Origin of the sequence: Streptomyces chartreusis, from assembly GCF_008704715.1 — a bacterium.
Taxonomy (GTDB): Bacteria; Actinomycetota; Actinomycetes; order Streptomycetales; family Streptomycetaceae; genus Streptomyces; species Streptomyces chartreusis.
Window position 1 is genome coordinate 7,655,700 of record NZ_CP023689.1, and the last position, 115,343, is coordinate 7,771,042.

A 115,343-nucleotide genomic window follows, 5' to 3' on the forward strand; every position below is an offset into this window, starting at 1 on the left:
GGCTGGCCGACACCGCCATCCCCTTCGACCTGGCCCTGTGCTCCACCGCGATTCGGACCCGGGAGACCTGGAAGCTCGCCGTCCACGAGTTCCAGCACCGGCCGAAGACCGTCTACGAGGAGCGGGTCTACGAGGCCTCGCCCGGCGAGCTCATCGCCCTGCTCAACGAAACCCCGGACGACGTGCAGAACGTCCTGCTGATCGGCCACAACCCCGGAGTACAGGGCCTCGCCGACGTCCTGTCCGGCTCCACCGACGGTGACGCGCGTGAGCGGATGAGCCGGCGCGGCTTCCCGGCCGCCGCCTTCGCGGTCCTGTCCTTCAGCGGCTCCTGGAAGGCGCTGGAGCCCGGCGTGGCCACGCTCCTCGACTACTGGGCCCCGTCCGAGTGACCGACCCGCACGAAGGGGCCCGGCACCGTCACGGTGCCGGGCCCCTTCGCACGCAGGTCGCCCGGGTCTCCCCGCAGGGGGCGCCCGGTGCGGGTCGTCAGTCCTCGTCGTCGTGCATGTCCGCGGCCTCGACCTCTTCGCGGGTGACGCCGAGCAGATAGAGGACCGTGTCCAGGAACGGCACGTTCACCGCCGTGTGCGCGGCCTCCCGCACCACCGGCTTCGCGTTGAAGGCGACGCCGAGCCCCGCCGCGTTGAGCATGTCCAGGTCGTTGGCGCCGTCACCGATCGCCACCGTCTGTGACAACGGCACCCCCGCCTCCGCGGCGAACCGGCGCAGCAGCCGCGCCTTGCCCGCCCGGTCCACGATCTCGCCGGTCACCTTGCCGGTGAGCTTGCCGTCGACGATCTCCAGCGTGTTCGCCTGGGCGAAGTCGAGTCCGAGCCGCTCCTTGAGGTCATCGGTGACCTGCGTGAACCCACCCGAGACGACTCCCACTTGATAGCCGAGCCGCTTCAGCGTGCGGATCAGCGTGCGCGCGCCCGGCGTCAGCCGCACCTCGCTGCGCACCTTCTCCACCACCGAGGCGTCCAGCCCCGCCAGCAGCGCCACACGCGCGTGCAGCGACTGCTCGAAGTCCAGCTCCCCGCGCATCGCGGCCGCCGTCACCTCGGCCACCTTGTCCTCGCAGCCGGCGTGCGCGGCGAAGAGCTCGATCACCTCGTCCTGGATGAGCGTGGAGTCCACGTCCATGACGACCAGACGCTGGGCTCGCCGGTGCAGCCCGGCCGCGACGACCGCGACGTCGACACCCAGTGCCGCGGACTCCGTCACCAGACCGGTGCGCAGCGGCTCCGTCTCCGCGCCCGAGACCGCGAACTCCACCGCCGTCACGGGGTACTTGGCGAGCCGGAAGATACGGTCGATGTTGGCGCCGGACTTGGTGATCCGGGCCGCGATGGCGGCCGTCGCCTCCGCGGTGAGCGGGTGCCCGAGCACGGTCACCAGGGAGCGCCCGAGGCCACGCGGACGGTTGTCGCCGAGCCCGGAGATGATCTCCGCCTGCATCTTCATCGACTCCGCCCAGCTGTGGACGGTCGCCCGCAGGTCCCCCTCCATGCCGGCTGGCGGCTGCGTCACGAGCGCGCACAGCGTGATCCGGCCCCGGGTGACGACCTGCTCGATGTCGACCACGTCGACCGAGTAGGCGGCCAGGGTGTCGAAGAGGCCGGCGGTGATACCCGGCCCGTCCTTCCCGAAGATCTTGACGAGAAGTGTGGGGACGGCGGGGATCTCTGAGGTCTGCGAAGCGCTCATGGTGCTTCCACCGTATCCGGCACCCAGTGCCTGCCGCCCCCGAGGTCCGTCTAGCGGACACGGAACACTGGGTGTCGACCGGGTGGCGAACGGCTTACGTTCCGGACACCTCCGCACCGGTTGCTGTGAACCGCCCCAGGAAAACCTGTGGCCCGACACCTCACGGCCTCGCGCCGGTGGCCTCCCGGACCTTCAAGGCCGCGCGCCGTGGCCTCCGGGACTCTCAGGGGCGCGTGCCGGTGCCCCCCGGACCCTCAGGGGCGCCCCTTGGGCTTCCTCGGCGGCGGCGCGGGAGGGGGTGGCGGCGGAGGCGGCGGCCCGTCGCCCGTCCCGGACGACGACGACCCGTTCTCACGCCGCCGCGGAGTCCGGGGCGACCTCGGCGGCGGCGTGAACGGCCGCATGACCGTGGGCGCGCCGTACATGTCGTCGCCCCTGTCCGGAGGCGATCCGTCGGGCACGCCGTCGGCGTGGGGCGGCCGGGCGTCCTCCGGCTCGCGCATCTCGTCCGGCACCCGCAGATACGGGTTCGTGTCGGGGTTCGGGGGCCGGTACGGCGTTCCCGGGGCGTACGGCCCGGACCGGCCGGCATGCCCCGCAGCACCCGGTGCCTCGGCGGCCGTACCCGCATCGGAGCCCCGGTCCGCCGTGCCCGCCGCCCCCAGGGCCAATGGCGCCGCCCGCTGCCCCGCGGCGCCGGTCGCACGGGCCAGCAGCGCACCCACCGCACCCACTCCCGCACCCCAGACCGCCCCGAGGACCAGCGCCATGCCGAGGTTCCCCCGCAGCTCCACTCCGGCGCCGAACGCGTCGAACCCCAGCACCGACAGCGAGGCGTCCACGGACACCTCCGCCAGCCATGCGAGCAGCGGCAGCGCCAACGCCGTGGCGACCCCGAGCCGCAACGCACACCGCCCGGCGAAACGGAGGGCCCCCGGATCCCGTACGTCCCCGCGATCACCCGCACCACGCACGGACCCGCCACGCGAGCCACCGGCCGACCCCGCACCCGCGCCGGTCACCACACCGCCGCCCGAGCCGGCCATCGCCCCGACCCCAGCCCCCGACACCACCGGGGTCCGCGCAGCCGTCAGAACCCCCGCCAGCAGCATCATCACGGCCGCGGCGACGCCCAGCAGCCACACCCGGCTGTCCAGGTCGGCCAGTCGGCTCAAGGTCACGGACTGGTCGGCGTCGCTGTTGAGGAGGTCGTCCAAGGGGTCCGGGAGCAGGCCGACCAGAACTCCCGAGGCCCGGCCGTCGAAGGGCACGAACAGGCCGATGGGGATGCCGAGCCACACGCCGTTCGGGGCGCCGAGCAGCGCGGCACCGGCGATCCGCTTCGGGTGGTCGTCGCCGATCGCCGCGTACGCAGCCGCCGCGAGCCCGGCCACGACCGCCATCAGCAGCACCGTGACGAGGGCGGACACGGCGGGCCGTACGACACGGTGTGCCGCGTCCCAGGCGCGGGGGAGCGGGGTGCGGCGCGAGGCCAGCAGCGCGATCAGCAGGACGCCGGCCGACCAGGCGAGGCCGCCGAGCAGCGTCGGCGCCGTGTCCACCGTGAAGCCGACCGCCGCCTTGGCGTCGATGAGGTCGCCGACCTGGTCGGGGAGCAGCCCGCCGATGTCGCCGACTCCGGGGATCTCGAGACCGCCGCCGCCACCCCCGCCCGGCAGGTCGTCGAGCCCCAGGGAGCTCCCGTCGATCGTGATGACGTCGTGCCCGGCCCACGCCAGGCCGCCCAGCGTCGCCACGAACAGCGCGACCACCGTGCCCGCGCGTGCGAGGAGTTCGGCCGGCGCGATCACAACTCCCGCGCCCCGCAACGACCGTAGGAAGAACCACGACAGCAGGACCGCACCGACCAGGCTCACCCCGAGTGGCGTGATCTCGATGGCGGTCGCCGCCTCCGCGCCGGTCAGCCCGAAAGCGGACACATCGCCGGACGGCGTGACGGAACCACCCGCCCCAAGGGCCACCACAGCGGCGGTCATCGGGCCCAGGGAGCTCGCCGAGTCCGCCTCCAGCAGATGCAGTCCGAGCGCCGCCGTGCCGGCCATCCCGATCAACGCCCAGCTCACCGCCGCGATCGCGGAGAGCAGGACGTCTCCCCACGGCAGCCTCGCGCCTTTCGAGGTCCCGACGTACGTGGACGCACTCATGGCAGACCCCCCGATCCGCGGCGCGGCCGAGCACCGCGCATGTCCCCCTCGCGTGGATTACCACTCTCCGGGCTGGTTTCAACCCCGTCAACGGAACCAGTCGAAGCCCGTGGGCGTGGTCCACACAAGGCCCGGCTTTCGGTCAGGGGGGCGAGCCTGAAATAGTTCCCGACGATGTTCGACATCCCTAGACTCCCTGTGATGGGGGTAACTCGGGGGACTACTCAGTGGGGCATGGAGTGCCGGAACTCGTACTGGAATTGAATGGAAGGACCTGGACGCTCGACCCGTCCAGGCCCTACACCCTCGGACGCGATCCGCAGGGTGACATCGTGCTCGACGACGCCAGGGTGTCCTGGCGGCATGCCACGATCAGCTGGAGCGGCCGCAGTTGGGTCATCGAGGACCACGGCAGCACCAACGGCACGTTCGTGCAGGGTCAGCGGATCCACCACCTGGAGATCGGCGCGGGAACGGCCGTTCACCTGGGCAACGCGACCGACGGACCGCGCGTGAACGTCTCCGGCACCGCGGCCTCCGTCGCCACGCCGCAGGCCCAGCCGCAGCAGCAGCCGTACGCCGCGCAGGGCGCCCAGGCGGGCTGGGCCCAGCAGGCCCCGGCCCAGCAGCCGACGCCGCAGCAGCAGCCGCAGGCCCAGCAGGCCGGCTGGCAGCAGCCGCAGCAGGCCGCGCACATCCCGCAGCAGCAGGGCCCCGGTGGTGGCGCGGGGGCGCCGCCGGTCTACGGCGACCGCAGCCCCACCACGTTCCACCAGTTCTCCATCGGCCGCGTGATGCGCATCGGCCGTGCCCTGGAGAACGAGCTGGTCGTCTCCGACCTCCAGGTCTCCCGGCACCACGCCGAGTTCCACTCGACGCCCGACGGCCGCATGGAGATCCGCGACCTCGGCTCCCACAACGGCACGTACGTCAACGGTCAGCCGATCGCCAAGGGCGGCTCGCAGCTGCTCGGCCCGGCCGACATCGTCGGCGTCGGTCACTCCACGTTCCGCATCGTCGGCGACCGCCTCGAGGAGTTCGTCGACACCGGTGAGGTCTCCTTCTCGGCCCGCCACCTCACGGTCACGGTCGACGGCGGCAAGCAGATCCTCAAGGACGTCTCCTTCGGCGTCCCGGAGAAGTCGCTCATCGCGGTCATCGGCCCGTCCGGCTCCGGCAAGTCGACCCTGCTCAAGGCGCTGACCGGCTACCGCCCGGCCAACCAGGGCGACGTCCTCTACGACAACCGGAACCTCTACAAGCAGTTCGCCGAGCTGCGTCAGCGCATCGGTCTGGTCCCGCAGGACGACATCCTGCACAAGGAGCTGACCGTCAAGAAGGCTCTCAAGTACGCGGCCAAGCTCCGCTTCCCCGCCGACACCACGGCGGCCGAGCGCGAGGCCCGGATAGACGAGGTGCTGCGCGAGCTGAAGCTGGACATCCACCGGGACAAGAAGGTCACGTCCCTCTCCGGCGGCCAGCGCAAGCGCGTCTCGGTGGCCCTGGAGCTGCTGACCAAGCCGTCGCTGATCTTCCTGGACGAGCCCACCTCGGGCCTCGACCCGGGCATGGACCGTGACGTCATGCAGCTGCTGCGCGGCCTCGCCGATGACGGCCGTACGGTCCTCGTCGTGACCCACTCGGTGGCCGAGCTGGCGCTGTGCGACAAGCTCCTGGTGATGGCGCCCGGCGGTGCGGTCGCCTACTTCGGCCCGCCCGAGGAGGCGCTGAACTTCTTCGGCTACGACACCTGGGCCGATGTCTTCTCCGCCTTCGAGAACTACCGCGACTACGACTGGGCGGGACGCTGGAAGGGCTCTCAGCACTACCAGATGTACGCCGCGGACATCGACGCGATTGCTCCGCAGTCCGTACAGATGCCTCCGATGCAGGCGATGAAGCCGCCGAAGCCGCAGGGCTGGATGTCGCAGTTCGTGACGCTGGTGCGCCGCTACGTCTCGGTGATCGTCTCCGACAAGGGCTTCCTGGCCCTGATGGTGATCCTGCCGGGCGTCCTGGGCGCGGTCAGCCTGCTGATCGACTCGGGCAAGGGCCTGCTGCCCAACCCGGCCAATCCGCAGACGGGCCGGATCATCCCGAACGGCACGGCCACCACCGTGCTGCTGATCCTCGCGGTGGGCGCCTGCTTCGCCGGCGCCGCGAACTCCGTGCGTGAGCTGATCAAGGAACGGGTCATCTACGAGCGGGAGCGCGCTACCGGTCTGTCCCGCTCGGCGTACCTGATGTCCAAGGTGTTCGTGCTCGGCTTCATCACCGTGCTCCAGGGCCTGATGGTCGGCGTCATCGGCTTCGCCGGCCGGGAGATCCCGGAGGAGGGCCTGGTCTTCGGCAAGCTGACGCTGCTGGAGCTGTCGGTGCCGATCATGGCGCTGGGCTTCACCTCGATGATGTTCGGCCTGATCATCTCGGCGCTGGTGAAGACCGCCGAGAAGACCATGCCGCTGCTGGTCATGTTCGCGATCATCCAGGTCGTGTTCACAGGCTGCCTCTTCGCCCTCAACGGCTCGATCGGCGCCAACCAGATCTCGTATCTGATGCCGTCGCGCTGGGCGGTGGCAGCCGCGGGCGCCACGCTGGACTTCAACAAGATCAGCCCGCCCGGCCAGGGCGAGAGCAACGACCCGCTGTGGGAGCACACCGTCGGCGTCTGGGCCATGGACATGATCGCCCTGATCGTCCTTGGCGTGATCTGCGGCATCTTCGTGGCCCGCTTCCTGCGCCGCCACGAGCCCGAGGTCATGCGCAAGTAGCGGGACCGTGAGACGCCCGAAGGGCGGCACCCCGTCAGGAGGGTGCCGCCCTTCGGCGTACGGATCAGAGGCCCGCGCCTACCTCGCTCAGTACGCGCTGTTGACGTTGTCGATCGAGCCGTACCGGTCGGCCGCGTAGTTGGCGGCGGCGGTCAGGTTCGCGACCGGGTCGTACTGGCTGTGCGCGGTGCCCGGCACGTGGTACGCGTCGAAGGTGGGCTTGATGACCTGGAGCAGACCGATCGACGGGACGCCGTTCTGGGCGTTGATGTCCCAGTTGTTGATCGCGTTCGGGTTGCCCGAGGACTCGCGAATGATGTTCTTGTGCAGGCCGTTGTAGGTGCCCGGGATGTCGTGCTTCTTCATGATGTCCAGGGCCTCACGGATCCAGCCGTCGAGGTTGTTCGCGTAGGACTTCTTGGCGGCGACGGGCTTGACCGCGACGCGCTTGGCGGACCGGCTCGCGGCCTCCTTCGCCTTGCGCTCGGCGGCGGCCTTCTTCGCGGCGGCGGCCTTGGCGGCGCGCTGCTTGGCGGCGGCCTGGGCGGCCACGTGCTTGTCGTGGGCCACGGCGGCCCGGTGCTTGGCGGTGGCCACGGCAGCCTTGTGCTTGGCGACCATCGCCTCGGCCTTCACCTTGTCGCCGGCGAGCTGGTCGGTGACGCTGCCCTTGACGTCCTTTATCTGCTCGTTGCTGTAGGCCACCTTGCCCGCGGGGGCTTCGGCCGTGGTCGTCGTGGCGTTGCCGGGTACGGCGGAGATGGCCAGGGCGGCGGCACCGAGCGTGGTGACACCTGCGATCGCGATCTTCTGACGCTTGTTGATGGAACGACTGAGACCACGGTTCTTGGTGTTCTTGAGCATGGCAGTGGGACCTCTTCGAATAGCGCGGAGGTCGCTCGCTGTCCGACAGGGGACACGGGTGCTTCCGGCACAAACGCCGCGGGCTGAACCCACGGCGCTGAGCGACGAGAGCCATTGTTAGCGGCCGCAAAATTGCCTGGCAAAGGTGTGACGTACGATCCTCGATAGTGGAGCCGGGAAGGGCAAAATAGGACAGACAGGGCCGTCTGTGCCGCTCAAAAGGGACGTCACTACCTACTACGGACTTTCGTACGTGATGTGGACCCTATGCGCGGGCTCACATCGGCCGTGCGTCAGTCTCACCAGCAGTTGCTGGAGCAATGCACTGTGTGAGGGTTCTCCGCCGGGAGGATGAGGTGCACGTCGCCGAACTCGTGCCACAGGTAGAGCCCGCGCAGCGCCTCCTCGTAACTGCGGCTGATCGCGTCCCGCCCGGCGACCGCCTCCAGCATCAGCAGATGCGAGGCCTCCGGCTCGTGCAGCCCGGTCAGCAGCCCGTCCACCACCCGCACCCCGCGCTCCGGCGTCACGACGAGATCCGTCCATCCCTCACGCGCGCGTACGACCCCGTCGGCGTCCACCGCCGACTCCACGGCCCGTACGGCAGTCGTCCCCACGGCGACGACCCGGCCGTCCCCGGCCTTCACCGCGTTGATCAGCCGGGCGGACGTCTCCGGCACCGCGAACCGCTCCGGATACGGCGGCTCGTGCGCCTCGGCCGAGGCCACCCCGGTGTGCAGGCTGATCGGCGCGATCTGCACACCCCGGCTGACCAGCTCCGTCACCAGCCCGGCCGTGAAGGGCCGCGCCGCGCTCGGCATCTCCGCACTGCCCGCACCGTCGGTCGATGGCAGCGCGAACACCGTCTGATACACGGACAGTGGCTGATCCCGCTCGGTATAGGAGTAGCGGATCGGCCGCCCGTGCTCCCGCATCAGCCCGAGGATCCCGGTGCCGGGCGCGGCTGTGAGGTCCTCACCGGCGCCCTCCACGTCCAGGGGCCCGGCGACCCGAGCCCACCACAGCCGCTCGCTCCCCGTGCTCAGCGGCTCTTCCAAAACCAGCCGCAGCCCGCCCGGCAGCCGCACCTCACAACCCGCGGGCCCTCCCGCCCGTCGCCCGCCACCACCCTTCCGGCGAGCGCTTCGCGCACTGTTCCATATACGCGCGCGCGTAGTGCCCCGCTCGTCCGGATCCCGCAGCTCGACCGCCCACCGCCCGTCGTCCCCGCGCGTGGAGAAGTGCACGACCACGCGCGTGTGCCCGAGCCGCCCGTCCACGGCCGCGGCCAGCGTCTCCGACGTATTCACGACCAGCAGATCCCCGGCCCGCAGCAGCCGCGGCAGCTCACGGAACGCGTGATGCGACACCGCGGTGCCCCGCGACACCAGCAGCCGTACGGCATCCCGGCCCAGCCCCGGCCCACGCTGCTCGGCCGGAACCCGCGCCGACAGCTCCTCGGGCACCTTCCCCCACGCTCGGACCGGCTCGCGCGGGGGGACTCCCATCGCCAGCGTCATCGCCGCCCCTCCAGCAGAGCCGGAGCCCCGTAGCGGCCGCTCGCCGGACGCTCGTCCAGCAGCCGCAGGAACGCCGGCACGACACTCGCCGGCGCCGGCCGCGGACCGTCGTCGTCCGGTACGGCCGCCGCGTACAGGTCCGTGGCCATGTCCCCGGGGTCGACCGCCCACACGCGCAGCCCGGGCTCCTCCTCGCCGAGCACCGCCGCGAGATGGTCGAGGGCCGCCTTCGACGCCCCGTAACCGCCCCATGTCTCGTACGCCTCGGCCGCCGCGTCCGAGCTCACCGTGATCACGGCCCCGGTCCCGGCCGCCCGCAGCAGCGGTAGTGCCTCCTGCACCAGGCCCAGCGCGGCGACCACGTTCACCTCCAGCGCCTGCCGCAGCCCCGCCGGCGGCAGCGCGTCCAGCCGCAGTAGCGGCTCGGCGCCCAGCGCGCTGGCGTTGCTCACCAGCAGATCGACGCCGCCCAGCCGCCAGGCGGCCGCCACCAGAGCGGCCCGGTGCCCGGCGTCCGTGACATCCCCCGGCACCGCCGTCACGCGCGTGCCGTGCGCGTCCCGCAGCGCGGACGCCGTCTCCTCAAGGACCTCCGGCGTCCTGGCGTCCAGCACCAGATCCCAGCCGCGCGCGGCCAGCGCCTCGGCGAGCGCCCGCCCCAGCCCCTTCGAGGCCCCCGTGATGATCGCTACCGGCATGACAACCGTCCCCTCGTCCAGCCGCCTCGGATCGGCGGTGCCCTCAACGTAGGAACGGGGCCGCCCGCACCGCCTCGGACGCGGGCCGCAACATCGCGGGGCCCTTCGTCCTAGGCCGAGCACCCGGGGCCGTTCGCCCTACGTCGCCGACCGGGGGACCAGAGGACTAGGACCGGCGCCCTAGCCGGCCGCCGCCACAGGTCCGATCCGGCCGTCACACCCCGCCGGTACGGTGAGGGCATGAGTCAAGCCCCCAGGTCCGGCCTCGCCGCGGTGAGCTCCGCGTTGCTGGCCATGAGCAGGCATCTGGAGGTGCGCGACGTCCTCAAGACGATCGTCGCCTCCGCCCGCGAACTGCTCGACGCGCAGTACGCCGCGCTCGGCGTGCCGGACGACCACGGAGGCTTCGCCCAGTTCGTCGTCGACGGGGTCAGTGACCACCAGTGGAAGGCCATCGGCCCGCTGCCCCGCCAGCACGGCATCCTCGCCGCGATGCTCCAGGAAGCCAAGGTCGAGCGCCTCGCCGACGTCCGCAAGGACCCCCGCTTCGAGGGCTGGCCGTCGGCACACCCGGACATGTCCGACTTCCTGGGCCTGCCGATCCGCGACGGCGACGAGGTCATCGGCGCCCTGTTCCTGGCGAACAAGAACTGCCCCAAGCCGGAGGGCAGTTGCGGCTTCACCGCAGAGGACGAGGAACTCCTCGGCATCCTCGCCCAGCACGCCGCGATCGCCCTGACCAACGCCCGCCTGTACGAGCGCAGCCGCGAACTGACCATCGCCGAGGAACGCTCACGCCTGGCCCATGAACTGCACGACGCGGTCAGCCAGAAGCTGTTCTCGCTGCGCCTGACGGCCCAGGCCGCCACCGCCCTGGTCGACCGCGACCCGGCCCGGGCCAAGGGCGAGATGCACCAGGTCGCCGTGCTCGCCGCCGAGGCCGCCGACGAACTGCGCGCCGCGGTCGTCGAGTTGCGCCCCGCCGCCCTCGACGAGGACGGCCTCGTCGCCACCCTGCGCACCCAGATCCAGGTCCTCGACCGTGCCCACACCGCCCGCGTCACCTTCGCCGGCCGCGGTGTGAAGGCCCTGCCCTCCGCCCAGGAGGAGGCCCTGCTGCGCGTAGCCCAGGAGGCCCTGCACAACGCCCTGCGGCACTCCGGGGGCGAGCACGTCGACGTGACCCTGGACCGGCGCGGCGGCGGAGCGGTCCTGCGGATCACCGACGACGGCAGCGGCTTCGACCCGAAGGCGGTACGCCGCGCGGGACGCCACCTGGGCCTGGTCTCCATGCGGGACCGGGCGAGCGGCGTCGGCGGCACGCTGACCGTGGAATCGGCGCCCGGCAAGGGCACCGTGATCGAGATGGAGGTCCCCGGTGGCTGACGCAATCAAGGTGCTGCTCGTCGACGACCACCAGGTGGTCCGCCGTGGCCTGCGCACGTTCCTCGAAGTGCAGGACGACATCGAGGTCGTGGGGGAGGCCGCGGACGGCGCCGAGGGAGTGGCCCGCGCCGAGGAGCTGAAGCCGGACGTCGTCCTCATGGACGTCAAGATGCCGGGGATGGACGGCGTCGACGCCCTGCGCAAGCTCCGCGAGCTGGACAACCCCGCGCGCGTGCTCATCGTCACCAGCTTCACCGAACAGCGCACGGTGATCCCGGCCCTGCGCGCGGGCGCCGCCGGGTACGTGTACAAGGACGTCGACCCGGACGCGCTCGCCGGAGCCATCCGCTCGGTGCACGCAGGGCACATCCTGCTCCAGCCCGAGGTCGCGGGCGCCCTGCTGTCCCAGGAGGAGGCCAACTCGGGGCAGGGGAGAGGCGGTTCGCTGACGGAGCGGGAGCGCGAGGTGCTCGGGCTCATCGCGGACGGCCGATCGAACCGGGAGATAGCCAGGGCCCTGGTCCTGTCCGAGAAGACCGTCAAGACGCACGTCTCGAACATCCTGATGAAGCTCGACCTCGCGGACCGCACCCAGGCCGCGCTGTGGGCCGTACGCCATGGCGTGACCGGCTGAAACGCTCTGCGCAGGGCGTGACGGACGGCAATTCGGAGGGTTCCGCTCCGGACTGAGATTCATACCGTCGTGGGAATGTCCCCCGGATGGCGCATCCTTCGTGGATCTCCCCCGTTCTCCAGTGCGTGCTGCGGCGACTGCCGCGGCAATCGCAAGGAGGGCTTAGAAGTGAAGAACCTGAAGAAGGCAGCGGCCGTGACGATGGTGGCGGGTGGCCTGCTGGCCGCCGGTGCCGGAATGGCCTCCGCCACCGACGGCGCGCACGCCGACGGCCAGGCCGTGGGCTCCCCGGGCGTCGCCTCGGGCAACCTCGTCCAGGCCCCGGTCCACATCCCGGTCAACGTCTCGGGCAACAGCGTGAACGTCGTCGGCATCCTGAACCCCGCCTTCGGCAACCTGGCCGTCAACAAGTGACGACCCCCCAGTACAGGCAGTGACCTCCGGCCCCCCGGGTTTCCCCGGGGGGCCGGTCTGTTCCTGCCGAAGGCCTCAGGAGCGCTCCGCTACGGCCGCCCCGCGGACGCTCACCGCGCGCCCCGCTCCCGCTCCTCCACATACGCGTTGTACGCGGCCACCTGCGCCCGCCGGGCCACCCGCTCCACCGGCCGCAACGCCTCCGTCCGGGCCCCCATCTCCGCGGAGCTCACCGCACCCCCGTGCCCGTTCTCCCGCGCCAGTGACACCAGCAGCCCGACCCGCTGCGCCAGCTCCAGCACCCGCACCGCCCGCGGCGGATACCCCGGCGCCAGCACCTCCCGCCCCCGCTCGGCCCGCGCCCGGTAGGCGTCGATCGCCGCCTCGGCCACCGGCCCCGAGCCGGCCACATCCAGCCGGGACAGCACCTCCGTCGCCTCCCGCAGGCCCTCCGCCAGCTCCCGCTCGGCCTCACCCAGCGACGGCACGTCCGCCGGCGGCGCCTCCCGCACGGGCAGCACCCGCCAGACGACCTCGACATGCACATCACCGTCGGGCCCGGCCTCGGACACCTCCGGCACCAGCCCGAACGCGGCACCGTGGCAGATCACCGCCTCCTCGGCATCCATCGCCCGCGCGTTGAACTCCGGCGGGCCGCTCAGCCCCAGCGGATGCCCCGGCGCCGGCAGCGCGATGCGCAGTCCGCTCACCCCGAGCGCCCGCAGCCGCCCCAGCCCCAGCGTGAGCCCCACGGGCGCCGACTCGCCGGGCAACCCCTCCACCCGGTGCACGGCGTCGTCACCGACGATCTCGTGCACAGCGTCATCCGGTGAGACAAGTCCGGCCAAAAGGGCATTTCCCCAAGCGGCAAGGCGTCCTGAACGTGGTTCCGAGAGCATGCCCCCACCCTAAGGACCGGACCGATGGAATGAAGGGGTGGACCGGTGGCGTAGATTTCGTTGAGGGCTGCGCCCACAGGCGCACGCGACCACCGAGACGCCGAGACGCCGAGACCGGTCACACTGCAAGGGGAGACAACGCGCTCATGAGCGATGTTCTGGAGCTTCAGGACGTATCCGTGGTCCGCGAGGGCCGGGCTCTGGTGGACCAGGTCTCCTGGTCGGTCAAGGAGGGCGAGCGCTGGGTCATCCTCGGCCCGAACGGAGCCGGCAAGACCACCCTCCTCAACGTCGCGTCCAGCTACCTCTACCCCAGCAAGGGCACCGCGACCATCCTCGGCGAGACCCTCGGCACCCCCGGCACCGACGTCTTCGAGCTGCGCCCCCGCATCGGCGTGGCCGGCATCGCCCTCGCCGAGAAGCTCCCCAAGCGCCAGACGGTCCTCCAGACGGTCCTGACCGCCGCCTACGGCATGACCGCCACCTGGAACGAGGACTACGAGGACGTCGACGAGCAGCGCGCCCGCGCCTTCCTCGACCGCCTCGGTATGAGCGACTACCTCGACCGGAAGTTCGGCACCCTCTCCGAGGGCGAGCGCAAGCGCACCCTCATCTCCCGCGCCCTGATGGCCGACCCCGAGCTGCTCCTCCTCGACGAGCCCGCCGCCGGCCTCGACCTCGGCGGCCGCGAGGACCTCGTACGCCGTCTCGGCCGCCTCGCCCGCGACCCGATCGCCCCCTCGATGCTCATGGTCACCCACCACGTCGAGGAGATCCCCCCGGGCTTCACCCACGTGCTGATGATCCGCCAGGGCAAGGTGCTCGCCGCCGGCCCCATGGAGCTCGAACTGACCTCCCGCAACCTCTCCCTCTGCTTCGGCCTCCCGCTCGTCGTCGAGCAGGTCGGCGACCGCTGGACGGCACAGGGCCTCCCGCTCTCCTGACCCACTCCTTCACCCCGCGAAACCCCGGTAAGAAGGGCCTCTCGAACGATCGGCCCCTGTCGGTGACAGGGTCCGCGGTCCTACCATGACCATGTGGAAATCGACGCGTGGGTTTGGTGGTTGATCGGCGCGGCAGCGCTCGGCATCGGGCTCGTGATCACCGCGATGCCCGAACTCGGCATGCTCGCGGTCGGTGCCGTCGCCGCCGCCGTGGCCGCCGGCATCTTCGGCGGTGACGCCGTGGTCCAGGTCGTGGCCTTCGTCGTCGTCTCGACCGCACTCATCGCCGTCGTACGGCCCATCGCCAACCGGCATCGCGCACAACGACCCCAACTCGCCACCGGCATCGAGGCGTTGAAGGGCAAACAGGCCGTCGTTCTGGAACGCGTCGACGCCTCGGGCGGCCGGATCAAGCTCGCCGGAGAGATCTGGTCGGCACGCGCCCTCGACACCGACCGCGCCTACGAAGCAGGCCAGGAAGTGGACGTCGTGGACATCGAGGGGGCCACCGCGATCGTCATGTGACCGCGCACCGTGACCTCGCACGACGTATCTGGCGCGAACGCGCCACGGGGTACGCGACGGTCTGTCAGACTCGACCAGCAAGATCTTCAACAGGCATAAGATCTGCCGAAGTTGCCGCAGCGGAGAAGGGGAACGGGGAACGACGATGGAACCGGTCATCATCGTCCTGATCATTCTGGTGGTGTTGGTCTTCATCGCCCTGATCAAGACGATCCAGGTCATCCCGCAGGCGAGCGCGGCCATCGTCGAGCGCTTCGGCCGCTACACACGGACACTCAACGCGGGCCTCAACATCGTGGTCCCGTTCATCGACACCATCCGCAACCGCATCGACCTGCGTGAACAGGTCGTGCCGTTCCCGCCGCAGCCGGTGATCACCCAGGACAACCTGGTCGTGAACATCGACACCGTCATCTACTACCAGGTGACGGACGCGCGGGCGGCCACCTACGAAGTCGCCAGCTACATCCAGGCGATCGAGCAGCTCACGGTCACCACGCTCCGCAACATCATCGGCGGCATGGACCTGGAGCGGACCCTGACCTCCCGCGAGGAGATCAACGCGGCCCTGCGCGGCGTCCTCGACGAGGCGACGGGCAAGTGGGGCATCCGCGTCAACCGCGTCGAGCTCAAGGCGATCGAACCGCCCACCTCCATCCAGGACTCGATGGAGAAGCAGATGCGCGCCGACCGTGACAAGCGCGCCGCGATCCTCACCGCCGAAGGTACGCGCCAGGCGGCCATCCTCACCGCCGAAGGTGAGAAGCAGTCCCAGATCCTCCGCGCCGAGGGTGAGGCCAAGGCCGCCGCCCTGCGCGCGGAAGGCGAGGCCCAGGCGGTCCGTACGGTCTTCGAGGCGATCCACGCCGGCGACCCGGACCAGAAGCTCCTCTCCTACCAGTACCTCCAGATGCTCCCGAAGATCGCCGAGGGCGACGCCAACAAGCTCTGGATCGTCCCCAGCGAGATCGGCGACGCCCTCAAGGGCCTCTCCGGCGCCATGGGCAACCTGGGCGGCCTGGGCGGCGGTTCGGGCAACGGCGGTTCCCCGGGCATCCCCGGCCAGGCAACGGAACGCCGAGAGAAGCCGTCGATCGACTGACCTACGGTGTGAAAACGGGGCCCGCCTTCAAAACGAAGACGGGCCCCAACTCCTTCAGGGGCGCGGGGAACTGCGCGACAAGCCACAACCAACCCGCAGCCTACGAACCACCGATGGGCCCACGCCGAAGGATCAGGCCGCGTCCGTCGCCAGCCAATCCGGCAGCGCAGCAAACTCCTCGGCCCCCAGCGTCAGCAACATCGCATCGGCAGGAGTCGGCTCGAACGGCTCCCGAAGCAACGGCATACCCGCCTGCTCAGGCGTCCGGTCCGCCTTCCGGTGATTGTCCTCCGCACACGAGGCGACCGTATTCAGCCACGTGTCCTGCCCACCGTGCGACCGCGGCACCACGTGGTCCACGGTCGTCGCCCGCCGCCCGCAGTACGCGCACCGGTGCCGGTCCCGCACCAGCACACCCCGCCGCGACCACGGCGCTTGTCTTCGGAACGGCACCCTTACGTACCTGCACAGCCTGATCACCCGGGGCGCGGGTATGTCGACCTCGGCTCCACGCATACGCAGTTCGGGGTGGGCCTGCTCGACGACGGCCTTGTCCTGAAGCACCAGAACGACGGCTCGATTCAACGTCACCGTCGACAACGGCTCGAAGCTCGCGTTCAGTACCAGCGTGTCCCGCATTGCAGCCCACCTCCCGTGCGCACCTGCCCACCCCCTGGCGGGCTGGGATCAACTCTGGCCGGGCACGCCGAGATGGACAACGAAATAAAAAATGCCCGCCCCCGATCACTTCCATGACCGGGGGCGGGCAAACGTTCCATGAACGTCAGGATTCGGCGGGCACCTCGTACTCGGCGATCACATGCGCACGCGCGAGCGTGTGGAACCGCAGGTTGAATCCGACGGCGGCCGGACTCGCGGTCGAGTCCGGTCCGAGCTTCTCCTGGTCCACGGCGTACACCGTGAACACATAGCGGTGCGGCCCGTCCCCGGGCGGCGGTGCGGCACCGGTGAAGTCCTTGGACCCGGCGTCGTTCCGCGCCTGTACGGCACCCTCCGGCAGCCCCTCGAACTTGCCGCTGCCCGCACCGGCCGGCAGCTCGGTCACGGAGGCCGGGATGTCGAAGAGGACCCAGTGCCAGAACCCGCTCCCCGTGGGGGCGTCCGGGTCGTAGCAGGTCACGGCGAAGCTCTTGGTCCCGGCCGGGAAGCCCTCCCAGCGCAGCTGCGGCGAGGTGTTGCCGGCAGCCTGGACCTGAGCGTCCTTGAGGGTCCCGCCGGCCTCGACGTCCTCACTCGTGACCGTGAAGGACGGCACGGGCGGATGGAAGTCGTGGGGCAGCGGCCGCCGCTTGAGCTCGGTCACTTCGATACCTCCTGACGAAACAGTGGAATCAGCAGTTCCGAGCCTAGAACCAGTTGCGCTTGCTGCCGACCTCGGACAGCCACTGGTTGAGGTACGCCGCCCAGTCGGTCCCGTGGAAGTCGTTCAGACCCACCTGGAACGAACGGAAGGTGTCGCTGCCCTCGCTGAACAGCCCCGGCTTCTTGTCCATTTCCAGGACGACGTCCATCGCGTTGCCGTCCGCCACGAAGCTCAGCTCGACCTGGTTGATCCCGCGGTACTGCTGCGGCGGGAAGAACTCGATCTCCTGGTAGAACGGCAGCTTCTGCCGGGTGTTGCGGATGTGGCCGCGCTCCATGTCCGCGTTCTTGAAGCGGAAGCCCAGCTGGATGAAGGCGTCGAGGATCGCCTTCTGCGCCGGCAGCGGGTGCACGTTGATCGGGTCCAGGTCGGTGGAGTCCACGGCCCGGGCGATCGCCAGCTCCGTCGACACACCGATGTTCATGCCGCGCAGCGACTGACCGTCGATCATGGTGACCGGCGTCTCCCACGGGATCTCCAGCCCGAACGGCACCGCGTGCACCGCGCCGGGCTGAAGCTCGAAGGCACCGCCGAGCTGCATCTTCGTGAACTCGATGTCCTGCTTGTACTCCGAGTCCTGGGTCTCGACCTCGACACGGGCCTGAAGACCCACGGACAGGCCCTCGATGTTCTGGCTCACGGACCCGCCCTGAATCCGCACCTCGCCCTGGACGACACCGCCCGGAACGACGTTGACCTCGGTCAGCACCGTTTCGACCGAAGCACCGCCGGCCCCCAGGCTCGCGAGCAGCTTCTTGAACGCCATGACTCTCCTCTTCTCAGAGTGGATCCCTGATCCCTACAAACGCGATCCGGCCGTGGCCGGTTCCGCGCCCCACCCTGGCAAGGCGCAGGCTTCCTGACCACCCCGTCGCGACGACCCGTCTCCACTACCCTCGGACGGCATGATCGCGACCCCCGACCGTACGCCCCTTCCCCGGGACTTCTTCGACCGCCCCGTCCTGGAGGTCGCCCCCGATCTCCTGGGCCGGATCCTCGTACGCACCACCCCGGACGGTCCGATCGCCCTGCGCCTCACAGAGGTGGAGGCCTACGACGGCCCTAATGACCCCGGCTCCCACGCCTATCGCGGCCCCACACCCCGCAACGGCGTGATGTTCGGTCCCCCTGGGTACGTCTACGTCTACTTCACCTACGGCATGTGGCACTGCATGAACCTGGTGTGCGGCCCCGAGGGCCGGGCCAGCGCGGTCCTGCTGCGCGCAGGTGAGATCGTGGAGGGCGCCGAGCTGACCCGTAAACGTCGACTCTCGGCCCGTAACGACAAGGAACTGGCCAAAGGCCCGGCCCGCCTGGCCACCGCCCTGGACGTCGACCGCGCGTTGGACGGTACGGACGCCTGCGCCTCGGGCGAGACCCCGCTGAGGATCCTCGCCGGCACCCCCGTCCCCTCCGACCAGGTACGGAACGGTCCGCGCACCGGAGTGGCAGGTGACGGTGGCAATGGCGACGTCCACCCGTGGCGCTACTGGATCGCCAACGACCCTACGGTCAGCCCCTATCGGGCCCACGTCCCCAAGCGTCGCTCAAGTTGACTCCCCATGACGGGGCGCGTAACGTGGCCCGAGCCGCTGAACCGGGTACTGCGAAGTCAGCAGCCGGAGCGGCCAACCCACTACCTAGCAACAACCCCTCAGCAGGGTCGATTCCGGCGTGCCCGCATGCCCGAATTCGAATCCGCAGAACCCCGATTATGAATCGGGCGGGGGAATCGGCTAACGTAGTGAATGTCGAAAGGCCGACAGGCGAAAGCCCAGGGCTCAAGACAATCCCGCCGACAGGGAATCGGATCGGAAAACGATCTGATAGAGTCGGAAACGCAAGACCGAAGGGAAAAGCCCGGAGGAAAGCCCGAGAGGGTGAGTACAAAGGAAGCGTCCGTTCCTTGAGAACTCAACAGCGTGCCAAAAATCAACGCCAGATATGTTGATACCCCGTCTCCGACCGTTCGGTTGGGGCGAGGTTCCTTTGAAATAACACAGCGAGGACGCTGTGAACCGGGAGACTATTCCTCTCCTGGTTCCGCTCTCGTGTGTGTGCACCGGATGACCGGTAAACATTCACGGAGAGTTTGATCCTGGCTCAGGACGAACGCTGGCGGCGTGCTTAACACATGCAAGTCGAACGATGAACCACTTCGGTGGGGATTAGTGGCGAACGGGTGAGTAACACGTGGGCAATCTGCCCTTCACTCTGGGACAAGCCCTGGAAACGGGGTCTAATACCGGATAACACTCCTGTCCTCCTGGACGGGGGTTAAAAGCTCCGGCGGTGAAGGATGAGCCCGCGGCCTATCAGCTTGTTGGTGAGGTAATGGCTCACCAAGGCGACGACGGGTAGCCGGCCTGAGAGGGCGACCGGCCACACTGGGACTGAGACACGGCCCAGACTCCTACGGGAGGCAGCAGTGGGGAATATTGCACAATGGGCGAAAGCCTGATGCAGCGACGCCGCGTGAGGGATGACGGCCTTCGGGTTGTAAACCTCTTTCAGCAGGGAAGAAGCGAAAGTGACGGTACCTGCAGAAGAAGCGCCGGCTAACTACGTGCCAGCAGCCGCGGTAATACGTAGGGCGCAAGCGTTGTCCGGAATTATTGGGCGTAAAGAGCTCGTAGGCGGCTTGTCACGTCGGGTGTGAAAGCCCGGGGCTTAACCCCGGGTCTGCATTCGATACGGGCTAGCTAGAGTGTGGTAGGGGAGATCGGAATTCCTGGTGTAGCGGTGAAATGCGCAGATATCAGGAGGAACACCGGTGGCGAAGGCGGATCTCTGGGCCATTACTGACGCTGAGGAGCGAAAGCGTGGGGAGCGAACAGGATTAGATACCCTGGTAGTCCACGCCGTAAACGGTGGGAACTAGGTGTTGGCGACATTCCACGTCGTCGGTGCCGCAGCTAACGCATTAAGTTCCCCGCCTGGGGAGTACGGCCGCAAGGCTAAAACTCAAAGGAATTGACGGGGGCCCGCACAAGCAGCGGAGCATGTGGCTTAATTCGACGCAACGCGAAGAACCTTACCAAGGCTTGACATACACCGGAAAGCATTAGAGATAGTGCCCCCCTTGTGGTCGGTGTACAGGTGGTGCATGGCTGTCGTCAGCTCGTGTCGTGAGATGTTGGGTTAAGTCCCGCAACGAGCGCAACCCTTGTTCTGTGTTGCCAGCATGCCCTTCGGGGTGATGGGGACTCACAGGAGACCGCCGGGGTCAACTCGGAGGAAGGTGGGGACGACGTCAAGTCATCATGCCCCTTATGTCTTGGGCTGCACACGTGCTACAATGGCAGGTACAATGAGCTGCGATACCGTGAGGTGGAGCGAATCTCAAAAAGCCTGTCTCAGTTCGGATTGGGGTCTGCAACTCGACCCCATGAAGTCGGAGTTGCTAGTAATCGCAGATCAGCATTGCTGCGGTGAATACGTTCCCGGGCCTTGTACACACCGCCCGTCACGTCACGAAAGTCGGTAACACCCGAAGCCGGTGGCCCAACCCCTTGTGGGAGGGAGCTGTCGAAGGTGGGACTGGCGATTGGGACGAAGTCGTAACAAGGTAGCCGTACCGGAAGGTGCGGCTGGATCACCTCCTTTCTAAGGAGCACTTCTCACCAACTCCGGTTGGTCAGAGGCCAGTACATCGGCGAATGTCTGATGCTGGTTGCTCATGGGTGGAACGTTGATTATTCGGCCGATCTTCTGGGTCGGAGGCTTGCCAGTACTGCTCTTCGGAGCGTGGAACGCATGATCTCCGGACAGGGTCCGGCCGGGCACGCTGTTGGGTATCTGAGGGTACGGATTTGATCCCGACCTCAATGCCGGCGCCGGTGAAGCACCACAGGGTGGTGTGTGACGGTGTACTGGTCGTTGTTTGAGAACTGCACAGTGGACGCGAGCATCTGTGGCCAAGTTTTTAAGGGCGCACGGTGGATGCCTTGGCACCAGGAACCGATGAAGGACGTGGGAGGCCACGATAGTCCCCGGGGAGTCGTCAACCAGGCTTTGATCCGGGGGTTTCCGAATGGGGAAACCCGGCAGTCGTCATGGGCTGTCACCCTTGCCTGAACACATAGGGCAAGTGGAGGGAACGCGGGGAAGTGAAACATCTCAGTACCCGCAGGAAGAGAAAACAACCGTGATTCCGGGAGTAGTGGCGAGCGAAACTGGATGAGGCCAAACCGTATACGTGTGAGACCCGGCAGGGGTTGCGTATGCGGGGTTGTGGGATCTCTCTTCTGTTGTCTGCCGGCAACAGGACGAGTCAGAAACCGTTGATGTAGGCGAAGGACATGCGAAAGGTCCGGCGTAGAGGGTAAGACCCCCGTAGTCGAAACATCAGCGGCTCGTTTGAGAGACACCCAAGTAGCACGGGGCCCGAGAAATCCCGTGTGAATCTGGCGGGACCACCCGCTAAGCCTAAATATTCCCTGGTGACCGATAGCGGATAGTACCGTGAGGGAATGGTGAAAAGTACCCCGGGAGGGGAGTGAAATAGTACCTGAAACCGTGTGCCTACAAGCCGTGGGAGCGTCGGATATGTGCTTGCACATATCTCGTGACTGCGTGCCTTTTGAAGAATGAGCCTGCGAGTTTGCGGTGTGTTGCGAGGTTAACCCGTGTGGGGAAGCCGTAGCGAAAGCGAGTCCGAATAGGGCGATTTAGTAGCGCGCTCAAGACCCGAAGCGGAGTGATCTAGCCATGGGCAGGTTGAAGCGGAGGTAAGACTTCGTGGAGGACCGAACCCACCAGGGTTGAAAACCTGGGGGATGACCTGTGGTTAGGGGTGAAAGGCCAATCAAACTCCGTGATAGCTGGTTCTCCCCGAAATGCATTTAGGTGCAGCGTCGTGTGTTTCTTGCCGGAGGTAGAGCACTGGATAGGCGATGGGCCCTACCGGGTTACTGACCTTAGCCAAACTCCGAATGCCGGTAAGTGAGAGCGCGGCAGTGAGACTGTGGGGGATAAGCTCCATGGTCGAGAGGGAAACAGCCCAGAGCATCGACTAAGGCCCCTAAGCGTACGCTAAGTGGGAAAGGATGTGGAGTCGCAGAGACAACCAGGAGGTTGGCTTAGAAGCAGCCACCCTTGAAAGAGTGCGTAATAGCTCACTGGTCTAGTGATTCCGCGCCGACAATGTAGCGGGGCTCAAGCGTACCGCCGAAGTCGTGTCATTGCAGCAATACTCCCAACGGAGGCTGTGATGGGTAGGGGAGCGTCGTGTGCCGGGTGAAGCCGCGCCGGAAGGCAGTGGTGGACGGTTCACGAGTGAGAATGCAGGCATGAGTAGCGATTCACACGTGAGAAACGTGTGCGCCGATTGACTAAGGGTTCCTGGGTCAAGCTGATCTGCCCAGGGTAAGTCGGGACCTAAGGCGAGGCCGACAGGCGTAGTCGATGGATAACCGGTTGATATTCCGGTACCCGCTGTGAAGCGTCAAACATCGAACCCATTAATGCTAAGGCCGTGAAGCCGCCCTGGAGCCTTCGGGCAAAGGGGAGTGGTGGAGCCGCCGAACCAAGGTGGTAGTAGGTGAGTGATGGGGTGACGCAGGAAGGTAGTCCATCCCGGGCGGTGGTTGTCCCGGGGTAAGGGTGTAGGACGTCAGGTAGGCAAATCCGCCTGACATGTGTCTGAGACCTGATGCCGAGCCGATTGTGGTGAAGTGGATGATCCTATGCTGTCGAGAAAAGCCTCTAGCGAGTTTCATGGCGGCCCGTACCCTAAACCGACTCAGGTGGTCAGGTAGAGAATACCGAGGCGTTCGGGTGAACTATGGTTAAGGAACTCGGCAAAATGCCCCCGTAACTTCGGGAGAAGGGGGGCCATGTCCGGTGATTGGATTTACTCCATGAGCTGGGGGTGGCCGCAGAGACCAGCGAGAAGCGACTGTTTACTAAAAACACAGGTCCGTGCGAAGCCGTAAGGCGATGTATACGGACTGACGCCTGCCCGGTGCTGGAACGTTAAGGGGACCGGTTAGCTCCATTTCGGTGGGGCGAAGCTGAGAACTTAAGCGCCAGTAAACGGCGGTGGTAACTATAACCATCCTAAGGTAGCGAAATTCCTTGTCGGGTAAGTTCCGACCTGCACGAATGGCGTAACGACTTCTCGACTGTCTCAACCATAGGCCCGGTGAAATTGCACTACGAGTAAAGATGCTCGTTTCGCGCAGCAGGACGGAAAGACCCCGGGACCTTTACTACAGTTTGATATTGGTGTTCGGTTCGGCTTGTGTAGGATAGCTGGGAGACTGTGAACTCTGGACGCCAGTTCAGGGGGAGTCGTCGTTGAAATACCAGTCTGGTCGTGCTGGATGTCTAACCTGGGTCCGTGATCCGGATCAGGGACAGTGTCTGATGGGTAGTTTAACTGGGGCGGTTGCCTCCTAAAGAGTAACGGAGGCGCCCAAAGGTTCCCTCAGCCTGGTTGGCAATCAGGTGTTGAGTGTAAGTGCACAAGGGAGCTTGACTGTGAGACCGACGGGTCGAGCAGGGACGAAAGTCGGGACTAGTGATCCGGCGGTGGCTTGTGGAAGCGCCGTCGCTCAACGGATAAAAGGTACCCCGGGGATAACAGGCTGATCTTCCCCAAGAGTCCATATCGACGGGATGGTTTGGCACCTCGATGTCGGCTCGTCGCATCCTGGGGCTGGAGTCGGTCCCAAGGGTTGGGCTGTTCGCCCATTAAAGCGGTACGCGAGCTGGGTTTAGAACGTCGTGAGACAGTTCGGTCCCTATCCGCTGCGCGCGCAGGAATATTGAGAAGGGCTGTCCCTAGTACGAGAGGACCGGGACGGACGAACCTCTGGTGTGCCAGTTGTTCTGCCAAGGGCATGGCTGGTTGGCTACGTTCGGGAGGGATAACCGCTGAAAGCATCTAAGCGGGAAGCCTGCTTCGAGATGAGTATTCCCACCCACTTGATGGGGTAAGGCTCCCAGTAGACGACTGGGTTGATAGGCCGGATCTGGAAGCACGGTAACGTGTGGAGGTGACCGGTACTAATAGGCCGAGGGCTTGTCCTCAGTTGCTCGCGTCCACTGTGTTAGTTCTGAGACAACGACCGTTGTCGGCTTAGAGCAGAACAGACAAAAGAAAAGTGTGCTTGTTCGCTCGAAACCATTAGGGTTTCGGTGGTTATAGCGTGAGGGAAACGCCCGGTTACATTCCGAACCCGGAAGCTAAGCCTTACAGCGCCGATGGTACTGCAGGGGGGACCCTGTGGGAGAGTAGGACGCCGCCGAACAATCTTTGGAGGACCCCTGGTCCCAGCGTTCAGCTGGGACCAGGGGTCCTTTTGTTTTTACAATGCTTGAGGTACCGAAGACAGGAGTCACCCATGTCCACCAACTCTCCCGACGACCGACCGGAGCGCGACCAGCGTCGACGGGACGGCGGTGACCGTGGTGATCGAGGCGGTTTCCGGGGAGACCGCGGTGACCGTGGGGGCTTCCGCCGGGACAACGACCGTCGCGACAACGACCGCGGTGGCGACCGCAGTCGCTTCCGTCGTGATGACAGCCGCGGCGACAGTCGCGGTGGATACGGCCGGCGTGACGACCGCCGAGACGATCGGCGGGACGACCGCCGCGACGATCGTCGTGATGACCGGCGTGACGGTGACCGTGGGCCCCGTCCCTCCTTCCGTCGTGACGAGCGGCCGAGTGGGCCGCGTCGGGACGACCGGGATCGTGACCGTGGGTTCCGTCGGGACGGCGACCGTCCGTCCTTCCGTCGTGACGACCGGCCGAGTGGACCGCGTCGGGACGACGACCGCGGTGGATACGGCCGGCGTGACGACAGGCGCGACGACCGCCGGGGCGATGACCGGGACCGTGGCTTCCGGCGGGACGACCGCCGTGATGATCGCCGCGACGACCGTCGGGATGACCGGCGTGACGATCGGCGTGATGACCGCCGGGACGACCGTGGTGGCTTCCGGCGTGACGATCGCGACCGTGGCTTCCGGCGCGATGACCGTGGTGACCGTGGTGGTTTCCGACGCGACGACCGTCGCGATGACCGCCGTGACGACCGGCGCGACAGTGACCGTGGCGAGCGCGGCGATCGTGGTGGTTTCCGGCGTGATGACAGCCGCGGGGACCGCGGCGACCGTGGTGGTTTCCGGCGTGATGACAGCCGCGGTGACCGTGGTGACCGTGGTGGGTTCCGGCGCGACGACCGTCGCGATGACCGCCGTGACGACAGGCGTGACGATCGGCGCGACGACCGTCGGGACGGTGACCGTGGCGAGCGCGGTGGGTTCCGTGGGCGGGACGACCGCGGTGGCCGCGGGCCTCGTCGGGACGACCGTGGTGGGCGTCCCGGAGGGTTCCGTGGGCGTGACGACCGGCGGGACGATCGCCGCGATGACCGTCGGGACGACCGGCGTGGTGGCGGGCGGTTCCGGGACGAGCGGGACCGTGACCGGGACCGCGAGCCGATCAAGCGGCTGCCGATCCCCGAGGACGTCACGGGCGACGAGATCGACAAGGACGTACGGCAGGAGCTTCAGAGCCTGCCGAAGACGCTCGCGGAGGACGTCGCCAAGAACCTGGTGATGGTCGCGCGGCTCATCGACGAGGACCCCGAGGGTGCCTACGGCTACTCCAAGGTGGCCCTTCGGCTCGCGTCGCGTGTCGCCGCCGTACGAGAGGCGGGCGGGTTCGCCGCCTATGCCAACCAGAAGTACGCGGAGGCGCTCGCCGAGTTCCGGGCGGCCCGGCGGATGACCGGTGGCGTGGAGCTGTGGCCGCTGATGGCCGACTGTGAGCGTGGGCTCGGGCGGCCGGAGAAGGCGCTGGACATGGCCGGGGCTCCCGAGGTGCAGAAGCTCGACAAGGCCGGGCAGGTCGAGATGCGGCTCGTCGCGGCCGGCGCCCGGCGTGACATGGGGCAGCTGGACGCGGCCATCGTGACGCTGCAGAGCCCCGAGCTGGCCTCCAACTCCGTGCAGCCCTGGACCGCACGGCTTCGGTACGCCTACGCGGACGCGCTGCTCGCCGCCGGGCGGCAGGGTGAGGCGCGTGAGTGGTTCGCGAAGGCCGTCGAGGCCGACAAGGACGGCAGCACGGACGCTTCCGACCGGCTCGCGGAGATGGACGGTGTGGAGTTCGTCGACGCCTTCGAAGGGGACGAGGACGAGGGTGACGAGCGGGAGGCTCGCGGCGAGGCCGACGAGGACCGCGACGCGTAGCGGCGAGTGACGTGAGGGGCGGGATCCGGCAACGGGTCCCGCCCCTTTCGCGTTCTAGAGGTCCAGTGCGCGCAGGACCAGGCCGGACGCCGGCTTCGGGCCGAACGACGTCGACTTGCGGGGCATGGTGACGCCCTGGCGGGCGAGGTCGCGTACGACGTCCTCGCGGACGGGGTGCATCAGGACTGCCGTACCGCCGTCGCGTTCCGCCTTGGCGACGGTGGCGGCGGTGTCGTGGATGTACGCGATGCGGGTGGGGTCGTCCTCGGGGACGTGCCAGACGTGGGCGAGGAGCGTGGCGTGCAGGACCGTCGCGTCCAGGGTGCGCCAGGCGGTGGGGCGGTCGGCGGGGACCGTGCGGGCGAGGAGGTCCGCGTCCGGCTGGTCGACGAGGTGGAAGGCGCCGTCGCCGGCGATGAGGAAGGCGTTCCCCGCGCAGGCCGCGTCGGCCAGGGTCTCCAGTGCCGCGGCGAGCGGGACTTCGAGGCGGCGGACGTGGAAGAGGCCGTCGAGGGCGGCCAGGGCGTCCGGTACCGGCACGCCGTGCAGCAGACGGTGGATGGCGCGCACGCGCAGGGGGTAGCGGGCCGTGTCGACCAGGAGGACGAGGCCGTAGTCCCAGGCGCTCGGTGAGCCGTGCTCCGCGCGTAGACGTCGATAAGTCGCCCAGCGGTGATGGCCGTCGGCGATCAGGGCCTGGCGCCGGGCCAGGTCCGACTGGATGCGGTCCAGGTCGGCGGGGTCGGTGATCGACCACAGGCGGTGGCTGAAGCCGTCCTCGGTGGTGGTCGCGAGCAGCGGCGGGCCCTCGATGGTGCGCTCGATGACGGAGGACGTGTCGGCCGCCGTGCCGTTGCCCCGGTAGGTCAGCAGCAGGGGTTCGAGGTTCGCGGACGTGGCACGCATCAGGTCCGCCCGGTCGGCGACCACGTGCGGCATGACGTCCTCGTGCGGCAGAACCAGGCCCTCCGACGGCTCCGACACCCGCAGGGCGCCGATGACACCGCGTTGCAGCATGCCCGCGCCGTCGCGCTGTTCGTAGACGTAGAGACCGGGGTCGGTGTCGGTGGTCAGTACGCCTTCGGACAGCCAGCGGTGCAGGGTGCGCGCCGCCTGTTCGTTGCGGGCGGCCGGTGTGTCGGCCTGGGGCAGGATCAGCCGGACGATGTTGTGCGGGTCCGAGTCCTGGAGGTGGTGCAGGCCGTCGGGGCGGACGACGACGTCGTACGGAGGGGATGTCACGGCGGCCAGGCTGCCGACCCGGTCGGGGTCGTAGCGCAGCCCTCGGAACGGGGTCAGTTCGAGGCCTCGGCGCGCCGTTGCTTCCGGGTGACCTGCTGTGTTCATCCCGGCATCGTACGGGTGTCGGTGGCATGGGGGATGATCGGGGGAAAGCCGTCGAACGAGGAGCGATGCCAAATGAGCCAGAGCGTCAGGACGAGCCCCTCGGGCAGTGGCCGGGCCCTGAGCGAGGCGTACGACACGGCGCTGCTCGACCTCGACGGTGTGGTGTACGCGGGCGGGAACGCGATCGTGCATGCCGTCGAGTCGCTCGCGGCGGCGCGGACGGGCGGGATGCATCTCGCGTACGTCACGAACAATGCCCTGCGGACGCCGGACGTCGTGGCCGCTCATCTGACGGCACTGGGGATACCCACGGGCGCGGACGACGTCATCACCTCGGCGCAGGCGGCCGCGCGGCTGATCAGCGAGCAGGTGCCGGAGGGCGCGCGGGTGCTCGTCATCGGCGGCGAGGGGCTGCGGGTGGCGCTGCGCGAGCGCGGCCTGGAGCCGGTCGAGTCGGCGGACGACGATCCGGCGGCGGTGGTGCAGGGGTTCGGCGGGCCGGAGCTGGTGTGGGGGCGTTTCGCGGAGGCGTGCTACGCCATCGCGCGCGGGGTGCCCTGGTTCGCGTCGAACACGGACCTGACGATCCCGGGCGCCCGCGGGATCGGGCCGGGCAACGGCGCGGCGGTGGAGGTCGTTCGGATCGCCACCGGCGCCGAGCCGCAGGTGGCGGGCAAGCCGTTGCCTCCCATGCACCGCGAGACGATCCTGCGTACCGGCGCCGAGCGGCCGCTGGTGGTGGGGGACCGGCTGGACACGGACATCGAGGGCGCGTTCAACGGAGAGGTCGACTCGCTGCTCGTCCTGACCGGCGTGACCGACGGCGCCCAGCTGCTCGCCGCGCCGCCGCAGCACCGGCCGACCTATGTCGACGCCGATCTGCGCGGGCTGCTCACCGGGCAGCCGGAGGTCGCCGGGCAGGGAGAGGGTTTCCGGTGCGGCGGCTGGACGGCGACCGCGCGGGCTGACCGGCTGGAACTCGACGGTGACGGAACGCCCTTGGACGGCCTGCGGGCGCTGTGCGCGGCGGCCTGGACCGCGGCCGGCGACGGCTCGTACGCCCTGGATTCGGGGAAGGTGCTGGCGCGGCTGGGGTGGTGAGCCGCAGGACAGCCGCGGTGTGAGGGAGCACATGCAGCGGGATCGTGGCTGGTTGGGAGGGTAGGCTAACCTAACTGCGTGTTGGTTGACAGTCCTCCCGAACAGCGCGCGGAGTCCGTGTCCGCGCCACCAACCCGACGGGCGACACGTGCCGTTGGGTTGCTCGTCTCTGTCCTGATCCTGCTGGCCGTCGTGTTGGCCAGTATCGCGATCGGGGCGAAACAGCTGTCCCTGGGGGAGGTCTGGCACGGGCTCTTCGAGAGTTCGGGCACCTACGGCGACGTCGTGGTCGGCGACCGGATCTCGCGCACCGTCCTCGGACTGCTCGCCGGCGCCGCCCTCGGGCTCGCCGGTGCCGTGCTCCAGGCGCTCACCCGTAACCCGCTGGCCGACCCCGGTCTGCTCGGCATCAACGCGGGCGCGTCCGCGGCGGTCGTCACCGCCATCACCTTCTTCGGCATCACCAGCCTGAGCGTCTACGTCTGGTTCGCCTTCCTCGGCGCCGCCGCGGTCGGGGCGATGGTCTGGTTCCTCGGCGGCAGCCGGGGCGCCACACCGGTCCGGCTCGCGCTGGCCGGCACGGCGATCAGCGCCGCGCTCTACGGCTATCTCCAGGCCGTGATGATCATGGACAGCGCGGCGCTGAACAGGATGCGCTTCTGGACGGTCGGTTCGCTGACCTCGGCGACCGACTCCACCATCAAGCAGGTGCTGCCGTTCCTCGTGGCCGGCATGGTCCTCGCGCTCGCTCTCGCCCGGCCGCTCAACGCCATGGAGATGGGCGACGACACCGCCAAGGCGCTCGGCGCCAACCTGAACCGCACCCGGGTGCTGTCGATGCTCGCGGCCACCGTGCTGTGCGGTGCCGCGACCGCCGCGTGCGGGCCGATCGTGTTCGTCGGCCTGATGGTGCCGCACGTCGTGCGTTCCTTCACCGGGCCCGACCTGCGCTGGATCCTGCCGTACGCGGCCGTGCTGTCGCCCGTGCTGCTGCTCGGCGCCGACATCATCGGCCGGATCGTCGCCCGGCCCTCAGAGCTCCAGGTCGGCATCGTCACCGCGATCCTCGGCGGACCGGTCTTCATCTTTCTCGTACGACGGCGGAGGACGGCCCAGCTGTGAGGACCGCAGTGAAGAGCGAACCGAAGGCCGACGCGCCGGACGCGGTGAAGTCGACCCGTGCCAACCGTGCCGTACGGACCCCGGGCGGGCTCTCCGTCCGCCTGGACGTGCGGGCGCTGACCGTCGTCCTGCTGTTGCTGCTGGCCGGGCTCGCCGCGAGCGTGCTGCTGATCGGCACCGGCGACTTCCCGATCGGGGCCGGCGACGTCCTCAGGACGCTGTTCGGCGGGGGCGACGCCGGGCAGGAGTTCATCGTCAACGAGTTGCGGCTGCCGCGTGTGCTGGTCGGGCTCCTGGTCGGGGCCTCGCTCGGCCTCGGCGGCGCGCTGTTCCAGGCGCTGTCCCGCAACCCGCTGGGCAGCCCGGACATCCTCGGCCTCGGGCAGGGCGCCACGGCCGGCGCGCTCGTGGTGATCGTGCTGTTCTCCGGAGACGCGGGCCAGGTCACCGTCGGCGCGCTCGTGGGCGGACTGGCGACCGGTCTCGCCATCTATCTGCTCGCCTGGAAGCGGGGTGTGCACGGCTATCGACTGGTCCTGGTCGGTATCGGCATGTCCGCGATCATGACGGCGGTCAACGGCTATCTGCTGACCAAGGCCGACCTGGTCGACGCGGCCCGCGCGGTCGTGTGGATGACCGGCTCGCTCAGTGGCCGTGACTGGGCCCAGGTCTGGCCGCTGCTCGCCCTGTGCGGCCTCCTCGTGCCGCTCGTCCTCGCCAACGCGCGCGGGCTCAGGATGATGGAGATGGGCGACGACGTGTCGTACGCCCTCGGGGTGCGCGTCGAGCGCGTACGGCTGCTGCTGATGCTGGCCGCCGTGCTGCTCACCGCGGCGGCCACCGCCGCCGCCGGTCCCGTCAGTTTCGTGGCGCTCACCGCCCCGCAGCTCGCCCGGCGCCTGACCCGCTCGCCGGGGCCGAACCTGCTGCCCTCCCTGTGCATGGGCGCCGCGCTCCTCGTCGCCGCCGACTGGATCTCCCAGCGGGTCTTCGGCGCCGACCAGATGCCCGTGGGCGTGGTCACGGGCGTGCTCGGCGGCGTATATCTGCTGTGGCTGCTGGTCACCGAGCGCAAGGCGGGCCGGATATGAGCGCCGGCGACAACAAGAGCAGCAAGAGCAGTCACGGCCTCAGCAGCGGGCCGAACCACCGAAGGAGCACTGTGAACCGCCTGTCCGCCGACAACGTCACCCTCGCCTACGACCAGAGGGTCATCGCCGAACAGCTGTCGGTGGAGATACCCGACAACTCCTTCACCGTGATCGTCGGCCCGAACGCGTGCGGCAAGTCCACCCTGCTGCGGGCGCTGTCGCGGATGCTCAAGCCCAGCCAGGGCCGGGTGCTCCTCGACGGCCAGGTCATCCAGTCGATGCCCGCGAAGAAGGTCGCGCGCACCCTCGGGCTGCTGCCGCAGTCCTCGATCGCGCCCGACGGGATCACCGTCGCCGACCTGGTGGGCCGCGGCCGGTACCCGCACCAGGGGATCCTGCGCCAGTGGTCGACCGAGGACGAGCGGGTCGTCCAGGAGTCGATGGAGCAGACCGGCGTCGCCGAGCTCGCCGATCGCTATGTCGACGAACTGTCCGGCGGTCAGCGCCAGCGCGTGTGGATCGCGATGGCGCTCGCCCAGCAGACGCCGCTGCTGCTGCTCGACGAGCCGACGACCTACCTCGACATCCAGCACCAGATCGACGTCCTCGACCTGTGCGCCCAGCTGCACGAGGAGCAGGGCCGCACGCTCGTCGCCGTGCTGCACGACCTCAACCACGCGGCCCGCTACGCCACCCACCTCATCGCACTGCGCGGCGGGGCCGTCATCGCCGAGGGCGCGCCGAACGACATCGTCACGGCCGAGCTGGTCGAGGAGGTCTTCGGGCTGCGCTGCCAGGTCATCGACGACCCGGAGACCGGTACGCCGCTGGTGGTCCCGGCGGCGCGCAAGGCACGAGAACAGGTCAAGAAGGAGCAGGGCACGAAGGACCGGGCCGAGCGGGAAGCCGCCGAGGTGGCCCAGGGCGACAAGGTGGCGGCTACAGAAGCTTCCTGAGCAGCAGCAGGTCGCGCATCCCCGCGTGCAGCTTCACCCGGCCCGCGCCCCAGGCCTTGGCGAAGTTCAGCTCGCCGGCCACCAGGGCGACCAGATCGTCGCCGGTCATGCTCAGCCTGATCTGGGCCTTCTCGCGTGGTGGGCCCTGAAGTGTGTCGTGGACGTGGATCCGGCCGCCCGCCATGCGGCCGGCGAAGGTGACGTCCAGGTCGGTGATGTGGCAGCTCACCGAGCGGTCCAGGGCCGCGGCCGAGCGGGCGTCCCCTTCGGCGCGCTGCATGTTGTCCGAGAGCTTTTCGAGTGCGGCGCGGCACTCCTCAGTCGTGGCCATCGCGATCGACGGTACCCCAGCGGTTCGGGGTAGCGTCTGGGCATGAGCGACACGGTTCCGGAGACGCAGATCCCGGTGGCGCAGGCCGAGGCGGAGACCGCGGCCGAGGACGCGACCGGGCTCGCGGCCGAGCCCGAGTACGACCCGGCCGCCCCCGCCCCGCTGAACGTTCCGCGCGTGCCCACCGGCGATGCCGAGGTGGACGCCCGGCTGGAGCGCCTCGGTGATGCCGACCACCTCGCCACCGACGGGCACCTGGAGGTGTACGAGGATGTACACCGGGGGCTGCGCGACGCGCTGACCGCGCTCGACGCCCGCCCGGGACCTCCGGCGCCCCCGTCGATGCCTGGGATGAGGAGCTGAACCGAACGTGGCAGGAGTCGCACGCCGCCGTCTTGACGCGGAGCTGGTCCGCCGGAAGCTCGCGCGTTCGCGTGAGCACGCCAGCCAGCTGATCGCCGCCGGACGGGTGACCGTCGGCAAGACCGTCGCGACCAAGCCGGCCACCCAGGTGGAGACCGCGGCGGCGATCGTCGTCCAGGCGGACTCCGGCGATCCCGAGTACGTCTCCCGCGGCGGGCACAAGCTCGCGGGCGCGCTGGAGGTCTTCGTGCCCCGGGGGCTCGAGGTGCGCGGGCGGCGGGCGCTGGACGCCGGCGCGTCCACCGGAGGCTTCACCGACGTGCTGCTGAGGGCCGGAGCCGCGCACGTCGTCGCGGTGGACGTCGGATACGGACAACTCGCCTGGACTCTCCAAAGCGATGAACGCGTCACCGTCAAGGACCGTACGAACGTACGCGAGTTGACGCTCGAAGCGATCGATGGGGAACCAGTGGATCTTGTCGTGGGGGATCTGTCCTTCATCCCGCTCGGCCTGGTGCTGCCCGCCCTGGTGCGGTGCGTGAAGCCGGACGCCGATCTGGTGATGATGGTGAAGCCGCAGTTCGAGGTGGGGAAGGAACGGCTGGGCAGTGGGGGAGTCGTACGGAGTCCGCAGCTGCGGGCGGAGGCCGTGCGCGGTGTCGCCGAGAAGGCGTGGGATCTCGGGCTCGGGGTGAACGGGGTCACGGCGAGTCCGTTGCCCGGACCCTCCGGAAATGTCGAGTACTTTCTGTGGCTGCGTGCCGGGGCGCCCGCTCTGGACCCGGCCGACGTTGACCGAGCAGTGGCGGAGGGGCCGCGTTGATGCAGAACTCAGCTCGTACTGTTTTTCTCCTCGCCCACACGGGGCGGCCGGCGGCCATTCGCAGCGCCGAACTGGTGGTCAAGGGACTGCTGCGGTCGGGGATCGGCGTGCGGGTGCTGTCGGCGGAGGCGCAGGACCTGCCCCTGCCGGACGAGGTGGAACTCGTCAAGGAGGCGACCCCGCAGTGCCTCGACGGGTGCGAGCTGCTCATCGTGCTCGGCGGCGACGGGACGCTGCTGCGCGGCGCCGAGTTCGCGCGGGCGTCCGGGGTGCCGATGCTGGGCGTGAACCTCGGGCGTGTCGGGTTCCTCGCGGAGGCCGAGCGGGACGACCTGGACAAGGTTGTCGACCGGGTCGTCACCAAGGCGTACGAGGTCGAGGAGCGGATGACGGTCGACGTCGTCGTGCACAAGAACGGCGACATCGTGCACACGGACTGGGCGCTGAACGAGGCGGCCGTGCAGAAGGCCGGCGCCGAGAAGCTCCTCGAGGTCGTGCTGGAGATCGACGGGCGGCCGGTGACCGGGTTCGGGTGCGACGGCATCGTGCTGTCCACGCCGACGGGGTCGACCGCCTATGCGTTCTCCGCCGGCGGGCCTGTGGTGTGGCCGGAGGTCGAGGCGCTGTTGATGGTGCCGATCTCGGCGCACGCGCTGTTCGCGAAGCCGCTGGTGACCTCGCCGGACTCCGTGCTCGCCGTGGAGGTGTTGCCGCACATCCCGCCGGGGGTGTTGTGGTGTGACGGGCGGCGGACCGTGGAGCTGCCGCCGGGGGCGCGGGTGGAGGTGCGGCGGGGGGCCGTGCCGGTGCGGCTGGCCCGGTTGCATCACGCTTCGTTCACCGACCGGCTCGTGGCGAAGTTCGCGTTGCCGGTTTCCGGGTGGCGGGGCGCGCCGCACTAGCGGTTCGTAGGGGGGTGTGGGGAATTCACGGCGGCTGCGGGTGGTCTGTGGTTGCTCGGGCAGTTCCCCGCGCCCCTGAAGGCGTTGCACTCGCCTGGGTGACAATGTGCCCGCGATACACATTCGTCACCTGCACCTTCACATCACTGACCCGGGGGCCGTCGCATCCCCGGCCCCTGACCTCGTAAGGTCGTGTCCGTGTTGGAGGAGATGCGGATACGGTCGCTCGGAGTCATCGACGACGCGGTCGTCGAGCTGTCGCCGGGGTTCACCGCCGTGACGGGCGAGACGGGTGCGGGCAAGACCATGGTGGTCACGAGCCTGGGGCTGCTGCTCGGCGGGCGGGCGGACCCGGCACTCGTGCGGATCGGGGCCGAGAAAGCGGTCGTGGAGGGGCGGATCACCGTCCCCGCGGGCACCTCGGCCGTGGTGCGGGCCGAGGAGGCGGGGGCGGAGCTCGACGACGGTGCGCTGCTCATCAGCCGTACCGTTTCCGCCGAAGGGCGGTCCCGGGCCCACCTGGGCGGGCGCAGCGTGCCCGTGGGGATGCTGGCCGAGCTCGCCGACGAGCTGGTGGCCGTGCACGGGCAGACCGACCAGCAGGGGCTGCTGAAGCTCACCCGGCAGCGGCAGGCGCTCGACCGGTACGCGGGCGACGCCGTCGCCGTGCCGCTCGCGAAGTACGGCGAGGCCTACCGGCGGTTGCGGGCGGTCGCGGTCGAGCTGGAGGAGATCGTCACGCGCGCGCGTGAGCGGGCTCAGGAAGCCGACATGCTGCGGTTCGGGCTCGACGAGATCGCCGGTGTCGAGCCGCGCGCGGGCGAGGACGTGGAGCTCGCCGAGGAGGCCGAGCGGCTCGGGCACGCGGAGGCCCTGTCGTCCGCCGCCACGGCCGCTCACGCCGCTCTCGCCGGGAATCCGGAGGACCCCGAGGGCATCGACGCGGCCACGCTCGTCGCGGGCGCGCAGCGGGCCCTGGACGCCGTCCGCGCGCACGATCCGGCGCTGGCGGCGCTCGCCGACCGGATCGGGGAGATCGGGATCCTGCTGGGCGACGTCGCCGGGGAGTTGGCGGGATACGCCGACGACCTCGACGCCGATCCGCTGCGACTCGCGGCCGTCGAGGAACGGCGGGCCGCGCTGAACACGCTCACACGCAAGTACGGCGAGGACATCGCCACCGTGCTCGCCTGGGCCGAGCAGGGCAGCAGCCGACTGACCGAACTGGACAGCGACGACGACCGGATCGGCGAGCTGACCGCCGAGCGGGACGGGCTGCGCGCCGAGCTGGGCGGGCTGGCGCAGGCGCTGACGGACGCGCGCACGGAGGCGGCCGAGCGGTTCGCCGCCGCGGTGACGGCGGAACTGGCCTCGCTCGCGATGCCGCACGCGCGCGTGTCGTTCGCCCTGCGGCAGACCGAGGACCCCGAGGGCGTCGAGGTCGACGGCCGTACCGTCGCCTACGGGCCGTCGGGCGTCGACGAGGTCGAGCTGCTGCTCGCCCCGCACCCGGGGGCGCCGCCGCGGCCCATCGCCAAGGGTGCCTCCGGCGGTGAGCTCTCGCGTGTGATGCTGGCCGTGGAGGTCGTGTTCGCGGGGACCGATCCCGTGCCGACGTACCTCTTCGACGAGGTCGACGCCGGTGTCGGCGGCAAGGCGGCCGTGGAGATCGGGCGCCGGCTCGCCCGGCTGGCGAAGACCGCGCAGGTCGTCGTCGTGACGCACCTGCCGCAGGTCGCCGCGTTCGCCGACCGGCAGTTGCTCGTCGAGAAGACCAACGACGGGACGGTCACCCGCTCCGGCGTGAAGGTCCTGGAGGGCGAGGAGCGGGTCCGCGAGCTGTCCCGGATGCTGGCGGGCCAGGAGGACTCGGAGACCGCGCGGGCGCACGCCGAGGAACTGCTGGAGACGGCTCGGTCCGACGGCTAGGGGAGGCCGTGGCGCGAGACGCCGGCGTGATCCGGAGGACACCCACGGGCCCGCGCCCCGGGGCCCGTAGGGTGGCCGGATGATCAGGCAAGGCGTTTCGCTCGGGCTCTCCGCCGCCCTCACCCGTGCCACCGCCGGTGCCCTGCGCGCCAAGGCCCCCGGTGGCCGGGAGCGCTGGGAGCGGAAGAACTACGCGGGGCGGAAAGTGGAGTTGTACGCCGGTCCCGCCTCGGCGCTGGCCGTCGCGGTCGGTGCGGGGCGGGTGTCGCCGGCCGCCGGGGTCGCCGTGGCGGCCGCCGGGATCTGCGGGGCATACGACGACATCGCCGGGGCGGATGACGCGCGACGCGGCTTCCGGGCGCATCTGCGCGCCCTGCGGGACGGCGAAGTCACCAGCGGGGCCGTCAAGTTGCTCGGGATCTCGGCCGCCGGGCTCGTCGCGGGCGCGTTCCTGAAGGAGCGGCCGCTGGACAAACTCCTCGCGGGGTCGTGATCGCCGGTGCCGCGCACTTCGTGAACCTCGTGGACGTACGGCCCGGTCGGGCCGCCGCCGCGGTGCTTGCGCTCGGCGCGCCGGGACTGTTCCGGGCCGGAGCCGGTGCCGAGATCGCCGCCACCGCCATGGGCGCCGCCGCGGCCGTACTGCCCGACGACCTCGGTGAACGGGCGATGATCGGCGACACCGGGGCGCATGCGCTGGGCGCTGCCCTGGGCGCCGCAGTCGTTGCCGGATGGGGGTCCCCCCGCTCGAGCGGAGCCGAGAGTGGGGGAGGCCGCGCGGGACTTCTCGCGCATGCCGCCGCTGTCGTGGCCGCGGCGGTGTACGGGGACAAAGTGAGCGAAACGGTACGGGTGTTGGGCGGGACCTGAACCGCAGGGGCTCGGCTCGTTGAGACATGCGCCACGCGCGCGTGTTCGTGCACAACGGCCACCGCGACTCACTCGTGCAGGTGACTCCGGCCGCCGCGTTGCCCGCCCTCGTACTCCCGACGGTCCCGGAACACCCGTGCGTCCTGGCATCCTTGGCGTAAACACGTCGTACGCGAAGGGATCCTCGCGGTACACCCCCTCCGCCCGATCCTTCTGTACGTTCTTCGTGACCGTCCCACCCACAACCAGGAGCCCCGGCCACGTGACCCCCGTGAGCAGCCACTCACCGCACGGCCAGTCGTCACTGCGCACCGTGCAGGTGCTGGGCGGCGGCAACGCAGGCAGCAGCGCGCATGTGCGATCGCTGGCCTCGGGGCTGGTCGCGCGGGGCGTGCGGGTCACCGTGTGCGCCCCTGTCGAGGCCGATCGCGCCTACGACTTCACGGGCGCCGGCGCCGAACACGTACATGTGCCGCGCAGCAGCGATCCGGCCTCCGTGGCCGCGCTGCGGGCGGTGTGCGCGGACGCCGACCTGGTGCACGCGCACGGGCTGCACGCCTCCTTCCGCGCGGTGCTGGCGCTCAGCGGTCGGCGCACTCCGCTCGTCGTCACCTGGCACGACCGGGCGTATGCCGAGGGTGCCCGCGCCCATCTCGTGCGGCTGTTGGAGCGGCGGGTCGTCAAGGCCGCCTCCGTCGTCCTCGGCACCACCTCGGCACTGGTCGACCGGGCCCGCCGCACCGGTGCCCGGGACGCGCGCCTCGCCGCCGTCGCCCTGCCGGGCCGCCGGCCGGAGGTCGAGAAGGACGACCCCGACCGGCGCCGGCCCAAGGTGCGCGCCGAACTCGGTGCCACCGGAAGGCCGTTGCTCATCGCGGTCGGCTCGCTGGAACGGCATCGCGGATACGGCGTACTGCTGGACGCCTCGCGCGCGTGGCGCAAGCTCGACCCCGCCCCGTTGCTCGTGATCGCGGGGGAGGGGGCGCTGCGGGCCGGGCTCCAGCGCCGTATCGAGGACGAGGAGCTGCCCGTGCGGCTCATCGGGCGCCGCGACGACGTCTCCGAGCTGCTGGCCGCCGCCGACATCGCGCTGCTGTCCAGCAGTTGGGAGTCACGGTCCGTCCTCGCGCAGGAAGCCCTGCACGCGCGCGTGCCGCTCGTCGCCACCGATGTCGGCGGAATGTCCGAACTCGTCGGCGACGCCGCCGAACTCGTCCCGTACGGCGATGCGGGCTCCCTCGCCGGCACCGTCGTACGACTGCTCGCGGACCCCGAGCGGCAGGACCTCCTGCGGGAGCGGGGTGTGCGGCAGGCGGCGACCTGGCCGACCGAGGACGAGACGGTGGCCCAAGTGCTCAGCGTCTACGACGAGTTGACGCAGCCCCGGCCCATGATCTGAGCGGACGCTAGGCGACGTGCCGTCTGGCCCGCAGTGCCAGGCTCAACGCCAGTACCGTCTGCGGGTCGTCGAGGTCGGTGCCGAGCAACTCGCCGATGCGGGCGAGGCGGTTGTAGAGCGTCTGCCGGTTCAGGTGCAGTTCGCGGGCCGTCTCCGCCTTGCGGCCCGCGTGCGCCAAGTACGTCTCCAGCGTGGGCAGCAGCGGCGGCTTGGAGCGGTCGTCGTGGTCGCGCAGCGGGCCGATCGCGCGGTCCACGAAGGCCGCCAGGTCGGGATGGTCGCGCAACCGCCACAGCAGCAGGTCGATGTCCAGCCGACGGGCGTCGTACCAGGGGCGGTCCGCCAGGCCCTGCGCTGCCGTCGCCGTCTCCGCCGCGTGCCGCAGGCCCGCCGAGGCCGCCGTCCAGCCGCCCGCGACGCCGACCACCACGACCGGCGGCCGGGCCCCGGGACGCTGGATCCCGGCCCGCTCCACGCCCGCCCGCAGCGCCATCGCGACCCGGTCCGCGACCGCCGGCCGCTCCGTCTCCGCACGCAGGCCCACCAGCAGCGGCACCCGGCCCTCCACCGGCCGCACGCCCAGCAGCACCGGCACCCCCACCGAGGCCAGCTCCTCGCCGACCGCGCGCGCCAGCACCGCCCAGCCGCCACCCGGCGACAGCACGTCCCCGAGCCGCATCACGACCGGCAGCAGCGGGCCGTCACCCGGCTTGAAGCCCAGCACCCGCGCCTGCGCCGGGGCGTCCTCGGCGGCGACCCGGCCCTCCGCGAGGTCGGTCAGGAAGTCGCCCCGCCCGCGCGCCGCCAGCTCCTCCTCCTGGCGGGCCTGCATCAGCACCACGGCGAGGATGCCCGCGGCCCGCTCGGCGGCCATGCGGTGCACCGGCGCCAGCGGGCCCAGCACGGGCAGCAGGACGATACGGCCGCGCACCGACCCAGCGCCCTGGCCGCCGCCCGGCACGTCCACCAGCACCGAACCCGTGGGCGGCGGCGTGTCCTTGTGCTGCCCCCGCAGCCCCTCCCACACCTGCAACGGGTCCGCGCCCTCGGGGCCGGCGCCGGCCGCGTACAGCAGCCGCCCGTCGGTGGCCTCCAGGAAGACCGGGTTGCCGCTGAAGTCCGCGAGGATGCCGAGCACTTGGGGCACCCCACCGCCGCCGAGCAGGGCCTCGGTGCAGCGACGGTGCACCTCCTCCGCCCGTTGCAGCAGCGCGTAGTGGCCGTTGACGATCTCGGTGTGGATCTCCTCGGTGACGGTCACGAAGGGGACCTGGCGATGCAGCTGGACGAGCGGCAGTCCGGCCGCGCGGGCCGTGTCGACCAGGGCCGCGGGCAGCCGGGTGAAACGGGCGCCCAGCTCGATGACCAGCGCCGCGATGCCGCGCTCGGCCAGGGTGCGCACGAACGCGCGCTGGTCGGCGGGGCGGGTGCCGAGACCGTAGCCCGTGGTCAGCAGCAGTTCCCCGCCCTTGAGCAGGGAGGCGATGTTGGGCACCTCGCCGGCGTGCACCCAGCGCACCGTCCGCCCCAGCCGGTCGGCGCCCGCGAGGATCTCGGGCAGCCCGCTGCGCAGACCGGGCAGCTCCAGCGCCCGCCGGACGGTGATCCCGGCGCCGTGAGTGTCGAATCCGCTGTTCGTCGCGCTGTCCATAGGCGGACGCTACCTGTGCGAATGGCCTCCTGACACCTCCGAGGACGTTCATCGGGAGGGGCGGACGGACGCCGATGCCGCCGGCGGGCGCCCGAGCCGGCGAGCCGGTCAGGCCGGCCTGATGTTGTGGTTGAAGCGGAACACGTTGTCCGGGTCGTAGCGGCGCTTCAGATCGGCCAGGCGCCGGGTGTTCTCCGGGCCCAGGCCGGCGACGACCCGCTCGGCGCCCTCGTCGCCGATGAAGTTGAGATAGACCGCGCCCGTGCTCCACGGCTGTGCCGCCGCTCGCACCTCGCGGACCCAGCTCACGCAGCGCTCGTCGTCCGCAGGGTCCTCCCAGATCGCGAAGGGGTGTACGGCCCAGGGCGCATCCCGGTAGGGCACGGGGTACTCGTGCGGGCCCGCCGCGATCGCCCCGCCCTGCGGGAACAGCACATGGATGGTGCCGGTCGCCGGCATCGCATCGCCCCCGGCGCAGAACGCGTCCAGGTAGGAGTCGGGCGCGCTCGTCAGATACTCCGCCGACCAGTAGTTACGCATCCCCGGCGGATCGTCGAGCATGCACTGGACGTCGGCGTACGGCATCGCCCCGACGATCTCCGACTCGTGCGGCAGCGCCAGCAGGGGCTCGGCCAGCTTGCGCATGTCCTCCTCGGGCCCGGCGTACGTCAGCAGCGCGCCACACAGGAGCGAGCCGACCAGGTGCGGCGGTACGAACTCCTCGGGCGGGCCGGTGAGATAGAGCACGCCGCCGCTCGCCTCGTCGGGGGCAATGGTGATCAGCTCGCGGTAGGTGCGGGTGACCTCGGGGCCGAACTCCGGGAGGTACAGCACCAGCGCGATGGAGAACTCGGGCAGCTCGTGGAGCTTCAGGGTGAGCGCGGTCGCGACACCGAAGTTGCCGCCTCCGCCGTGCAGGCCCCAGAACAGCTCCGGGTTCTCGTCGGCGCTCGCGTGGACCCGCTCGCCGTCCGCCGTGACGAGTTCGACGCCGACCAGGTTGTCGACGGCCAGCCCGCACCAGCGGTCCAGCCAGCCGGAGCCGCCGCCGAGGACGAAACCGCCGACCCCGGTCGTGGAGGCCCGGCCGCCGGTCGTGGCGAGGGCGTGCGGCTGGCAGGCGCGGTCCAGGTCGCTCATCGTGGCGCCGCCCGCGACCCGTACCGCCTCGGCCGCGGGATCGACGCTCACCGCGCGCATGTGCCGCAGGTCGACGACCAGTCCGCCGTCGTTGACCGCCGTGCCCGCCACGCTGTGCCCCCCGCCGCGCACCGCGATGTTGAGATCGAGGTCCCTTCCGAACCGCACGGCCCGCACGACGTCGTTCTCGTCCACGCACTGGGCGATGACCGCGGGCCGGCGGTCGATCATCGCGTTGAAGACCGTGCGGGCCTCGTCATAGCCCGCGTCCGACGGGGCGAACACGTCGCCGACCAGATCCTCGCGCAGCGCGGCGAGGGCCGCGCCCGCCTTCGATGGGGAGGCCATGAGGGCGCCCCCTTTCGTGCAGGGGCTGATGCATCCCAGCGTAGGCAGGCTTCGGCCGGCGGTCCTGTTCAGCCGCCGTAGGCCCCCGAGGCCGTCAGGCGCAGCGCGGTGTCGATCAGCGGGACGTGGCTGAAGGCCTGCGGGAAGTTGCCGACCTGGCGCTGGCGCACCGGGTCCCACTCCTCGGCCAGCAGACCCAGGTCGTTGCGCAGCGACAGCAGCCTCTCGAACAGCTTGCGGGCCTCGTCGACGCGGCCGATCATCGCCAGGTCGTCCGCCATCCAGAAGGAGCAGGCGAGGAAGGCGCCTTCGTCACCGGACAGACCGTCGACGCCCTCGTGCTCGCCCTGCGTCGGGTAGCGCAGGATGAAGCCGTCCGAGGTGGACAGCTCGCGCTGGATCGCCTCGATGGTGCCGATCACGCGCTTGTCGTCCGGCGGCAGGAAGCCCATCTGCGGGATCAGCAGCAGGGAGGCGTCCAGCTCCTTGGAGCCGTACGACTGCGTGAACGTGTTGCGTTCCTTGTCGTAGCCCTTCTCGCACACGTCCCGGTGGATCTCGTCGCGCAGTTCCTTCCAGCGCTCCAGCGGGCCGTCCGCGTCGCCGGACTCGATCAGCTTGATCGTGCGGTCGACGGCGACCCAGGCCATCACCTTGGAGTGCACGAAGTGGCGGCGCGGGCCGCGCACCTCCCAGATGCCCTCGTCCGGCTCCTGCCAGTGGTCCTCCAGGTAGCGGATCAGCTTCAGCTGGAGCAGGGAGGCGTAGTCGTTGCGGGCCAGGCCCGTCATGTGCGCCAGGTGCAGGGCCTCGGTGACCTCGCCGTAGACGTCCAGCTGGAGCTGGTGCGCGGCGCCGTTGCCGACCCGGACCGGCGCGGAGTTCTCGTAGCCGGGCAGCCAGTCCAGCTCCGCCTCGCCGAGCTCGCGCTCGCCGGCGATGCCGTACATGATCTGGAGGTTCTCCGGGTCGCCCGCGACTGCCCGCAGCAGCCACTCGCGCCACGCGCGGGCCTCCTCGCGGTAGCCGGTGCGCAGCAGCGAGGACAGGGTGATCGCCGCGTCGCGGAGCCAGGTGTAGCGGTAGTCCCAGTTGCGGACGCCGCCGATGTCCTCGGGCAGGGACGTCGTCGGGGCGGCGACGATGCCGCCCGTCGGGGCGTAGGTCAGCGCCTTGAGGGTGATCAGCGAGCGGATGACCGCCTCGCGGTAGGGGCCGTGGTACGTGCAGTGCTCGACCCACTCGCGCCAGAAGTCCTCCGTCGCCGTCAGCGACAGCTCCGGCTCGGGCAGCGCCGGGGGCTGCTTGTGCGAGGGCTCCCAGGAGATCGTGAACGCGATCCGCTCACCCGGGGCGACCGTGAAGTCCGAGTACGTCGTCAGCGACTTGCCGTAGGTCTCGGCCTCCGTGTCGAACCACACCGAGTCCGGGCCCGCGACGGCGACCGTACGGCCCTCGTGCTTGTGCACCCAGGGCACCACCCGGCCGTACGAGAAACGCATCCGCAGCGTCGAGCGCATGGGCACCCGGCCCGAGACGCCCTCCACGATCCGGATCAGCTGGGGCGCGCCGTCACGCGGGGGCATGAAGTCGATCACCCGGACCGTGCCGCGCGGCGTGTCCCACTCGGACTCCAGGATCAGGGAGTCGCCGCGGTAGCTGCGCCGGGCCGCGGTGGGCGGCGGGGAGTCGGAGGCGTGCGCGGGGCCGAGCCGCCAGAAACCGTGTTCCTCGGTGCCCAGCAGTCCGGCGAAGATGGCATGCGAGTCGAAGCGGGGCAGGCACAGCCAGTCCACTGTGCCGTCCCGGCAGACCAGCGCGGCGGTCTGCATGTCTCCGATGAGTGCGTAGTCTTCGATGCGCCCGGCCACGTGCAACTCCAGTCGAACGGCCACGTCACCCCCTCTTGGGAACAAGGGGGCTCTCGCTAGTGCGGTCAAGGGGTGTTGTAAATCGTCGTTGAGCGGTGAAGCAAAGCAGCCGCTTCGGCCGTGAGGCAAAACGACTGTCGTTTCTCGACAATCTCTGCTCAACGAACTGACGAGCTCTCGTTGTTCCGGAGGCTACGGGCGAGGGGTGGTGCCGTGTTACCGGCCGGGCTCGGCAGCGAATGTCCGAGCAGGATACGACGCACGTAGATGATCTGCGTGCCGCTCCGGGCAACCCGGGTCCGCCGAACGGGTGAGCAAGGGGTGAGAAACCGGGACGGTCGTGCAGGTTCGTGGCGGGACGTGTGCGGAGCGTGGCCGGAAGCCATCGGTTCCGGTCGCTGATACCCTGGTAGCCCGTGGACCGGTGGGAGAAAAACCCCCGAACCGCAGCGACGGCGACGCCGGAGATTTCTCCGGTCGGGCAGCCGCACCGCACCCCAGATCGCGACCACGGGAGCTCCCTCTTGGCCATGCCGCCCAAATCCACGACGACCAAGCACATCTTCGTCACCGGGGGTGTCGCCTCCTCGCTCGGCAAGGGCCTGACGGCCTCCAGCCTCGGCATGCTGCTCAAGGCGCGGGGCCTGCGCGTGGTGATGCAGAAGCTCGACCCGTACCTCAATGTCGACCCTGGCACGATGAACCCCTTCCAGCACGGCGAGGTGTTCGTCACCAACGACGGCGCCGAGACCGACCTGGACATCGGTCACTACGAGCGGTTCCTCGACCGTGACCTGGACGGTTCCGCGAACGTCACCACCGGCCAGGTGTACTCGACCGTGATCGCCAAGGAGCGGCGCGGCGAGTACCTCGGCGACACCGTGCAGGTCATCCCGCACATCACCAACGAGATCAAGCACCGCATCCGCCGCATGGCGACGGACGAGGTCGACGTGGTGATCACGGAGGTCGGCGGCACGGTCGGCGACATCGAGTCGCTGCCGTTCCTGGAGACCGTCCGCCAGGTCCGTCACGAGGTCGGTCGTGACAACGTCTTCGTCGTCCACATCTCGCTCCTGCCGTACATCGGCCCCTCGGGAGAGCTGAAGACGAAGCCGACCCAGCACTCGGTTGCGGCTCTGCGCAACATCGGTATCCAGCCAGATGCGATCGTGCTGCGCTGCGACCGCGAGGTGCCCACCGCGATCAAGCGGAAGATCTCGCTGATGTGCGACGTCGACGAGGCGGCCGTGGTCGCCTGCCCCGACGCCCGCTCCATCTACGACATCCCCAAGACCGTGCACGGCGAGGGCCTGGACGCCTATGTCGTCCGCAAGCTGGACCTGCCGTTCCGCGACGTGGACTGGACGACCTGGGACGACCTGCTCGACCGCGTCCACAACCCCGACCACGAGATCACCCTCGCGCTGGTCGGCAAGTACATCGACCTGCCCGACGCCTACCTCTCGGTCACCGAGGCGCTGCGCGCGGGCGGCTTCGCCAACAAGGCCCGCGTGAAGATCAAGTGGGTCACCTCCGACGACTGCAAGACCCCGGCCGGCGCCAAGCAGCAGCTCGCCGACATCGACGGCATCTGCATCCCCGGCGGCTTCGGCGACCGCGGTGTGCTCGGCAAGGTCGGCGCGATCAAGTACGCCCGCGAGAACAAGATCCCGCTGCTGGGCCTGTGCCTGGGCCTGCAGTGCATCGTGGTCGAGGCGGCCCGCAACCTGGCCGACATCGGCGACGCCAACTCCACCGAGTTCGACCCGGCGACGTCCCACCCGGTCATCTCCACCATGGCCGAGCAGCTCGACATCGTCGCCGGTGAGGGTGACATGGGCGGCACCATGCGGCTCGGCATGTACCCGGCCAAGCTGGCCGAGGGTTCCATCGTGCGCGAGGTGTACGACGGCAAGGAGTACGTCGAGGAGCGGCACCGGCACCGCTACGAGGTCAACAACGCCTACCGCGCGGAGCTGGAGAAGAAGGCGGGCATCGTGTTCTCCGGCACGTCTCCGGACGGCAAGCTCGTCGAGTACGTGGAGTACCCGCGCGAGGTGCACCCCTACCTGGTGGCCACGCAGGCCCACCCGGAGCTGCGCTCGCGTCCGACGCGCCCGCACCCGCTCTTCGCCGGCCTCGTGAAGGCCTCGGTCGAGCGCAAGAATTCGAAGTAACACACCACTTGTACGGTGGCCGGGGTGCAAACCTTCAAAGGGTGCGCACCCCGGTTTTCTTTGGCGGGTTCTTTTTGAAGCGTGTGGAAGGGCAGGGCATGACGATCAAGGACACCCCCGAGGAGTGGGAGATCCGGGCGACGGACACCCCCTTCGTGGGCAACAAGACCTCCGTCCGCACGGACGACGTGGTCATGCCCGACGGTTCGGTCGTCCGGCGTGACTACCAGGTCCACCCCGGTTCCGTGGCCGTGCTCGCCCTCGACGACCAGGACCGCGTCCTGCTCATCAGGCAGTACCGCCACCCGGTGCGGCACAAGCTCTGGGAGATCCCGGCGGGCCTGCTCGACATCCCCGGCGAGAACCCGCTGCACGCCGCCCAGCGCGAGCTGTACGAGGAGGCGCACGTCAAGGCCGAGGACTGGCGGGTGCTGACGGACGTCTACACCACCCCCGGCGGCTGTGACGAGGCCATCCGGATCTTCCTCGCCCGGAACCTGTCCGAGGCCGACGGGGAGCGCTTCGTCGTGGAGGACGAGGAGGCCGACATGGAGCACGCGCGGGTGCCGGTCGACGAGCTGGTGCGGGGCGTGCTCGCGGGCGAGCTCCACAACAACTGCCTTGTCGTGGGCGTGCTGTCGCTGGTCGCCGCGCGTGCCTCCGGCGGTCCGGACGGGTTGCGTCCGGCGGGGGCGCCCTGGCCGGCGAGGCCGTTCGAGGTGTAGGCGGGGGCTCTGTTCGGCCCTGAGTCCTACGATCTGCTGATCCGATCGGGCGACGTCCCGCCATGCCCGCCTCGCTCCGCCCGGAACGTAGCAGAGCGTGAACTAGGCTCTGATACACGCCCGAACCGGAGTCCCGGCGGGCTTGCGCGTGCGTGGGACGGGAGTGTGGCCCGTGACGGATCAGGTGGTGGACACAGGCGGCGTGCAGGTGTCGGCACGGACCTCCGATGCGAACCAATTCCTGGGCCGCACCCGCGAGTTGAAGGAGCTGCGCGCCGACATCGAGCGCGCGGGCCTGGACACCCTCTCCGGTCGCAAGGCACCACGCGCGCGCGTGCTGCTCATCGCGGGCCGCCCCGGCTCGGGCCGCACCGCCCTCGCCGAGGAACTCGTACGGCAGGTGGCGGACCGCTACCCGGACGGGGTACTGCGCGCCAGGCTCACCGACCCCGACGGCACCCCCGTCCCCGTCCGGCGCACCGCACGCCTGCTGCTCACCGCCCTGGACCGGCCCACCCCGCCCGGCGCCCCCGAGGACGACCTCACGGCAGCCCTGCGCGAGGCCCTCGCCGACCGCCGGGTCCTGCTGCTGCTCGACGACGCCGCCGAGGCCGACCAGGTCGACGCCCTGCTGCCGGACACCCCGGAATGCCTGGCCGTGGCCGTCTCCGGCGGTCCGCTGACCGGGATCTCGGACGTCCGGCCCTGCACGCTCGGCGGCCTCGACACCAAGTCGGCCGTCGAGATGCTGTCCCGGCACGCCGGGTCGGTGCGCATCACCGTCGACCCGCGGGCCGCCGAGGGCCTGGTCGAGGTGTGCCAGGGCCAGCCCGCCGCGCTGCGGCTGGCGGGCGGCTGGCTCGCCGCCCGGCCCAAGTCCGCCGTGGCCGACCTCGCCAAGCAGCTGCGGGCCGAGGGCGAGGAGGGCACTCCGCTCAGCCGGATCTTCCGGCTCGCCTACACCGGCCTGCCCGCCCCGGCCGCCCGCATACTGCGGCTGCTCTCCCTCGCCCCCGGCGGCCTGATCGACCCGCACACCGCCTCCGCGCTCGCCGGCTCCTCGGTGGAGGGCGCCCACACCACCCTGGACGACTTCGTCGCCCTCGGCCTGCTGCACGCCGTCGACTCGCCGCTGCCCCAGTACGAGGTCCCGGCCTGTCTGCACCCGCTGCTCACGGCCCTCACCGAGACCCAGGACCGCCCCGCCGAGCTCCAGCTCGCCCGCGCCCGGATGCTGGAGCGGACCGTACGGCTGCTGCAGTCCTGCCGGGCGATCACCGAGACCGACAGCCCCGAGACCCGGCAGAAGCTCCTCGGCATGCCGCGGGCCCTGCGCTTCCCCAACCCCCGCGCCGCCGCCGACTGGCTCGACATCCGCAGGCCCGCCCTGCTGGCCTCGGCCCGTGCCGCGGTCGCCGACGGGGAGCTGGACACCCTCGCCAGACGGCTGATGTCCCAGCTGGTCAGAGCCATGGTGGCGCACTTCGGCACCAAGGCCGCCGCCCCCGACCTGTACGACGTGCACGCCCTGGTCCTCGACGTGGCGCAGCGCCGCAACCTGCCCCGCGAGCAGGCCGCGGCGCTGCTGAACCTCGGCGACCTCGACGTCCGGACGGGGCGCACCCGGGAGGCGCTGGTGCGGTTCCGGGCCGCGCTGGACGCCGGACGGGAAGGAAATGACCCGTACGCGACCGGTCGCGCGATGGAATCCGTAGGCGGCGCGCATCTGGAGCTCGGGGACTACGACCGGGCCGCCGACTGGTTCGGCCGCGCCCTGGCCCAGCGGCAGGCCCGGGCCGAGCGGGTGGACGAGGCCCGGCTGTACGGCCGTATCGCCGAGGCGCACACCTACGCGGGCCGGTACGGCGAGGCGCAGCGGAGCTGGCGGGCCGCGGTCGCCGGGCACCGCAAGAACGGTGATGTGGGGGGCCACGCACGGGCGTTGAGCGAGCTGGCCCGGGTCCAGGAGTACGCCGGGCGGCTGGAGGAGTCGCTGCGTACCTGCCAGGAGGCGGTGGACTGGGCGCGGCGCGCCGAGGACCCGCGGCTCCAGGGCGCGCTGTATCTGCGGCTCGCCGACACCCTGGACCGCCTGGGCGATCCCGCGGCCGCGCAGCTGCACCGGGGCGCTGCCGAGCGGATGCTGGGAGAGGAGCCCGAGGACTCCGATGCGGCCGAGTCCGAGCCCCGGCAAGAGGCAATCGAGCCGGAACCAGACCCTAACGCCTGCGAAATCCGTAGTGCATCCAAAGAAGATTGATGCAATGAAAGGCTAGACAGCGGGAACGCCTTCATTAGACTGGCTCTGCCGCACCTTCTCCTGCGGTGTCTCCCGGTGTGCCCTGCACGCCTGGGTATGTATGGAAATGCCCCCACACCCTCTGAGCCAAGGACCGTGATCGACGTGAAGGTCGGCATCCCCCGCGAGGTCAAGAACAACGAGTTCCGGGTGGCCATCACCCCCGCCGGCGTGCTGGAGCTGGTGCGCCATGGCCACCAGGTCGTCATCGAGCAGGGCGCCGGTGTCGGCTCGTCGATCCCGGACAGCGAGTACGTGGCCGCCGGTGCCCAGATCCTGCCCACGGCGGACGAGGTGTGGGCCACCGCCGACCTGCTGCTGAAGGTCAAGGAGCCCATCGCCGAGGAGTACCACCGCCTCCGCAAGGACCAGACGCTCTTCACCTACCTGCACCTGGCCGCCTCCAAGGAGTGCACGGACGCCCTGATCGAGTCCGGCACCACGGCCATCGCCTACGAGACGGTCGAGCTGCCCTCCCGGGCCCTGCCGCTGCTCGCCCCGATGTCCGAGGTCGCGGGCCGCCTGGCCCCGCAGGTCGGCGCCTACCACCTGATGCGCGCCAACGGTGGCCGCGGTGTGCTGCCCGGCGGCGTCCCCGGCGTGCTCGCCGGCCGCGCCGTCGTCATCGGCGGCGGTGTCTCCGGCTGGAACGCCGCGCAGATCGCCATCGGCATGGGCTTCCACGTGACCCTGCTCGACAAGGACATCAACAAGCTCAAGGAGGCGGACAAGATCTTCGGTACGAAGATCCAGACCGTCGTCTCCAACACCCTCGAGCTGGAGAAGGCCTGCCTGGAGGCCGACCTCGTCATCGGTGCCGTCCTCATCCCGGGCGCCAAGGCCCCGAAGCTCGTCACCAACGAGCTCGTGTCGCGCATGAAGCCGGGAAGTGTTCTTGTCGACATCGCGATCGACCAGGGCGGTTGCTTCGAGGACTCGCGTCCCACCACGCACGCCGAGCCGACCTTCCCGGTCCACGAGTCGGTCTTCTACTGCGTCGCCAACATGCCGGGCGCGGTGCCCAACACCTCCACCTACGCGCTCACCAATGCGACGCTGCCGTACATCGTCGAGCTGGCCAACCGCGGCTGGGTCGAGGCGCTGCGCCGTGACGCCGCGCTGGCCAAGGGCCTCAACACGCATGACGGCAAGGTCGTTTACCGCGAGGTGGCGGAGGCGCACGGCCTGGAGCACGTGGACCTCGAAACGCTGCTCGGCTGAGCCGATCGCCTAAGTCACTTTCTGATAAAGGCGATACGTCAACACGAGTCGTCAACCGCACGCACCCGGCCGGACCTTGCCCGAAAAGGTCCGGCCGGATGTGTGTATGGTCACTTTGCGACTCTCGGTCAACTCGCCTCGAACGCAACCCTTCGACCGATTCGCACACCGGTGAAACCTGCTGTGCGACGGCCGTACGCCCTTGACAGCGGGATGTTTCATTGTCGACACATCTGCTCGGTCCGGCGGATTGTGTTGCTGCGGACCACCGACACGCCATAGAGTCGCCAACCGTCGGCATGGTGCAACGCTGACCTGTCTAGAAGTTTCCTGGTCACCAAGGAGGTAAGACGACTTGTGAATGAGTCGACATTTTCTCCCGGGGGTGGTCAACCAGGAACGCCGGTACGGGACCAGGGTCCCGCGGGGTTCGAGGCTGTCGGCTCCGTCGCGGTGCGCACCTTCGCAGCCCACCAGGGTCACAAGGCCCCCTCAAGGGCGACTCTGCCAGCACACATGAGCATGGATGGCCATCACGTGAACGCCATGGCCGGCGACGGAAGTGGCGCGCCCCACAACCACTTCGCCGACTACGACGAACTGCCCGCAGGGCACTTCTACGACCCCGACGCGGAGTACGAGCCCGACCCCGAGTACGCGGCCACGCTCGCGCCCGACGCTGCCCGGCAGCGCCGTGAGCGCATCGGCCCGACCGGGCGCCCGCTGCCGTACTTCCCGATCCCGGGTCCGCTGACCGACCACGGTCCCGCGAAGATCATCGCGATGTGCAACCAGAAGGGCGGCGTCGGCAAGACGACGTCGACCATCAACCTGGGTGCCGCGCTCGCGGAATACGGACGCCGGGTCCTGCTCGTCGACTTCGACCCTCAGGGCGCGCTCTCGGTCGGCCTCGGCGTCAACCCGATGGAGCTCGACCTCACCGTCTACAACCTGCTCATGGAGCGGGGCATGTCGGCGGACGAGGTGCTCCTGAAGACGGCGGTCCCCAACATGGACCTGCTGCCGAGCAACATCGACCTGTCGGCCGCCGAGGTCCAGCTGGTCAGCGAGGTCGCGCGCGAGTCGACGCTCCAGCGCGCGCTGAAGCCGCTGCTGCCCGACTACGACTTCATCGTGATCGACTGCCAGCCCTCGCTCGGCCTGCTCACGGTCAACGCGCTGACGGCCGCCCACAAGGTGATCGTGCCCCTGGAGTGCGAGTTCTTCGCGCTGCGCGGTGTGGCGCTGCTGACCGAGACCATCGAGAAGGTCCAGGAGCGGCTCAACCCGGAGCTGGAGCTCGACGGGATCCTCGCCACGATGTACGACTCGCGCACGGTGCACAGCCGTGAGGTGCTCGCGCGTGTGGTCGAGGCGTTCGACGACCACGTCTACCACACGGTCATCGGACGCACCGTCCGCTTCCCGGAGACCACGGTCGCCGGTGAGCCGATCACCACCTACGCCTCCAACTCCGTCGGTGCCGCCGCCTATCGCCAGCTCGCCAGGGAGGTGCTCGCCCGGTGTCACGCCGAGTGAGTCTGCCGGGGGCCGACGAACTGTTCCGTACGACAGGGGGTATGGCGCTCCAGCCGTCCACTCCCCGGCGTCCCGCCAACGGCGAGGCCCGGGTGCCGGCTCCCGCGGGGGAGAGCGACTCGGCCGCGGCCGTGGAGGACGCGCCGCAGTCGGTGCCCGCACAGGGCGGTGACGGCGACGGCGCGGAACATGTCGCGGCCGACGCGGAGTCGGCCGATGCCGGCGAGTCACGCAGCCGGTCCGCCGCCGCGGAGCGTTCCTCGCGTCGTCAGGCGGCGCAGGAAGGTTCTGCCGGAGCCTCCGTGAGTGCCGGCGCCGCCTCCGGTGCGGCCGCCGCGGCGCCGCGCAAGCGTGGGCGTTCCGCCTCGCGTCGGCCCAGTGGCCGCGAACGGCACGACGAGAAGATCACCGTGTACGTCTCCGCCGAGGAGCTCATGGATCTGGAGCACGCCCGGCTGGTGCTCCGCGGAGAGCACGGGCTGGCCGTCGACCGCGGGCGGATCGTCCGTGAGGCGGTGGCCGTGGTCCTCGCGGATCTGGAGAGCCGCGGAGACGCCAGCATCCTCGTCCGACGGCTTCGCGGGCGGTAGCGGTAGCCTGCGGGGGCCATGACCTCGAACGACGTTCCCGCCCGCGGTGCCGGTGCCTCCGGCGGCCGTCGGCGTGCGCTGGGGCGGGGGCCGGGAACGGTGCCGGTTTCCGTGCCGGGTCCTGTCGCTCCGGAGCCCGAGCCGGAGCTGGACATGGAGCCCGAGGTCGCCGAGGTTCCCGAAGCTCCTGAGGTTTTCGCGGTTCCCGAGGCTCCTGAGGTTTCCGAGGTTCCGGAGGTCGTGGTCCCGGAGCCGCAGCCGGAGCCCCCGGCCGTCGTGCCGGAACCCGAGCCCCCCGCCCCGCAGGACGGGACCGAGGCCGGTGACGGCGGTGACGACGGCGGTGTCTTCAAGGTCCGGCTCGCCAACTTCGAGGGCCCCTTCGACCTGCTCCTCCAGCTGATCTCCAAGCACAAGCTGGACGTCACCGAGGTCGCGCTGTCCAAGGTCACCGACGAGTTCATGGCGCACATCCGGGCCATGGGACCGGACTGGGACCTCGACGAGACGACCGAGTTCCTCGTGGTCGCGGCGACCCTGCTCGACCTCAAGGCGGCCCGGCTGCTGCCCTCCGCCGAGGTGGAGGACGAGGCCGACCTCGCGCTGCTGGAGGCCCGGGACCTGCTGTTCGCCCGGCTGCTCCAGTACCGGGCGTACAAGCAGATCGCCGACATCTTCAACCGCCGGCTCGACGAGGAGGCGCGGCGCTATCCACGTACCGTCGGCCTCGAACCGCACCACGCCGAGCTGCTGCCAGAGGTCGTCATCAGCATCGGGGCGGAAGGATTCGCCAGGCTCGCGGTCAAGGCGATGCAGCCCAAGCCCAAGCCGCAGGTCTACGTCGATCACATCCACGCGCCGCTGGTCAGCGTGCAGGAGCAGGCCGGGATCGTCGTCGCGCGGCTGAAGGAACTCGGCGAGGTCAGCTTCCAGGCCCTGGTCGAGGACACCGACGACACCCTGACGGTCGTCGCGCGCTTCCTGGCCCTGCTGGAGCTGTACCGGGAGAAGGCCGTCGCCCTCGACCAGGAGACCGCGCTCGGCGAGCTCCTGGTGCGCTGGACCGGCGGGGAGGGTGACGAGGCGCCGATGGTGACCGACGAGTTCGACCGGCCGCCCGAGCCGCCCAAGCGGGAGGAGAAGAAGGCGTGAGTGAGGAGACCACCGAACTTCCGGCCGGGCTGCGTGCCGTCGCCGACCTCGACCTCAAACCCGCCCTTGAGGCGATGCTCATGGTCGTGGACGAGCCCGCGACCGAGGAGCACCTCGCGAAGATCCTGGAGCGGCCCAGGCGCCAGGTCGCCGACGCCCTGCGGGAGCTCGCCGACGAGTACGCCGTGCAGGGCCGCGGCTTCGAGCTGCGGTTCGTGGCGGGCGGCTGGCGCTACTACACGCGTGCCGAGTACGCCCCGGCCGTGGAACGCCTGATCCTGGACGGGCAGACCGCCCGGCTCACGCAGGCCGCACTGGAGACCCTCGCGGTCGTCGCCTACCGCCAGCCGGTCAGCCGCAGCCGGGTTTCCGCCGTACGCGGAGTCAACTGCGACGGTGTGATGCGCACCCTCCTCCAGCGCGGGCTGGTCGAGGAGGCGGGCGCGGAACCCGAAACAGGTGCGATCCTGTACAGGACGACGAACTACTTCCTGGAGCGGATGGGCCTGCGCGGTCTGGACGAGCTCCCGGAGCTCGCGCCCTTCCTCCCGGAGGCGGAGGCGATCGAGGCCGAGACCCAGGAAGGCGTGCCGTCGTTCGACCCGGACGCTCCCGATGACGGTCCGGGCGCCCCGGCACCACGGGGCACCGACGACGTAGACGACCAGACGGAATTTTGATGCGAAGCAGCAGCGGCAGGAACAGCAGCGGAAACAACGGCGGGAGCCGTGGTGGCAACAGCGGCGGCCGCGGCGGAAGCAGCGGTGGCCGCGGTAACTTCCGCGGCGCCGGAAACAACCGCGACGACAAGCAGGGCGGCCGGCCGAAGAAGCCGCGCCCGGAGGAGCGGCGCTACGACGTCGGCCCCGGCGCCACCCCGGACGGTCCGAAGTCGGGGCGCGGCGCCTCGGCGCGCGGCGGCGCCAAGGGCGGCCCCAAGCAGTCCCAGGGCACCGGCCGTGGCCGTTCGGCTCCGGCGACGTCCCGCGAGTACGACGCGCGGGCCGAGGAGCGCAACCGCGAGCGCTACGCCGGCAAGAAGGACGTCAAGCTGCCCAAGACCTTCCCGGGCGCGGAGCAGGAGGGCGAGCGGATCCAGAAGGTCCTCGCCCGCGCGGGCTACGGCTCACGGCGCGCCTGCGAGGAGCTGATCGAGCAGGCCCGGGTCGAGGTCAACGGCGAGATCGTCCTCGAGCAGGGCAAGCGCGTCGACCCGGAGAAGGACGAGGTCAGGGTCGACGGCCTGACGGTCGCGACGCAGTCGTACCAGTTCTTCTCGCTGAACAAGCCCGCCGGCGTCGTGTCGACGATGGAGGACAACGAGGGCCGGCAGTGCCTCGGGGACTACGTCACCAACCGGGAGACGCGGCTCTTCCACGTCGGGCGGCTCGACACCGAGACCGAGGGCGTGATCCTGCTCACCAACCACGGTGAGCTGGCGCACCGGCTGACCCACCCCCGGTACGGCGTGAAGAAGGTCTACCTCGCGCACATCGTGGGCCCGATCCCGCGCGACCTGGGCAAGAAGCTCAAGGACGGCATCCAGCTGGACGACGGTTACGCGCGCGCGGACCACTTCCGGGTCGTCGAGCAGACCGGCAAGAACTACCTGGTCGAGGTCACCCTGCACGAGGGCCGCAAGCACATCGTGCGTCGCATGCTCGCCGAGGCGGGCTTCCCGGTCGACAAGCTGGTGCGCGTCGCCTTCGGGCCGATCACGCTGGGCGACCAGAAGTCGGGCTGGCTGCGACGCCTGTCGAACACCGAGGTCGGGATGCTGATGCAGGAAGTCGACCTCTAGGAAGCCCGAAAGCCCCTTGTGTCGGCCGGTCCCGGAACAGATCCGGGGCCGGCCGATGCGTTTTCGCCCCCGCGCCGGTCTGTACTGGTGACGGAGGGAGCGGGGATGAGTGCGACCACTGCGGACCGGGACGAGTTCGTCCGGCTGACCGACCCGTATCGGAGAGAGCTGCTCGCGCACTGCTACCGGCTGCTGGGCTCGGTCGACGAGGCCGAGGATCTGGTGCAGGAGACGTATCTGCGGGCCTGGCGGTCCTACGACGGCTTCGAGGGCCGCGCCTCGTTGCGGACCTGGCTGCACCGGATCGCCACCAACACGTGTCTGACGGCCCTGGAGAGCCGCGCGCGACGTCCGCTGCCCTCGGGGCTCGGCGGGCCCGCAGAGACGCCTGAGGAGCCGCTGACGGCCCCCTTGACGGACGTTCCGTGGCTCCAGCCGCTGCCCGACGCGCTCGTCGACCCGGCGAACGTCGTGGCCGCGCGGGGGAGCCTGCGCCTGGCGCTGGTCGCCGCGCTCCAGAATCTGCCGGCGCGGCAGCGGGCCGTGCTGATCCTGCGGGACGTGCTGGCGTGGCGGGCGGCCGAGGTGGCCTCGCTGCTGGGCACGTCCACCGCGGCCGTGAAGAGCAGCCTGCAACGCGCGCGTGCCCGGCTCGACGAGGTGGCGCCCGACGAGGACCTCGTTCAGGAGCCGGAGGGCGCCGCCGACCGCGAGGTGCTCGACCGGTACGTGGCCGCCTTCGAGAACGCCGACCTGGACTCGCTGATCGACCTTCTCCAGGACGGCGTCGAGCTGGAGATGCCGCCGTTCGCGCAGTGGTACAGCGGCAGGGCGGACGTGCTGCGGTTCCTGCGGGCACGGGTGCACGAGAAGGGCACCCTGCGGATGCTGCGCACGCGCGCGAACGGGCAGCCGGCCGTGGCGATGTACGTACGCGGCGCGGACGGCGTCCTCCGCGGGCACTCCGTGCAGGTGCTGACCGTGCGCAAGGATGCACTGGCCCGCGTCACCGCCTTCCTCGATCCGCGGGTGCTGGACCGGTTCGGACTGCCGAAGGAGCTGTCGTGAACTCCGGGGAACTGCTGGAGCGTTCGCTCGCCTACACGCTGGGGAGCGTCGCGGAGATCGGGTCCGTGAACCTGGGGCGCGGGACACCCTGCGCCGAGTGGGACCTCGGGGAACTGCTCACACACATCGACGACTCGCTGGACGCGCTGTACGAGGGCCTGACGGGCGGGCGGATCGGGCTGTTCCCGCGTGCCGACCGGGTCTGCGGCCTGCGTACGCGTGCGTGCGCGGTGCTCGGCGCATGGACCGCCGGGCCCGCCGAGGAGCGCGTCCTGGTCGGTGAACGGCCGCTGGACGTGCGGGTGATGGGTGCCGTGGGCGCCGTCGAGATAGCCGTGCACGGCTGGGACGTCGCCCAGGCCTGCGGCCGGCCCCGGCCCATCCCGGCCTCCCTCGCCGCCGAACTGCTGAGCGTGGCCCGCCTGGTGGTCGCGGAGGAGGACCGGGGCGTGCGCTTCGGCGCGCCGGTCGACGTGGCGCCACGCGCGCGTGCCGACGTGCGGCTGCTGGCCTTCCTGGGCCGCCGCGATTCCTTTCCGGGGTGAGCCGGGTCTGCCTTCCGTGAGTGATCCGAGCGACTCACGGAAGGCACGGCCATGACCGACATCCTCAAAGCCCCGCCACTGCGCACCCCACCCGCCGAACGGGCCCCGACCAGGCGCGTGTGGACCGTCGCCCTCGCCGGCCTCGGCGCGCTGCTGTGCTCCCTCGACGTCGTGGTCGTCGCCACCGCGCTGCCCGCGCTGCGCGCGGACTTCGGGGCGAGCCTGTCCGAGCTGGAGTGGACGATCAACGCCTACAACCTCGTCTTCGCCTGCCTCACCCTGACCGGCGCCGCGCTCGGCGACCGGTTCGGGCGGCGGCGGATGTACGTCGTCGGCCTCGCCGTCTTCACGCTCGCCTCGGCCGCTGCGGCCCTCGCCCAGGGCCCGGGCCAGCTCATCGGCGCCCGCGTGCTCCAGGGCGCCGGGGCCGCCGTCCTGCTGCCGCTCACCCTGACCCTGATCAGTGAGGCGTTCCCGGCCGAGAAGCGGGGCGTCGCCATCGGGATGTGGGGCGGTGTGACCGGACTCGGCGTGGCTGCCGGGCCGGTGCTGGGCGGCGCCGTCACCGAGGGCCTGTCCTGGCAGTGGATCTTCTGGCTGAACGTGCCCATCGGGCTCGCCATGCTGCCCCTGGCGGCGACCAGGCTGCGCGAGAGCTACGGCACCCGGCCCCAACTCGACCTGGTCGGGCTGGCGCTGGCGGCCGTGGGCCTGACGGGTCTCGCCTGGGCGCCGGTGCGGGCGCCCGAGGCCGGCTGGGGGAGTGCCGAGGTGCTGACCGCGCTGGCGGTCGGGGTGGTGTTCGTCGCGGGGTTCCTCGCCTGGGAACGCGCCGGCGCCCGCTATCCGATGCTGCCCCTGTCGCACTTCCGGCGGCGCGGCTTCTCGACCGCCAACGCCTCCGGCTTCCTCCTCTTCGCCTCGCTGCTCGGCGCCCTGTTCATGATCACGCAGCTCTTCCAGCTCGGCCTCGGCTACTCCCCGCTGGAGGCGGGCGTGCGCATCCTCGTCTGGAACGCCACGCCCCTGCTGGTCGCGCCGATCGCCGGGGCGCTCGCCGACCGGTTCGGGAACCGGCCGTTCATGCTCGGCGGCCTCGTCCTCCAGGCGACGGGCCTCGCCCTGCTGGCCGCACGGCTCGAACCCGGCGTCGGATACGGCAGCCTCGTCCTCCCGCTGATCGTCGCGGGCATCGGCATCTCCATGGTGTTCCCGAGCGTGGCCAACGCCGTGACCTCGTCCGTCCCGCTGGGCGACGCGGGCGTCGCGGCCGGCGTCAACAACGCGCTGCGCGAACTGGGCGGCGTCTTCGGGGTCGCCGTCGCAGCGGCCGTGTTCACGACGTACGGCGGCTACGGCTCGCCCGGGGCGTTCATCGACGGCGCCGGGGCGGCGCTGTGGGTGAGCGCGGGCGCGGCGGCCGTCGGAGCGGCGGTGGCGGCGTTCGCGCCCGGCCGCGGCCGGACCTAGGCCAGGGGGTTGCCCCGACCCTCCCACCCTCTTTATAGTCGTAGTGACTATTAAGGGGGTGGGTTCGTATGGACCGCGACACGGTGGAGTACGACAAGTACGCCCATGAACCCTTCGCCGTCACCGCCGACCTCGCCGTCCTCACGATCCTCGACGGCGTCCTGCACGTCCTGCTCGTCGAGCGCGGGCAGGAGCCGTACCGCGGACACTGGGCGCTGCCCGGCGGCTTCGTGCAGCCGGACGAGTCGGCGGAGACGGCCGCCCGGCGTGAACTTGCCGAGGAGACCGGCCTGTCGGACGTCTCAGGGCTGCACCTGGAGCAGCTGCGGACCTACAGCGAACCCGACCGCGACCCCCGGATGCGGGTCGTGACCGTCGCGTTCGCCGCGCTGCTGCCCCACCCTCCCGAACCGCACGGCGGCAGCGACGCGGCGCAGGCCCGCTGGGTGCCGTACGACAAGGCGGGGCCGCTCGCCTTCGACCACGATCGGATCCTGGCCGACGCCCATGAACGCGTCGGCGCGAAGCTGGAGTACTCCGGACTGGCCACCGCCTTCTGCCCGCCCGAGTTCACGCTCGGCGAGTTGCAGCACGTCTACGAGGTGGTGTGGGGCACCGCCCTTGACCGGCCCAACTTCCGCCGCAAGGTGCTCGCCGCGCCGGGCTTCGTCGAACCCGTCGCCGGCGCCGCCCGGCTCACCGGCGGCCGCGGCAAGCCGGCCGCGCTGTACCGCGCCGGCACCGCCACGACCCTTCACCCGCCCCTGCTGCGGCCCACTTCGGAAGGACCCGCATGACCACGACCACCGTCCGCAAGCGCGCCGCCACCGGCTCCCTGCTCGGCCTCGCCCTCGGGGACGCGCTCGGCTTCCCGACCGAGTTCAACGACGTGCCGTCGATCCTCGCCAAGTGCGGCCCGTGGCGCGGGATGGAACTGCCGACTCCGGCCATCGTCACCGACGACACCCAGATGACGCTGGCGTTGGGGAAGGGGCTGCGGACGGCGATGGATATGGGCGTACTCGGGCCCGAGGCCATGGTGGAGCCGGTCCGCGCGGAGTTCGTCGCGTGGAACCGTTCACCGGAGAACAACCGCGCCCCCGGCAACACCTGCCTCAGGGCCTGCGATCTGCTGGAGCGCCCCGACCTGCCCTGGCAGGACGCCAGCCAGATCGGCTCCAAGGGCTGCGGCGCCAACATGCGCGTCGCGCCGATCGGGCTCGTTCCCGGGCTGAGCGACGAACAGCGCGCGGGCGCCGCCCAGTTGCAGTCGGCGCTCACCCATGGGCATCCGACGGCGCTCGCCGCGTCCGACCTGACCGCGCACGCCGTACGGCTCCTCGCGCAGGGTGCCGAGCCGACCGGGCTGGTCGGGCTGCTGCGGTCGTACGCCTACGAGAACCGCACCCAGTACCACGAGCGCTGGCTCGGCGATCTGTGGACGCGCAGCCAGGACCCCTCGGCCGAGCACTTCATCGCGCGTGGCTGGGACGAGTGCCTGGGTGTCCTGGACCGTCTCCAGGAGGCCGTGCGCACCGTCTCGCCGGAGACCGACCCGTGCCTGGCGACCGGCGAGGGCTGGATCGCCGAGGAGGCCATGGCCACCGCGCTGCTGTGCTTCCTGTGGTTCGTCGACGAGCCGCTGACCGCGCTGCGGCGGGCCGCCTGCACCGCCGGGGACTCGGACTCGATCGCCTGCCTGGCCGGGGCGTTCGCGGGCGCCTGGCTCGGCGCGGACGTCTGGCCGACTCAATGGGCGGACCGGATCGAGTACCGGGGCGACCTGATGACGCTCGGGGCGCTCTGGGACGCTTGAGGGGTGATCGACGCCCTGGACATCGACCTCGCGCCCGTCGTCGCCGAACAGCCCGACCCGGTGCTCTTCGCGACCGTCTCCGGCGCGCATCTGTACGGCTTCCCGTCGCACGACTCGGACGTCGACCTGCGCGGGGTGCACCTGCTGCCGGCCGCCGACCTCGTCGGGCTGCGGGAGCCGGACGAGACACGGTCGCGGATGTGGCTGCGGGACGGCGTCGAGATGGACCTGGTCACACACGACCTGCGCAAGTTCGTACGGCTGATGCTGCGCCGCAACGGCTACGTGCTGGAGCAGCTGCTCTCGCCGCTCGTCGTGCACACCACCGACGCCCACCGGGAACTGACCGACCTCGCGCCCGGCGTGCTCACGAGCCACCACGCGCATCACTATCGGGGGTTCGCCGGCACGCAGTGGCGGCTGTTCGAGAAGACCGGCGAGCTCAAGCCGCTGCTCTACACCTTCCGGGCGCTGCTCACCGGGGTGCATCTGATGCGCAGCGGTGAGGTGCAGGCGCATCTGCCCACGCTGCTCGGCGAGGTCGAGGCCGAAGCGCCCGGCTACCTGCCGGAGCTGATCGAGGCCAAGGCGGCGCGTGAGCACGGGGCCGCCGACGTCGACCGCGCGCGCGTGGCGGCCGACGTGGAGCGGCTGCACGGCGTGCTGGACGAGGCGCAGGCGGCCTCAGCCCTGCCCGACGCCCCCGCTGCCCACGACGCCCTGCACGCCTTCGTCGTACGGATCCGGCTGGAGGGCTGAGGCGCGGCGGACGCGGACCAGGAAGTCCTCCACCCGTCGGCGGTCCGGCTCGGCCGGGAGCGGGCTCGCGCGCAGGGCCTCCTCCGCCTCGCCCGCCAGGCGGGTCATCCGGGACTCCACCTCCGGCCAGGGCACCTCGCCGCGCTTGACCTGGAGCAAAGGCTCGCGCAGATCGCCGACGTCGATCGTCAGACGCCCGGTGCGCAGCAGGTCGCGGGCGCTCGTCAGCAGCCGCAGGAGGTGCATCGCGTGCTTCCAGCGCGGGGCGCCGTGCAGCCGGATGTCGGCCTCCAGCTTCTTGCGCTGGCCGAGCGCGTAGCGCGTGAACGTCTCGTACGCCTGCCGGGACAGGAACGCCTCGCGCAGGGCGAGCAGCTCGCGGCCGGTGCCGTCGACGTGCTCCACGAGCGGGGAGTGCAGGCATTCCAGGATGTTCGGGTTGGCGCGCAGGGCCAGCTCGCAGAAGCGCTCGAGCTCCCAGCTGAACTGCTCCTTCAGCGGGCCTTCGACATGCGTCGGCGGCTTGTCGAAGCGCCAGAAGAGCGGCGTGGGGGCGAGGAACACGCCCCGGCGATCGGTGTCGCTGCCGTCCGTGGCCAGACCGAAGGCGCGCGAACCCATCACACAGGCGTAGACCGTGTGGTCGCGCACCAGGGTCTCGGGATGCATGTCCCGGAGCGTACGCGGCGGATCACGCCAGGCTGATCGAATTTCCGTCCACGACGATGTTCTGCGCCGGCAGCGGCCGCGTGGCCGGAGGGTTGGCGACCGCGCCGTCGGTGATCTTGAACTTGCTGCCGTGGCACGGGCAGTTGATCGTCCCGTCCGAGACACTGCCGACCAGGCACTGCTGGTGGGTGCAGATGGCGGAGAAGGCCTTGAACTGGCCCTCCTCCGGCTGGGTCACCACCACCTTCTGGTCCTTGAAGATCGTGCCCCCGCCCACCGGGATGTCCGCCGTGTCGGCGAGCTTGTCGCCCGCGCCGTCCTGGCCGGGGGCGGTGGTCGTGGTCGACGCCGAGTCGCCGCCGCTGTCGTCGGAGCCGCCGCAGGCGGCGACGAGCGCCGTCGCGCCCGTCGCGCCCGAGGCGATGAGGATCGTGCGCCGCGTCGGACGGTTGGTCATGTCGTCACTCCGAAAGTGCGGAAGAAACCAGAGGGCAATGGCCGGCCCGGAAGCCGCTCCGAGCGGATCAACAGCATCTTTGCACCGAAAGCAGCAAAGACGAAGCAACCTTGGATGTAGTGGATGAAAGCGCGCGAACCGCTCGCGCGGCGGCCCGGCGCGCCGGGTGTCTCAGCGGGCGGGCGTGAGGCGTGAGCCGCACGCGGGCTGACTAGGCTGGACTTCCGAAGAGCCGATCCGTGACTCAGCAAGGAGCAGCGCCGTGGCGGTACGAGCGGTCCGGGGGGCCGTCCAGCTGGAACGGGACGACGCCGGCCACATGGACGAGCAGGTCGGGGCCCTGCTCACCGCGATCCTGGAGCGGAACGACCTCGCCGCGGACGACCTGATCAGCATCTGGTTCACGGCCACGCCCGACCTGCACAGCGACTTTCCGGCGGCCGCCGCCCGCAAGCTCGGCCCCGGCTTCGCCGACGTACCGCTGATCTGCGCCCAGGAACTGGACATCGAGGGCGCCATGCCCCGGGTCGTACGCGTCCTCGCGCACATCGAGTCCCCCCGGCCCCGCGCCGACATCGCGCACGTCTACCTCGGTGCCGCGGCCGCCCTGCGCAAGGACATCGCCCAGTGAGAACCGCACTCGTCATCGGCACCGGCCTCATCGGCACGTCCGCCGCGCTGGCGCTCGCCGCCCGCGGTGTCGTCGTCCACCTCGCCGACCACGACCACGAGCAGGCCCGCACCGCCGCCGCGCTCGGCGCCGGCACCGACGAGGCCCCCGACGGGCCCGTCGACCTCGCGATCGTCGCCGCCCCGCCCGCGCACGTGGCCGGCGTGCTCGCCGACGCCATGCGCAGGGGCGTGGCCCGCGGCTACCTCGACGTGGCCAGCGTCAAGGGCGGACCGCGCCGTGAGCTGGAGGCGCTCGGGCTCGACCTGTCGGCGTACATCGGCACGCACCCCATGTCCGGCCGCGAGAAGTCCGGCCCGCTCGCCGCGACCGGCGACCTCTTCGAGGGCCGGCCCTGGGTGCTGACGCCGACCCGCGACACCGACACCGAGGTGCTGAACCTCGCCCTGGAGCTGGTCTCGCACTGCCGCGCGGTGCCGGTGGTGATGGACTCCGACGCCCACGACCGCGCGGTCGCCCTGGTGTCCCACATGCCCCATCTGATGTCCAGCATGGTCGCCGCGCGCCTGGAGAGCGCCGAGGAGACGGCCGTACGGCTGTGCGGCCAGGGCATCCGGGACGTGACCCGGATCGCGGCCTCCGACCCCCGGATGTGGATCGACATCCTCTCCGCGAACCCGGGACCGGTCGCCGACCTGCTCACCGACGTCGCCGCCGACCTGGAGGAGACGGTGCGGGCGCTGCGCGCGCTCCAGTCGTCCGACGAGGACAAGCGGACCGAGGGCACGGCCGGGATCGAGGACGTGCTGCGCCGCGGGAACGCGGGCCAGGTACGGGTGCCCGGCAAGCACGGGGCCGCTCCGCGGGTCTACGAGGTCGTCGCCGTGCTCATCGACGACCAGCCGGGACAGCTGGCGCGGATCTTCGCGGACGCCGGCCGGGCCGGGGTCAACATCGAGGACGTACGGATCGAGCACGCGACCGGGCAGCAGGCCGGCCTGGTCCAGCTGATGGTCGAGCCCAAGGCGGCGACGGTGCTCAGCGCCGCCCTGCGGGAGCGGGGCTGGGGGATCCGGCAGTAGTCCGCCGATCAGGCGCGGCCGGACGAGTGACGGGAACCCAGTAACCTTGTGCGGGGCGCCTTCGCGTCCCCACACTCCCGCCACACCGCACCAGGAAGGTGTCCCCCCGTGGAAAACGGTGCCGCCAAGCCCGTGATTGTCGCCATCGACGGCCCCTCCGGCACGGGCAAGTCGAGCACGTCGAAGGCCGTCGCCGCGCAGCTCGGGCTGAGCTACCTCGACACCGGCGCCCAGTACCGGGCCATCACCTGGTGGATGGTGACCAACGGCATCGACATCGAGGACCCGACCGCGATCGCGGCCGTCGCCGGCAAGCCCGAGATCATCTCCGGCACCGACCCGGACAACCCGACGATCAACGTCGACGGCACCGACGTGGCCGGCCCGATCCGCACCCAGGAGGTCACCTCCAAGGTCAGCGCGGTCAGCGCGGTGCCCGAGGTCCGGACCCGGATCACCGAGCTCCAGCGCTCGCTGGCGACCTCCGCCGAGTACGGCATCGTCGTCGAGGGCCGCGACATCGGTACGACCGTGCTGCCCGACGCCGACCTGAAGATCTTCCTCACCGCCTCCCCGGAGGCCCGTGCCGCCCGCCGCAGCGGTGAGCTCAAGGGCGCCGACGTCAACGCCACCCGTGAGGCCCTGATCAAGCGTGACGCGGCCGACTCCAGCCGCAAGACCTCGCCGCTCGCCAAGGCGGGCGACGCGGTCGAGGTGGACACCACCGCGCTCACGCTGCAGCAGGTCATCGAGTGCGTCGTCACGCTCGTCGAGGAGAAGCGAGCCGCGAAGTGAGCCTTCCGTCAGAGCGGGGTGCCGACGTCGGTCGGCGCATCGGCGTCGGCCTGATGTTCGGGCTGTGGCGGCCGCGGGTCCTGGGTGCCTGGAAGGTGCCCGCGACCGGGCCGGTCATCCTCGCGGTGAACCACAGCCACAACATCGACGGGCCGATGGTGATGGGCGTGGCGCCCCGCCCCGTGCACTTCCTGATCAAGAAGGAAGCGTTCGTCGGCCCGCTCGACCCCTTCCTGACCGGCATCGGCCAGCTGAAGGTGGACCGGCACGCCGCCGACCGCACGGCCATCACGCAGGCCCTCGACGTCCTGAGGAACGGCGGCGTCCTCGGCATATTTCCCGAGGGCACCCGGGGCGAGGGCGACTTCGCCTCGCTGCGCGCCGGACTCGCCTACTTCGCCGTGCGCGGCGACGCCCCGATCGTCCCGGTCGCGGTGCTGGGAAGTTCCGAGAAGCGCGGACGGTTGGTCAAGGGGCTGCCTCCGCTGCGGCACCGGGTCGACGTCGTCTTCGGCGAGCCCTTCGAGGCGGGGGACGGCAGCGGGCGGCGCACCCGCAGGGCGCTGGACGAGGCGACCGAGCGCATCCAGAAGGAGCTCACCGAGCACCTGGAAAACGCCAGGCGGCTGACCGGCCGCTAGGCGACACTGAGTAGTGGATCAGCCGGGAGAAACCGGGCGTTCCACCGATCACCACGATGAACGACGAGGTACGGACTTCATGAACGACCACATCCACTCCGACGGCTCGGGCGAGGAGCACGACCACGGAGCACTTGGCGACGCCGAGTACGCGGACTTCATGGAGCTCGCCGCGGAAGAGGGCTTCGACCTCGAGGACGTCGAGGGTGCCATCGAGGAGGCCGGTCACGGGCCGCTGCCCGTACTCGCCGTCGTCGGCCGCCCGAATGTCGGCAAGTCGACCCTCGTGAACCGCATCATCGGGCGCCGCGAGGCCGTCGTCGAGGACAAGCCGGGCGTCACCCGCGACCGCGTGACCTATGAGGCCGAGTGGGCGGGCCGCCGCTTCAAGGTCGTCGACACCGGCGGCTGGGAGCAGGACGTCTTCGGCATCGACGCCTCCGTGGCGGCGCAGGCCGAGTTCGCGATCGAGGCCGCCGACGCCGTCGTGTTCGTCGTCGACGCGAAGGTGGGCGCCACCGACACCGACGAGGCGGTCGTACGACTGCTGCGCAAGGCCGGCAAGCCCGTGGTGCTGTGCGCCAACAAGGTCGACGGCCCCAGCGGCGAGGCCGACGCCTCCTACCTGTGGTCCCTCGGCCTCGGCGAGCCGCACCCGGTCTCGGCGCTGCACGGCCGCGGCACCGGCGACATGCTGGACGCCGTCCTGGAGGCGCTGCCGGAGGCGCCCGCGCAGACCTTCGGCACCGGCGTCGGCGGCCCGCGCCGCATCGCCCTGATCGGCCGCCCGAACGTCGGCAAGTCCTCGCTGCTGAACAAGGTGGCCGGCGAGGAGCGCGTCGTCGTCAACGAGCTGGCCGGCACCACCCGCGACCCGGTCGACGAGCTCATCGAACTCGGCGGTGTCACCTGGAAGTTCGTCGACACGGCGGGCATCCGCAAGCGCGTCCACCTCCAGCAGGGCGCCGACTACTACGCCTCGCTGCGCACCGCGGCCGCCGTCGAGAAGGCCGAGGTCGCGGTCATCCTGATCGACGGCTCCGAGTCCATCTCGGTCCAGGACCAGCGCATCGTCACCATGGCCGTCGAGGCGGGCCGGGCGATCGTCATCGCCTACAACAAGTGGGACACCCTCGACGAGGAGCGCCGCTACTACCTGGAGCGGGAGATCGAGACCGAGCTCGGCCAGGTCGTCTGGGCGCCCCGGGTGAACGTCTCGGCGCGCACCGGACGGCACATGGAGAAGCTGGTCCCGGCGATCGAGACGGCCCTCGCGGGCTGGGAGACCCGGGTCCCGACCGGCCGGCTGAACGCCTTCCTCGGTGAGCTGGTCGCCGCCCACCCGCACCCGATCCGCGGCGGCAAGCAGCCCCGCATCCTGTTCGGCACCCAGGCGGGCACCAAGCCCCCGCGGTTCGTGCTCTTCGCCTCCGGCTTCATCGAGGCGGGCTACCGCCGCTTCATCGAGCGCCGGCTGCGCGAGGAGTTCGGCTTCGAGGGGACGCCGATCCACATCTCGGTGCGGGTCCGCGAGAAGCGCGGCAAGAAGAAGTAGCAGAAGTAGCAGACACGGCTGAAGGGCGGCCCGCAATGGGGCCGCCCTTCACATGTCTTCAGCCTCGGCGCGCCGGCGGCAGCGCGGCCGGGACGTGGTGCATCCCCGTGCCCTGCTGGCCGATGTGCCCGACGCGCTGCCACTGCGGCTGCTGACCGCTGCCGTGGCGCGCGCTGTGCGCCCCCGCGCTGTAGGCGCTGTACGAGCTGCTGAACGACCCCGGGCGATGCCCGCCGTACGGCCCCGTGGCACGCTCGATGTTCCCGAAGGCGATGAACCCCAGGTCCTCCTCGCCACTGCGATCACCCGGCAGCGAACGGAAGGACTTGACGTACTCGGCATAGAGCGCGTCGTAGATAGGCGTGGGCGATGGGCCGCCCTGATGGCGGGGAACGTCGTATGCATGCACGTATGTCCAAACGACCCGGCACCGGAAGGGATGCGGCTGGGCAGCGCCCTAAAGGGGCGCGGGGAACTGCGCGACCGGCCACTCCTGACCCGCAGTCGCCGGACTCCGTGCAGTCCCCGTTGAACAGGCGCTTCTCACGTGCCGGCAAGCGGCAGCGCCGCCGCGACCAACTTCCCGTTCGCCGCGGCCTTGTCCAGCGCGTCCCGCAGCAGATCCTCGCGGGGCTGACGCCCGATGGACCCCACCGGCGCGGCGAACATCAGCACCTGCTGGTGCTTGTTCGCGGCGGCCCGCCACCCGTCCGTCACCAGCAGCGGCTGATGCGCCTGCCACCACGCGATCGGCTGCCCGCCGTTCGCGCCCGGCTGGAGCACCGCGTGCAGCTGACCCATGGCCAGCAGTACGGACCACCCGTGCAGCACCGGCGGCACATCGGCCAGCTCGGTCGCCGGCATGAACCCCTGTTCGATGAGCAGCGGCAGGAAGTCGTCCCCGGCGCCGACCGCGCCGGGGCGCACGATGGGCCCGGTCGGCTCGACGACGAGCGCGGGGTGCAATTCCCCGGCGATCAGCACCAGTCCGCTGGTCACACCGAGTACGGCCTGCTCCGGCACGATCGCGTCCGGCTCCAGGTCGACCCGGTCACCGGTGATGGACTTCACGGCGCCCTGCAACTGCTCCTCGGTGACCTGGACGACCTGTGACGGCAGGCAGGTGGCGTGGGCGAAGGCGAGGACGGCGGTCTCGTCGCCGATGAACAGGACGGTGCTGGTGCGCTCCTGTCCGGAGTCGCCAGGGGTGCGGCAGGACGTGCAGTCGTAACTGCCGGGGGCGTTCTCCCCGGCGAGCAGCCGGTCGGCTTCCTCGTCGCCGATCTCGGCACGTACCTCGTCGCTGACATCGAGCATGCGCGGCACGGGTGGCTCCTCGGGATGTGGTGCGTGGCGGGGCCGGGTGGCTCCCGGTCCGTGAACCGGGCGGGTCCCGGGCTCATGAAGAAGACAACGGGCGATCTGTGGCGGGAGTCACGCACGACAGCGAACGGAATCGAACCATCCGACGCGCAGGGTCACCTTGCGTGCGGAATTGCCCACTCACCGTCAAGTCCTAGGAAATGCAAGGAAGTTGGTTGCGTGGGGTGTATCACAGATCGTCAGGGTTGCTGGTCGACAAATCCGGAAATCAGGGAATGAAGTGGGTGGCCGAAAATCGCTGATACCGGAGGTAACCGCGAACTGGCCTGGACCGACAAGGAGTTGGTTGATCCCGGCCGGTCGATGTCCCTACATTCCTCCGCCGTGTGCAGCGAGCACCGCTCGGGTACGTCCGCCGAACGCACCAACAGGCTTCACAGCACGACCTTCCGGCGGACGGGGCGAGCGCCGTCCACACGCCCCATGGCGTGGCGGGCGGCGTTGCGTCCTGGGGGAGCCCGGGTCCTTCGAGAGGGACCTACATGTCCGAATGTGCCGATAACACTCACAACAACGCTCGCAAGGCGCCGAAGGCTTCGAACGCGAGCCGGACGCGTACGACGGCGGTCCTCGCCGGGGCGGCACTGCTCGCCCCGCTCGGACTGCTGGCCGCGACCGGCAACGCCGCGGCGGCGGACAGCGGAGTGTGGGACCGCATCGCCCAGTGCGAGAGCGGCGGCAACTGGCACATCAACACCGGCAACGGCTACTACGGCGGGCTTCAGTTCTCCCCCTCCACCTGGCGCGCGTACGGCGGTACGGCCTACGCGCCGACGGCGGACGGGGCCACCAGGGCCCAGCAGATAGCCGTGGCCACCAAGGTCCAGCGCGCCCAGGGGTGGGGCGCCTGGCCGACCTGTTCGGCCCGGGCCGGCGCGTACGGGAGCGCACCCGCCGCCTCCGCGGGCGGTTCGGCGTCCTCCGCGGGCAAGGCGGCCCCGTCGACCGCCAAGTCGGCGCCCGCAGCTCCGTCACAGGCGCCGGAGCGCTCCTCGGGGAACACGACCCGAAACTCCTCCCGCGGCGACTACGCCGTCCGTGCGGGCGACACGCTGAGCGGCATCGCCGCCCGGCACGGGACCACCTGGCGGCAGCTCTACGCCGCCAACAAGTCCGTCATCGGCGGTGATCCCCACCTGATCATGCCGGGGCAGCGTCTCGAACTCTGAGCACCGCCCCCGGGGCCCCGCCCGGTCCGCCGACCGGGTGGGGCACTCGTCGTCGTCGGACGCGCCGCACCGGTCGTCGGCAATAAGCTGCCTAGCGTGCTGATATGAAATACGCACCGCTCACGATCGCCCTGGCCACCGCCCTGTTGACCGCCGTCAGCCCGGGCGCGTCGCACGCCACGTACGCGCCCCAGGTGGCGTCTCCGCTACCGGCCTCCGGTCCGCCTCCCAAACCCGCGTCCCTGGCCTGTGCCAAGAGTCATTGGCCCTGGGGCTGTGTCGCCAAGTGCGAGAGCGGCGGGGACTGGCACATCAACACCGGCAACGGCCACTTCGGCGGGCTTCAGTTCTCGCAGTCGACCTGGGAGGCCTTCGGCGGGCTGAAGTACGCCCCGCGCGCGGACCTCGCCAAGCGCACCGAGCAGATCCACATCGCCCGCAAGGTCGTGGAGGTGCAGGGCTGGGGGGCCTGGCCGCACTGCTCCAGGCGGTACGGGCTCAAGGGCCGTATGAAGCTGGAGAAGCCCCAGGCCGAAGTCACCAAGAACCGCCTCGCGCCCGAAGTCACCAAGAACCGCCTCGCGCCCGGCCTGCTGATCATGCCGAGGGGCGCGAGGCTGAACGCCGCGCTGCCCGGCTCTCGTACTCGCCCGCCTCTCCGCTGAACACGACAGCGCCCCGCCGCAGTTCGTGAACGACTGCCGCCCGGCCCCGCAGGCCGGGCGGCAGTCGTTGCTCGGCGACGACAACGCACGCGTCGAGGCCGCTCAGCAACTCGTACGTACGGGCGGCGACCGGGGGCGACATGCCCTGCGCCGGCTCGTCCACGAGGACCACACGCGCGCGTGCCAGCAGGGCGCGGGAGAGCGCCAGCATGCGCTGCTCGCCGCCCGACAGCGTGCCCGCGCGGCGCGCGAGGAGGGGTTCCAGCGGCGGGTAGGCGTCCAGGGCGACGCCGTACGACCGGGACGCCAGTTCGAGGTTCTCGCGCACCGTGAGGGAGCCGAAGACCGCCTGCCGCTCGGGGACCAGGCACAGTCCGCGGCGGGCCCGCTCGTGGGCGGGCATCCGGGTCACGTCGACGCCGTCCCACACCACCGCGCCCGCGGACAGCCGTACCGTTCCGGCCAGTGCGCGCAACGCTGTCGTACGCCCTGATCCGTTGCGTCCCAGCAGGACGGTGAGGCCGGGGCCCGCGGCGGCGACCGTGACGCCGTGCAGGGCCTCCAAGGGGCCGTAGCGCACGCGCGCGTGGCGCAGCGAGATGGTCGTCATGCGGGGGCCTCCCCGGTGCCTGCCGTGTCGAGTACGTCGAGTACGCGGCCGGGCGGGCCGGAGGCGACGATGCGGCCAGCCGTCATGACGTGCACGGTGTCGGCGAGGTCGACGACCAGGTCGAGGTCGTGTTCCACGACCAGCAGGGCCATGCCGTCCGCGGCGAGGGCCTTCAGGATGCGGGCGAGCGCGGTGACTTCCGCCGTGTCCAGGCCGGCGGCGGGTTCGTCGAGCAGCAGGACACGGGGGGCGCCGGCGAGGGCGCGGGCCAACTCGACGCGTCTGAGGGTGCCGGTGGGGAGGTCCGCGGCGGGCAGGGAGCGTACGGGGCCGTCCAGGCCTAGGAGTCTGAGGGACCTCTCCACGGCCGACGGGTCCTGGAGCCTGCCCTGTTCGGCACCCACGCGCACGTTCTCGGCGACGGTCAGGGAGGGGAACACGGCCAGTTGCTGGAAGGTGCGGGCGATGCCGAGGCGGGTGCGGGCGTGGGCGGCGAGGTGGGTGATGTCGCGGGTGCCCAGGCGGACTTGGCCCTGTGCGGGGCGGTGGGTGCCGGCCAGGCAGTGGAACAGGGTGCTCTTTCCCGCGCCGTTGGGACCGACGACGGCGGTGATGTGGGCGGGCGGGACGGTGAGGGTGATGTCCTGGAGGGCGGTGAATCCGTCGTAGCGGGCCTGGAGATTGTGGGTGGTGAGGACGGGCGCAGGGGTGGGGGTCTCGTCGTCGGGCGCGGGTGGGGCCTGAGCGTCGGCGGCGGCCTCGGGCGCTCGTGGCGTTCGGTGTGCGGTCGAAGCGGTCAGGCCCGTCAACGTCGGGCTCGGAGCGGGTTCCGGCCCCGCAGGGCGCAGTAGACGCCGTACCCGTGCGCCCTGTTCCGTCAGTCGGGCTCCTCGGCCCGGGCGCAGGCGGGTCGTTGCCGAGCGGAGGGCCTCGTACGGGCCTGCAGGGAAGCGGCCCACCAGGACTGCCAGTACGCCGATGAGCGCTGCTGCCACGCCGCCGCGGGCGCCCGCGTCCAGGCCGACCAGGAGGGCCGCGGCCGCCAGGGCGCCCAGGGTGCTGTCGGCGCCCAGGACCACGACCGCGGCGAACCAGAGCAGGCCGCGGACCGGGTCGTAGGCGGCGGGGTCGAAGGCGCGCAGGCCCATGCCGAGCATGCCGCCGCCGAGGGCGGCCAGGGCGGCGCCCGACACGAAGGCCAGGAGCTTGAGCGATGGCACCTGGACGCCCGCCGCCGACGCCCCGGACTCGTGGTCCCGCATCGCCGCCAGGGCCCGGCCCGTGCGGCCCCGGCGCAGCAGCCAGGTCGCCAGCAGGGCCGCCGCGAGGAGGGCGAGTTCCAGGACGTAGTACGCGCGGTCGCCCTCGAAGCCCGCCGGGCGGCCGAGGGAAAGGCCCGCGATCGCGTACGGCTGGGCGAACACGAAGCGGCTCACGCCGACGCCGACCGCGAAGGTGGCCAGGGCCAGTGCGAGGCCGCGGCGGCTGATCGCCGGCCAGCCCGTCAGGAGGCCCAGCGGGGCCACCAGGACGACCGCAAGGGCCAGTGCGGCGAGCTCCGGCAGGCGGGGCAGGCCCGGGAAGCGGCCGGCCGCCAGCAGGGCCGTGAACAGGGCGCCCAGGCCCGCGTAGGCCGCCTGTCCGAGGGAGATCTGGCCGCCGCGGCCCGTGACGACGACCAGGGACAGCAGCACCACGCCCAGCGCCGGCACCTGCACCGACGTGTGCAGGTCCGAGCCCGCGAAGCCGAGCGGGAGCAGGAAGAGGACGATCGCCACGATCCAGGCGCCCGGAGGGGTCGGCACGCGCGCGCCGGCCGTGCGCGGGAGCGCGTCGCGTGTGCCCACGCTCGGCATGACCAGGGCCGCGATCAGCAGGGCCACGACGAAGAGGTTCGTGCCGACGGCCTGGAGCAGCGGCGCGCCCCAGCCCGACGGATGCAGCCGGGTCAGCTGGCTCTGCGCGACACCGATCGCCAGCGCCGTCAGCACCGCGACCGGCAGACTGCGCATCCGCGCGACCACCGCGACCGCGACGACCTCCATCACCAGCAGCGGCAGGCCGTACGGGTCCAGGCGCACGTACGGGGCGAGCAGGACGCCCGTCAGGCCCGCCGTGAACGAGCCGAACGCCCAGCCCGCCGCCGCGACCCGGTCGGCGTCGATGCCCCCGAGGACGGCGAGCTGCCGGTCGTCGACCACGGCCCGCAGTTCCCGGCCGAAACGGGTCCAGCGGATCACCACGCCGACCGCGGCCGCAAGCACCAGCGCCACCGCGAGCTGCCCCCAGGGGTCCGCCGACACCAGCTCCGGCGCGTCGTCCCGCGCCCCCTGCCCCCACAGCAGCGCCGCACCCCCCACGAGCAGCACGAACACCCCGATGGACGCGACCAGGGTCTGCGCCGGGTCACCGCCCAGGACGGACAGCGGCCGGAAGACGAACCGTTCCAGCAGCATCCCGATGCCGGGCGCCAGGACCAGCAGCGTCACCGTCGCGCCCGCCCACAGCGGCCAGCCCCACTCCACCACGAACTGGCGCAGCGCGTACGCGCACACCATCGCGATCGCCCCGTGCGCGAAGTTCAGCACGCCCGTCGAGCGGTACGTCACGACCAGGCCGATCCCGGTGAGCGCGGCGGCGCTGCCGACCGAGAGACCGGCCAGCGTGAGGTCGTACGTCAGCGAGGACATCAGTCATCCGCTTCGGCGGGCTCACAGATCGGGCACGGGCCCAGTTCACCGCTCCTCACCAGCTTGGCATCGACAGGGACGGCCTCCGCCTTCCCGGCGACCAGCGGGCAGTCCGCCCGGTGCCAGAGCGTGCCGCCGGGCACCATCAGCAGGTCCCCGCTGACCGCCAGAGGCGCCGCGGCGTCCTGCCCGGCCTCCTCGGCGTCGGCGGGCTCCGCAGCCACCAGAAGGCCGTACAGCTCCTCCACGCGCGTGGCGGCGAGGGCGCCCCGGCCATGGGTCAGCAGGACCGCCCCGGCGACGATCAGCGCGGCGCCGGGCACCGTGCAGGACGCCAGATACGGCAGCTGGCGCTCGGCGAACCGCTCGCCGGAGACGCCGTACCAGCCGATGACGCACAGCACCGCGCCGGCCGCGAGCGCGGCCCAGCCGGCCCACAGGACGGGGTGCACGGTCCGCAGTCGGGCTGTCCGCATCGCTGGCTCCCACACGTCGGGTTTGTGTGCACGCACACGGGGTTTCTGCGCATGTGCCTGTCCATGTCAGCCAATGGCTTGCACTATGCCTCCTGCAAGCTGACCCTGAAAGCACCGGGCGCACACGGCCCGGATCGACACCCGGTGGTGAGCCAGATGGTTCTCGGGAGCGACCTCAGGCGACACGGAACACGCAGGCGGCGGGGGACGGCACTGGCGGCCGCCCTGCTCCTCTCCCTCGGCCCGGCCCTCGCGGCGTGCAGCGACGACGAGGGCGGCGGGAGCAGCGAGACACCGCCGACTCCGACCGTGGAGCAGACCCGGCAGTCACCGGCCGCGACGGCGCCCGCCGACGCGGGGGCGGCCGAGACCGAGATCAAGCAGAACTGGCAGAAGTTCTTCGACCCCAAGACCTCTCTCGAGGACAAGCAGACCGTCCTGGAGAACGGCGCGCGGATGGCGCCGGTCCTCCAGGCGTTCAGCGGCGACGAGCGCGGCGGACAGGTCGAGGCGCAGGTCTCCAAGATCGAGTTCACCTCGCCCACCGAGGCGGACGTGACCTACGACCTGACCCTCAAGGGCGCCACCGCCCTGCCCAACGCCTCCGGAACCGCGGTCGAGCAGGACGGCACCTGGAAGGTGTCCGCCAAGACCCTGTGCGCGCTGGTCCAGTTGAGCGGCAATGGGTCACCGATCCCGGGGTGCTGAGGCGGCGATCGCCGTGCTGCTGCTGACACTGGGTACGGCGTGCGGCAGCCGGTTGCCGGAGAGCGACTTCGAACACCGGGACCGTGGCAGCCCTTCGGAGCCGGCCCGGGACCGCACCCCGATCCGCGTCGGCGTCATCACCAGTGCCACCAGCCCCGTCGGCGGCAACGCCTTCACCGGTCCGCGCGACGGCGCCAAGGCGTTCTTCGACCGCCTCAACGCGCGCGGCGGCATCGACGGCCGCCGCGTCGAGGTGCGCCTGTGCGACGACGGCGGCAGCGGCATCGGCAACAACGAGTGCGTGCACCGGCTGATCGACGAGGACAAGGTCGTCGCCCTCGTCGCCACCACCGCCCTCGACTACGCGGGCGCCTCGCGCGTCTCGCACGCGCGCGTGCCCGACATCGGCGGCCAGCCCATCGGAGCCGCCTACGACACCTGGCCGCACCTGTACGGCATCTACGGCAGCCTCGCGCCCCGTGACGGCACCACCGGCTGGGACGGCGAGCAGTACGGCGGAACGGAGGTCTACCGCTACTTCAAACGCGAGCACGGCGCCCGGACGGCCGCCGTCGTCTCCTACAACCAGCCCGCGTCGGCCGCCTACGCCCGGCTCGTCGAACGGGGACTGAAGGCCGAGGGCTACAAGGTCGTCACCGAACAGGTCGACTTCGCGCTGCCCAACTTCCGCGCGGTGGCCGCCGACCTGAAGGAGCAGGGCGCCGACCTCGTCTTCGACGCCATCGACACGCACGGCAACGCCCGGCTGTGCGAGGCGATGGACGACGTCGGCGCCGACGTCACCGCCAAGGTGACGAACGTACAGAACTGGACGTCCACCGTCGCCGAGGACTACAAGGACGCCCCGCGCTGCCGCAACGCCCTGTGGGCGACCGGGTCGTCCCGCAACTTCGAGGACACCGGCCAGGACGCCGTACGCGAGTTCCGGGACGCCACCGAGGGACTGGACAGCCATTCCCAGTGGCAGCTGGAGGGCTGGGCGGCGGCGAAGTGGTTCACGGACGCGGCGAAGGCCTGCGCGCCGAAGGGCGTCACGCGCGCGTGCGTCGACGACCACATGAACCACAGCCAGGGCTACACCGCCGGCGGCCTGCTGATCCCGGTCCGGTTCGAGCGGCTGCCCGAGCCGCCGAAGAGCCGCCGCACCTGTCTGTCGGTGGCCCGCTGGACGGACGGCAGGGGCTGGGTGTCCCAGGGAGACATGAACGACACGTGCTTCGAGGTCCCGCAGCTGCCGTATCGGCCCTGAGGGGCAACCGAACAGCCGGTTCGCCGGTCCAACCCACGAAGCGGAGAGACCGAGGAGGAACCCCAGCGCATGACCCCCGTGTCGCACGCCGTACCCCTGCGCGCCGACTGCATAGCGGACTCGGCCGGCGGGCTGACCTTCGACGTCAGCGCGACCGGGGCGCCCGACACGGCCCATCTGGTCCTGCGTCACCGCGAGGGCCCGGAGGAGGTCACCCTGCCCCTCGCTCCGGCGACGAAGGGCCGCCTGCGGGCGGCGCTGCCCAGCAGCGTGTCCCTCCTGGAGGGCCACTGGGACGCGTACGCCAGCGTGACGGAGGAGGAGTCGGACCACCGGGTGGCGTCGGGCGCCATGGACGTGCACCCGCACGCCTCCCGGGTCCCCTACGAGACCCGGCAGGGGAACCTGAGCGTCGAATGCCGATTACCGGCATCCCCCTCAGGGGCGCGGGGAACTGCGCGATCAGCCACCATGGACCCGCACTCGCCCGCGAAATCCGCACTTCCGAGCTGTTAGGCGCCACATGCTGGACACATCCGCACGACTCCTGCGGCTGCTCTCCCTCCTCCAGGCCCATCGCGACTGGTCCGGCGCCGAACTCGCCGGCCGCCTCGGCGTCACCCCGCGCACCGTCCGCCGCGACGTCGACCGGCTGCGTGAACTGGGCTACCCCGTCAACGCCAGCCCCGGCACGGGAGGCGGCTACCAGCTGGGCGCCGGCGCCGAGCTCCCGCCCCTGCTGCTGGACGACGACGAGGCGGTCGCCGTCGCCGTCGGACTGCGCACCGCCGCAGGGCAGGGCATCGAGGGCATCGGCGAGACGTCCGTACGCGCCCTCGCCAAGCTGGAACAGGTCCTGCCGAACCGGCTGCGCCGCCGTGTGAGCGCCCTGAACGCCTTCACCGTGCCGATGCTGCGCGGCCCCCAGCCCTCCGCCGTCGACCCGGCCGTCCTCACCGAACTCGCCAACCTGTGCCGGGACTCAGAGCGCCTCAGGTTCGAGTACCGCGACCACGAGGGCGCGTCCACCCGCCGCAGCGTCGAACCGCACCGCCTGGTGTGCAGCGAGCGCCGCTGGTACCTGGTCGCCTGGGACCTCGACCGCGAGGACTGGCGTACGTTCCGCGTCGACCGCGTCATCCCGAAGCCGCCGCACGGCCCCCGCTTCGCCCCGCGCACACCGCCCGCCGAGGACCTCGCCGCGTACGTCTCCCGGGGCGTCTCCACGCGCGCGTACGCCGCGCAGGCCGTCGTCCGGCTGCTGGTGCCCCTGGCGGAGGCGGCCGAGAGGGTCTCGCCCACGGCAGGGCAGCTGGAGGCGGAGGGACCGGACAGCTGCCTGCTGCGCACCGGCGCCGGGAGCCTCGACGTGATGGTGATCCATGTGATGCTGATGGGCTTCGAGTTCGAGGTCCTGGAGCCGGCCGAACTGGTCGAGACGATCAGGACGGCTCAGAGCCGGCTTGCTCGCTCTTTGGCTCGGGCTGCGGAGCCTCCAGCGCGTGCTGCGGATGGTGCAGATCGAACGCCGGGGACTCCGAGCGGACCTTCGGCAGCGTCGTGAAGTTGTGCCGCGGGGGCGGGCAGGAGGTCGCCCACTCCAGGGAGCGGCCGTAGCCCCAGGGGTCGTCGACCTCGACCTTCCTGCCGTACTTGGCGGTCCGCCAGACGTTGTAGAGGAACGGCAGCGTCGACAGGCCCAGCAGGAACGCGCCGATCGTGGAGATGGTGTTCAGCGTGGTGAAGCCGTCGGCCGCGAGATAGTCCGCGTACCGCCGCGGCATGCCCTCCGCGCCCAGCCAGTGCTGCACCAGGAACGTGGTGTGGAAGCCGACGAACAGCGTCCAGAAGTGCATCTTGCCGAGCCGCTCGTCGAGCATCTTCCCGGTGAACTTCGGCCACCAGAAGTGGAACCCGGCGAAGATCGCGAAGACGACCGTGCCGAAGACGACGTAGTGGAAGTGGGCGACCACGAAGTACGAGTCGGAGACGTGGAAGTCCATCGGTGGCGACGCCAGGATCACCCCGGTCAGACCGCCGAAGAGGAACGTCACCAGGAAGCCCGTCGCCCACAGCATCGGTGTCTCGAAGGACAGCGAGCCCTTGATCATGGTCCCGGACCAGTTGAAGAACTTCACGCCCGTCGGGACGGCGATCAGGAAGCTCATGAAGGAGAAGTACGGCAGCAGCACCGCGCCGGTGACGAACATGTGGTGCGCCCACACCACGATCGACAGACCGGTGATCGCCATCGTCGCCCCGACCAGCGTCAGATAGCCGAAGATCGGCTTGCGGCTGAAGACCGGGATGATCTCCGTGATGATGCCGAAGAACGGCAGCGCGATGATGTACACCTCGGGATGCCCGAAGAACCAGAACAGGTGCTGCCACAGCAGCGCCCCGCCGTTGGCCGCCTCGAACACCACCGTGCCGAACCGGCGGTCGGCCTCCAGCACGAGCAGGGACGCCGCCAGGACCGGGAACGCCATCAGGATCAGGATCGACGTGAACAGGGTGTTCCACACGAAGATCGGCATCCGGAACATCGTCATGCCGGGGGCGCGCATCCCGATGATGGTGGTGATGAAGTTGACCGCGCCGAGGATCGTGCCGAAGCCGGCCAGCGCCAGGCCCATGATCCACAGGTCGGGGCCGATGCCGGGGGAGCGCTCCAGGCTGTTGAGGGGCGCGTAGGCGAACCAGCCGTAGGAGGCGGGCCCGTCCGGCACGATCAGCGAGCCCATCACGATCAGGCCGCCGAACAGGAACAGCCAGTACGAGAGCATGTTCAGCCGCGGGAAGGCGACGTCCGGGGAGCCGATCTGGAGCGGCATCAGCTCATTGGCGAAGCCCGCGAAGGTCGGGGTCGCGAAGAGCAGCAGCATGATCGTGCCGTGCATGGTGAACAGCTGGTTGAACTGCTCGTTGCTGACGATCTGCATCCCGGGGCGGGCGAGCTCGGCCCGCATCACCAGGGCCATGGCGCCGCCGGCCAGGAAGAACATGAACGAGGTGATCAGGTAGAGGTGACCGATCTTCTTGTGGTCGGTCGTGGTCAGCCAGTCGACGACCACGCGGCCGCCCGGCGGCCTGCTCCGCACGGGTCGTGCCGTCGCCTCTGCGGTCTGCGTCCCCATCGCTCGCTCGCCCCTTCGCTCGTCGCGTCCCGGGCCCGCTGAAGCCCGCGTCGCACGCGCCGACGCGAGCTCACGACATGATGCTCGCGTCGACAGCGCTCCGACAGGGGGCGTACGGAGGTCCTGTGGTGGAACCATGTACTTTCTGTGCGGTGCCGGCTCCCGTGGCCCGCGCGGAATCGAGGGGAAAAGGAGTCCGCGGACAGTTCTCCGGGAACTTTTCCGCCGCGCTATCGGACCGGTCCGCGCGACACGCGGGAATTACGATCGAATGCCTGCGGAAGGCCCAGAGAATCCCTCGTCCGTGTGACAGTCCGTCGATGTCGGAGTGACCGAAACGCGTGTCGTGATTCTGTGACAAAAGCGTGACCCCGGAGGGACGTGTGCCCTCGGATGGCCGCTACAAAGGTTCACCCTCCGCACTGGCCCGATCCCTCGGCGAGGCCCTAGCGTTGGCCGCATGGCACCCATTCCGAAACCCCCCGCAGATCCCCAGGACAACCCGGATGCGTATGTCGGACTCGACGCCGACGGGGCCGAGCGGCTCGCCCGCGAACGCGGTTGGAGCACGGTGCGTTCGCTGCCGCCGGGGGCGATCATCACCATGGAGTACCGCGTGGGACGGCTGAACTTCGAGGTGAAGGACGGCCAGGTGGCGCGGGCCTGGAAGGGCTGACACACGGCGACGGCCCCGGTTCCTGCTCGGGAACCGGGGCCGTCGCCGTGCGGTCGGTCGTGCGTACCGGACCGCGCCGTACGGGGCGGGTCAGCCGCCCGTCAGGGGTCGGGCCGTCGGGGTGCCCCCGCGGCCGATGCGGTCCGTGTGCGGCGGGCGGCGGCTGCCGGCCGGGGTGACCGGCGTGCGCTCCCCACGGGCCGTGTGCGGGCCCGGAGCGAGGTACACCGGCGCCCGTGGCGACCGGGCCGGCGGCGACGCCTCGCGCGCCGCGGCCTCGTCGCCGGAGGCCGTGGGACGCGGCTTGAGCAGCACCGGAGCCTCGACCGGGACCGGGGCGGTCGCGGGCAGGGCGCCGGCCCGGCGGGCGCGCAAGCGGTCGCGCAGGGCGAACAGCCAGGCCTCGGAGCGGGCGATCAGCGGCTCGAACCACGGCAGGGCGAGCAGGATCAGCAGACCGGCGGCCCAGCCGAGCAGCACGTCGCTCAACCAGTGCGTACCGAGGTAGACGGTGGACAGACCCACGCCCAGCGAGGTCACCGCCGACAGGGCCGACAGCCAGCGGCGCGCTCTCGGGGTCGAGGCCAGATAGGCCAGGATTCCCCAGGTCACCACGGCGTTGGCGGTGTGGCCGCTGGGAAATATATCGCCGCCCAGGCCCATCTCGTTCGAGCCGATGGTGGTCGCGTAGTGCGGGCCGAGCCGGCCCATGCCGATCTTGGCGGCACCGACGGTGATGTTCAGCAGCAGCAGCGAGACGCCGAGCGCGAGCAGCGGACGCAGGGTGTGCTGCCGCCACGAGCGCCAGCCCAGCCAGGCCGCGACCATCACGGCGGTCGGGCCGCGCTGGCCGAGCACCACGTAGTAGTCGACGAACGCGTGGATCTCCGCCCACTGCTGGTAGGGGCGGAAGAACATGACCTGCCAGTCGAGCCGGACGAGCCACGAGGTGATGACTACGGCCCACACGATGGCCCCGTAGAAGGCCAGGGTCGCGGAGAAGAGCACGATCCTGTGCCGGGTCATCCGCGGCACATCGATGTGGGCCGGACGTTCCGGTTCCCGGTCCAGCCTGGCGAAGACCCGGTCCAGACGGGTCAGCTTTCGTTCGGTACGCACCCAATCGACGTTACAGCGAGTGAGCGCAGTTCAAGGGCGATTCCACGGCTTTGTGATGACGATGTGATGTGGGATTCCTCTCAGGGGGCGGTTTATTTCCAAGGAATCCGTAATCATCCGCGGCTGCATCCTTCAATTCCTTTGATCATTCTGTTGGTTCGTTTTTCACCGCTTATGAATTCGTTCACCGAATCCTTGGGTGGAATTCTCCTGGGGCTCACCGGCCGCGGCCGGGTGCGTGTGGCGTACGCCACACGCGATCGTGTGCAGTCTGAGAGGTCCGCCACTCGGCCCGGACCTGGACTCGCGTACCCTGACGAGTCACTCGCCCTGGTTGCGCGGGCCGGAGACCACCGCTCCTCTCCGGCAGAGTCGCGGGGAGTCCCCACCCCGTGTGCCCGCCGAGGGCGAGGGAACATCTGGGAGGTACGTACATGTCCGGGACGACCACGGCTGCCGCTGCGCTGCGCCGTCGGGCGGCCGGGGCCGGTGCCAACCGCTGGGTCGTCCTCGTAGTCCTCTGCGTCAGCCTGCTGCTGGTCGCCGTCGACGCGACCGTGCTGCATGTGGCTGTGCCGGCCGTCACCGAGGACCTTCGCCCCGGCGCGATAGAACTGCTCTGGATCGTCGACATCTACCCGCTCGTCTGCGCCTCGCTGCTGATCCTCTTCGGCACGCTCGGTGACCGGGTCGGCCGCAGACGCGTCCTGCTCCTCGGGTACGGCCTCTTCGGCCTCGCCTCCGGCCTCGCGGCCCTCGCACACGACCCACAGGTGCTGATCCTGGCCCGCGCCCTGCTCGGGGTCGGCGGCGCGATGATCATGCCCGCGACCCTGTCGATCCTGCGCCAGGTCTTCCCGGACCGGCGCGAGCGCGCCCTCGCCATCGGCATCTGGAGCGCGGTGGCCGCGGTCGGCGCGGCGGTCGGACCGCTGCTCGGCGGCTTCCTCCTCGAGCACTTCTGGTGGGGCTCGGTCTTCCTCGTCAACATCCCGCTGATGCTGGTCAGCCTTCCGGTGGGCCGGCTGCTGCTGCCCGAGTCGAAGGGCGACCACAAGGGCCCCTGGGACGTGATCGGCGCGCTGCTCGCGGCGGCCGGTCTGTTCGGCGTCGTCCTCGGCGTCAAGCGGCTCGGCGGCGGGGAGCCGGTGGCCAGCCTGTTCACCCTGGTGCCGCTGGTGGTCGGCGCGGCGATGCTGATCCTCTTCGTACGGCGGCAGCGGCGGCGGACGTATCCGCTGGTCGACCTCAAGATGTTCGCGCGCCCCGCGTTCAGTACGTCCGTCGGGTGCATCGTGCTGGCGATGCTCGCGCTCGTCGGCCTGGAGCTGATCGCGGCGCAGTATCTGCAGCTCGTGCTCGGTCTGTCGCCGCTGGAGACCGGGCTGCGGCTGCTGCCGCTGACCTTCGCGGCGATGGCGTCCGGGCTCGCGGGGGCGCGGATGCTGCGGCGGTTCGGGCCGCGGCGGATGGTGTGCGCCGGGTTCTGTCTCACGGCGCTCGCGGTGGTCGTGCTGACCGCCATGGGCGGCGAGGACAACCCCGGGCTGCTGCTGGTCGGGTTCGTGTTGCTGGGCTTCGGCCTTGAGACGACGCTCTTCGGGGCGTACGAGTCGATGCTGAGCGAGGCTCCGCAGGAGCAGGCCGGTGGGGCGGCGGCGATCGGGGAGACGTCGTACCAGCTGGGCGCCGGTATCGGCATCGCGTTGCTGGGCAGCGTGATGAACGCGGCGTACGCCCCCGGGCTGTCGGCGGTGTCGGGCGTGCCGGATTCGGCCTCCACGGCCGCCTCGCACTCGTTGGGGGAGGCGTACGAGGTCGCCGGGCAGCTCGGTGGGTCGGCGGGGGCGGCGCTTCAGCACGCGGCGCGGAACGCGTTCGTGCACGGGCTGCATGTGACGTTGCTCGTCAGCGCGGGGCTGCTGCTGCTCGGGGCCGCGATGGCGTTGCGGTTGCCGCGGACCATGCAGTGCGAGGCAGATGCGGAGAGTGTGGAGCTGCCGAAGCCGAGGGAAGTCGCGGAGACCCGCGTCTCCGCCTGACCCGGCCTGCTCCCGCAGGCAGGTGCATCGTCACGCACTGGACGTGCGCGAGACTGCGTCGTAGCGTCTGGCTCACAGTCGTGACTAGCGGCGCTAGTTTAATTCGTTGCCGGAGGGTCTTCCATGTCCGCGTCCTCGAAGTTGCCCCCGTTCGATCCCGCTGATCCGCTCGGTGTCGACGATCTCCTGGAGCCCGAGGATCTGGCCGTGCGGGGCACCGTGCGGGCATGGGCGGCGGATCGGGTCCTGCCGTATGTCGCCGAGTGGTACGAGAAGGGCGAGCTGCCGGGGATCCGGGAGCTCGCGCGGGAGCTCGGGGAGATCGGTGCCCTCGGGATGTCCCTGGAGGGGTACGGGTGCGCCGGCGCCTCCGCCGTGCAGTACGGGCTCGCCTGTCTGGAGCTGGAGGCCGCCGACTCCGGGATCCGGTCCCTGGTGTCCGTGCAGGGGTCCCTCGCCATGTACGCCATTCACCGCTTCGGCAGCGAGGAGCAGAAGCAGACGTGGCTGCCCCGTATGGCCTCCGGCGAGGTCATCGGCTGCTTCGGGCTGACCGAGCCCGACCACGGGTCCGACCCCGGCTCCATGCGGACGTACGCCAAGCGCGACGGCTCCGACTGGGTCCTCAACGGGCGGAAGATGTGGATCACCAACGGGTCCGTGTCCGGTGTCGCCGTCGTGTGGGCGCAGACCGACGAGGGCATCCGCGGGTTCGTCGTGCCGGCCGACAGCGCAGGGTTCTCCGCGCCGGAGATCAAGCACAAGCTGTCGCTGCGGGCCTCCGTCACCAGTGAGCTCGTGATGGACGACGTACGGCTGCCGGCCGACGCGGTGCTGCCGGAGGTCGTCGGGCTCAAGGGGCCGCTCAGCTGTCTCTCGCACGCCCGGTACGGGATCGTGTGGGGCGCCATGGGCGCGGCGCGGTCCTGTTTCGAGGCCGCCGTGGACTACGCGAAGACGCGGGAGCAGTTCGGCCGGCCGATCGGGGGCTTCCAGCTCACCCAGGCCAAGCTCGCCGACATGGCGCTCGAACTGCACAAGGGGATCCTGCTCGCCCACCATCTGGGGCGGCGGATGGACGCCGGTCGACTGCGTCCGGAACAGGTCAGCTTCGGCAAGCTGAACAACGTCCGCGAGGCCATCGACATCTGCCGTACGTCGCGGACGATTCTCGGTGCCAACGGGATCTCGCTCGAATACCCGGTGATGCGGCACGCGACCAACCTCGAATCGGTGCTCACCTACGAGGGCACCGTCGAGATGCACCAGCTCGTGCTGGGCAAGGCGCTCACCGGGCTCGACGCCTTCCGCTGACCCACCAGGGGGCAGGGCCGGTGAACGGCCCTGCCTCAGCTCTGGTTGTAGAAGCCGTCCTCGCGGTGAGCCGCCCGCTCGCCGCTGATGATCTCCGTGTCGGCCGGCGTCAGCAGGAACACCCGGTTGGACACCCGGTCGATCGAACCGCGCAGACCGAAGATGAGCCCCGCCGCGAAGTCGACGACACGCTTGGCGTCGGCCGGCTCCATGGCCGTGAGGTTCATGATGACCGGGACCCCGTCCCGGAACAGCTCGCCGATGGCGCGGGCGTCCCGGAAGCTGTCCGGAGTGACCGTGCCGATCCGGCGGCCCTTCTCCTCCGCCACGTCCGTGGCCACCTTGACCCGCGGGTCGGTGACCCAGGCCTCCCCGGGCTCGGTCCCTTCGGAGTAGTCGTCGTCGTAGTAACGCTCGTCATCGTTGTCGTCGACGAGGCCCAGCCAGGCGCTCGCCTTGCGTACCGATCCCATGGACGCCTCCTCTCACAGCGGTCTCTGTTGCCTTCCGCATCCCTATGGTCATCCATGATGCGGACGTCGCGCCAAGTGGATAGACGCCGCGCGGGGGGTTTGTGACGGTACTGGTGCACAGCGAATACGTCGAGAGCCCGTGTCCCCCAAGGGGCATGCCACGTACGGCTGCTGACTGTGAGTGAAATATGATTCTTCGCGGCGTATGGGTGAGGCGGGGTGCGTACGGGTGAACGAGCCGTCCGTGGCGAACGACACGACGGCCGGTACGATGCGGCAGCTCAGCGTCGTAGATGCGTCGTAAGAACCTCGGGGGAGCGTCGTGTTCGGAATCGTCAGGCCCTGTCGTCATCGGCTCGGAGAGAACCTCACGGGCCAGTGGATGGCGCATTTGTGCGGGTTGTGCCTCTCGTTGCGCGGGGACCACGGTCAGTTCGCTCGGATCGTCACCAATTACGACGGGCTTCTCATCTCCGTCCTGACGGAAGCTCAGGCGGAGAATGCCGGCGGACTGCGGCGTACAGCAGGACCCTGCCCGCTGCGCGGGATGCGAACCGCGTCCGTCGCACAGGGTGAGGGCGCCCGGCTCGCCGCCGCCGTCTCGCTGGTGCTCGCCTCGGCCAAGGTCCGTGACCATGTCACCGACGGGGACGGGCTGCTGGCCCGTAAGCCGGTGGCGCTCGCCGCGCGCCGGGTGGCCGCCGGCTGGGGCGCGGCGGGTGCCCGTGGCGGCTCGGCCGTCGGGTTCGACACCGCCGTACTCGTCGACGCCGTGGACCGGCAGGTCGGCATCGAGACGCTGGCCGGGCTCGGCACCTCGGTGCTCACCGTGACCGAGCCGACCGAGACCGCGACCGCCGCGGCCTTCGCGCACACCGCGATCCTGGCAGGACGGCCGGGCAACGCCGAGCCGCTGGCCGAGGTCGGGCGCATGTTCGGGCGGCTGGCCCACCTCCTGGACGCCGTGGAGGACCGGGCGGCCGACGCCGAGGCGGGTGCGTGGAACCCCCTCACCGCGACCGGGACCTCGCTCGCCGAGGCGCGCCGGCTCGCCGACGACGCCGTGCACGGGGTGCGGCTGGCGCTGCGCGAGGTGGAGTTCACGGATCCGGGACTCGCCCACCTTCTGCTGGTGCACGAGCTGCGGCGCTCGGTGGACCGGGCGTTCGGCACGGTGCCGACCTGTGGGTCCCATGCCTCGCACGCGTCGCATCAGCCGGGGCAGCCCGGACCCTATGGACAGCCGCCGCAGCAGCCCGGGCCGTACGGCGCGCCGCAGAATCCGTACGCCGGGGGCGGGAATCCGTACGCCGGCGGGAACCCGTATGCCGGGGGCGGAGGCGCGCCCGGCGGTGGCGCCGGTGGAAGTGGTGGCGGTGGCGGTGACTTCGGAGGTTTCGGCGGGTTCGGCGGTGGGCCGGCCCCTCAGCCGCCGAAGCGGCGTGGGTTCTGGGCCGGCTGCGGGATGTTCTGGCTGCTGTGCTGCACCTGCAAGCTGTGCTGCGCCAAGGAGTACGAGGGCCCGTGGTCCCGCAAGAAGCGCGAGGGCTGCTGCCGTGACTGCGACTGCGACGGGTGCGACTGCTGCTGCCCCTGCGACGGCTGCTGAACGCCGCGCGTAGATGGCGGCTACTTCCGGACATCCCTGACACGGGGACCGTGCCGTACGGGCTCAACCGCGTCATGTTGCCGCTCCCTGCCTCCGCCGACCAATCCGTGCGTTCCTTTGCGCCACCTGGCAACACGTCCGACCTCGCTGTCGGCCGGGTGGGCGCAAGCTGCGCCGAGTGGCTCTGACCGGCTCTGACCGGGGCAGGAGCGGCCAACTCACACAGATGGTTCAAAAGTTGACGGCCGAAAGGCGCCCTTGTGCCGACCGGCCGTTCGACCGAATACTCCCCTCAGCGCTTGTCAGGGGCACGGCATGTTCGGAATCCGGACAGCAGCCCACTGACTGCGCCTCACCGGGCCCCGACCCCACGCGGGCCCCCGACTTCCCTTGGAGGGAACGAAAAGTGAGGATCAAGCGCACCACCCCCCGCAGCGGCATCACGAGACGGACCCGGCTGATCGCCGTTTCCACCGGCCTCGTTGCCGCGGCCGCGATCGCGATCCCCAACGCGACCGCCGCGGAGACTCCCGCCACCTTCAGTGCCGCCCAGCTCAAGAGCGCAAGCGGCTCCGTGCTGAAGGCCGACGTCCCGGGCACCGCCTGGTCCGTCGACAGCAAGACCAACCGCGTCACGGTGACCGTGGACAGCACGGTTTCCAAGGCGGAGATCGCGAAGATCAAGGAACAGGCCGGGGCGAACGCCGACGCGCTCACCATCAAGAGCGTCCCCGGCAAGTTCAGCAAGTTCATCCAGGGCGGCGACGCCATCTATGCGAGTAGCTGGCGCTGCTCGCTCGGCTTCAACGTCCAGGACAGCAGCGGTAACCAGTACTTCCTGACGGCCGGCCACTGCACCGACGGTGCGGGCACCTGGTGGTCCAACTCCGGCCACACCTCGGTCATCGGCTCGACCGCCGGCTCCAGCTTCCCGGGCAACGACTACGGCATCGTGCGCTACTCCGGTTCCGTCAGCCGGCCCGGTACCGCGAACGGCGTGGACATCACCCGCGCGGCCACGCCCAGCGTGGGCACCACCGTCATCCGTGACGGCTCCACCACCGGCACGCACAGCGGCCGTGTCACCGCCCTGAACGCCACCGTCAACTACGGCGGCGGCGACGTCGTCGGCGGGCTGATCCAGACCACGGTCTGCGCCGAGCCCGGTGACTCCGGCGGTTCGCTCTACGGCAGCAACGGCACCGCGTACGGTCTGACCTCCGGCGGCAGCGGCAACTGCTCCTCCGGCGGTACGACCTTCTTCCAGCCGGTCACCGAGGCCCTGAGCGCGTACGGCGTCAGCGTCTACTGAGTCCCGGTCCGGATCTGTTCGGTCCCGCCGCAGCCAGCAGCAAGCGAGCCCCCGCACGGCAACTGCCGTGCGGGGGCTCGCCCTTGCTCCGGTGGCGGGGTTACCGTCGACGTACAGGCAGTACTCCGCTGTAATGCGCCCACGTCGGACCCTGGGGGTCGGTGATGGTCGAGGAGCTGGTGGCGGCGGGAGTGACGCTCGCGTCCGCCGGGCTGGTCTATGTCGCGGCGGCCGCGCGGGTCGTCAAGCAGTACGAACGGGGCGTGGTCTTCCGCCTGGGGAAGCTCCGGCCCGAAGTGCGCGGGCCCGGGTTCACGATGATCGTGCCGGGCGTCGACAAGCTGCGCAAAGTGAACATGCAGATCGTGACGATGCCCATTCCCGCGCAGGAGGGCATCACCCGGGACAATGTGACCGTGCGGGTCGACGCCGTCGTCTACTTCAAGGTGACCGCGCCGGCCGAGGCGGTCGTACGGGTGGAGGACTACCGGTTCGCGGTCTCGCAGATGGCGCAGACCTCGTTGCGGTCCATCATCGGCAAGAGCGAGCTGGACGATCTGCTGTCCAGCCGCGAAAGGCTCAATCAAGGGCTGGAGTTGATGATCGACAGCCCGGCGGTCGAGTGGGGCGTGACGATCGACCGGGTGGAGATCAAGGACGTCTCCCTGCCCGAGACCATGAAGCGGTCGATGGCGCGGCAGGCCGAGGCCGACCGGGAGCGGCGGGCGCGGGTCATCAACGCCGACGCCGAGCTCCAGGCCTCGAAGAAGCTCGCGGAGGCCGCGCATCAGATGTCCGACGCGCCGGCGGCCCTTCAGTTGCGGCTGCTTCAGACGGTGATGGCGGTGGCGGCCGAGAAGAACTCCACGCTGGTGCTGCCGATTCCGGTGGAATTGCTGCGATTTCTGGAGAAAGGGGCGCAGGTTGCGGTCCCCGGCCAGGGGTCGGGTGGTGACGCGCAGCGGGCGGCGCCTGTTGAATCCCGGACCGTTCAGGACGAACTTCCCTCCGGTGAAGCTCGTTTGGATCCGGAGCCGGATGTGTCGATTTTGAGACAGGAGTAGACCTCACGCACTGCTTATGCTTCGCTCGCTTGCGGTGTTTGCTGAGCGAAGAGAGCGTGCGTGACTGTGCACGGTCAAGACAGCGGGGGCGTGCAAACGTGTTCTACGCGCGTCCGGAAGTCGACCTTGTGTGCTCCCTTCGAACCTAGGAATAGTGAACCTTGTTCAACCGGCGCGGACGCGGCTTTTGTTGTGAGCCGTCCCCGTGGCCGTACGCCTTCCGGTCCGGCGAGGTCCCCACAACCTCTCGGGCCGACCCCCCCACAGGAGGACGTGAGTTGAAGCACCGACGCATACCCAAGCGACGGGCAGCCGTGGCAGGTGCGGGTATCGCCGCGCTGGTTGCCGCGGGCGTGACCTTGCAGACTGCGAACGCCAGCGAGACGCCCGAGACTTCCGCGCCGAAGACCCTGTCGGTCTCCGCGGCCGGAAAGCTCGCCTCGACGCTGGTCAAGGACCTGGGCGGCGATGCCGCGGGCTCGTACTACGACACGCAGGCCAAGAGCCTCGTGGTGAACGTGCTCGACGAGGCCGCCGCGGACGCCGTCGAGGCGGCCGGCGCCAAGGCGCGGGTCGTCGAGAACTCGCTGGCCGAGTTGAAGAGCGCGCGTACGACGCTGAAGCAGGACGCGACGATTCCCGGTACGGCCTGGGTGACGGACCCGGCGACGAACAGAGTCGTCGTCACCGCCGACCGTACGGTGTCCGACGCCGAGTGGGCCAAGCTCGGCAAGGTCGTCGACGGGCTGGGCGCCAAGGCGGAACTGAAGCGGTCGAAGGGGGAGTACAAGCCCTTCATCGCGGGTGGTGACGCGATCACCGGTGGCAGCGGGCGTTGCTCGCTCGGCTTCAACGTGGTCAAGGGCGGCGAGCCGTTCTTCCTGACCGCCGGGCACTGCACCGAGAGCATCAAGGACTGGTCGGACTCCAGCGGGACGCAGATCGGGTCGAACGAGTCGTCCAGCTTCCCGGACAACGACTACGGGCTGGTCAAGTACACGGCCGAGGTCGAGCACCCGAGTGAGGTGAACCTCTACAACGGGTCCACGCAGGCGATCAGTGGGGCCGCGGAGGCCACCGTCGGTATGGAGGTCACTCGTAGCGGGTCGACCACGCAGGTGCACGACGGCAAGGTGACCGGGCTCGACGCCACCGTGAACTACGGCAACGGTGACATCGTCAACGGGCTGATCCAGACCGACGTGTGCGCCGAGCCGGGTGACAGTGGTGGTTCGCTGTTCTCCGGTGACAAGGCGATCGGGCTCACCTCCGGCGGTAGTGGTGACTGCACCGCCGGTGGGGAGACGTTCTTCCAGCCGGTGACCGAGGCGCTGTCTGCCACGGGTACCGAGATCGGCTGACGTACGTAGCTTTGCGGAGTCCCGTCCCTGGTTGTGGGGGCGGGGCTTTCGCGTTCGTGATGCCTGCGGCGGCCCGTTGCGCCGGGTGGGGGCTTGCGTAGCGCCTGTGGGTGCTTTGTGGGTCGGGGCCGTGCCGGGGGGTGTCCGTCCTCGGTCGGGCGGTTGCCCTCACTTAGAAGGGTGCTGTGTCTTGACGCCCGCCGCTGCGGGCGGACACCCCCCGGCACGTCCCCTCACCGCCGTGGGCGACTGCAACTCCGTAGGGGCGCGGGGAACTGCGCAACGGTTGTGACGGGTGCGGTCACGTCGCGGCGCAGGCCCACTGCAACGCCCTTCTTTTAGGGGCGCGGGGAACTGCGCGATCAGCCCCTACGGAGTTGCAGTCGCCGTCGGGCCCGGTGCGGCAGGTTCCTTTGGCGTTCGGTCCTTGCCTCGAAGCGCCGCCGCCAAGAGGGTGATCGCCGCTCCTGCTACCGCCCAGGCCGAGAGGACCAGCAGGGAGCCGGTCGTGTCGTTGCCGTTGAAGTAGGCGACCGAGCGGGTTGTCCAGGTGCCCGCGCCGGGGGGTAGGGCCGGGCCGATGTCGTGCCAGAACGGGGGGAGCAGTGGGGGTGGCAGGGCTCCACCCGCGCTCGGGTTGCCCAGGATCACCACGATCAGGATCACCAAGCCGATTCCGGCCATGCCGAAGACGGCCTGAAAGGCGAAGGTGGCCGCGCCCACGGCGAAGACGATCAGGGTGCCCACGCCCCAGAGGGCGGCGATGCTGCCGGGCAGTGCGCCCAGGATGGGGCCGACGATCAGGGCGCCGCCCAGGCCGGCCACGGCGGCCACCAGGGCCATGACGATGAGGCGGATCACCGAGCGTCTCAGGGTGGGGCGGCGGGCGCCCGAGCTGATCGTGATGATCGACGCGCAGAGGTAGCCGCCGACGCACCAGCCCACGGTCACGTAGAAGGAGGTCAGGCCGTTGGCGTCGTGGCGGTCCGCAGGGGCCACGTCGACAACGCGGAGGGTGCGGGCCTCGGACCTTTCCAGGGTGGCCACCAGGGACTCCAGGGTGGCGGCCAGTGCTCTGCCGCCTCCGGTGGCCACCAGGAGGGTGTCCGTGGTGGTGGTCGGGTCGATCACCAGGGCGCCGTCGATCTCCCGGTCCAGGATCTGGTCGCGGGCCGTCTCCACGTCGGGCAGGGCGCGGGGGTCCAGCGGGTCGCCTGGCAGGTTCTGCAGTCGGTCCACCGTCTGCTGGGCGGCCACCTCGGGGGCCACTACTCCCAAGGGCACGTTCTTGGGTTTCGGGTCGTGGAGGGCGCCCACATAGGAGGCGATGAAGAGCAGGGCGAGGACCACCGTGCCGGTCACCAGGATCGTGGCCCGGGGGGTGACGGCGTCCTTCACCTCGGCCAGGAAGGAGGGGTGGGGAGTGCCGGCGCCGGGGGTCTGCGTCATGCCCCCACCGTCCGGGTCGGCGAGTGTTTGCGCAGGTGGGAGGCGGCCGAACGGATGTCGTACGAGTGTTCGATAACGGTCCCGGAATGGTCTATGGTGGAGGTGGGAGAGTTGGGAACTGATGTTCGAGTGATGGCTCGGACTCGCTGGCGCGGGAGGTGCGTGTGTCGGGCTTCGCGCATCTGCACACCGCCTCCGGGTTCTCCCTGAGGTACGGCGCCTCGCACCCGGAGCGGCTGGCCGAGCGCGCCTCCGAGCGGGGGATGGATGCGCTGGCGCTCACCGACCGGGACTCGCTCGGGGGTGCGGTCCGGTTCGCCAAGGCGTGTGCGGCTGCGGGGGTGCGGCCGCTGTTCGGTGTGGAGCTGGCTGTGGAGGGGTTCGGGGTTCCGGAGGGGGGTGCGGGGCGGCGTCGGGCTCCTGTGTGGGGTGGGGCTTTTGTCGATGAGTCGACTCCTCGGGTCACCTTTCTCGGGCGGGACGGGGCCCGGGGGTGGGGCGATCTGTGCCGAATCGTTTCGGCGGCGCATGGTGGGGAGGGGGCGCCGATGCTGCCCCGGGAGGACAACCGGGGGGACGGCCTGATCGTCCTGCTCGGGCCCGACTCCGACGTCGGACGCGCGCTCGCCGCCGGCCGGCCCGATCGCGCGGCCCGGCTGCTCGTGCCCTGGCGGGAGATCTACGGCCACTCCCTGCGGCTGGAGGCCGTGTGGCACGGGCGCAAGGGCACCGGTCCGGGGTCGCTGCGGCTGGCCGCCCGTACCGTCGGCTTCGCCGCCGAGCAGCAGCTGCGGCCCGTGCTGAGCAATGCCGTCCGCTATGCCGATCCGGGCCTCGGGCCGGTCGCCGATGTGCTGGACGCCGCGCGCCGGCTCGTGCCCATCGACTCCACCAAGGAGCTGGACTCCGGTGAGGCCTGGCTCAAAGGTGCCGGGGACATGGCGCGGGTCGCCGAGCGGGTCGTCGAGGCCGCGGGGTTCCGGCGTGACACCGGGTACCGGCTGCTGGAGCAGACCGGGGCGACGGCTGCCGAGTGCCTCGTCGATCCCGAGGACGACCTCGGCATCGGCACCGTCCACTTCCCCGAACCGCATCTCGTCGGCGCCGGGTGGCGCAGCGCACAGCGGGCGCTCGCCTCGCGGGCGGCGGCGGGCATGGTGCTGCGCGGCTACGACGGGCGGCGGGCGTACTGGGAGCGGGTGCACCAGGAGCTGGACATCATCGCCCACCACGGGTTCGCCTCCTACTTCCTGACGGTCGCCCAAGTCGTCGATGACGTAAGGAGGATGGGGATCCGGGTGGCCGCCCGGGGATCCGGTGCGGGGTCGCTCGTCAATCATCTGCTCGGCATCGCGCACGCCGATCCCGTGGAGCACGGGCTGCTGATGGAGCGCTTCCTGTCCAAGCGCCGGCCGGTGCTGCCCGACATCGACATCGATGTGGAGTCCGCTCGGCGGCTGGAGGTCTACCGGGCGATCATCGACCGGTTCGGGACCGAGCGGGTCGCGACCGTCTCCATGCCGGAGACCTATCGGGTACGGCACGCGGTACGGGACGTGGGCGCGGCTCTGTCCATGGACCCCGCCGACATCGACCGGATCGCCAAGTCCTTCCCGCACATCCGGGCCCGCGACGCCCGCGCCGCGCTGGAGGAACTGCCCGAGCTGCGGCAACTGGCCGGGGAGCGGGAGCGGTACGGCAAGCTGTGGGAGCTGGTCGAGGCGCTGGACGCCCTGCCGCGCGGCATCGCCATGCATCCGTGCGGGGTGCTGCTGTCGGACGCCTCCCTGCTCTCCCGTACGCCGGTCATGCCGACCAGCGGCGAGGGCTTCCCCATGTCGCAGTTCGATAAGGACGACGTAGAGGACCTCGGGCTGCTCAAGCTCGACGTGCTGGGCGTACGGATGCAGTCGGCGATGGCGCACGCGGTCGCGGAGGTGGAGCGGGCCACGGGGGAGCGGGTCGACCTGGACGGGGTGGCGGACGGGGATCCCGCCACGTACCGACTGGTCCGGTCGGCCGAGACGCTGGGCTGCTTCCAGATCGAGTCGCCGGGCCAGCGCGACCTGGTCGGGCGGCTCCAGCCGGCCACCTTCCACGACCTCGTCGTCGACATCTCGCTCTTCCGGCCCGGCCCGGTCGCCGCCGACATGGTGCGGCCGTTCATCGAGGCGCGGCACGGGCGGGCGCCCGTGCGCTATCCGCACAAGGATCTTCAGGGGCCGCTGCGGGAGACGTACGGGGTCGTCGTCTTCCACGAGCAGATCATCGACATCGTGCACATCATGACCGGCTGCGGGCGGGACGAGGCCGACCGGGTGCGGCGCGGGCTGTCCGATCCCGAGTCGCAGGGGCGGATCCGGGTGTGGTTCGCGCAGCACGCGGCGGCCAAGGGGTACGACGCGGAGACCATCGGGCGGACCTGGGAGATCGTCGAGGCCTTCGGGTCGTACGGCTTCTGCAAGGCGCACGCGGTCGCCTTCGCGGTGCCGACCTATCAGTCGGCCTGGCTGAAGGCGCATCATCCGGCCGCCTTCTACGCGGGGCTGCTCACGCACGACCCCGGGATGTATCCGAAGCGGCTGCTGCTGGCGGACGCGCGGCGGCGTGGGGTGCCGATCCTGCCGTTGGACGTGAACGCGTCGGGAGTCGCACACCGTATCGAACTGGTGTCTGAATCTGGGGAGTCGAAGAGCTCGCGAAAGGTGTGGGGACTGCGGCTCGCCCTCTCCGACGTGCACGGCATCAGCGAGGCCGAGGCGGCACGGGTCGCGGACGGACAGCCGTACGCCTCGCTGCTCGACTTCTGGGAGCGGGCCCGGCCCAGCCGTCCGCTGGCCCAGCGGCTCGCGCAGGTCGGCGCGCTGGACGCCTTCGGGGCCAACCGGCGTGATCTGCAACTGCATCTGACCGAACTGCACCGGGGCGCCCGCAGCGGTGGCGGCGGGCAACTCCCGCTGGCCGGCGGACGGAAGACCGCCGCTGCCGGGCTGCCCGACCTCACCTCGGCGGAGCGGCTCAGTGCCGAGCTGGGAGTGCTGTCCATGGACGCCTCACGCAATCTGATGGACGACCACCGGGCGTTCCTCGACGAGCTGGGCGTCGTGTCGGCACGGCGGCTGCGCGATGCCGGGCACGGCGAGAGCGTGCTGGTCGCGGGCGCCAAGGCGGCCACCCAGACGCCGCCGATCCGGTCCGGCAAGCGGGTCATCTTCAGCACCCTGGACGACGGGACGGGGCTGGTGGACCTCGCCTTCTTCGACGACTCGCACGATGCGTGCGCCCACACCGTCTTCCACTCCTGGCTGCTGCTGGTGCGGGGCGTGGTGCAGCGGCGCGGGCCGCGCAGTCTGAGCGTGGTGGGATCCACCGCCTGGAACCTCGCCGAGCTGATCGAGCTGCGCGCCGAGGGCGGCCTGGACGTGGTGGCGGCCCGGCTGGCGGAGCCGGTGGCGGCGCCGGAGGGGGACGACGGGGATCCGGCACGCGGCCGGCGAATCCAAATGCCCACCGGATACGAACTGAACCCGTGGGCCGATCTACGACCGGCGGGTCAAGAGCCTTCACAGGTACGGAAGTTGTGGCACCAGAGTCCGGGGAGTGCGGGATGACCATCCTCTGCGTACGTTTCCAGCTGCCGCCGACGCGCGAGGCGGCCCTGCCGGGGCTGCTCGGGCTGCTGGAGGACTTCACGCCGGTCGTCCAGGCGTTGCCACCGGATGCGGCGCTGGCCGATCTGCGGGGTGCCGAGCGGTACTTCGGGCGGGACGCGGTCGAGCTCGCGTCGGTGATCCGGGTGCGCGCCCTCGCCCATCACGGGGTCGACTGCGCGATCGGCGCCGGGCCGGGGCCGATGCTGGCCCGCGTGGCGCTGGGGGAGGCGCGGCCCGGAGTGACGTGTGCGGTTCCCGAGGACGCCGCCACGGAGTTCCTCGCCGACAAGCCGGTCGCCGCGCTGCCCGGCGTCGGTGCCGCGACCGCCCGCACCCTGTGCGAGTACGGCCTCGACACCCTCGGCCTGGTCGCCGCCGCCCCGCTGTCCACGCTCCAGCGGCTGATCGGCGCGAAGGCCGGCCGCGAGCTGCGCGAGAAGGCGAGCGGAATCGACCGGGGCCGGGTCGTCCCGGACGGCGTGTCGCGGTCGCTGGCCACCGAGCGCCCCTTCACCCGCGACGAGCTGGATCCCGACCGGCACCGCCGTGCCCTGCTGTCGGCCGCCGAGGAACTGGGCGCCCGGCTGCGCGCCCTGGACAAGGTCTGCCGCACCCTGACCCTCACCGTCCGCTACGCCGACCGTTCCTCGACGACCCGCAGCCGCACCCTGAAGGAGCCGACGGCCCACTCGGCGGCGCTGACCAGGGCGGCGTACGGCATGTACGAGGCCCTCGGTCTCCAGCGCGCCCGCGTCCGGGCCCTCGCCCTGCGCGCCGAGGGCCTCGACCCCGCCGAGCAGGCCTCCTACCAGCTCACCTTCGACCCGCTCGACGAGAAGGCCCGCCGTATCGAGGAGGTCGCGGACCGTGCGCGGGCGAAGTTCGGGCCGCATGCGGTGATGCCGGGGTCGCTCGCCGCGTAGTCCCCTCGCGCGCGGGTCAGTTGGCCCACGGCGGCGTGATGACGGTGCCGTCGGCCAGCTCCGCGGTCAGACCGATGGACGTGGTGACCCAGGTGACGGCGGTCCGCCCGGTCGGGTTCTCGACGGTCAGGGTCGCGCCCGGGTTGATGATCAGGGTGTCGCCCGCGGTGATCCGGTCGGTGCGGTCGTCGAGCGTGACCAGCAGTTCGCCGTCGAGGAGGTGCAGGATCTCCTCCCGGTTGACGGTGTGGGCGGGCGCCTTGGTCCCGGCCGGTATCTCGCCGCGCCAGGCGCACAGCTCCTTGCTGCCGGTGCCGGGGGTGGCGTACGAGACGAAACGGGCGCCGTGGATCTCGTGGGTGACGGCCTCGGACGCTCGGATCACGGGCATGTGTGGCTCCTTGGGGAGATGGTCGAGCTCGGGAAAAATGGTCAAGCTGCTTGACTATATGAACCTATGGTCAAGCTGCTTGACCGATCCGTCAAGGGTGTTTCAATGCCTGCGTGCAGAACTCCGAAGCCATGGCCCTGTCCGCCGCCCTGCTCGCCGTCGCCGGCGAACTCACGCAGCGCATCAACGACGGCGTGGTCGCCCGGGGCTTCGAGGGGGTCAGGCCCGCGCACGGTTTCGCCTTCGCCCGGCTCGCCCCGGCCGGGGCGACCGTCACCGACCTCGCCGTCCATCTCGGCGTGACCAAGCAGGCCGCGAGTCAGCTCGTGGACGAGATCGTGCGCAAGGGGTACGCCGAGCGCCGGCCGCACCCCGATGACGCGCGGGCCCGTCTGGTCGTGCTGACCGAGCGGGGGTGGGCGTGCACCCGTGCCGCCGAGGAGGCGGCCGCCGAGGCCGTCCGGGGGTGGGCCGATGTACTGGGGGAGGCGCAGGTGCGGGCGCTGCTGGGGCAATTGGCGCGCATCGCGCCCAATGGCCCCATCCGGCCTGCCTGGTGACGGTTCATCAGTAGATGTAGTGCACCTCTGACTATCACTGGAAGTTTTTACTGACGCGTAACTTCACACGTGTGCTACTCGCCCGTAACTTGACGAGTGAACAGCATCCTCGTGATCCGGATCACAGGGCGTAAGGCCGTCGCACCTCCCTTGAGCCGCAAGGAGATCACACGATGCTGCCCTGGAAACGAGTGCTCAGACCGCTGGCCGCACTGCTCCTGACCGCCGCCGTCGCCGTCGTCCCCGCCGCCACCACCGCCCAGGCCGCCGAAACGGCGGCGGCACCCAGCAGAGGTTGGAACGACTACTCCTGCAAGCCGTCCGCCGCCCATCCCCGCCCCGTCGTCCTCGTCCACGGAACCTTCGCCAACTCCGTCGACAACTGGCTGGGGCTCGCGCCCTACTTGAAGGACCGCGGCTACTGCGTCTTCTCCCTCGACTACGGCCAGCTGCCGGGCGTGCCGTTCTTCCACGCCCTCGGACCCATCGACAAGTCGGCGGAGCAACTGTCCGCCTATGTCGACAAGGTGCTTGCCGCGACCGGTGCCGCCGAGGCCGACCTCGTCGGCCACTCGCAGGGCGGCATGATGCCCCGCTACTACCTCAAGTTCCTCGGCGGTGCCGGCAAGGTGAACGCCCTCGTCGGCATCGCGCCCAACAACCACGGCACCACCCTGTCGGGGATCGCCAACCTGCTGCCGTACTTCCCCGGCGCGGAGGACCTGCTCAGCGCCGCGACCCCCGCCCTCGCCCAGCAGGTCGTCGGCTCCGACTTCATGACCAAGCTCAACGCGGGCGGCGACACCGTCCCCGGTGTGCGCTACACGGTCATCGCCACCAAGTACGACGAGGTGGTCACGCCGTGGCGGACCCAGTTCCTGACCGGGCCCGACGTGAAGAACGTCCTGATCCAGGACCTGTGCGCCGTCGACATCTCCGAGCACGCGCTCATCGGCATCACCGACCGGATCGCCTTCCACGAGGTGGCCAACGCGCTCGACCCCGCCCACGCCCGCCCCACCACCTGTGCGTCCGTGTTCAGTTGAGCGACTGAGCGACTGAGCGACTGAGCGACTGAGCGCGGGACCGGGACACACCGCCGGGGCCTGACCGGCCTGAGCCGCCGTTCAGGCCCCGGAGTCCTTGTCGTCAGCGGCCGTGCCGACCACCGGCCGCCGCCCGCCGGCGCACCGAGGCGAACAGCACCGCCGAACCCAGCGCCAGCGTCGCCGCACCACCCATCGCGAGATACGCCGTGCTGCTGTCCCCGCCGGTCTCGGCCAGGTTCTCGGTGGCGCCCGCCGCCTTCGGCCGGTTGGCCGGGGCGGTGGACGCGTCGTCCTCGGCCGCCGCGACCGGCTCCGCCGACGTGCTGGCGTCCTGGTCACCGTGGCCGTGGTGCTCGATCGTCGACTGGTCGGCACCGGCCTCGATCTGCTCCTCGGAGGGCGCGGAGGCGCTGGGGGCGGCGGACGCGTCGGTGTTGGAGTCGCCACTGCCACTGCCACTGCCGGTGCTGCCGCCACCGTTCGAGGTGCCGCCGCCGCTCGCGCCGCCGAAGGCGACGTCCGAGCAGGAGTAGAACGCCTCCGGGCTGTCCGAGCGCTGCCAGACCGCGTACAGCAGCTGCTTGCCGGAGCGCTGCGGCAGGGTGCCGGAGAACGTGTAGAAGCCGCCCGAAGCCGCCGGGTCGGTGACCGTCGCCACCGGGTTCGACAGATCCAGGTCGCCCCAGGCCAGCGGCTTCGCGGGGTCATAGCCCGCCTTGGTGATGTACACCTTGAAGGTGCCCTTGTGCGGGGCGGTCACGCGGTACTTGAAGGTGTACGACCCGCTGCTCACGCTCGTCGCCGGCCAGTCGGCGCGGGCCAGGTCCAGGCCCTTGAACTCCTCGCTGTTCGCGCTGCACAGCTTGCCGTCCGGGATCAGCTCCTGGTGCCGGCCGGCGGCGTCGCCGATGCGTATGCCGTTCCAGTCGTAGAGGGCTTGCGTGCCGCCCGCCGCGACCGCCGCCTTGCACGCGTCGGACTTCGGGCTCTCCGGGCCCTCCGCGTAGCACTGCGAGACCCGGCTGACCGGGTCGCCCATCGAGCCGTGCGCCGAGGCGGGCGCGGCGGCGAGGGCGGTCAGCGCGAGCGGGGTCAGGCCGAGAGTGGCGACGGCGGCGGCCTTGCGGCGTGCGGACATGGAAGGTCTCCTCGAGGGCCTGATGCATGGGGTGAATCCCGTGGGGGCGATCAGAAACTAGCCCGGGAAACCCGCGAATTCGCCTGCTGGAGACGGCTGATGGCGATCTTTAGGGCCGCCTTAAGGTACGGCTAACCAGGGGCTCAGGATGCCGGGATGCCGAAGAGTCTCACCTGGCGTGGCGAATGCTGATCGGACGGATGGGCGGCTGAAGTTGCGGCGGAGCCACTACGCAGGTGGTGCGTCCTTGCGCAGGGACTTGTTGACGCCGGTGATGACCACGGTGACGAGGCAGAGGGCGATGATCGACTCCGCCCAGAGGAAGGCGAACCAGTCCAGGGCGCAGCCGATCGGGGGTGTGCCGGGCGCGGTGTTGCGGAACGCGGCGAGGGCGAACAGGGTGGCGGCCATCCAGGCGAGGCCGGGCCAGACCAGGCCCTCGCTGCCGGTCGTCAGGTACCAGGCCCCGATGAGCACGGACGCCGCCAGCGCCCACATCGCCACCATCATGAAGACCGCGAAGACGAGCAGGCTTCCCGATCGCGTCAGCTCCAGCGCCACCACGGCCTCCTGCCGGGCGGGCACAGGTTCCGCGGAGGCCGAGAAGAGCGTGTCGTTGTTGGAGAACAGCATCCGTACCGGCACCTGCTCGCCGCCCATCTGCGCACGGAACGCGATGTCGGTCTCGTAGGTGTCGAACGGGTAGTCACTGATCGATCCGCCCCTGAGGGCAACCTGCACGTCTCTCGTCGCGAGCCGCTCGTGCGCCGCGAACTCCAGGTCGCCGAGGGTCGCCCCCGAGGTCTGGAGGCTGAGGTCGGCCACCGGGGCCGCCCCGCCCTTCTCACCGAGGCTCCCGCGCGGGGTCACCCAGACCCGCAGTACGAGCTCTCTGCCCGCGGCGTCGACGCTCTGCACCGCGGCCTCCACATCCACCCGGTCGGCGTCCGAGGATCCGACGGTGTGCACCGTGTCGGCCCTCTGCCGCTCGCTGAACTGCAGCCACGAGCCCACGGCCACCGCCACCACGATCAGGATCGCGATGAGAACGAGCACGCGCAGGACGGACCGCCTGGAGCGTCCTGGGCGAGGCGAGTCGGCAGGTGCCGCCGGACGGCCCGGACGCATCACTCGGTCCGGCTGCCCGGCACTTGGAGGGGACTCCCGGGCACCACCGAGGCGGTGTTGGCGGAACGCACGTGATCCACGCTACGGGGCGGTCCGAGGACGTGCATGCGGACGGGGCGCGGTGGGAGGGACGAGCGCCGGGCTGTGGACAGGCACGCCGAAACGGCCTGGGTAGCCTTCGGGCCATGACGACCGAGGAGATCCGGCCGGCGACGGCCGCCGACGTGCCGGCGGTGAAGGCCGTGACGGATGCCGCGTACACGCCGTACATCGAGCGCATCGGGGTGACGCCCGTGCCCATGACGGCGGACCACGCGGCGGACGTGGCCGCGGGGAAGGTGTTCGTGACGGGTGACCCCGTGCTGGGGCTCGTGGTGATCGAGGCGCACGAGGACCATCTGTTCCTCGACAGCATCGCCGTGCACCCCGACGCCCATGGCAGGGGCGTGGGGAGACGGCTGCTGCACTTCGTGGACGCACACGCGCGTGCGCTCGGCCTGCCCGAGGTCAGGCTCTACACGAACGCCCTGATGTGGGAGAACCAGAAGATCTACCCGAAGTACGGCTATGAGCTCGTCGAGCGCCGGGCGGTGGGCCCGTACGACCGGGTCCACTACCGCAAGCGGCTCACCTGACGCGTCTCATACGGCCGGCCGGGTTTCTCAGCTGTCCGGCCACCAGGTTCGTGCGATGTCCTTGCGGACCTCGGGTCGTCCCGAGGGGCTCTCCTCGGCCTCCTCCTGGACCCGGCGGCGGGTGCTGGACTGCCTCTTCAGGGGCTTCTGCACGGTTGCACGGCGCATGGCTGCCTCCTTCAGGGCCTACCGAGTTCCGCGTTCTCACCGGGGTAGACCCGTTGGGGGAGAGTTCCTCATCGGTACGGGCTCTGTCAGTGGCGGCAGTCACGATTGGACTGTCAGTGGCGGGTGTCACTCTTGGCCGCATGACGAACGGTGAACACGCCATCACAGGGGCGGACCTGGACTGGGACTCGGCCGCCGCCACCTTCGACGACGAGCCGGACCACGGCCTGCGCGACCCCGAGGTCCGCCGGGCATGGGCCTCCCGGCTGCGGTCCTGGCTGCCCGACCGCGCCTCGGACGTCCTCGACCTGGGCTGCGGCACCGGCAGCCTGTCGCTCCTCGCGGCCGAGCAGGGGCACCGCGTCACCGGGGTGGACCGGTCCCCGGCGATGGTCGATCTCGCCCGCGCCAAGCTCGCCGGGCGTGACGCGGTGTTCCTCGCCGGTGACGCGGCGGCGCCCCCGGTGGGGGAGGAGCGGTTCGACGTGGTGCTCGTACGGCATGTCCTGTGGGCGCTGCCCGACCCGGGCCGGGTCCTGCGGCACTGGCGCGGGCTGCTGCGCCCGGGAGGACGGTTCGTGCTGGTCGAGGGCGTGTGGGAGACCGACGCCGGCCCGGCCGGCATACCGGCGGACCGCCTCACCGACCTCCTCGCGCCGCTCGCCGGCCAGGTACGGGTGGAGCACCTGTCGGACGACGAGCCACTGTGGGGCAGGGCCGTGACCGACGAACGCTACGCCGTGGTGGCGACGGCCTGAACGAGCGACGGGGCCGGCGGGCCTAGGCCAGCAGTGACTCCAGGCCGCCCTCGACCGTGGCGAACGCCTCCAGCTCGTCGAGAGCCGCCACGGCCGCGGCGGCCGCCTCCGGGTCCGAGCGCTCCAGACCGCTCTCGGCGAACTCGTCCTCGTCCAGACGCAGCACGTCCGTGCCGTCGGCGGAGCGCCACAGGTCCAGGTCGAGGTCCTCGACGACCAGCTCCGTGCCCGACAGCGCGGCCGGTCGTGTGACGTCGCAGTACCAGCCTTTCAGGGCGCCCGCGGCGTCGCGGACCTCCTTCACGGCGTACCAGCGGTCGCGCCAGTAGTACTCGGTGAAGACGTCGCCCGGCTCGAACCGCACGAAGCCGAAGTCGCGGACACCGTCACCGGACCAGGGGGCGCGCACGGTGATCCGGGTGCCGTCGTCGGCGACCAGCTCGGCCGCGTAACGGATCTTCGTACGGCCGCCCTTGACGAGGACCACCTCCAGGGAGCGTGGCCGCTCAGCCGAGTTCGCGGACATGGCGGACCTCCGTCGCGCAGATCTGGTAGCCGAACCAGAAGTTGATCGCCAGCATGGGCTCGTTGTCGGTGTCGTTGCCGGTGAAGGCCTCCCGGTAGCCGGCGGCGCGGGCGCGGTGCAGGGAGGCGTTCTTGGCGAGCTTGGCCAGCCCTCGGCCGCGGTGGGCGCGGGCGGTGCCGGTCATCGCCGTGGCGTATCGGGTGGCCCGGTCCGTGAAGGCGGAGCTGAACGCGGCGGGACGGCCGTCGACGACGGCGACCGACGTCAGGTCCAAGTCGAGGAGCGGATGCTTCCAGGTCTCCGCGAGCCATGCCTCGTAGTCGGTGAACTCGGCGCCCACGTCGCTCGGTTCGTCCGACGTCGTCTCCGCGTCGAGCAGGAACAGCGGGCGCGGGTCGTCCGCGAAGTCGGCGGCGGTGCGCAGCTCGACGCCGGGCGGGAGGTCCTGGAGCGGCGGCAGGGTGCCGCCCGCCAGGTCCAGGCGCAGGAAGTGGGCGGAGCGGCTCGCGCGATAGCCGTGCCGCTCGGCGAACGCCCGGTTGCCCGGCTCGTCGAGGACCCACGAGAACAGCTTGGTCGCCCCGAGCGAGCGCAGGTGCTCCTCGGCGGCGCGGACCAGCAGCTCGCCCGCCCCGCGGCGGGTGCGGTCCGGCCGCACATAGACGTTGAGGTAGCCCTGGCCGGGCTCCGGACTGTCGTACGCCATGCCGACCTGGGCCGTGCCGATCGTCTCGCCGTCCTCCTCCGCGACCAGGGAGCGGTAGTGGGCGTCGGGATGGGTGTGGGCCTGGCGGTGGGTGATGGCCTCCGGGGTCCACAGGATGTACGGCAGGGCGAGGTGGCGGCTGTGGGCGAAACGCTCGACGTCGGCGGGCACTTCGGGGCGGAGGTCGCGCACGGTCACGGTCATGAAGGCGCACGCTACGTGGGGGATGTGCGCGGATGCCTCTCATTTTCCGGCGGGTACGGGACAATCGGCCCTGTGACCTTGAAGATCCACATCGACGACAGTGCCGCACCGTACGAGCAGGTGCGGGCGCAGATCTCGGAGCAGGCCCGATCGGGGGCGCTGCCGGTCGGCTACCGGCTGCCGACCGTGCGCGGGCTGGCGGAGTCCCTGGGGCTGGCCGCCAACACCGTCGCCAAGGCGTACCGGGCGCTGGAGAGCGACGGGGTGATCGAGACGCGGGGGCGCAACGGCACGTTCGTGGCCGCTGCCGGCTCGGCCGCGGAACGGGAGCTCGCGTCGGCCGCCCAGGCGTACGTCGATCGTGCCCGTCGGCTGGGGCTGACGGAGGCGGACGCGCTCGGCGCCGTACGGGACGCGCTGCGGGCGGCCTACGGGGAGTAGGCAGTCGTCAGGCCGGTGAGAGAAGGCGCCGTGGCGTGCGCGTCGGCTCCAGGCCCGCCGCCGTCGCCGCCCTCGCGAATGTCATCGCGTCCTGCACCGCCGCCCCCGTCGGGTCGTTGTTGAAGTACGCGTACACGTCCTCGGTGTCCGACCACTTGTCGGTGATGCGCTCCACCCATGTCGCCAGTGCCTGTCGGCCATAGTGCGGCCACACATGTGCGCGGCCCACATGGAATCGGACGTATCCCCAGCCGGTGGTGCGCCACAGCGGTGTCACCGGGCGGGACTCGACGTCGGCCCAGCACAGGGCCGCGCCCCGGGACTCCAGCACCTCGCGCACCTGATGTGTCCACCAGCTGTCGTGCCGTGGCTCCACCGCGACCCGCGTCGAGGACGGGAAGCACGCCAGGCACGCGTCCAGCAGGCCGGCGTCCGCTCGCAGCGTGGGTGGCAGTTGCAGCAGCACCGGGCCCAGCCGGGCGCCCAGCCCCTGCGCATGCGACATCAGCCGGTGCACCGGCTCCTCGGGCTCCCGCAGCCGCTTGATGTGGGTCAGATAGCGGCTCGCCTTCACCGCGACCACGAAGTCCTCCGGCACCCGGTCCCGCCACGCCTCGAAGTTCTCCCGCGTCGGCAGCCGGTAGAAGGCGTTGTTGATCTCGACCGTGGCGAAGTGCGCGGCGTACTCCTCCAGCCAGAGGCGCACCGGTACGTCGGCCGGGTACAGGACGTCCCGCCAGTCCTTGTACTGCCACCCCGACGTGCCGACGAACAGGGTCATACCCCCATCAAAGCACTACAGATACAGCCCCGCGTCGGCCCCGTCCCGCGGATCCGGCACTGCCGTCGGCGAAGTGCCCCGCTTCAGCGCGTACAGCTCCGCCAGTGTGGCGCCCTCGCGGCCGATGCCCTCCTCCGCGCCCAGCCAGCCCACCGCCTCGCGGCGGGTCAGCGGACCCACCTCGATGCGGGCCAGGCAGCGGCCGGGGCGGACGACGGCGGGGTGCAGGCGCTCCAGGTCCTCGTTGGTCGTCACCCCGACCAGAACGTTGCGGCCCTGGCCGAGCAGGCCGTCCGTCAGGTTGAGCAGCCGCGACAGGGCCTGGCCCGCCGTGTGCTTCGCCTCGCCCCTGATCAGCTCGTCGCAGTCCTCCAGCAGGAGCAGCCGCCAGCGGCCCTTGCCCGTCGAGTCCTCCTCGCCGATCGCGATGTCCATCAGATAGCCGACGTCGGAGAAGAGCCGCTCCGGGTCCAGCACGCAGTCCACCTGGCACCAGTCCCGCCAGGAGCGCGCAAGGGTCCGCAGCGCCGACGTCTTGCCGGTGCCCGGCGGACCGTGCAGCAGGAGCAGCCGGCCGGCGATGTCCTCCGGGGTCGTCTTCATCAGGCGGTCCATCGCGTCCGCGACCGGCGCGGTGTAGTTGGCCCGCACCTCGTCCCAGGTGCCCGCCGAGATCTGCCGGGTCGTGCGATGCGGGCCGCGCCTGGGGGAGACGTACCAGAAGCCCATGGTCACGTTCTCCGGCTGCGGTTCGGGCTCGTCGGCCGCGCCTTCCGTCGCCTCGCCCAGCACCCGCTCGGCCAGTTCCTCGCTGGTCGCGGTCACGGTGACGTCGGCACCGCGGTTCCAGCGGGAGATCAGCAGGGTCCAGCCGTCGCCCTCCGCCAGCGTCGCGCTGCGGTCGTCGTCACGGGCGGTGCGCAGCACACGGGCGCCCGGCGGCAGGAGCGTCGCCCCGGACCGTACGCGGTCGATGTTCGCCGCGTGCGAGTACGGCTGCTCGCCCGTCGCGAAGCGGCCGAGGAACAGCGCGTCGACGACGTCGGACGGCGAGTCGCTGTCGTCGACGTTGAGCCGGATCGGCAGAGCGTCGTGTGGGTTCGCAGACATGCGGCCATGATCCGGCACGCGGCGGCCCCGTGCACCCGGTTTCCGTGCCACTTCCCGCCAACGGTGCACGTCCGGTGCGTGCGTCGCGTTCCCCCGGCGCCGCACGTCGCCTCCCCGCGTCCCGATCGCATCCCCGTGCGCCCCCGCGCTCTGTTACAGGACCGTGTGGGGACGAAACCTGCCCGAGCGGCCGACACCCCCGTTACCGTTGTCCTTGATGGGACGTCATGGGTGGAATTCGGGGGCACGGCGGTGGCGGCTCACCGCGCTGCTCGGCGTGGGCGCCGCGGCACTGGCCCTGCTCGTGACCCTCCTCAACACGTTCGTGGGCAACGGCGTGAACACCGACGGCACCACACGCGACGGCGACAAGCCGCACGGCAACCCGACGGCCACGCCGGACGCGACGGATCCGCAGGTGGGCTGGGGCTTCACGCACACCCAGCACAGCGCCGACGAGGGCGCCTCCGCCGCCGTGAAGCGCGTCGAGGGACGGCTCGCGGACGCCGGTGGGCTGCCGCAGATCCAGCACGTCATGGGCTGGGGCGCCGACAACCCCGAGCCGGTCAGGGGGCGTTACGACTTCGAGGCGATGGACCGCCGCATCGACTTCGTCCGCGCCTCCGGCAGCACCCCGGTCGTCACCCTGTGCTGCGCCCCCGACTGGATGAAGGGCGGCGAGGCCGGCGTCGACAACACCGACTGGAGCCAGGCCGCCCTGGAGACGGCGCCCGACCCCGAGCACTTCGACGACTTCGCCGCGCTCGCCGTGACGGTCGCCAAGCGCTACCCGGACGTACGCCACTTCATCGTCTGGAACGAGTTCAAGGGGTTCTGGAACGACGCCGAGGCCCGCTGGGACCACGAGGGCTACACGAAGCTGTACAACCTCGTCTACCGGGCGCTGAAGAAGGTCAACCCGGACATCATGGTCGGCGGGCCGTACCTCGTGATGGACAGCGTCGACCCGCGCGCCGCGGAGGCGTCCAAGGCCCTCACCGGCCCCTGGGGCGCCCTCGACCGGCGCACCGTCGACGCCTTCGGGTACTGGAACGAACACAAGGCGGGCGCCGACTTCGTCGTCGTCGACGGCTCCAGCTACACCCGCGACGACGAACTCCTGCCCGACGAGTTCACGGCCACCGACAAATTCACGGCCGTGAGCCGGTGGGTGCGCGGGCAGACCGGTGATCTGCCGCTGTGGTGGGCCGAGTACTACGTCGAGCCCGCCGACGGCAACGACGAACGCAAGGGCTGGTCCGAGGCCCGCCGAGGCGCCGTCCAGGCCGCCGGCATGATCGCGCTCGCCAAGGGCGGCACCACCTCCGCCTTCTACTGGAACCCGGAGAAGGAGAAGGGCACCGAGTGCGCAGGCTGTCTGTGGACGCCGACCGACACCGCGGACGGCGGCGCGAAGCTGCCCATGTACGACCTGGTCTCGCGCTTCGGCAAGGAGTTCAGTCCCGGGACCGAGTACCGGTCGGTGTCCGTGGCCGGGCCCGACGTCCGGGTCCTGGCCACGGACAAGGTGATCCTGGCCGTGAACACCCTCGACCGGCAGACCACCGTGAAGATCGACGGCAAGAAGGTCCAGCTCCAGGCGTACGAGGTCAAGTGGCTCGAGCGCTGAGCCACTTGACCCGCACGGCCCTCACTTGATCGTCAGGAACCGCTGCACCAACGAGGCCAGCAGCACCGCCAGCAGCGGCAGCGAGAACCAGAAGCTGCTCTGGAGCCAACGCAGCTGCCGTACGCTCGGCGCCGCCGCCACCCGGACGATCTCGCGGGCCATCAGCAGCACGATCAGCGCCACCGCCGCGAGCCCGCCGACCACCGACCACGGCGTCCACGTCACCTGCGGCCCGATGGGCCCGGGATCGGCCTTCGGCACCACGCCCGCCGGCTGCTTCCGCAACGCGTACATCGTCACGTCGGAATTCGCGAAGACCCGCTTCAGCTCCTGGCGCTTGTCCAGGTTCAGCAGCAGCCGCGCCTCCCAGCTCGCCGAATAGCCCACGTCCAGCCGGAGATAGGTGACCTGACCCCGGTTGATCATCAGATACGAGTTCGGGCCGGCGTCCTTCAACGCCTTCACCAGGCCGGACACCAGCACCGGGTCGACCGGCGCCTGCGTCGGCAGGTAGGAGACCTTGTCCATGTCCCCCGAGCCCCACGGCATCGCCGGTGTCACGTCGTTGACCGGGTCGCTGCTCAGCCACAGCAGTCTGAGGCTCGGATCGTCATGGGCGTACACGTACTCCATGGCGGCGACCTCGCCGGGTTTGACGCGCTCGAACGGCTCGTTGCCCCAGCGGGCCACCAGGAAGCCGCCCATCAGCACCAGGCCCGCCATCAGCGCGGCCAGCGGCGCGAGGCTCACCCGGTCCTTGTCGCGTTCCTTGGCGGTGACACCGGTGCGCGGGAAGAACGCGAGACCCGTCAGCAGCGCCGCGCCGGGCAGGGCGAACATGAACACCCGCAGGGCCATCTCACCGCCGTACGACTGCATCCCGAAGCCCAGGAACGGCACGAAGGTCAGGACGAGCAGCGAACGCTCCCGGTAGTGGTGGAAGCGCCTGCGCCACCAGCCCCAGCAGGCGAACGCCATCACACCGCCGGCCAGCAGCACACGCACGTACAGCACCAGCTTGTGGGTCGAACTGCCGCCCTCGATCCGGCCGGACACCGACGACGACACGTTCGAGCCGACGCCGCCGACCCCGCCGAAGAGCTCGTCGAAGTGGCCCGACCAGTACGGCTCGGCCATGAAGCCGATCCACACCGTCACCATGACGCCGAACAGGATGGGCAGGCCGCGCAGTTCGGACCTGCCGACCAGGACGAGCGCCGTCAGCACGCCCAGCATCACGAACGGCGTGAGCTGGTGCGCCGGGACGCTCGCCGCGAACAGCCCGATGACCACCATCAGCAGCACGGCCCGCTGCCGCCGGTCCGTCGGCTCGACCTCCAGCTCGCCGGGCCGCCGCTTCGTCCAGATCACCCTCGGCGCGCGGAACCAGACCAGCAGGACCGCCGCGAACACCAGGTACAGCAGATAGGTGAAGCCCTGCGGCGAGAAGTAGTCCTGGCCCACCCAGCCGCTGAGCACGAACACCCAGATGCCGGTCCACTTGGCCCGCCAGCTCGCCCGCATGTGGCGCACCAGCAGGAACATCGGGACCAGGTAGAGCAGCTGCATGGTCAGCGGCCACCAGCGGATGAGCTCCGTCGGGTCGCTGACCCCGCACGCCTTCGCGGCGAACGCGGCCACCGCGAAGAAGCCCGGCCAGCTCCAGCGCGCGTCCAGGTCGGGCACGGCCGAGCCGGTGCGGTCGATGTAGTCGAGGAAGCCCAGGTGCTGCCAGGCCGTCGCGAACCGCGGCTCGGTCTCGATCAGGGCGGGCAGGGCGTGCAGCGACACGACCGTCGCGAGCAGGGTGATCAGCAGCAGCGCCCGGTGCTCACGGCCCAGCCACAGCAGCGACGCGAACGTCACCGCCAGCAGCGCGGCCCCGAGCAGCGTCGGCGGCGGCAGCACCGAGATCAGCCCGAGCCCGCCCATGCCGTCCAGGTCGCTCTCGCCGAGCCGCAGCGCGGGCACCCAGTACAGCAGCAGCGCGGCGATCAGCAGACAGCCGAGGATCACCCCGAGCCGGGTCGGCAGCAGCCGCTCCCGCCCGCCCGGCGCGGGCACGTCGGCCGGCGGCACGGGCTCTTCGTGCATGGACGGCTCTTCCGGTACGGCGGTCTCTTCCCGTACGACGGCCTCCTCGCGTTCCTCCGGTACGGCCGCCTCGCCCTTGCCGGCGTCGAACTCGTCCTCGAACGGGGCGTCCACCTCGGTCGGCTCGGCCGACGCCCGGCGCTCCTCCACCGGAAGACCGAACTCCGAGGTGCGGGCCCAGGTCGGGCGGTGCTCCGGCCGGATCCGCGGTGTGCCCGTGGGCGGCGTTCCCGGTCCGGGGCGGACGTCGGGCCGGCGTTCCAGGTGGTCGAAGTCGACGTGGATGCCGAGCGCGAGGGTGTCGTTGTCCAGCGACCAGGCGGCCCCGCGCTTGCGCGCCCCCTCGGGCACCTCGCGCGCCCCCAGGTCGGCGAGGTCGCCGTCGGGAGCGGCGTCCTCGGGCACCTCGCCCTGGGAGGCCCGCACGGTCCGGTACAGCCTGGGCGCGGCGATCGCCACGATCACCGACAGGGACGCGATCTCGGCGACACCGGCGCCGGTCAGGCCCATGCGCGGGAGCAGCACCAGCGTCAGACCGAGCACCAGGGCGCACAACAGGCCCTGGAGCCATGCCAGTCCGGCGGTCCGGCTCTGGGCGCGCAGCACCGCGAAGTACGTCTCCATGACGACCCGCAGCAGCCCGCCGACCGCGAACCAGCGCAGTAGCGGGGTCGCCGCGTCCGCGTAGCCCGGGCCGAACACGCCCAGGATCCAGGGCGCCCCGAAGAACAGGATCGCGGCGACCGGAATCATGATCCGCGCCATGCGCCTGAGCGCCGCACGGGTGTTGGCGGCCAGCCGGCCCGGATCGTGCGCGCCCTCCACGGTGAGGGAGGCGCCCATGTTGATGGCGAGCAGATTGACGGTGCCGCCGATGGTGGCCGTGATGTAGAAGTAGGCGTTGTCCTCGGAGGAGACCTGCGCGGCCACGATCACGGGGATGAGATAGACCACGGCCAGCGAGAACAGCGAGCCGGTGTAGTCGCCCGCCAGGAACCGGCCGATCTCCTTCAGCGACGGCGGACGGGTGTGTTCCGCGGTCGCCGCGGCATGGCGTGGCACCAGTCGCCGGAACACCAGCCAGCCCAGCGGCAGCACCGACACCGCGATGGCCGCGACCCACGAGACGAAGACACCGGCGGTGGGGATCGCCACCGCGAACGCCACCAGCAGACCCAGCTTCACCGCGGAGAACACGGTGTTGCCGACCGGCACCCACAGCGCGCTGCGCAGCCCGGTCAGCACCCCGTCCTGGAGCGTGAGCAGGTTCCAGGCGATGACGGCCACGACGAAGAAGAGACCGTTCAGCGGTCCGTTCAGGAACCGGTACGACGGCCCCCACAGGTCCAGCGTCACCAGGAAGACGCCCGCGGCCAGCGCCACGATCACGCAACTGCCCGCGTACGTACGGAAGATCAGCCGGCCGCTCCGGCGTCCCGCGACCGGGATGAAGCGGGCCAGCGCGCCTGTCAGGGTCACCGCGGTGAGCCCCGCGAGGAACTTCATGGCGGCGATCGCGGCGGACCCCTGGCCGACCGCGGACTCGGAGTAGTAGCGGGCGGCGGCCAGCCAGAAACCCAGCCCCAGCACGGCGGAGACGCCGGTGTTGATCATCAGGGCGGAGGCGTTGCGGAACAGCTGGCTGCCCCCGGAGGACCTGCCCAGGCCGGGCAGGCGAAGGCGGCGCCCCGACTGCTCGGGCGCCTTCGCGTCGGTCGATGCGGGCTCGGTCGTGGTCGTCGTGTCAGACACGGGAACGGATGGCCTTCCGGCGGACCTGTCGGGCTCTGCGGACCACTGCGTACCCCTTGGTGAGGGCGCGGTCCCTGGCGAAGGTGCGGGCGATCGCACGGCCCTCGACCATCCGCCGGAACTCCTCGATACCGGTGGTGCGGCGCACGGTGAGGCGGGTGAGTGCGTACGGCCCCTGCCGGCGCCGCGCGAGCCCGTTGTTGACGGCGAGCGCCTGGGCGTACCCGGTCTCGCGCACCGCCGCGCGGACCCGACGGCTGGAGTAGCCGTAGGGATAGGCGAACGAGGCCGGGACGGTGCCGAGCAGGTCCGAGACGATCTCCTTGCACAGGATCAGCTCGGAGCGCAGCCTGTCGTCCGGGAGCTGGTCGAGCTGCGGATGGGTGTGGCTGTGGCCGCCGATCTCGACGTCCGCGGCGGCGAGTTCGCGCACCTGGTCCCAGTCGAGCATGGTGTCCAGGCCGCCGCCCGTGTCGTGCGGGCCCCTCAGCCAGCCCGTGGAGACGAACACCGTGGCCGCGAAGCCGTGCTCGGCGAGCACTGGCAGCGCATGCCGGTGCACGCCCTCGTAGCCGTCGTCGAAGGTGATCAGCACCGGCCGCTCGGGCAGCGGTTTGCCGCAGCGCCAGCGCTCCGCCAGGTCGGCCGTCCGCACGGGGGTGAGGCCCAGGTCGCCGATCAGCGCCATCTGCTCCGCGAACGCCTCCGGCGCCACCGACAGTTCGCGGGTGGCGTCGTTCGGCGAGGTGGAGACGGCGTGGTACATGAGAATGGGCACGCGCCCGTCGGTCATCTGCTTCCCCCCTCGCGGCGCGGTTCCCCCTCGATGCCCGCCACCGAGTACGTAACGCCCCCTCGGCGCACCCGGACACTCCCCACGACGTACCCACCGGCCGCCGTCAGCACCCCCGCGACGATCGCGCCCGCCCGGCCCGCGCCGCCCCGCCGGGCCAGTACGGCATCCCGCAGCCCGCGCGCCACCCCGGCCGGCAGGACCCGGGTGGTGTACCGCCGCTCGGACTCCAGGCCCTTGCCGGCGCCGACACTCCGGGCCACGAGCGCCTTGGACAGGCCCTCGGCGTACGTACGTGTGCGGAAGTACCGGAAGTGCTCGCGCGGTTCGGGCACCCGGTGGTGGATCACCGCGCGGTCGTCGATCAGCAGCACCGTGTCGGGCCTGGCTCGGGCGAGCCGGATGCACAGCTCCGTCTCCTCGCAGCCCAGCGGCAGCCGGTCGCCGTCGCGCCCGATGCCGGTGGCGAAGCCGCCCGCGAAGTCGAACGCGGTGCGCCGGAAGGAGGCGTTGCCGCCGAGGACGTTGCGCACCTCGACCCGCCCGTCCGGCAGGCCCCGGTAGGTGCAGCCGACGACCCAGTCGAACTCCTCCGGGAACCAGTCCGGACGCCTCCCCGACGCCCAGATCGGCTCGGTGCGCCCGCCGACGGCCATCACGCGCGGGTCGGCGTACCCCGCCGCGAAGTACCGCAGCCAGTCGCGCTCGGCCACGGCGTCGTCGTCGAGGAACGCGACGACCTCGCCGCAGGAGGCGGCGATGCCGGTGTTGCGGCCTGCGGACAGACCGCGGGGGCCCGCGTTGGCGAGCACCCGTACGTCGGCCGCTTCCTTGTACTCCTTGGTCAGCCGGTCCAGGAGCGCCTCGTTGTGGTCGACGACCAGCAGCGTCTCCAGGGCCGGATACGCCTGCGCCCGTACCGAGGAGACCGCCGCGAGGATGTCCTCCCAGCGGTCCTCGGTGTACACGCAGATCACGACGGAGATGTCGGGACCGCTCAAGACGCCTCTCCCCGGACCGAGTGACCCGGCTGGACCGAGTCGAGCACAGGGGAGTGCGCCGCGGCGGTGCGGCGGCGCAGGGCACGCCGGTTGGAGCGCTCCTTCAGGATCACCTTGAGCACCCGCAGCCCGTCCCGCACGGCCCGCAGATTGCTCGTGCCGTGGATGCGGAGGTACTCGTGGCTCGGGATCTCCTGCACCTTCAGGCCCGCCTTGACGACCCGGATGTTCATCAGGGTCTCCACCTCGAAGCCGGTGCAGTCGAGTTCGATCTTGTCCAGGCAGTGCCGCCAGAACGCGTTGTATCCGTAGCAGAGATCGGTGTAGCGGGCGCCGAACTTGCGGTTGACGGCCGTGCACAGGGCCCAGTTGCCCAGCTTGCGGATCGGTGTCATGTCGTCGGTGCCGCCGCCGTTGGCGAAGCGGGACCCCTTGGCGAAGTCGGCGCCGGAGACCAGGGCGGAGACGTAACTCACGATCTCCTGGCCGTCCGCCGAGCCGTCGGCGTCCACCATCACGATGATGTCGCCGGTGGCCGCCGCGAACCCGGTGATCAGGGCATCCCCCTTGCCCCTGCCGCGCTGCCGGACGACCTTCACCTCGGGCCACAGCTCACGGGCCACTGCGACGGTGTCGTCGGTGGAGTTGCCGTCCACCAGGACCACTTCATGGATCCAGTCCGGAAGGGTCTTGAAGACGTACGGCAGGTTTTCCGCCTCGTTCATGGCCGGGATCACCACGCTCACCGGCGGCGCGATGGCCAGGTGAGAGGAGATGGGCCGGTACTTGCCGACCGGCGACGGATCTTGGTCCGCGACCGCCGGGCGCAGAAAAGAACTCATGAGTCAGGTCCCTCTCGTCCGGTGGGCCGCCCGCCCCTGGGCGGCCCGGCTGTGTGTCCGGTTCGAAAGGGGGGTTTCTCACTCACGGCACGGCAGAACGAATCCCCGTACGCGTGTGGTGAGCTGGCATTTCTGGCCGGCCACCCGAAAAGCGGCAGCCGGTCGCGCGGCACGACTCGGACTCAAGTGCGGACACCTTCACCGAGCACCCCCCTACCGCGCCCCGCGCCGGGACCGTCGCGGTTCTTGAGCCCTCCCCCAGAGCCGCGACCGACCGTCCGATGCGAGTGAGATATACGACGGTATTGACGATTGAGCCAGTATGGCAAGAGCTGGAACGAGCCCTCACGTTTTTGTTGGTTTGACCGGAGTTAGCTATTTCCGGACCGGATCTTCCCCATACGTTTGAGGAGCCGGTCCGCCGGTTCGAACAGCTCCGGCCGGGTCTGCACCGTGTTGCGCAGCGCCCGGACCGGGGCACGGCGTGCCCGGTGTCCGAACGCGACCGGGTGACGCCTGGTCACCCACCCCTCCGACACCGTCAGCTCGCGTGTCTTCAGGGAGTCCTTGTACTCCTTCTGGCCCCGGCCGAGATCGAGGTACGCGATCCCGTCGGCGGCGGCCGCCTCGGCCATGCGCAGATGCAGGACCAGACCCGGCGAGTACTTCGAGAACGCCGGGTCGTACGCCGGGAACCAGCAGGCCAGCACCCGTTCGGTACGCAGCCCGAAGTGCGCGGCGATCGGCCTGCCGCCGGCGTAGAGCACCGACAGGATCCCGGCGAACGGCTCCGAGCGGGTGTGGAACAGCTGCTCCACCAGGAGCGTGATCCACGCGTGCGCGAAGCGGTCGCTGCGCCCGGTCCTGCGGTACTGCGCCGACTTCCAGGCCATCAGCGTGCGCAGCGCCGCCGGGTCCCGCTCGTCGTGCACGTACCGCACGCCGTCGTGGTCCCGGCCGAGCTTGCGCTCCTTGGCGAGCGTCGTCCGAGTGAACTTCGGTGAGCGCTCCCGGAGTTGGGCCAGATACGCCTCGTACCCCTGGTCGACGTCCATGACCGGGGACGGGAACGTGCCGGAGGCCTCCGCCGCGAACGCCACCTGGCCCTCCACCAGATGGTCGAACTCCCATACGGCGAGCCCGCACGCCTTCAGCAGCTCCCGGGCCTCCCAGGTGAACCCGGGCCGGTGCACCACGCCCTGGGCGTCCGAGACGCCGAGGCCGATGGCCCGGCCCACGCCGGACGCGGTCCGCTGGAACGGGAAGAACGCGGCCGGCTCGCCGCCCTCCCGCACCACCGCGACGCGCACCCCGCGCCGGCAGCGGCCGACGGCGAGCGTGAACTCGGGCGACAGAAAGGGGTTGGCGAGCTCGGGCGAGCCCTGGAGATGGGCCTTGGACTGCATCGATGTCCACGCCGCCCGGTCGGCGGAGCTGAGCTCTCCGGGACGGTACACGCTGATGTCCACGTCAGTCAGTCCGCCTTCGGGTCGTACGGCCGCTCAGCCGCCTCAGCAGAACCAGCAGGAGAATCAGGGCGCTGATCGCGGTCACGGCCACGATTCCGCCGCGTACCGACCACCGGTGCACGGCGAGCATGCCCTGGGCCACCAGCATGTTGACCACGACCGCGCCCGCAACCGAGGCCACGGCCCGGCCGAACGGTTCCAGCCCGCGCAGCGCGGCGGCGATGGCCCCGGCGGGTGCCGCGAGCAGGAAGAACAGGGTGAAGGGTCCGCGCAGCGGCGAGTCGGAGTCGACCAGCGCGAGGACCGCGCCGATCACCCCCACGGCCGTCGCGGCGCCCGCGAGCAGCGCCGTCAGGTCCCTCCCCGGACCTGGTCGCGCACGCTCGGCGTCGTCGGCCGAGTCTGTCTTGATACGTGCCTTGATACGTAAGGTCTGCATTGGCGACTTTGCCCCCCGAAGCGCCGGATGCCGGGCTTCAATGTGGCTCAGTGCCGCGCCGGTCGTCAAGATGCGAACGACCTCTTGACATGTGTTCGGGTCCCGCCGCGCACGAACGGCCCCCGCAGGCGTGGGGCCTGCGGGGACCGCTGGTTCAGATGGTG

General features: G+C 70.6%; 100 protein-coding genes, 3 rRNA genes and 2 pseudogenes (1 of these 105 only partly in view). 65 read left to right on the top strand and 40 right to left on the bottom strand.

All coding sequences use genetic code 11. The features are described from left to right. Positions 1-392: the 3' portion of a SixA phosphatase family protein gene (locus CP983_RS33805; RefSeq protein ID WP_150503817.1), read on the top strand. The gene continues 127 nt to the left of window position 1, outside the view; only the last 392 of its 519 coding nucleotides appear in the window; its start codon lies beyond the left edge, outside the window; the stop codon is at positions 390-392. Between the two features lie 97 nt (positions 393-489). Here CP983_RS33805 and serB read toward each other — a convergent pair whose 3' ends face one another. Then, on the bottom strand, positions 490-1,710 hold the full coding sequence (serB, locus tag CP983_RS33810) for a phosphoserine phosphatase SerB (protein WP_107907314.1): 1,221 nt from the start codon (positions 1,708-1,710) through the stop codon (positions 490-492). A gap of 254 nt (positions 1,711-1,964) precedes the next feature. Then, on the bottom strand, positions 1,965-3,875 hold the full coding sequence (locus CP983_RS33815) for a streptophobe family protein (protein WP_150503819.1): 1,911 nt from the start codon (positions 3,873-3,875) through the stop codon (positions 1,965-1,967). Positions 3,876-4,114: 239 nt separating this feature from the next. Here CP983_RS33815 and CP983_RS33820 point away from each other — a divergent pair, with 239 nt between their 5' ends. Further along, positions 4,115-6,646 carry an ABC transporter ATP-binding protein/permease gene (locus CP983_RS33820; RefSeq protein WP_229914978.1) on the top strand — a complete coding sequence of 844 codons (2,532 nt, stop codon included), beginning with the start codon at positions 4,115-4,117 and terminating at the stop codon, positions 6,644-6,646. 87 nt (positions 6,647-6,733) lie between these two features. Here the strand turns inward: CP983_RS33820 and CP983_RS33825 are convergent, their stop codons facing one another. The 3 genes from CP983_RS33825 to CP983_RS33835 form a co-directional block, all read right to left on the bottom strand. After that, positions 6,734-7,510, bottom strand: a complete 777-nt coding sequence (locus CP983_RS33825) for a transglycosylase SLT domain-containing protein (RefSeq protein WP_107907315.1) — start codon at positions 7,508-7,510, stop codon at positions 6,734-6,736. 299 nt (positions 7,511-7,809) lie between these two features. Next, positions 7,810-9,030 (bottom strand): S-adenosylmethionine:tRNA ribosyltransferase-isomerase, encoded by a 1,221-nt coding sequence (locus tag CP983_RS33830; protein WP_150503821.1) that lies wholly within the window; start codon positions 9,028-9,030, stop codon positions 7,810-7,812. Then, a complete protein-coding gene (locus CP983_RS33835) occupies positions 9,027-9,728 on the bottom strand; it encodes an SDR family NAD(P)-dependent oxidoreductase (RefSeq protein ID WP_150503823.1) in 702 nt (233 codons plus the stop codon). The genes CP983_RS33830 and CP983_RS33835 overlap by 4 nt, the downstream gene beginning before the upstream one ends. A gap of 240 nt (positions 9,729-9,968) precedes the next feature. Between CP983_RS33835 and CP983_RS33840 the strand changes: the two genes are divergently transcribed. From CP983_RS33840 to chpE, 3 genes are all read left to right on the top strand, one after another. After that, on the top strand, positions 9,969-11,114 hold the full coding sequence (locus CP983_RS33840) for a GAF domain-containing sensor histidine kinase (RefSeq protein ID WP_150503825.1): 1,146 nt from the start codon (positions 9,969-9,971) through the stop codon (positions 11,112-11,114). Next, entirely contained in the window at positions 11,107-11,748 is a 642-nt protein-coding gene (locus CP983_RS33845) for a response regulator (protein WP_125528125.1), read from the top strand. Before CP983_RS33840 ends, CP983_RS33845 begins: the two co-directional genes overlap by 8 nt. 168 nt (positions 11,749-11,916) lie before the next feature. Continuing rightward, on the top strand, positions 11,917-12,162 hold the full coding sequence (chpE, locus tag CP983_RS33850; RefSeq protein WP_030951938.1) for a chaplin ChpE: 246 nt from the start codon (positions 11,917-11,919) through the stop codon (positions 12,160-12,162). Positions 12,163-12,272: 110 nt separating this feature from the next. Here chpE and CP983_RS33855 read toward each other — a convergent pair whose 3' ends face one another. Next, the gene (locus tag CP983_RS33855; RefSeq protein ID WP_150503827.1) at positions 12,273-13,061 is read right to left on the bottom strand and encodes a hypothetical protein; all 789 of its coding nucleotides are present in this window, start codon (positions 13,059-13,061) and stop codon (positions 12,273-12,275) included. A 146-nt stretch (positions 13,062-13,207) separates the two neighbouring features. Here CP983_RS33855 and CP983_RS33860 point away from each other — a divergent pair, with 146 nt between their 5' ends. The 3 genes from CP983_RS33860 to CP983_RS33870 all read left to right on the top strand — a co-directional run bounded on the left by CP983_RS33860 (position 13,208) and on the right by CP983_RS33870 (position 15,632). Next, a complete protein-coding gene (locus CP983_RS33860) occupies positions 13,208-14,005 on the top strand; it encodes an ABC transporter ATP-binding protein (RefSeq protein WP_030953703.1) in 798 nt (265 codons plus the stop codon). Positions 14,006-14,098: 93 nt separating this feature from the next. Next, positions 14,099-14,530, top strand: a complete 432-nt coding sequence (locus CP983_RS33865) for an NfeD family protein (RefSeq protein WP_107907320.1) — start codon at positions 14,099-14,101, stop codon at positions 14,528-14,530. 145 nt (positions 14,531-14,675) lie between these two features. After that, on the top strand, positions 14,676-15,632 hold the full coding sequence (locus tag CP983_RS33870; RefSeq protein WP_107907321.1) for an SPFH domain-containing protein: 957 nt from the start codon (positions 14,676-14,678) through the stop codon (positions 15,630-15,632). A 132-nt stretch (positions 15,633-15,764) separates the two neighbouring features. On the opposite strand, the gene CP983_RS33875 is transcribed toward CP983_RS33870, so the two are convergent. The 3 genes from CP983_RS33875 to CP983_RS33885 all read right to left on the bottom strand — a co-directional run bounded on the left by CP983_RS33875 (position 15,765) and on the right by CP983_RS33885 (position 17,782). Further along, the gene (locus CP983_RS33875; RefSeq protein ID WP_107907322.1) at positions 15,765-16,271 is read right to left on the bottom strand and encodes an HNH endonuclease; all 507 of its coding nucleotides are present in this window, start codon (positions 16,269-16,271) and stop codon (positions 15,765-15,767) included. 145 nt (positions 16,272-16,416) lie between these two features. Then, positions 16,417-16,956, bottom strand: a complete 540-nt coding sequence (locus CP983_RS33880) for a YbhB/YbcL family Raf kinase inhibitor-like protein (RefSeq protein ID WP_125528127.1) — start codon at positions 16,954-16,956, stop codon at positions 16,417-16,419. A 43-nt stretch (positions 16,957-16,999) separates the two neighbouring features. Next, complete coding sequence (locus tag CP983_RS33885; RefSeq protein WP_107907324.1) at positions 17,000-17,782, bottom strand: sporulation protein; 783 nt, start codon at positions 17,780-17,782, stop codon at positions 17,000-17,002. Positions 17,783-17,921: 139 nt separating this feature from the next. Between CP983_RS33885 and CP983_RS33890 the strand changes: the two genes are divergently transcribed. The 6 genes from CP983_RS33890 to CP983_RS44510 all read left to right on the top strand — a co-directional run bounded on the left by CP983_RS33890 (position 17,922) and on the right by CP983_RS44510 (position 26,222). After that, on the top strand, positions 17,922-18,572 hold the full coding sequence (locus CP983_RS33890; RefSeq protein WP_107907325.1) for a DNA-3-methyladenine glycosylase: 651 nt from the start codon (positions 17,922-17,924) through the stop codon (positions 18,570-18,572). 524 nt (positions 18,573-19,096) lie between these two features. Then, positions 19,097-20,622 (top strand): 16S ribosomal RNA (locus tag CP983_RS33900). A 309-nt stretch (positions 20,623-20,931) separates the two neighbouring features. Next, a 23S ribosomal RNA gene (locus CP983_RS33905) occupies positions 20,932-24,051 on the top strand. A 104-nt stretch (positions 24,052-24,155) separates the two neighbouring features. Then, a 5S ribosomal RNA gene (gene rrf, locus CP983_RS33910) occupies positions 24,156-24,272 on the top strand. Together the 16S, 23S and 5S rRNA genes form the textbook arrangement of a ribosomal RNA operon. A 241-nt stretch (positions 24,273-24,513) precedes the next feature. After that, positions 24,514-25,587 (top strand): hypothetical protein, encoded by a 1,074-nt coding sequence (locus tag CP983_RS44505; protein WP_244364976.1) that lies wholly within the window; start codon positions 24,514-24,516, stop codon positions 25,585-25,587. Then, entirely contained in the window at positions 25,479-26,222 is a 744-nt protein-coding gene (locus CP983_RS44510) for a tetratricopeptide repeat protein (RefSeq protein WP_194535036.1), read from the top strand. Before CP983_RS44505 ends, CP983_RS44510 begins: the two co-directional genes overlap by 109 nt. A gap of 54 nt (positions 26,223-26,276) precedes the next feature. On the opposite strand, the gene CP983_RS33920 is transcribed toward CP983_RS44510, so the two are convergent. Further along, positions 26,277-27,569, bottom strand: coding sequence for a DUF1015 domain-containing protein (locus tag CP983_RS33920; RefSeq protein WP_150503830.1), 1,293 nt, complete (start codon positions 27,567-27,569; stop codon positions 26,277-26,279). A gap of 72 nt (positions 27,570-27,641) precedes the next feature. Here CP983_RS33920 and CP983_RS33925 point away from each other — a divergent pair, with 72 nt between their 5' ends. From CP983_RS33925 to CP983_RS33940, 4 genes are all read left to right on the top strand, one after another. Continuing rightward, complete coding sequence (locus CP983_RS33925) at positions 27,642-28,670, top strand: HAD hydrolase-like protein (protein WP_107909118.1); 1,029 nt, start codon at positions 27,642-27,644, stop codon at positions 28,668-28,670. Positions 28,671-28,748: 78 nt separating this feature from the next. After that, positions 28,749-29,792, top strand: coding sequence for a FecCD family ABC transporter permease (locus CP983_RS33930; RefSeq protein ID WP_150503832.1), 1,044 nt, complete (start codon positions 28,749-28,751; stop codon positions 29,790-29,792). 44 nt (positions 29,793-29,836) lie between these two features. After that, positions 29,837-30,883: a FecCD family ABC transporter permease gene (locus CP983_RS33935; protein ID WP_150507033.1), complete on the top strand. Its 1,047-nt coding sequence runs from the start codon at positions 29,837-29,839 to the stop codon at positions 30,881-30,883. Next, the gene (locus tag CP983_RS33940) at positions 30,880-31,839 is read left to right on the top strand and encodes an ABC transporter ATP-binding protein (RefSeq protein ID WP_150503834.1); all 960 of its coding nucleotides are present in this window, start codon (positions 30,880-30,882) and stop codon (positions 31,837-31,839) included. The genes CP983_RS33935 and CP983_RS33940 overlap by 4 nt, the downstream gene beginning before the upstream one ends. On the opposite strand, the gene CP983_RS33945 is transcribed toward CP983_RS33940, so the two are convergent. Further along, entirely contained in the window at positions 31,823-32,170 is a 348-nt protein-coding gene (locus tag CP983_RS33945; protein ID WP_107909122.1) for an SCP2 sterol-binding domain-containing protein, read from the bottom strand. The genes CP983_RS33940 and CP983_RS33945 overlap by 17 nt on opposite strands. A 42-nt stretch (positions 32,171-32,212) precedes the next feature. On the opposite strand from CP983_RS33945, the gene CP983_RS33950 reads away from it, so the two are divergent. From CP983_RS33950 to CP983_RS33975, 6 genes and pseudogenes are all read left to right on the top strand, one after another. Next, complete coding sequence (locus tag CP983_RS33950; protein WP_125526990.1) at positions 32,213-32,533, top strand: hypothetical protein; 321 nt, start codon at positions 32,213-32,215, stop codon at positions 32,531-32,533. Between the two features lie 7 nt (positions 32,534-32,540). Continuing rightward, positions 32,541-33,356, top strand: coding sequence for a TlyA family RNA methyltransferase (locus CP983_RS33955; protein ID WP_107909124.1), 816 nt, complete (start codon positions 32,541-32,543; stop codon positions 33,354-33,356). Continuing rightward, complete coding sequence (locus CP983_RS33960; RefSeq protein WP_125526988.1) at positions 33,353-34,258, top strand: NAD kinase; 906 nt, start codon at positions 33,353-33,355, stop codon at positions 34,256-34,258. The genes CP983_RS33955 and CP983_RS33960 overlap by 4 nt, the downstream gene beginning before the upstream one ends. Positions 34,259-34,468: 210 nt before the next feature. Continuing rightward, on the top strand, positions 34,469-36,187 hold the full coding sequence (gene recN / locus CP983_RS33965; protein ID WP_150507035.1) for a DNA repair protein RecN: 1,719 nt from the start codon (positions 34,469-34,471) through the stop codon (positions 36,185-36,187). A 79-nt stretch (positions 36,188-36,266) separates the two neighbouring features. After that, positions 36,267-37,057, top strand: a pseudogene (locus CP983_RS33970) (hypothetical protein). 262 nt (positions 37,058-37,319) lie between these two features. Continuing rightward, a complete protein-coding gene (locus CP983_RS33975) occupies positions 37,320-38,456 on the top strand; it encodes a glycosyltransferase family 4 protein (protein ID WP_150503836.1) in 1,137 nt (378 codons plus the stop codon). 7 nt (positions 38,457-38,463) lie between these two features. Here the strand turns inward: CP983_RS33975 and CP983_RS33980 are convergent, their stop codons facing one another. The 3 genes from CP983_RS33980 to CP983_RS33990 all read right to left on the bottom strand — a co-directional run bounded on the left by CP983_RS33980 (position 38,464) and on the right by CP983_RS33990 (position 43,490). Beyond that, on the bottom strand, positions 38,464-40,107 hold the full coding sequence (locus CP983_RS33980) for a PucR family transcriptional regulator (protein ID WP_150503838.1): 1,644 nt from the start codon (positions 40,105-40,107) through the stop codon (positions 38,464-38,466). A 108-nt stretch (positions 40,108-40,215) separates the two neighbouring features. Beyond that, complete coding sequence (locus CP983_RS33985; RefSeq protein WP_150503840.1) at positions 40,216-41,595, bottom strand: FAD-binding oxidoreductase; 1,380 nt, start codon at positions 41,593-41,595, stop codon at positions 40,216-40,218. Between the two features lie 68 nt (positions 41,596-41,663). After that, positions 41,664-43,490: a glycoside hydrolase family 15 protein gene (locus CP983_RS33990; protein ID WP_176577677.1), complete on the bottom strand. Its 1,827-nt coding sequence runs from the start codon at positions 43,488-43,490 to the stop codon at positions 41,664-41,666. 506 nt (positions 43,491-43,996) lie between these two features. On the opposite strand from CP983_RS33990, the gene CP983_RS33995 reads away from it, so the two are divergent. From CP983_RS33995 to CP983_RS34065, 15 genes are all read left to right on the top strand, one after another. Further along, positions 43,997-45,646, top strand: coding sequence for a CTP synthase (locus CP983_RS33995; RefSeq protein WP_150503842.1), 1,650 nt, complete (start codon positions 43,997-43,999; stop codon positions 45,644-45,646). Between the two features lie 98 nt (positions 45,647-45,744). Further along, positions 45,745-46,371, top strand: a complete 627-nt coding sequence (locus tag CP983_RS34000) for an NUDIX domain-containing protein (RefSeq protein WP_150503844.1) — start codon at positions 45,745-45,747, stop codon at positions 46,369-46,371. A gap of 172 nt (positions 46,372-46,543) precedes the next feature. Continuing rightward, positions 46,544-48,631, top strand: coding sequence for a tetratricopeptide repeat protein (locus tag CP983_RS34005; protein ID WP_150503846.1), 2,088 nt, complete (start codon positions 46,544-46,546; stop codon positions 48,629-48,631). A 135-nt stretch (positions 48,632-48,766) separates the two neighbouring features. Next, on the top strand, positions 48,767-49,891 hold the full coding sequence (ald, locus tag CP983_RS34010; RefSeq protein ID WP_030956297.1) for an alanine dehydrogenase: 1,125 nt from the start codon (positions 48,767-48,769) through the stop codon (positions 49,889-49,891). A gap of 516 nt (positions 49,892-50,407) precedes the next feature. Next, entirely contained in the window at positions 50,408-51,430 is a 1,023-nt protein-coding gene (locus tag CP983_RS34015; protein WP_150503848.1) for a ParA family protein, read from the top strand. After that, positions 51,415-52,020 (top strand): hypothetical protein, encoded by a 606-nt coding sequence (locus tag CP983_RS34020; RefSeq protein ID WP_125528777.1) that lies wholly within the window; start codon positions 51,415-51,417, stop codon positions 52,018-52,020. Before CP983_RS34015 ends, CP983_RS34020 begins: the two co-directional genes overlap by 16 nt. A gap of 18 nt (positions 52,021-52,038) precedes the next feature. Next, positions 52,039-53,172, top strand: coding sequence for a segregation and condensation protein A (locus CP983_RS34025; protein ID WP_150503850.1), 1,134 nt, complete (start codon positions 52,039-52,041; stop codon positions 53,170-53,172). Then, positions 53,169-53,852 (top strand): SMC-Scp complex subunit ScpB, encoded by a 684-nt coding sequence (scpB, locus tag CP983_RS34030; protein WP_125528779.1) that lies wholly within the window; start codon positions 53,169-53,171, stop codon positions 53,850-53,852. The genes CP983_RS34025 and scpB overlap by 4 nt, the downstream gene beginning before the upstream one ends. Beyond that, entirely contained in the window at positions 53,852-54,973 is a 1,122-nt protein-coding gene (locus CP983_RS34035) for a pseudouridine synthase (protein WP_150503851.1), read from the top strand. Before scpB ends, CP983_RS34035 begins: the two co-directional genes overlap by 1 nt. A 105-nt stretch (positions 54,974-55,078) precedes the next feature. Next, positions 55,079-56,041 (top strand): sigma-70 family RNA polymerase sigma factor, encoded by a 963-nt coding sequence (locus tag CP983_RS34040; RefSeq protein WP_150503853.1) that lies wholly within the window; start codon positions 55,079-55,081, stop codon positions 56,039-56,041. After that, positions 56,038-56,586, top strand: a complete 549-nt coding sequence (locus CP983_RS34045) for a TIGR03086 family metal-binding protein (protein ID WP_125528781.1) — start codon at positions 56,038-56,040, stop codon at positions 56,584-56,586. The genes CP983_RS34040 and CP983_RS34045 overlap by 4 nt, the downstream gene beginning before the upstream one ends. Positions 56,587-56,637: 51 nt before the next feature. Next, positions 56,638-58,056: an MFS transporter gene (locus tag CP983_RS34050; protein ID WP_150503855.1), complete on the top strand. Its 1,419-nt coding sequence runs from the start codon at positions 56,638-56,640 to the stop codon at positions 58,054-58,056. A 68-nt stretch (positions 58,057-58,124) separates the two neighbouring features. After that, positions 58,125-58,853: an NUDIX hydrolase gene (locus tag CP983_RS34055; protein WP_189748973.1), complete on the top strand. Its 729-nt coding sequence runs from the start codon at positions 58,125-58,127 to the stop codon at positions 58,851-58,853. Continuing rightward, the gene (locus CP983_RS34060) at positions 58,850-59,872 is read left to right on the top strand and encodes an ADP-ribosylglycohydrolase family protein (RefSeq protein ID WP_150503858.1); all 1,023 of its coding nucleotides are present in this window, start codon (positions 58,850-58,852) and stop codon (positions 59,870-59,872) included. The genes CP983_RS34055 and CP983_RS34060 overlap by 4 nt, the downstream gene beginning before the upstream one ends. A gap of 3 nt (positions 59,873-59,875) precedes the next feature. After that, the gene (locus CP983_RS34065) at positions 59,876-60,631 is read left to right on the top strand and encodes a nucleotidyltransferase domain-containing protein (protein ID WP_125528668.1); all 756 of its coding nucleotides are present in this window, start codon (positions 59,876-59,878) and stop codon (positions 60,629-60,631) included. On the opposite strand, the gene CP983_RS34070 is transcribed toward CP983_RS34065, so the two are convergent. The 3 genes from CP983_RS34070 to CP983_RS45005 are packed head-to-tail and all read right to left on the bottom strand — an operon-like array spanning position 60,557 to position 62,008. Next, positions 60,557-61,300, bottom strand: coding sequence for a nucleotidyltransferase domain-containing protein (locus CP983_RS34070; RefSeq protein ID WP_150503860.1), 744 nt, complete (start codon positions 61,298-61,300; stop codon positions 60,557-60,559). The two genes, CP983_RS34065 and CP983_RS34070, sit on opposite strands and share 75 nt — an antisense overlap. A 22-nt stretch (positions 61,301-61,322) precedes the next feature. Beyond that, positions 61,323-61,757 (bottom strand): Rieske (2Fe-2S) protein, encoded by a 435-nt coding sequence (locus tag CP983_RS34075; protein ID WP_150503862.1) that lies wholly within the window; start codon positions 61,755-61,757, stop codon positions 61,323-61,325. Continuing rightward, positions 61,754-62,008 carry a DUF6529 family protein gene (locus CP983_RS45005; protein ID WP_268256302.1) on the bottom strand — a complete coding sequence of 85 codons (255 nt, stop codon included), beginning with the start codon at positions 62,006-62,008 and terminating at the stop codon, positions 61,754-61,756. The genes CP983_RS34075 and CP983_RS45005 overlap by 4 nt, the downstream gene beginning before the upstream one ends. Positions 62,009-62,019: 11 nt before the next feature. Here CP983_RS45005 and aroH point away from each other — a divergent pair, with 11 nt between their 5' ends. The 5 genes from aroH to der all read left to right on the top strand — a co-directional run bounded on the left by aroH (position 62,020) and on the right by der (position 66,461). Then, on the top strand, positions 62,020-62,388 hold the full coding sequence (aroH, locus tag CP983_RS34080) for a chorismate mutase (RefSeq protein ID WP_125528664.1): 369 nt from the start codon (positions 62,020-62,022) through the stop codon (positions 62,386-62,388). Then, entirely contained in the window at positions 62,385-63,470 is a 1,086-nt protein-coding gene (locus tag CP983_RS34085) for a prephenate dehydrogenase (RefSeq protein ID WP_150503864.1), read from the top strand. Before aroH ends, CP983_RS34085 begins: the two co-directional genes overlap by 4 nt. Before the next feature lie 108 nt (positions 63,471-63,578). After that, positions 63,579-64,265, top strand: a complete 687-nt coding sequence (gene cmk, locus CP983_RS34090; RefSeq protein ID WP_107909146.1) for a (d)CMP kinase — start codon at positions 63,579-63,581, stop codon at positions 64,263-64,265. A 53-nt stretch (positions 64,266-64,318) separates the two neighbouring features. Beyond that, complete coding sequence (locus tag CP983_RS34095) at positions 64,319-64,906, top strand: lysophospholipid acyltransferase family protein (protein WP_229914965.1); 588 nt, start codon at positions 64,319-64,321, stop codon at positions 64,904-64,906. 79 nt (positions 64,907-64,985) lie between these two features. Beyond that, positions 64,986-66,461 carry a ribosome biogenesis GTPase Der gene (gene der, locus CP983_RS34100; RefSeq protein ID WP_107909148.1) on the top strand — a complete coding sequence of 492 codons (1,476 nt, stop codon included), beginning with the start codon at positions 64,986-64,988 and terminating at the stop codon, positions 66,459-66,461. Positions 66,462-66,519: 58 nt separating this feature from the next. Here the strand turns inward: der and CP983_RS34105 are convergent, their stop codons facing one another. After that, the gene (locus CP983_RS34105; RefSeq protein WP_107909149.1) at positions 66,520-66,870 is read right to left on the bottom strand and encodes a hypothetical protein; all 351 of its coding nucleotides are present in this window, start codon (positions 66,868-66,870) and stop codon (positions 66,520-66,522) included. 134 nt (positions 66,871-67,004) lie between these two features. After that, positions 67,005-67,787, bottom strand: coding sequence for a hypothetical protein (locus CP983_RS34110; RefSeq protein WP_150503866.1), 783 nt, complete (start codon positions 67,785-67,787; stop codon positions 67,005-67,007). A gap of 539 nt (positions 67,788-68,326) precedes the next feature. Between CP983_RS34110 and CP983_RS34115 the strand changes: the two genes are divergently transcribed. Next, the gene (locus CP983_RS34115) at positions 68,327-69,013 is read left to right on the top strand and encodes a LysM peptidoglycan-binding domain-containing protein (RefSeq protein ID WP_150503868.1); all 687 of its coding nucleotides are present in this window, start codon (positions 68,327-68,329) and stop codon (positions 69,011-69,013) included. A 104-nt stretch (positions 69,014-69,117) separates the two neighbouring features. Next, entirely contained in the window at positions 69,118-69,678 is a 561-nt protein-coding gene (locus tag CP983_RS34120) for a transglycosylase family protein (protein ID WP_150503870.1), read from the top strand. Here the strand turns inward: CP983_RS34120 and CP983_RS34125 are convergent. From CP983_RS34125 to CP983_RS34135, 3 genes are read right to left on the bottom strand one after another with little or no spacing between them, the layout of a single operon-like run. After that, positions 69,611-70,288 carry an ATP-binding cassette domain-containing protein gene (locus tag CP983_RS34125; protein WP_150503872.1) on the bottom strand — a complete coding sequence of 226 codons (678 nt, stop codon included), beginning with the start codon at positions 70,286-70,288 and terminating at the stop codon, positions 69,611-69,613. The genes CP983_RS34120 and CP983_RS34125 overlap by 68 nt on opposite strands. After that, positions 70,285-72,978, bottom strand: coding sequence for an ABC transporter permease subunit (locus CP983_RS34130; RefSeq protein ID WP_150503874.1), 2,694 nt, complete (start codon positions 72,976-72,978; stop codon positions 70,285-70,287). Before CP983_RS34130 ends, CP983_RS34125 begins: the two co-directional genes overlap by 4 nt. Further along, complete coding sequence (locus CP983_RS34135) at positions 72,978-73,454, bottom strand: hypothetical protein (protein ID WP_107909154.1); 477 nt, start codon at positions 73,452-73,454, stop codon at positions 72,978-72,980. The genes CP983_RS34130 and CP983_RS34135 overlap by 1 nt, the downstream gene beginning before the upstream one ends. Positions 73,455-73,610: 156 nt before the next feature. Between CP983_RS34135 and CP983_RS34140 the strand changes: the two genes are divergently transcribed. From CP983_RS34140 to CP983_RS34155, 4 genes are all read left to right on the top strand, one after another. Continuing rightward, positions 73,611-74,162, top strand: a complete 552-nt coding sequence (locus tag CP983_RS34140; protein ID WP_125527911.1) for an MTB12 C-terminal domain-containing protein — start codon at positions 73,611-73,613, stop codon at positions 74,160-74,162. Beyond that, complete coding sequence (locus CP983_RS34145) at positions 74,137-75,432, top strand: ABC transporter substrate-binding protein (RefSeq protein WP_150503876.1); 1,296 nt, start codon at positions 74,137-74,139, stop codon at positions 75,430-75,432. Before CP983_RS34140 ends, CP983_RS34145 begins: the two co-directional genes overlap by 26 nt. 69 nt (positions 75,433-75,501) lie before the next feature. Then, entirely contained in the window at positions 75,502-75,948 is a 447-nt protein-coding gene (locus CP983_RS45110; protein ID WP_150503878.1) for a hypothetical protein, read from the top strand. 7 nt (positions 75,949-75,955) lie between these two features. After that, the gene (locus CP983_RS34155; protein ID WP_150503879.1) at positions 75,956-76,996 is read left to right on the top strand and encodes a helix-turn-helix transcriptional regulator; all 1,041 of its coding nucleotides are present in this window, start codon (positions 75,956-75,958) and stop codon (positions 76,994-76,996) included. Here the strand turns inward: CP983_RS34155 and ctaD are convergent. Next, positions 76,995-78,707 (bottom strand): annotated as a pseudogene (gene ctaD / locus CP983_RS34160) (aa3-type cytochrome oxidase subunit I); the annotation flags it as partial. The gene CP983_RS34155 and the pseudogene ctaD overlap by 2 nt on opposite strands. A gap of 322 nt (positions 78,708-79,029) precedes the next feature. Here ctaD and CP983_RS34165 point away from each other — a divergent pair. After that, entirely contained in the window at positions 79,030-79,245 is a 216-nt protein-coding gene (locus CP983_RS34165; protein WP_107909159.1) for an I78 family peptidase inhibitor, read from the top strand. Positions 79,246-79,335: 90 nt separating this feature from the next. Here the strand turns inward: CP983_RS34165 and CP983_RS34170 are convergent, their stop codons facing one another. Next, entirely contained in the window at positions 79,336-80,364 is a 1,029-nt protein-coding gene (locus tag CP983_RS34170; RefSeq protein WP_150503881.1) for a phosphatase PAP2 family protein, read from the bottom strand. 434 nt (positions 80,365-80,798) lie between these two features. Between CP983_RS34170 and CP983_RS34175 the strand changes: the two genes are divergently transcribed. Then, positions 80,799-82,406, top strand: coding sequence for an MFS transporter (locus CP983_RS34175; protein ID WP_150503883.1), 1,608 nt, complete (start codon positions 80,799-80,801; stop codon positions 82,404-82,406). A gap of 123 nt (positions 82,407-82,529) precedes the next feature. Continuing rightward, entirely contained in the window at positions 82,530-83,720 is a 1,191-nt protein-coding gene (locus CP983_RS34180; protein ID WP_125527906.1) for an acyl-CoA dehydrogenase family protein, read from the top strand. Between the two features lie 35 nt (positions 83,721-83,755). Here the strand turns inward: CP983_RS34180 and CP983_RS34185 are convergent, their stop codons facing one another. Beyond that, a complete protein-coding gene (locus tag CP983_RS34185; protein WP_030954768.1) occupies positions 83,756-84,193 on the bottom strand; it encodes a cell division protein SepF in 438 nt (145 codons plus the stop codon). 322 nt (positions 84,194-84,515) lie between these two features. Here CP983_RS34185 and CP983_RS34190 point away from each other — a divergent pair, with 322 nt between their 5' ends. From CP983_RS34190 to CP983_RS34205, 4 genes are all read left to right on the top strand, one after another. Continuing rightward, positions 84,516-85,802 (top strand): DUF5685 family protein, encoded by a 1,287-nt coding sequence (locus CP983_RS34190; RefSeq protein ID WP_189748975.1) that lies wholly within the window; start codon positions 84,516-84,518, stop codon positions 85,800-85,802. Between the two features lie 406 nt (positions 85,803-86,208). Further along, complete coding sequence (locus tag CP983_RS34195; RefSeq protein ID WP_107909163.1) at positions 86,209-87,114, top strand: S1 family peptidase; 906 nt, start codon at positions 86,209-86,211, stop codon at positions 87,112-87,114. Between the two features lie 164 nt (positions 87,115-87,278). Then, positions 87,279-88,178 carry a slipin family protein gene (locus CP983_RS34200; protein WP_107909164.1) on the top strand — a complete coding sequence of 300 codons (900 nt, stop codon included), beginning with the start codon at positions 87,279-87,281 and terminating at the stop codon, positions 88,176-88,178. Positions 88,179-88,456: 278 nt separating this feature from the next. Continuing rightward, on the top strand, positions 88,457-89,539 hold the full coding sequence (locus CP983_RS34205) for a S1 family peptidase (protein ID WP_107909165.1): 1,083 nt from the start codon (positions 88,457-88,459) through the stop codon (positions 89,537-89,539). Between the two features lie 369 nt (positions 89,540-89,908). Here the strand turns inward: CP983_RS34205 and CP983_RS34210 are convergent, their stop codons facing one another. Beyond that, on the bottom strand, positions 89,909-90,988 hold the full coding sequence (locus CP983_RS34210) for an ABC transporter permease (protein WP_150503885.1): 1,080 nt from the start codon (positions 90,986-90,988) through the stop codon (positions 89,909-89,911). A gap of 164 nt (positions 90,989-91,152) precedes the next feature. On the opposite strand from CP983_RS34210, the gene CP983_RS34215 reads away from it, so the two are divergent. Further along, positions 91,153-94,599 carry a DNA polymerase III subunit alpha gene (locus CP983_RS34215; protein ID WP_150503887.1) on the top strand — a complete coding sequence of 1,149 codons (3,447 nt, stop codon included), beginning with the start codon at positions 91,153-91,155 and terminating at the stop codon, positions 94,597-94,599. Further along, complete coding sequence (locus CP983_RS34220) at positions 94,596-95,564, top strand: DNA polymerase Y family protein (RefSeq protein WP_150503888.1); 969 nt, start codon at positions 94,596-94,598, stop codon at positions 95,562-95,564. The genes CP983_RS34215 and CP983_RS34220 overlap by 4 nt, the downstream gene beginning before the upstream one ends. Before the next feature lie 16 nt (positions 95,565-95,580). Here CP983_RS34220 and CP983_RS34225 read toward each other — a convergent pair whose 3' ends face one another. Further along, on the bottom strand, positions 95,581-95,955 hold the full coding sequence (locus CP983_RS34225; RefSeq protein WP_150503890.1) for a cupin domain-containing protein: 375 nt from the start codon (positions 95,953-95,955) through the stop codon (positions 95,581-95,583). A gap of 113 nt (positions 95,956-96,068) precedes the next feature. Here CP983_RS34225 and CP983_RS34230 point away from each other — a divergent pair, with 113 nt between their 5' ends. Both CP983_RS34230 and CP983_RS34235 read left to right on the top strand, forming a co-directional pair. Continuing rightward, entirely contained in the window at positions 96,069-96,515 is a 447-nt protein-coding gene (locus CP983_RS34230) for a MarR family winged helix-turn-helix transcriptional regulator (RefSeq protein ID WP_150503892.1), read from the top strand. A 173-nt stretch (positions 96,516-96,688) separates the two neighbouring features. Continuing rightward, complete coding sequence (locus tag CP983_RS34235; protein ID WP_150503894.1) at positions 96,689-97,561, top strand: esterase/lipase family protein; 873 nt, start codon at positions 96,689-96,691, stop codon at positions 97,559-97,561. A gap of 103 nt (positions 97,562-97,664) precedes the next feature. On the opposite strand, the gene CP983_RS34240 is transcribed toward CP983_RS34235, so the two are convergent. Further along, entirely contained in the window at positions 97,665-98,702 is a 1,038-nt protein-coding gene (locus tag CP983_RS34240) for a lytic polysaccharide monooxygenase (RefSeq protein WP_150503896.1), read from the bottom strand. 228 nt (positions 98,703-98,930) lie between these two features. Continuing rightward, positions 98,931-99,764, bottom strand: a complete 834-nt coding sequence (locus CP983_RS34245; protein WP_229914966.1) for a DUF4436 family protein — start codon at positions 99,762-99,764, stop codon at positions 98,931-98,933. 251 nt (positions 99,765-100,015) lie between these two features. Here CP983_RS34245 and CP983_RS34250 point away from each other — a divergent pair, with 251 nt between their 5' ends. Next, positions 100,016-100,465 (top strand): GNAT family N-acetyltransferase, encoded by a 450-nt coding sequence (locus CP983_RS34250; protein ID WP_150503900.1) that lies wholly within the window; start codon positions 100,016-100,018, stop codon positions 100,463-100,465. Between the two features lie 27 nt (positions 100,466-100,492). On the opposite strand, the gene CP983_RS34255 is transcribed toward CP983_RS34250, so the two are convergent. Then, positions 100,493-100,633, bottom strand: coding sequence for a hypothetical protein (locus CP983_RS34255; protein WP_093745465.1), 141 nt, complete (start codon positions 100,631-100,633; stop codon positions 100,493-100,495). Between the two features lie 140 nt (positions 100,634-100,773). Here CP983_RS34255 and CP983_RS34260 point away from each other — a divergent pair, with 140 nt between their 5' ends. Then, a complete protein-coding gene (locus CP983_RS34260) occupies positions 100,774-101,391 on the top strand; it encodes a class I SAM-dependent methyltransferase (protein ID WP_150503902.1) in 618 nt (205 codons plus the stop codon). Between the two features lie 22 nt (positions 101,392-101,413). Here the strand turns inward: CP983_RS34260 and CP983_RS34265 are convergent, their stop codons facing one another. Both CP983_RS34265 and CP983_RS34270 read right to left on the bottom strand, forming a co-directional pair. After that, the gene (locus tag CP983_RS34265; protein WP_150503904.1) at positions 101,414-101,917 is read right to left on the bottom strand and encodes a ribonuclease FAU-1 family protein; all 504 of its coding nucleotides are present in this window, start codon (positions 101,915-101,917) and stop codon (positions 101,414-101,416) included. Continuing rightward, complete coding sequence (locus CP983_RS34270; RefSeq protein WP_125527480.1) at positions 101,898-102,827, bottom strand: GNAT family N-acetyltransferase; 930 nt, start codon at positions 102,825-102,827, stop codon at positions 101,898-101,900. The genes CP983_RS34265 and CP983_RS34270 overlap by 20 nt, the downstream gene beginning before the upstream one ends. A gap of 72 nt (positions 102,828-102,899) precedes the next feature. Between CP983_RS34270 and CP983_RS34275 the strand changes: the two genes are divergently transcribed. Continuing rightward, complete coding sequence (locus CP983_RS34275) at positions 102,900-103,268, top strand: GntR family transcriptional regulator (protein WP_030950537.1); 369 nt, start codon at positions 102,900-102,902, stop codon at positions 103,266-103,268. A 7-nt stretch (positions 103,269-103,275) separates the two neighbouring features. Here the strand turns inward: CP983_RS34275 and CP983_RS34280 are convergent, their stop codons facing one another. Then, positions 103,276-104,049: a DUF72 domain-containing protein gene (locus CP983_RS34280; RefSeq protein ID WP_150503906.1), complete on the bottom strand. Its 774-nt coding sequence runs from the start codon at positions 104,047-104,049 to the stop codon at positions 103,276-103,278. Between the two features lie 15 nt (positions 104,050-104,064). Further along, entirely contained in the window at positions 104,065-105,159 is a 1,095-nt protein-coding gene (locus CP983_RS34285; protein WP_150503908.1) for a DUF5925 domain-containing protein, read from the bottom strand. Between the two features lie 217 nt (positions 105,160-105,376). Here CP983_RS34285 and CP983_RS34290 point away from each other — a divergent pair, with 217 nt between their 5' ends. Next, a complete protein-coding gene (locus tag CP983_RS34290; RefSeq protein WP_150503910.1) occupies positions 105,377-106,789 on the top strand; it encodes a GH39 family glycosyl hydrolase in 1,413 nt (470 codons plus the stop codon). 21 nt (positions 106,790-106,810) lie between these two features. On the opposite strand, the gene CP983_RS34295 is transcribed toward CP983_RS34290, so the two are convergent. The 6 genes from CP983_RS34295 to CP983_RS34320 form a co-directional block, all read right to left on the bottom strand. Then, positions 106,811-110,635, bottom strand: a complete 3,825-nt coding sequence (locus tag CP983_RS34295; RefSeq protein WP_150503912.1) for a lipopolysaccharide biosynthesis protein — start codon at positions 110,633-110,635, stop codon at positions 106,811-106,813. After that, positions 110,628-111,428 (bottom strand): polysaccharide deacetylase family protein, encoded by an 801-nt coding sequence (locus tag CP983_RS34300; protein ID WP_150503914.1) that lies wholly within the window; start codon positions 111,426-111,428, stop codon positions 110,628-110,630. Before CP983_RS34300 ends, CP983_RS34295 begins: the two co-directional genes overlap by 8 nt. Next, positions 111,425-112,429: a glycosyltransferase family 2 protein gene (locus tag CP983_RS34305; protein ID WP_150503916.1), complete on the bottom strand. Its 1,005-nt coding sequence runs from the start codon at positions 112,427-112,429 to the stop codon at positions 111,425-111,427. The genes CP983_RS34300 and CP983_RS34305 overlap by 4 nt, the downstream gene beginning before the upstream one ends. After that, positions 112,426-113,271, bottom strand: a complete 846-nt coding sequence (locus tag CP983_RS34310; protein ID WP_150503918.1) for a glycosyltransferase family 2 protein — start codon at positions 113,269-113,271, stop codon at positions 112,426-112,428. The genes CP983_RS34305 and CP983_RS34310 overlap by 4 nt, the downstream gene beginning before the upstream one ends. A 371-nt stretch (positions 113,272-113,642) precedes the next feature. Beyond that, positions 113,643-114,740 carry a GNAT family N-acetyltransferase gene (locus CP983_RS34315; RefSeq protein ID WP_150503920.1) on the bottom strand — a complete coding sequence of 366 codons (1,098 nt, stop codon included), beginning with the start codon at positions 114,738-114,740 and terminating at the stop codon, positions 113,643-113,645. Position 114,741: 1 nt separating this feature from the next. Continuing rightward, positions 114,742-115,179 (bottom strand): hypothetical protein, encoded by a 438-nt coding sequence (locus CP983_RS34320; protein ID WP_229914957.1) that lies wholly within the window; start codon positions 115,177-115,179, stop codon positions 114,742-114,744. Between the last annotated feature and the right edge of the window lie 164 nt (positions 115,180-115,343).

Bases quoted from the DNA above. Each gene is read 5' to 3' on its own strand.
- CP983_RS34180 (WP_125527906.1), top strand. From the start codon at position 82,530: ATGTCCGCGTCCTCGAAGTTGCCCCCGTTCGATCCCGCTGATCCGCTC.
- CP983_RS34035 (WP_150503851.1), top strand. From the start codon at position 53,852: ATGCGAAGCAGCAGCGGCAGGAACAGCAGCGGAAACAACGGCGGGAGC.
- CP983_RS34285 (WP_150503908.1), bottom strand. From the start codon at position 105,159: ATGTCTGCGAACCCACACGACGCTCTGCCGATCCGGCTCAACGTCGAC.
- CP983_RS34000 (WP_150503844.1), top strand. From the start codon at position 45,745: ATGACGATCAAGGACACCCCCGAGGAGTGGGAGATCCGGGCGACGGAC.
- CP983_RS33870 (WP_107907321.1), top strand. From the start codon at position 14,676: ATGGAACCGGTCATCATCGTCCTGATCATTCTGGTGGTGTTGGTCTTC.
- CP983_RS34025 (WP_150503850.1), top strand. From the start codon at position 52,039: ATGACCTCGAACGACGTTCCCGCCCGCGGTGCCGGTGCCTCCGGCGGC.
- CP983_RS34135 (WP_107909154.1), bottom strand. From the start codon at position 73,454: ATGCGGACAGCCCGACTGCGGACCGTGCACCCCGTCCTGTGGGCCGGC.
- CP983_RS34300 (WP_150503914.1), bottom strand. From the start codon at position 111,428: ATGACCGACGGGCGCGTGCCCATTCTCATGTACCACGCCGTCTCCACC.
- CP983_RS33860 (WP_030953703.1), top strand. From the start codon at position 13,208: ATGAGCGATGTTCTGGAGCTTCAGGACGTATCCGTGGTCCGCGAGGGC.
- CP983_RS34265 (WP_150503904.1), bottom strand. From the start codon at position 101,917: ATGTCCGCGAACTCGGCTGAGCGGCCACGCTCCCTGGAGGTGGTCCTC.
- CP983_RS33825 (WP_107907315.1), bottom strand. From the start codon at position 7,510: ATGCTCAAGAACACCAAGAACCGTGGTCTCAGTCGTTCCATCAACAAG.
- CP983_RS33875 (WP_107907322.1), bottom strand. From the start codon at position 16,271: ATGCGGGACACGCTGGTACTGAACGCGAGCTTCGAGCCGTTGTCGACG.
- CP983_RS33920 (WP_150503830.1), bottom strand. From the start codon at position 27,569: ATGAACACAGCAGGTCACCCGGAAGCAACGGCGCGCCGAGGCCTCGAA.
- CP983_RS33835 (WP_150503823.1), bottom strand. From the start codon at position 9,728: ATGCCGGTAGCGATCATCACGGGGGCCTCGAAGGGGCTGGGGCGGGCG.
- CP983_RS34250 (WP_150503900.1), top strand. From the start codon at position 100,016: ATGACGACCGAGGAGATCCGGCCGGCGACGGCCGCCGACGTGCCGGCG.
- CP983_RS33985 (WP_150503840.1), bottom strand. From the start codon at position 41,595: ATGGCCTCCCCATCGAAGGCGGGCGCGGCCCTCGCCGCGCTGCGCGAG.
- CP983_RS34140 (WP_125527911.1), top strand. From the start codon at position 73,611: ATGGTTCTCGGGAGCGACCTCAGGCGACACGGAACACGCAGGCGGCGG.
- CP983_RS34320 (WP_229914957.1), bottom strand. From the start codon at position 115,179: ATGCAGACCTTACGTATCAAGGCACGTATCAAGACAGACTCGGCCGAC.
- CP983_RS33940 (WP_150503834.1), top strand. From the start codon at position 30,880: ATGAGCGCCGGCGACAACAAGAGCAGCAAGAGCAGTCACGGCCTCAGC.
- CP983_RS34255 (WP_093745465.1), bottom strand. From the start codon at position 100,633: ATGCGCCGTGCAACCGTGCAGAAGCCCCTGAAGAGGCAGTCCAGCACC.
- CP983_RS34185 (WP_030954768.1), bottom strand. From the start codon at position 84,193: ATGGGATCGGTACGCAAGGCGAGCGCCTGGCTGGGCCTCGTCGACGAC.
- CP983_RS34040 (WP_150503853.1), top strand. From the start codon at position 55,079: ATGAGTGCGACCACTGCGGACCGGGACGAGTTCGTCCGGCTGACCGAC.
- CP983_RS34290 (WP_150503910.1), top strand. From the start codon at position 105,377: ATGGGACGTCATGGGTGGAATTCGGGGGCACGGCGGTGGCGGCTCACC.
- CP983_RS34165 (WP_107909159.1), top strand. From the start codon at position 79,030: ATGGCACCCATTCCGAAACCCCCCGCAGATCCCCAGGACAACCCGGAT.
- CP983_RS34240 (WP_150503896.1), bottom strand. From the start codon at position 98,702: ATGTCCGCACGCCGCAAGGCCGCCGCCGTCGCCACTCTCGGCCTGACC.
- CP983_RS34120 (WP_150503870.1), top strand. From the start codon at position 69,118: ATGAAATACGCACCGCTCACGATCGCCCTGGCCACCGCCCTGTTGACC.
- CP983_RS34280 (WP_150503906.1), bottom strand. From the start codon at position 104,049: ATGACCCTGTTCGTCGGCACGTCGGGGTGGCAGTACAAGGACTGGCGG.
- CP983_RS34055 (WP_189748973.1), top strand. From the start codon at position 58,125: ATGGACCGCGACACGGTGGAGTACGACAAGTACGCCCATGAACCCTTC.
- CP983_RS34070 (WP_150503860.1), bottom strand. From the start codon at position 61,300: ATGCATCCCGAGACCCTGGTGCGCGACCACACGGTCTACGCCTGTGTG.
- CP983_RS34015 (WP_150503848.1), top strand. From the start codon at position 50,408: ATGAGCATGGATGGCCATCACGTGAACGCCATGGCCGGCGACGGAAGT.
- CP983_RS34225 (WP_150503890.1), bottom strand. From the start codon at position 95,955: ATGCCCGTGATCCGAGCGTCCGAGGCCGTCACCCACGAGATCCACGGC.
- CP983_RS34200 (WP_107909164.1), top strand. From the start codon at position 87,279: ATGGTCGAGGAGCTGGTGGCGGCGGGAGTGACGCTCGCGTCCGCCGGG.
- CP983_RS34145 (WP_150503876.1), top strand. From the start codon at position 74,137: ATGGGTCACCGATCCCGGGGTGCTGAGGCGGCGATCGCCGTGCTGCTG.
- CP983_RS34175 (WP_150503883.1), top strand. From the start codon at position 80,799: ATGTCCGGGACGACCACGGCTGCCGCTGCGCTGCGCCGTCGGGCGGCC.
- CP983_RS33995 (WP_150503842.1), top strand. From the start codon at position 43,997: ATGCCGCCCAAATCCACGACGACCAAGCACATCTTCGTCACCGGGGGT.
- CP983_RS34125 (WP_150503872.1), bottom strand. From the start codon at position 70,288: ATGACGACCATCTCGCTGCGCCACGCGCGCGTGCGCTACGGCCCCTTG.
- CP983_RS33890 (WP_107907325.1), top strand. From the start codon at position 17,922: ATGATCGCGACCCCCGACCGTACGCCCCTTCCCCGGGACTTCTTCGAC.
- CP983_RS34220 (WP_150503888.1), top strand. From the start codon at position 94,596: ATGACCATCCTCTGCGTACGTTTCCAGCTGCCGCCGACGCGCGAGGCG.
- CP983_RS34270 (WP_125527480.1), bottom strand. From the start codon at position 102,827: ATGACCGTGACCGTGCGCGACCTCCGCCCCGAAGTGCCCGCCGACGTC.
- CP983_RS34210 (WP_150503885.1), bottom strand. From the start codon at position 90,988: ATGACGCAGACCCCCGGCGCCGGCACTCCCCACCCCTCCTTCCTGGCC.
- CP983_RS34075 (WP_150503862.1), bottom strand. From the start codon at position 61,757: ATGACCAACCGTCCGACGCGGCGCACGATCCTCATCGCCTCGGGCGCG.
- CP983_RS34310 (WP_150503918.1), bottom strand. From the start codon at position 113,271: ATGAGTTCTTTTCTGCGCCCGGCGGTCGCGGACCAAGATCCGTCGCCG.
- serB (WP_107907314.1), bottom strand. From the start codon at position 1,710: ATGAGCGCTTCGCAGACCTCAGAGATCCCCGCCGTCCCCACACTTCTC.
- CP983_RS34060 (WP_150503858.1), top strand. From the start codon at position 58,850: ATGACCACGACCACCGTCCGCAAGCGCGCCGCCACCGGCTCCCTGCTC.
- CP983_RS45110 (WP_150503878.1), top strand. From the start codon at position 75,502: ATGACCCCCGTGTCGCACGCCGTACCCCTGCGCGCCGACTGCATAGCG.
- CP983_RS33925 (WP_107909118.1), top strand. From the start codon at position 27,642: ATGAGCCAGAGCGTCAGGACGAGCCCCTCGGGCAGTGGCCGGGCCCTG.
- CP983_RS34115 (WP_150503868.1), top strand. From the start codon at position 68,327: ATGTCCGAATGTGCCGATAACACTCACAACAACGCTCGCAAGGCGCCG.
- CP983_RS33815 (WP_150503819.1), bottom strand. From the start codon at position 3,875: ATGAGTGCGTCCACGTACGTCGGGACCTCGAAAGGCGCGAGGCTGCCG.
- CP983_RS34235 (WP_150503894.1), top strand. From the start codon at position 96,689: ATGCTGCCCTGGAAACGAGTGCTCAGACCGCTGGCCGCACTGCTCCTG.
- CP983_RS34095 (WP_229914965.1), top strand. From the start codon at position 64,319: ATGTTCGGGCTGTGGCGGCCGCGGGTCCTGGGTGCCTGGAAGGTGCCC.
- CP983_RS33950 (WP_125526990.1), top strand. From the start codon at position 32,213: ATGAGCGACACGGTTCCGGAGACGCAGATCCCGGTGGCGCAGGCCGAG.
- CP983_RS34050 (WP_150503855.1), top strand. From the start codon at position 56,638: ATGACCGACATCCTCAAAGCCCCGCCACTGCGCACCCCACCCGCCGAA.
- CP983_RS34155 (WP_150503879.1), top strand. From the start codon at position 75,956: ATGCTGGACACATCCGCACGACTCCTGCGGCTGCTCTCCCTCCTCCAG.
- CP983_RS33855 (WP_150503827.1), bottom strand. From the start codon at position 13,061: ATGCTCTCGGAACCACGTTCAGGACGCCTTGCCGCTTGGGGAAATGCC.
- recN (WP_150507035.1), top strand. From the start codon at position 34,469: ATGCGGATACGGTCGCTCGGAGTCATCGACGACGCGGTCGTCGAGCTG.
- CP983_RS33980 (WP_150503838.1), bottom strand. From the start codon at position 40,107: ATGGACAGCGCGACGAACAGCGGATTCGACACTCACGGCGCCGGGATC.
- CP983_RS34260 (WP_150503902.1), top strand. From the start codon at position 100,774: ATGACGAACGGTGAACACGCCATCACAGGGGCGGACCTGGACTGGGAC.
- CP983_RS33945 (WP_107909122.1), bottom strand. From the start codon at position 32,170: ATGGCCACGACTGAGGAGTGCCGCGCCGCACTCGAAAAGCTCTCGGAC.
- der (WP_107909148.1), top strand. From the start codon at position 64,986: ATGAACGACCACATCCACTCCGACGGCTCGGGCGAGGAGCACGACCAC.
- CP983_RS34130 (WP_150503874.1), bottom strand. From the start codon at position 72,978: ATGTCCTCGCTGACGTACGACCTCACGCTGGCCGGTCTCTCGGTCGGC.
- CP983_RS33885 (WP_107907324.1), bottom strand. From the start codon at position 17,782: ATGGCGTTCAAGAAGCTGCTCGCGAGCCTGGGGGCCGGCGGTGCTTCG.
- CP983_RS33840 (WP_150503825.1), top strand. From the start codon at position 9,969: ATGAGTCAAGCCCCCAGGTCCGGCCTCGCCGCGGTGAGCTCCGCGTTG.
- CP983_RS33830 (WP_150503821.1), bottom strand. From the start codon at position 9,030: ATGACGCTGGCGATGGGAGTCCCCCCGCGCGAGCCGGTCCGAGCGTGG.